Source organism: Curvibacter sp. GW821-FHT01G03, assembly GCF_059422285.1.
The window spans coordinates 1-112,396 of the sequence record NZ_JBWKWP010000001.1 but is presented as its reverse complement, the minus strand read 5'-3'; the positions used below and the strand labels follow the sequence as shown (position 1 = coordinate 112,396).

105 protein-coding genes, 1 pseudogene and 1 riboswitch (1 of these 107 cut by a window edge) are annotated in these 112,396 nt (G+C 65.3%); of the genes and pseudogenes, 46 read left to right on the top strand and 60 right to left on the bottom strand.

Annotated features, from left to right (window positions below):
• The 3 genes from madL to AC07VS_RS00520 form a co-directional block, all read right to left on the bottom strand.
• A protein-coding gene (madL, locus tag AC07VS_RS00530) for a malonate transporter subunit MadL (RefSeq protein ID WP_494749943.1) crosses the window boundary here: on the bottom strand, positions 1–88 show its 5' end (the start). Its footprint begins 326 nt before the window's first position; only the first 88 of its 414 coding nucleotides appear in the window; it begins with the start codon at positions 86–88; its stop codon lies beyond the left edge, outside the window.
• A gap of 195 nt (positions 89–283) precedes the next feature.
• Positions 284–1,198, bottom strand: coding sequence for a LysR family transcriptional regulator (locus AC07VS_RS00525; RefSeq protein WP_492347342.1), 915 nt, complete (start codon positions 1,196–1,198; stop codon positions 284–286).
• Between the two features lie 110 nt (positions 1,199–1,308).
• A complete protein-coding gene (locus tag AC07VS_RS00520; protein WP_494749942.1) occupies positions 1,309–1,890 on the bottom strand; it encodes a TetR/AcrR family transcriptional regulator in 582 nt (193 codons plus the stop codon).
• A 75-nt stretch (positions 1,891–1,965) separates the two neighbouring features.
• On the opposite strand from AC07VS_RS00520, the gene AC07VS_RS00515 reads away from it, so the two are divergent.
• Positions 1,966–3,159: an MFS transporter gene (locus AC07VS_RS00515; protein WP_492347344.1), complete on the top strand. Its 1,194-nt coding sequence runs from the start codon at positions 1,966–1,968 to the stop codon at positions 3,157–3,159.
• 134 nt (positions 3,160–3,293) lie between these two features.
• Here AC07VS_RS00515 and AC07VS_RS00510 read toward each other — a convergent pair whose 3' ends face one another.
• On the bottom strand, positions 3,294–3,509 hold the full coding sequence (locus AC07VS_RS00510) for an antitoxin MazE family protein (protein ID WP_492347345.1): 216 nt from the start codon (positions 3,507–3,509) through the stop codon (positions 3,294–3,296).
• Between the two features lie 280 nt (positions 3,510–3,789).
• Between AC07VS_RS00510 and AC07VS_RS00505 the strand changes: the two genes are divergently transcribed.
• Together AC07VS_RS00505 and groL are read left to right on the top strand one after the other, a co-directional pair.
• Positions 3,790–4,080 (top strand): co-chaperone GroES, encoded by a 291-nt coding sequence (locus AC07VS_RS00505; RefSeq protein WP_019576489.1) that lies wholly within the window; start codon positions 3,790–3,792, stop codon positions 4,078–4,080.
• A gap of 50 nt (positions 4,081–4,130) precedes the next feature.
• Entirely contained in the window at positions 4,131–5,771 is a 1,641-nt protein-coding gene (gene groL / locus AC07VS_RS00500) for a chaperonin GroEL (protein ID WP_492347346.1), read from the top strand.
• A gap of 90 nt (positions 5,772–5,861) precedes the next feature.
• On the opposite strand, the gene gloA2 is transcribed toward groL, so the two are convergent.
• From gloA2 to AC07VS_RS00470, 6 genes are all read right to left on the bottom strand, one after another.
• On the bottom strand, positions 5,862–6,272 hold the full coding sequence (gene gloA2 / locus AC07VS_RS00495) for an SMU1112c/YaeR family gloxylase I-like metalloprotein (RefSeq protein WP_494656588.1): 411 nt from the start codon (positions 6,270–6,272) through the stop codon (positions 5,862–5,864).
• Position 6,273: 1 nt separating this feature from the next.
• Positions 6,274–7,347 carry an ABC transporter ATP-binding protein gene (locus AC07VS_RS00490; protein ID WP_494656587.1) on the bottom strand — a complete coding sequence of 358 codons (1,074 nt, stop codon included), beginning with the start codon at positions 7,345–7,347 and terminating at the stop codon, positions 6,274–6,276.
• Positions 7,348–7,359: 12 nt separating this feature from the next.
• Positions 7,360–8,217: a carbohydrate ABC transporter permease gene (locus AC07VS_RS00485; RefSeq protein ID WP_492347349.1), complete on the bottom strand. Its 858-nt coding sequence runs from the start codon at positions 8,215–8,217 to the stop codon at positions 7,360–7,362.
• Positions 8,207–9,085 carry a carbohydrate ABC transporter permease gene (locus AC07VS_RS00480; RefSeq protein WP_492347350.1) on the bottom strand — a complete coding sequence of 293 codons (879 nt, stop codon included), beginning with the start codon at positions 9,083–9,085 and terminating at the stop codon, positions 8,207–8,209. The genes AC07VS_RS00485 and AC07VS_RS00480 overlap by 11 nt, the downstream gene beginning before the upstream one ends.
• Positions 9,086–9,227: 142 nt before the next feature.
• Positions 9,228–10,493 carry a carbohydrate porin gene (locus AC07VS_RS00475; RefSeq protein ID WP_494749941.1) on the bottom strand — a complete coding sequence of 422 codons (1,266 nt, stop codon included), beginning with the start codon at positions 10,491–10,493 and terminating at the stop codon, positions 9,228–9,230.
• A 133-nt stretch (positions 10,494–10,626) separates the two neighbouring features.
• Positions 10,627–11,877, bottom strand: coding sequence for an ABC transporter substrate-binding protein (locus AC07VS_RS00470; RefSeq protein WP_492347352.1), 1,251 nt, complete (start codon positions 11,875–11,877; stop codon positions 10,627–10,629).
• A 211-nt stretch (positions 11,878–12,088) separates the two neighbouring features.
• On the opposite strand from AC07VS_RS00470, the gene AC07VS_RS00465 reads away from it, so the two are divergent.
• Both AC07VS_RS00465 and AC07VS_RS00460 read left to right on the top strand, forming a co-directional pair.
• A complete protein-coding gene (locus AC07VS_RS00465) occupies positions 12,089–12,811 on the top strand; it encodes a response regulator transcription factor (protein ID WP_492347353.1) in 723 nt (240 codons plus the stop codon).
• A gap of 11 nt (positions 12,812–12,822) precedes the next feature.
• Entirely contained in the window at positions 12,823–14,229 is a 1,407-nt protein-coding gene (locus AC07VS_RS00460) for a sensor histidine kinase (RefSeq protein ID WP_492347354.1), read from the top strand.
• Between the two features lie 22 nt (positions 14,230–14,251).
• Here the strand turns inward: AC07VS_RS00460 and pgi are convergent, their stop codons facing one another.
• The gene (gene pgi, locus AC07VS_RS00455; RefSeq protein WP_494749940.1) at positions 14,252–15,838 is read right to left on the bottom strand and encodes a glucose-6-phosphate isomerase; all 1,587 of its coding nucleotides are present in this window, start codon (positions 15,836–15,838) and stop codon (positions 14,252–14,254) included.
• Positions 15,839–15,903: 65 nt separating this feature from the next.
• Complete coding sequence (tal, locus tag AC07VS_RS00450) at positions 15,904–16,851, bottom strand: transaldolase (protein WP_492347356.1); 948 nt, start codon at positions 16,849–16,851, stop codon at positions 15,904–15,906.
• 157 nt (positions 16,852–17,008) lie between these two features.
• Between tal and zwf the strand changes: the two genes are divergently transcribed.
• The 9 genes from zwf to AC07VS_RS00405 all read left to right on the top strand — a co-directional run bounded on the left by zwf (position 17,009) and on the right by AC07VS_RS00405 (position 27,468).
• Positions 17,009–18,514 (top strand): glucose-6-phosphate dehydrogenase, encoded by a 1,506-nt coding sequence (gene zwf, locus AC07VS_RS00445; RefSeq protein ID WP_492347357.1) that lies wholly within the window; start codon positions 17,009–17,011, stop codon positions 18,512–18,514.
• A gap of 135 nt (positions 18,515–18,649) precedes the next feature.
• Entirely contained in the window at positions 18,650–19,495 is an 846-nt protein-coding gene (locus AC07VS_RS00440) for a MurR/RpiR family transcriptional regulator (RefSeq protein ID WP_019576476.1), read from the top strand.
• A gap of 168 nt (positions 19,496–19,663) precedes the next feature.
• A complete protein-coding gene (locus tag AC07VS_RS00435; RefSeq protein ID WP_494749939.1) occupies positions 19,664–20,431 on the top strand; it encodes a DUF3047 domain-containing protein in 768 nt (255 codons plus the stop codon).
• A gap of 166 nt (positions 20,432–20,597) precedes the next feature.
• Complete coding sequence (locus AC07VS_RS00430; RefSeq protein WP_492347359.1) at positions 20,598–21,578, top strand: ABC transporter permease; 981 nt, start codon at positions 20,598–20,600, stop codon at positions 21,576–21,578.
• Entirely contained in the window at positions 21,578–22,810 is a 1,233-nt protein-coding gene (locus AC07VS_RS00425) for a M20 aminoacylase family protein (RefSeq protein WP_492347360.1), read from the top strand. The genes AC07VS_RS00430 and AC07VS_RS00425 overlap by 1 nt, the downstream gene beginning before the upstream one ends.
• Positions 22,811–22,875: 65 nt before the next feature.
• Positions 22,876–24,456, top strand: coding sequence for an ABC transporter substrate-binding protein (locus AC07VS_RS00420; RefSeq protein WP_494749938.1), 1,581 nt, complete (start codon positions 22,876–22,878; stop codon positions 24,454–24,456).
• Positions 24,457–24,525: 69 nt separating this feature from the next.
• Entirely contained in the window at positions 24,526–25,437 is a 912-nt protein-coding gene (locus AC07VS_RS00415) for an ABC transporter permease (RefSeq protein ID WP_492347362.1), read from the top strand.
• A gap of 22 nt (positions 25,438–25,459) precedes the next feature.
• Positions 25,460–26,443: an ABC transporter ATP-binding protein gene (locus tag AC07VS_RS00410; protein ID WP_494656579.1), complete on the top strand. Its 984-nt coding sequence runs from the start codon at positions 25,460–25,462 to the stop codon at positions 26,441–26,443.
• Positions 26,440–27,468, top strand: coding sequence for an ABC transporter ATP-binding protein (locus tag AC07VS_RS00405; protein ID WP_494749937.1), 1,029 nt, complete (start codon positions 26,440–26,442; stop codon positions 27,466–27,468). Before AC07VS_RS00410 ends, AC07VS_RS00405 begins: the two co-directional genes overlap by 4 nt.
• Before the next feature lie 272 nt (positions 27,469–27,740).
• Here AC07VS_RS00405 and AC07VS_RS00400 read toward each other — a convergent pair whose 3' ends face one another.
• Positions 27,741–28,880, bottom strand: a complete 1,140-nt coding sequence (locus tag AC07VS_RS00400; RefSeq protein ID WP_494749936.1) for a porin — start codon at positions 28,878–28,880, stop codon at positions 27,741–27,743.
• Between the two features lie 315 nt (positions 28,881–29,195).
• On the opposite strand from AC07VS_RS00400, the gene coq7 reads away from it, so the two are divergent.
• Positions 29,196–29,813: a 2-polyprenyl-3-methyl-6-methoxy-1,4-benzoquinone monooxygenase gene (gene coq7 / locus AC07VS_RS00395; protein WP_027478459.1), complete on the top strand. Its 618-nt coding sequence runs from the start codon at positions 29,196–29,198 to the stop codon at positions 29,811–29,813.
• Between the two features lie 19 nt (positions 29,814–29,832).
• Here coq7 and AC07VS_RS00390 read toward each other — a convergent pair whose 3' ends face one another.
• Positions 29,833–30,282: an OsmC family protein gene (locus tag AC07VS_RS00390; protein ID WP_492347366.1), complete on the bottom strand. Its 450-nt coding sequence runs from the start codon at positions 30,280–30,282 to the stop codon at positions 29,833–29,835.
• 305 nt (positions 30,283–30,587) lie between these two features.
• Between AC07VS_RS00390 and ilvA the strand changes: the two genes are divergently transcribed.
• The 3 genes from ilvA to AC07VS_RS00375 are packed head-to-tail and all read left to right on the top strand — an operon-like array spanning position 30,588 to position 33,575.
• Complete coding sequence (gene ilvA / locus AC07VS_RS00385) at positions 30,588–32,147, top strand: threonine ammonia-lyase, biosynthetic (protein WP_492347367.1); 1,560 nt, start codon at positions 30,588–30,590, stop codon at positions 32,145–32,147.
• A 22-nt stretch (positions 32,148–32,169) separates the two neighbouring features.
• Complete coding sequence (locus tag AC07VS_RS00380; protein WP_494656575.1) at positions 32,170–32,985, top strand: adenosylcobinamide-GDP ribazoletransferase; 816 nt, start codon at positions 32,170–32,172, stop codon at positions 32,983–32,985.
• Positions 32,982–33,575 (top strand): histidine phosphatase family protein, encoded by a 594-nt coding sequence (locus AC07VS_RS00375; protein ID WP_494749935.1) that lies wholly within the window; start codon positions 32,982–32,984, stop codon positions 33,573–33,575. Before AC07VS_RS00380 ends, AC07VS_RS00375 begins: the two co-directional genes overlap by 4 nt.
• Here the strand turns inward: AC07VS_RS00375 and AC07VS_RS00370 are convergent.
• The gene (locus tag AC07VS_RS00370) at positions 33,562–34,026 is read right to left on the bottom strand and encodes a type II secretion system protein N (RefSeq protein WP_494656573.1); all 465 of its coding nucleotides are present in this window, start codon (positions 34,024–34,026) and stop codon (positions 33,562–33,564) included. The genes AC07VS_RS00375 and AC07VS_RS00370 overlap by 14 nt on opposite strands.
• 72 nt (positions 34,027–34,098) lie before the next feature.
• Between AC07VS_RS00370 and gspG the strand changes: the two genes are divergently transcribed.
• The 16 genes from gspG to AC07VS_RS00290 all read left to right on the top strand — a co-directional run bounded on the left by gspG (position 34,099) and on the right by AC07VS_RS00290 (position 48,691).
• Positions 34,099–34,539, top strand: a complete 441-nt coding sequence (gspG, locus tag AC07VS_RS00365; protein WP_492347371.1) for a type II secretion system major pseudopilin GspG — start codon at positions 34,099–34,101, stop codon at positions 34,537–34,539.
• Between the two features lie 40 nt (positions 34,540–34,579).
• Positions 34,580–35,026 (top strand): pilus assembly FimT family protein, encoded by a 447-nt coding sequence (locus AC07VS_RS00360; RefSeq protein ID WP_494749934.1) that lies wholly within the window; start codon positions 34,580–34,582, stop codon positions 35,024–35,026.
• Positions 35,023–35,400 (top strand): type II secretion system minor pseudopilin GspI, encoded by a 378-nt coding sequence (gene gspI, locus AC07VS_RS00355; RefSeq protein ID WP_494749933.1) that lies wholly within the window; start codon positions 35,023–35,025, stop codon positions 35,398–35,400. The genes AC07VS_RS00360 and gspI overlap by 4 nt, the downstream gene beginning before the upstream one ends.
• Before the next feature lies 1 nt (position 35,401).
• Positions 35,402–36,118 (top strand): PulJ/GspJ family protein, encoded by a 717-nt coding sequence (locus AC07VS_RS00350; protein ID WP_494749932.1) that lies wholly within the window; start codon positions 35,402–35,404, stop codon positions 36,116–36,118.
• On the top strand, positions 36,115–37,107 hold the full coding sequence (gspK, locus tag AC07VS_RS00345; protein WP_492347375.1) for a type II secretion system minor pseudopilin GspK: 993 nt from the start codon (positions 36,115–36,117) through the stop codon (positions 37,105–37,107). The genes AC07VS_RS00350 and gspK overlap by 4 nt, the downstream gene beginning before the upstream one ends.
• 73 nt (positions 37,108–37,180) lie before the next feature.
• Entirely contained in the window at positions 37,181–38,428 is a 1,248-nt protein-coding gene (gene gspL, locus AC07VS_RS00340; RefSeq protein WP_494656570.1) for a type II secretion system protein GspL, read from the top strand.
• Positions 38,425–38,982, top strand: a complete 558-nt coding sequence (locus AC07VS_RS00335; RefSeq protein ID WP_494749931.1) for a type II secretion system protein M — start codon at positions 38,425–38,427, stop codon at positions 38,980–38,982. Before gspL ends, AC07VS_RS00335 begins: the two co-directional genes overlap by 4 nt.
• 18 nt (positions 38,983–39,000) lie before the next feature.
• Complete coding sequence (gene gspN / locus AC07VS_RS00330) at positions 39,001–39,840, top strand: type II secretion system protein N (RefSeq protein WP_494749930.1); 840 nt, start codon at positions 39,001–39,003, stop codon at positions 39,838–39,840.
• Position 39,841: 1 nt separating this feature from the next.
• Entirely contained in the window at positions 39,842–42,055 is a 2,214-nt protein-coding gene (gspD, locus tag AC07VS_RS00325; protein WP_494749929.1) for a type II secretion system secretin GspD, read from the top strand.
• A gap of 8 nt (positions 42,056–42,063) precedes the next feature.
• Positions 42,064–43,452 (top strand): GspE/PulE family protein, encoded by a 1,389-nt coding sequence (locus tag AC07VS_RS00320; RefSeq protein WP_492347380.1) that lies wholly within the window; start codon positions 42,064–42,066, stop codon positions 43,450–43,452.
• Positions 43,453–43,507: 55 nt separating this feature from the next.
• Entirely contained in the window at positions 43,508–43,732 is a 225-nt protein-coding gene (locus tag AC07VS_RS00315) for an AbrB/MazE/SpoVT family DNA-binding domain-containing protein (RefSeq protein ID WP_494656565.1), read from the top strand.
• Between the two features lie 9 nt (positions 43,733–43,741).
• A complete protein-coding gene (locus AC07VS_RS00310; protein WP_494656564.1) occupies positions 43,742–44,134 on the top strand; it encodes a type II toxin-antitoxin system death-on-curing family toxin in 393 nt (130 codons plus the stop codon).
• A 56-nt stretch (positions 44,135–44,190) separates the two neighbouring features.
• The gene (gene gspF, locus AC07VS_RS00305; RefSeq protein WP_494656563.1) at positions 44,191–45,417 is read left to right on the top strand and encodes a type II secretion system inner membrane protein GspF; all 1,227 of its coding nucleotides are present in this window, start codon (positions 44,191–44,193) and stop codon (positions 45,415–45,417) included.
• A 9-nt stretch (positions 45,418–45,426) separates the two neighbouring features.
• Entirely contained in the window at positions 45,427–46,335 is a 909-nt protein-coding gene (locus AC07VS_RS00300) for a 5'-nucleotidase (protein WP_494656562.1), read from the top strand.
• 132 nt (positions 46,336–46,467) lie between these two features.
• Positions 46,468–46,863, top strand: coding sequence for an EF-hand domain-containing protein (locus AC07VS_RS00295; RefSeq protein ID WP_494749928.1), 396 nt, complete (start codon positions 46,468–46,470; stop codon positions 46,861–46,863).
• Between the two features lie 46 nt (positions 46,864–46,909).
• Positions 46,910–48,691: an ABC transporter ATP-binding protein/permease gene (locus AC07VS_RS00290; RefSeq protein WP_494656560.1), complete on the top strand. Its 1,782-nt coding sequence runs from the start codon at positions 46,910–46,912 to the stop codon at positions 48,689–48,691.
• A gap of 56 nt (positions 48,692–48,747) precedes the next feature.
• Here AC07VS_RS00290 and AC07VS_RS00285 read toward each other — a convergent pair whose 3' ends face one another.
• Both AC07VS_RS00285 and AC07VS_RS00280 read right to left on the bottom strand, forming a co-directional pair.
• Positions 48,748–49,776, bottom strand: a complete 1,029-nt coding sequence (locus AC07VS_RS00285; protein WP_492347385.1) for a porin — start codon at positions 49,774–49,776, stop codon at positions 48,748–48,750.
• 345 nt (positions 49,777–50,121) lie between these two features.
• Entirely contained in the window at positions 50,122–51,852 is a 1,731-nt protein-coding gene (locus tag AC07VS_RS00280; protein ID WP_494656559.1) for a serine/threonine protein kinase, read from the bottom strand.
• Positions 51,853–52,093: 241 nt separating this feature from the next.
• Between AC07VS_RS00280 and AC07VS_RS00275 the strand changes: the two genes are divergently transcribed.
• Complete coding sequence (locus AC07VS_RS00275) at positions 52,094–53,020, top strand: 23S rRNA (adenine(2030)-N(6))-methyltransferase RlmJ (RefSeq protein WP_492347387.1); 927 nt, start codon at positions 52,094–52,096, stop codon at positions 53,018–53,020.
• Positions 53,021–53,051: 31 nt separating this feature from the next.
• Here the strand turns inward: AC07VS_RS00275 and AC07VS_RS00270 are convergent, their stop codons facing one another.
• From AC07VS_RS00270 to AC07VS_RS00230, 9 genes are all read right to left on the bottom strand, one after another.
• Positions 53,052–53,594 carry a septal ring lytic transglycosylase RlpA family protein gene (locus AC07VS_RS00270; RefSeq protein WP_494749927.1) on the bottom strand — a complete coding sequence of 181 codons (543 nt, stop codon included), beginning with the start codon at positions 53,592–53,594 and terminating at the stop codon, positions 53,052–53,054.
• Positions 53,595–53,598: 4 nt separating this feature from the next.
• Complete coding sequence (gene metF / locus AC07VS_RS00265; protein ID WP_492347389.1) at positions 53,599–54,486, bottom strand: methylenetetrahydrofolate reductase [NAD(P)H]; 888 nt, start codon at positions 54,484–54,486, stop codon at positions 53,599–53,601.
• On the bottom strand, positions 54,483–55,271 hold the full coding sequence (locus AC07VS_RS00260; RefSeq protein WP_492347390.1) for a TlyA family RNA methyltransferase: 789 nt from the start codon (positions 55,269–55,271) through the stop codon (positions 54,483–54,485). The genes metF and AC07VS_RS00260 overlap by 4 nt, the downstream gene beginning before the upstream one ends.
• Before the next feature lie 167 nt (positions 55,272–55,438).
• On the bottom strand, positions 55,439–56,872 hold the full coding sequence (gene ahcY / locus AC07VS_RS00255; protein ID WP_492347391.1) for an adenosylhomocysteinase: 1,434 nt from the start codon (positions 56,870–56,872) through the stop codon (positions 55,439–55,441).
• Positions 56,873–56,936: 64 nt separating this feature from the next.
• Positions 56,937–57,015: riboswitch (S-adenosyl-L-homocysteine riboswitch) on the bottom strand.
• 352 nt (positions 57,016–57,367) lie between these two features.
• Positions 57,368–58,315 (bottom strand): sugar kinase, encoded by a 948-nt coding sequence (locus tag AC07VS_RS00250; protein ID WP_494749926.1) that lies wholly within the window; start codon positions 58,313–58,315, stop codon positions 57,368–57,370.
• A 16-nt stretch (positions 58,316–58,331) separates the two neighbouring features.
• A complete protein-coding gene (locus AC07VS_RS00245; protein ID WP_492347447.1) occupies positions 58,332–58,715 on the bottom strand; it encodes a RidA family protein in 384 nt (127 codons plus the stop codon).
• Positions 58,716–58,796: 81 nt separating this feature from the next.
• On the bottom strand, positions 58,797–60,293 hold the full coding sequence (locus AC07VS_RS00240; RefSeq protein WP_494749925.1) for an N-acyl-D-amino-acid deacylase family protein: 1,497 nt from the start codon (positions 60,291–60,293) through the stop codon (positions 58,797–58,799).
• Positions 60,293–61,645 (bottom strand): GntT/GntP/DsdX family permease, encoded by a 1,353-nt coding sequence (locus tag AC07VS_RS00235; protein ID WP_492347394.1) that lies wholly within the window; start codon positions 61,643–61,645, stop codon positions 60,293–60,295. The genes AC07VS_RS00240 and AC07VS_RS00235 overlap by 1 nt, the downstream gene beginning before the upstream one ends.
• A gap of 143 nt (positions 61,646–61,788) precedes the next feature.
• Positions 61,789–63,078, bottom strand: a complete 1,290-nt coding sequence (locus tag AC07VS_RS00230; protein ID WP_494749924.1) for an amino acid deaminase — start codon at positions 63,076–63,078, stop codon at positions 61,789–61,791.
• 271 nt (positions 63,079–63,349) lie between these two features.
• Here AC07VS_RS00230 and AC07VS_RS00225 point away from each other — a divergent pair, with 271 nt between their 5' ends.
• From AC07VS_RS00225 to AC07VS_RS00210, 4 genes are all read left to right on the top strand, one after another.
• Positions 63,350–64,978, top strand: coding sequence for a peptide chain release factor 3 (locus tag AC07VS_RS00225; RefSeq protein WP_492347396.1), 1,629 nt, complete (start codon positions 63,350–63,352; stop codon positions 64,976–64,978).
• Between the two features lie 5 nt (positions 64,979–64,983).
• Positions 64,984–65,433 (top strand): GtrA family protein, encoded by a 450-nt coding sequence (locus tag AC07VS_RS00220; RefSeq protein ID WP_494656553.1) that lies wholly within the window; start codon positions 64,984–64,986, stop codon positions 65,431–65,433.
• Positions 65,434–65,514: 81 nt separating this feature from the next.
• Complete coding sequence (locus AC07VS_RS00215; RefSeq protein WP_494749923.1) at positions 65,515–66,600, top strand: acyltransferase family protein; 1,086 nt, start codon at positions 65,515–65,517, stop codon at positions 66,598–66,600.
• On the top strand, positions 66,597–67,421 hold the full coding sequence (locus AC07VS_RS00210; protein ID WP_494749922.1) for an HAD-IIB family hydrolase: 825 nt from the start codon (positions 66,597–66,599) through the stop codon (positions 67,419–67,421). Before AC07VS_RS00215 ends, AC07VS_RS00210 begins: the two co-directional genes overlap by 4 nt.
• Here the strand turns inward: AC07VS_RS00210 and AC07VS_RS00205 are convergent.
• The 4 genes from AC07VS_RS00205 to AC07VS_RS00190 form a co-directional block, all read right to left on the bottom strand.
• Complete coding sequence (locus AC07VS_RS00205) at positions 67,404–67,739, bottom strand: hypothetical protein (RefSeq protein ID WP_494749921.1); 336 nt, start codon at positions 67,737–67,739, stop codon at positions 67,404–67,406. The genes AC07VS_RS00210 and AC07VS_RS00205 overlap by 18 nt on opposite strands.
• A gap of 49 nt (positions 67,740–67,788) precedes the next feature.
• On the bottom strand, positions 67,789–68,751 hold the full coding sequence (locus AC07VS_RS00200; RefSeq protein WP_494656547.1) for a Bug family tripartite tricarboxylate transporter substrate binding protein: 963 nt from the start codon (positions 68,749–68,751) through the stop codon (positions 67,789–67,791).
• Between the two features lie 82 nt (positions 68,752–68,833).
• Positions 68,834–74,590: an excinuclease ABC subunit UvrA gene (gene uvrA / locus AC07VS_RS00195; RefSeq protein WP_494749920.1), complete on the bottom strand. Its 5,757-nt coding sequence runs from the start codon at positions 74,588–74,590 to the stop codon at positions 68,834–68,836.
• Between the two features lie 268 nt (positions 74,591–74,858).
• The gene (locus AC07VS_RS00190) at positions 74,859–76,523 is read right to left on the bottom strand and encodes an MFS transporter (RefSeq protein WP_492347404.1); all 1,665 of its coding nucleotides are present in this window, start codon (positions 76,521–76,523) and stop codon (positions 74,859–74,861) included.
• A 373-nt stretch (positions 76,524–76,896) separates the two neighbouring features.
• Between AC07VS_RS00190 and AC07VS_RS00185 the strand changes: the two genes are divergently transcribed.
• Together AC07VS_RS00185 and AC07VS_RS00180 are read left to right on the top strand one after the other, a co-directional pair.
• A complete protein-coding gene (locus AC07VS_RS00185) occupies positions 76,897–77,205 on the top strand; it encodes a DUF485 domain-containing protein (RefSeq protein ID WP_494749919.1) in 309 nt (102 codons plus the stop codon).
• Positions 77,202–78,932 (top strand): cation acetate symporter, encoded by a 1,731-nt coding sequence (locus AC07VS_RS00180; RefSeq protein ID WP_492347406.1) that lies wholly within the window; start codon positions 77,202–77,204, stop codon positions 78,930–78,932. The genes AC07VS_RS00185 and AC07VS_RS00180 overlap by 4 nt, the downstream gene beginning before the upstream one ends.
• A 90-nt stretch (positions 78,933–79,022) precedes the next feature.
• Here the strand turns inward: AC07VS_RS00180 and AC07VS_RS00175 are convergent, their stop codons facing one another.
• The 14 genes from AC07VS_RS00175 to AC07VS_RS00110 all read right to left on the bottom strand — a co-directional run bounded on the left by AC07VS_RS00175 (position 79,023) and on the right by AC07VS_RS00110 (position 93,128).
• A complete protein-coding gene (locus AC07VS_RS00175; protein ID WP_492347407.1) occupies positions 79,023–79,688 on the bottom strand; it encodes a 3'-5' exonuclease in 666 nt (221 codons plus the stop codon).
• Entirely contained in the window at positions 79,685–81,514 is a 1,830-nt protein-coding gene (locus tag AC07VS_RS00170) for a DUF294 nucleotidyltransferase-like domain-containing protein (RefSeq protein ID WP_492347408.1), read from the bottom strand. Before AC07VS_RS00170 ends, AC07VS_RS00175 begins: the two co-directional genes overlap by 4 nt.
• Positions 81,515–81,609: 95 nt before the next feature.
• Positions 81,610–82,254: a 2-hydroxychromene-2-carboxylate isomerase gene (locus AC07VS_RS00165; RefSeq protein WP_492347409.1), complete on the bottom strand. Its 645-nt coding sequence runs from the start codon at positions 82,252–82,254 to the stop codon at positions 81,610–81,612.
• Between the two features lie 38 nt (positions 82,255–82,292).
• On the bottom strand, positions 82,293–82,532 hold the full coding sequence (locus tag AC07VS_RS00160; protein ID WP_494749918.1) for a DUF1289 domain-containing protein: 240 nt from the start codon (positions 82,530–82,532) through the stop codon (positions 82,293–82,295).
• Entirely contained in the window at positions 82,529–83,035 is a 507-nt protein-coding gene (locus AC07VS_RS00155; RefSeq protein ID WP_494750090.1) for a YbaK/EbsC family protein, read from the bottom strand. The genes AC07VS_RS00160 and AC07VS_RS00155 overlap by 4 nt, the downstream gene beginning before the upstream one ends.
• Before the next feature lie 81 nt (positions 83,036–83,116).
• On the bottom strand, positions 83,117–84,025 hold the full coding sequence (locus tag AC07VS_RS00150; protein WP_492347411.1) for a hydroxymethylglutaryl-CoA lyase: 909 nt from the start codon (positions 84,023–84,025) through the stop codon (positions 83,117–83,119).
• 29 nt (positions 84,026–84,054) lie between these two features.
• On the bottom strand, positions 84,055–84,993 hold the full coding sequence (locus AC07VS_RS00145; RefSeq protein WP_494749917.1) for a 2-hydroxyacid dehydrogenase: 939 nt from the start codon (positions 84,991–84,993) through the stop codon (positions 84,055–84,057).
• 48 nt (positions 84,994–85,041) lie between these two features.
• Positions 85,042–87,057 (bottom strand): acetyl/propionyl/methylcrotonyl-CoA carboxylase subunit alpha, encoded by a 2,016-nt coding sequence (locus tag AC07VS_RS00140; protein ID WP_494749916.1) that lies wholly within the window; start codon positions 87,055–87,057, stop codon positions 85,042–85,044.
• Between the two features lie 16 nt (positions 87,058–87,073).
• Complete coding sequence (locus AC07VS_RS00135; RefSeq protein WP_494656539.1) at positions 87,074–88,270, bottom strand: alpha/beta hydrolase family protein; 1,197 nt, start codon at positions 88,268–88,270, stop codon at positions 87,074–87,076.
• A gap of 3 nt (positions 88,271–88,273) precedes the next feature.
• On the bottom strand, positions 88,274–89,062 hold the full coding sequence (locus AC07VS_RS00130; protein ID WP_492347415.1) for an enoyl-CoA hydratase/isomerase family protein: 789 nt from the start codon (positions 89,060–89,062) through the stop codon (positions 88,274–88,276).
• Positions 89,050–89,451, bottom strand: a complete 402-nt coding sequence (gene vapC, locus AC07VS_RS00125) for a type II toxin-antitoxin system VapC family toxin (RefSeq protein WP_494749915.1) — start codon at positions 89,449–89,451, stop codon at positions 89,050–89,052. Before vapC ends, AC07VS_RS00130 begins: the two co-directional genes overlap by 13 nt.
• A complete protein-coding gene (locus AC07VS_RS00120; protein ID WP_492347417.1) occupies positions 89,448–89,750 on the bottom strand; it encodes a type II toxin-antitoxin system VapB family antitoxin in 303 nt (100 codons plus the stop codon). Before AC07VS_RS00120 ends, vapC begins: the two co-directional genes overlap by 4 nt.
• A gap of 41 nt (positions 89,751–89,791) precedes the next feature.
• A complete protein-coding gene (locus tag AC07VS_RS00115) occupies positions 89,792–91,396 on the bottom strand; it encodes a carboxyl transferase domain-containing protein (protein WP_494749914.1) in 1,605 nt (534 codons plus the stop codon).
• Between the two features lie 7 nt (positions 91,397–91,403).
• The gene (locus AC07VS_RS00110) at positions 91,404–93,128 is read right to left on the bottom strand and encodes an AMP-binding protein (RefSeq protein ID WP_494749913.1); all 1,725 of its coding nucleotides are present in this window, start codon (positions 93,126–93,128) and stop codon (positions 91,404–91,406) included.
• A gap of 124 nt (positions 93,129–93,252) precedes the next feature.
• On the opposite strand from AC07VS_RS00110, the gene AC07VS_RS00105 reads away from it, so the two are divergent.
• A complete protein-coding gene (locus AC07VS_RS00105; RefSeq protein WP_492347420.1) occupies positions 93,253–94,296 on the top strand; it encodes an AraC family transcriptional regulator in 1,044 nt (347 codons plus the stop codon).
• Between the two features lie 108 nt (positions 94,297–94,404).
• Positions 94,405–95,082 (top strand): glutathione S-transferase family protein, encoded by a 678-nt coding sequence (locus AC07VS_RS00100; protein WP_492347421.1) that lies wholly within the window; start codon positions 94,405–94,407, stop codon positions 95,080–95,082.
• Between the two features lie 280 nt (positions 95,083–95,362).
• Here the strand turns inward: AC07VS_RS00100 and AC07VS_RS00095 are convergent, their stop codons facing one another.
• The 11 genes and pseudogenes from AC07VS_RS00095 to AC07VS_RS00045 form a co-directional block, all read right to left on the bottom strand.
• Positions 95,363–96,028 carry an HAD family hydrolase gene (locus AC07VS_RS00095; RefSeq protein WP_492347449.1) on the bottom strand — a complete coding sequence of 222 codons (666 nt, stop codon included), beginning with the start codon at positions 96,026–96,028 and terminating at the stop codon, positions 95,363–95,365.
• 31 nt (positions 96,029–96,059) lie between these two features.
• Positions 96,060–96,503, bottom strand: a complete 444-nt coding sequence (locus AC07VS_RS00090; RefSeq protein ID WP_492347422.1) for a YchJ family protein — start codon at positions 96,501–96,503, stop codon at positions 96,060–96,062.
• Positions 96,504–96,582: 79 nt separating this feature from the next.
• Positions 96,583–97,713, bottom strand: a complete 1,131-nt coding sequence (locus AC07VS_RS00085; RefSeq protein ID WP_492347423.1) for an acyl-CoA dehydrogenase family protein — start codon at positions 97,711–97,713, stop codon at positions 96,583–96,585.
• Positions 97,714–97,761: 48 nt separating this feature from the next.
• Entirely contained in the window at positions 97,762–98,430 is a 669-nt protein-coding gene (locus AC07VS_RS00080; protein ID WP_492347424.1) for an SDR family oxidoreductase, read from the bottom strand.
• 31 nt (positions 98,431–98,461) lie between these two features.
• Positions 98,462–99,085 carry a pyridoxamine 5'-phosphate oxidase family protein gene (locus AC07VS_RS00075; RefSeq protein ID WP_492347425.1) on the bottom strand — a complete coding sequence of 208 codons (624 nt, stop codon included), beginning with the start codon at positions 99,083–99,085 and terminating at the stop codon, positions 98,462–98,464.
• Positions 99,086–99,104: 19 nt separating this feature from the next.
• On the bottom strand, positions 99,105–100,286 hold the full coding sequence (locus AC07VS_RS00070; protein WP_492347426.1) for an acetyl-CoA C-acyltransferase: 1,182 nt from the start codon (positions 100,284–100,286) through the stop codon (positions 99,105–99,107).
• A 47-nt stretch (positions 100,287–100,333) separates the two neighbouring features.
• The gene (gene aceK, locus AC07VS_RS00065; protein ID WP_492347427.1) at positions 100,334–102,145 is read right to left on the bottom strand and encodes a bifunctional isocitrate dehydrogenase kinase/phosphatase; all 1,812 of its coding nucleotides are present in this window, start codon (positions 102,143–102,145) and stop codon (positions 100,334–100,336) included.
• Between the two features lie 25 nt (positions 102,146–102,170).
• Positions 102,171–102,836 carry a carbonate dehydratase gene (gene can, locus AC07VS_RS00060; RefSeq protein WP_492347428.1) on the bottom strand — a complete coding sequence of 222 codons (666 nt, stop codon included), beginning with the start codon at positions 102,834–102,836 and terminating at the stop codon, positions 102,171–102,173.
• A gap of 40 nt (positions 102,837–102,876) precedes the next feature.
• Complete coding sequence (locus tag AC07VS_RS00055) at positions 102,877–104,055, bottom strand: isovaleryl-CoA dehydrogenase (RefSeq protein WP_494656534.1); 1,179 nt, start codon at positions 104,053–104,055, stop codon at positions 102,877–102,879.
• 17 nt (positions 104,056–104,072) lie between these two features.
• Positions 104,073–104,531 (bottom strand): PaaI family thioesterase, encoded by a 459-nt coding sequence (locus tag AC07VS_RS00050; RefSeq protein WP_492347430.1) that lies wholly within the window; start codon positions 104,529–104,531, stop codon positions 104,073–104,075.
• A 149-nt stretch (positions 104,532–104,680) separates the two neighbouring features.
• Positions 104,681–105,076 (bottom strand): annotated as a pseudogene (locus AC07VS_RS00045) (MerR family transcriptional regulator); the annotation flags it as partial.
• 155 nt (positions 105,077–105,231) lie between these two features.
• Here AC07VS_RS00045 and AC07VS_RS00040 point away from each other — a divergent pair.
• Complete coding sequence (locus AC07VS_RS00040) at positions 105,232–106,293, top strand: MBL fold metallo-hydrolase (RefSeq protein WP_494749912.1); 1,062 nt, start codon at positions 105,232–105,234, stop codon at positions 106,291–106,293.
• A gap of 24 nt (positions 106,294–106,317) precedes the next feature.
• On the opposite strand, the gene rfbC is transcribed toward AC07VS_RS00040, so the two are convergent.
• From rfbC to rfbB, 4 genes are read right to left on the bottom strand one after another with little or no spacing between them, the layout of a single operon-like run.
• Entirely contained in the window at positions 106,318–106,866 is a 549-nt protein-coding gene (gene rfbC / locus AC07VS_RS00035) for a dTDP-4-dehydrorhamnose 3,5-epimerase (protein WP_492347432.1), read from the bottom strand.
• A 7-nt stretch (positions 106,867–106,873) separates the two neighbouring features.
• A complete protein-coding gene (gene rfbA, locus AC07VS_RS00030) occupies positions 106,874–107,752 on the bottom strand; it encodes a glucose-1-phosphate thymidylyltransferase RfbA (protein ID WP_492346574.1) in 879 nt (292 codons plus the stop codon).
• A gap of 36 nt (positions 107,753–107,788) precedes the next feature.
• Complete coding sequence (gene rfbD, locus AC07VS_RS00025) at positions 107,789–108,703, bottom strand: dTDP-4-dehydrorhamnose reductase (protein ID WP_494750089.1); 915 nt, start codon at positions 108,701–108,703, stop codon at positions 107,789–107,791.
• Between the two features lie 2 nt (positions 108,704–108,705).
• Positions 108,706–109,776, bottom strand: a complete 1,071-nt coding sequence (gene rfbB / locus AC07VS_RS00020) for a dTDP-glucose 4,6-dehydratase (protein WP_494749911.1) — start codon at positions 109,774–109,776, stop codon at positions 108,706–108,708.
• A gap of 208 nt (positions 109,777–109,984) precedes the next feature.
• Between rfbB and AC07VS_RS00015 the strand changes: the two genes are divergently transcribed.
• Together AC07VS_RS00015 and AC07VS_RS00010 are read left to right on the top strand one after the other, a co-directional pair.
• Positions 109,985–110,662 (top strand): TetR/AcrR family transcriptional regulator, encoded by a 678-nt coding sequence (locus AC07VS_RS00015; RefSeq protein WP_492347435.1) that lies wholly within the window; start codon positions 109,985–109,987, stop codon positions 110,660–110,662.
• An 11-nt stretch (positions 110,663–110,673) separates the two neighbouring features.
• The gene (locus AC07VS_RS00010) at positions 110,674–111,462 is read left to right on the top strand and encodes a tetratricopeptide repeat protein (RefSeq protein ID WP_492347436.1); all 789 of its coding nucleotides are present in this window, start codon (positions 110,674–110,676) and stop codon (positions 111,460–111,462) included.
• A gap of 19 nt (positions 111,463–111,481) precedes the next feature.
• Here the strand turns inward: AC07VS_RS00010 and AC07VS_RS00005 are convergent, their stop codons facing one another.
• Complete coding sequence (locus AC07VS_RS00005) at positions 111,482–112,261, bottom strand: type III pantothenate kinase (RefSeq protein WP_492347437.1); 780 nt, start codon at positions 112,259–112,261, stop codon at positions 111,482–111,484.
• Positions 112,262–112,396 lie beyond the last annotated feature (135 nt).

The following is a 112,396-nucleotide window of genomic DNA, read 5'->3' as shown; positions in this document are numbered from 1 at the left end:
TGACCCCGAGCAGTTGCCCGAGCAGGTCACCGATGAAAATGCCGAGCAGGTGGCAGGCCGCCAACAGGGCGGTTCCGAAAATGATCATGTCTGTCTCCGTTGTTGTGATGTGCCGGGGTGATCCCCTGGACTGGCATCGTAGGAAGGCAGACGTGTGGGATCAATTAACCTCGGCCACGAACGTTTTCACGGCGTGCAACGGTTATGACGAACGGCGCAGCCCCTGGCACAGGGAGGCCGCTCAGGGGCGATATGGGGCGATGAGGTGCCTGGGCCGGCGCGCTCAGCGCAGGGCGGCCTTGGCCCCGCGACAGACGGCCAAGAGGGCGAGCAGGTTGGGGTCGCGCTCACGCGTGCGCAGGAAGTTGAGCGCGATGGTCTGGCGCATCAGGTACCGGGGCTGCAGCGGAATGAAGCGCACCTTGTCAGGAAACACATCGCGCACCCGGCCGGGCAGCAGCGTGCACCCCAGGCCGCCGCAGACCAGGTTCATGAGCGAGAAGATGTCGCCGGTCTGCATCACCACATGGGGCGTGAAGCCAGCGACGCTGAACGACTGCAGAAAGCCGTTGTAGGTGGCAAAGCCCTCTCCCAGGCTGACAAAGCGTTCGTCGGCACACTGGCTCAGGTCCACCTCGGCAAGGGATTCGTAGCGTGAACCCACCGGCGCTGCGAAATAGATGTCATCTTCAAACAAGGGCTCGGACTCGATATCGGGCGCGGCCTGAGGCAGGGCCATCAAGGCGGCATCGATGGCGCCGTCGCGCAGCTTCTGCAGCAGGTCGTCATTGGAGCCCAGCACCAGTTCCGCCATCAGCTCGGCCTTGCGCACCTTGAGCGCGATGATCACCTCGGGCACGGTCTTGACGGTGAGCGAGTAAAGCGAGCCGATGCGGATGCGGCTGGCCGAGTAGCCGGCCACGTTGCGGGTGGTGTTGATGCCCTCGCTCATGCGCCGCAGCACATCGCGCGCCACCTCGGCCAGGGCGTAGGCCGCCTCGGTGGGGTGCAGGTTGCGGCCCTCCAGCCGGAACAGGCTGCAGCGCAGCCCCTCCTCCAGCGAATGCAGCGCGCGGTGCACACTGACCGTGCTGACGTCCAGCAACTCGGCCGCACGCGTGAGGTTGCCGGTCTCCATGAAGGCCAACAGCACCTCGAGCTTGCGAAAGGTGATTTCCTCATCGACATGGAGACGCATGGTGCACGGGCGGTTCGTGGTGAATGGGCGCAATGGTAGTGCCTGGGCCAGGGGCAGCCCCCCCTGCTGCTGCCGGACCAGCCCGGAGGCAACGACGGATGACGCCGTGCTCATCGCTGGGCGTGGTCCAGGCAGGCCTGCACCCAGGCCCTCAACTGCGCAGCGGTGGGTGGCTCGGGGCCGAACAAGACCCGAAAGATGATGGGCGCCACCACGCCGTCCATCAGGGCTTGCGCGGTGGGCAGCACCTGGCCTGGTGATGGCCAGCGCTGAAGAATCAAGTCCAGCTGGCTTTGCAGGTAAGCCGCGCATTGACTGGAGGGGGTGGAAGAGACCGGGGTCGCGCGCGAGGGGCCTGCCAGTACGTCCCTCATCATGACCCGACCGGGCTCGGAACTCATCTCTTCGAGGTACTGCTCGGCCCAGACCAGCAGGTCACCCAGCAGGCTGCCGGTTTCGGCGGGCTCGGTCTCGGCGCGCCAACGGTCCAGCGCGACATCCGCCAGCAAGTCACCCAGCTCGCCCCAGCGGCGATAGAGGGTGGAGGGGGTGACGCCGGCGCGCGCTGCGATCAGGGGCACGGTCAGGGCCGATCGCCCTTGCTCGGCGATCAGATCGCGCACGGCCTGGTGCACGGCCGCCTGCACGCGGGCACTGCGACCGCCAGGGCGGAGACCAGCTTTGGGGTTCATGTCACGATGCTAAAGCAAAAAATATGCGTTAGTGATCTAATGCACTAACGCAAATAATTTGCTTTAAAGAGCACCATGGCCATTCGCCCCGCCCCTCCCCCCCGCGCCCCAGCTCGCCACTGGCGCCCGCAGACAGCCCTGGGCCTGCTGGCCTCCATCGTCGTGAGCTTTCTGGCGGCCTCCAGCGCCCCGTCCCCGCTGTATGCGCTGTACCGCGAGGCCTGGGGGTTTTCGGCCCTGACCCTGACACTGGTCTTTGCCAGCTACGCCGTCGCCCTGCTGGGCGCCCTGCTGGTGCTGGGCAGTTGGTCGGACTACCGCGGCCGGCGCGCCGTGCTGATCGGGGCCCTGGTGCTTGAAATGGGGGCCACCGCGCTGTTCTGGTGCGCCGACTCGGTCGCCTGGCTGCTGGCCGCCCGTGTCCTGCAAGGGCTGGCCACGGGCATCGCCACCAGCACGCTGAGTGCCGCCTTGATCGACCTGGACCGCGACCGCGGCGCCCTGCTCAACAGCGTGGCGCCCATGGTCGGCATGGCCCTGGGTTCACTGGGCAGCAGCGTGCTGGTGCAGTTTGCGCCGGCCCCCACGAAGCTGGTGTTTGAGTGCCTGATGGGCCTGTTTGCGCTGCAAACCCTGGCCGCGCTGGGCCTGCCCGAGACGGTGGCGCGCCGCCGCATGCCCTGGCGCACGCTGTGGCCCCGCATCGCCCTGCCCGCCGCCGCGCGCCCGACCCTGCTGCGCATCCTGCCGGTCAATACCGCCCAATGGGCCCTGGGAGGCTTCTACCTGTCGCTGGGCCCCAGCCTGGCCCGCCTGGTGACCGGCAGCCCTCAACCCCTTGTGGGGGGTGCGCTGATCACCTGCCTGGTGCTGACCGGCGCCGTGGCCATCTTGGGGGTGCGCCAAAAACCGGCCCACACCGCCCTGCTGGGCGGGACGGTGGCCTTGGGCCTGGGGCTGGCAATCACCCTGATCGGCATGGTGCTGCCCAGCGGCGCGGCCCTGTTTGGCGGCACCGTGGTGGCCGGCCTGGGTTTTGGCGCGGCCTTCAATGGCTCGGTGCGCAGCCTGGTGAGCCTGGCGCAGCCCGAGGAGCGCGGCGCCCTGATGGCTGGCTTTTTCTCGCTGAGCTACCTGGCCTTCAGCGTGCCGGCCGTGCTGGCCGGCCTGGCCGTGGGCCTGTTCGGACTGGCCACCGCTGCGCTGGGCTTTGGCCTGTCGCTGCTGGCCTTGTGTGTGATCGCGGGGGCGCTCATGGCCAGGTCGTAGGGACCGTTCAAACCCAGGGCGATTCAGCACGATGCTGTCCAGGTCCATGAGCAGGTCTGATTGAGTGACCCAGGCCGGCCGGGGTTTGTCGAAGTCGCCCTGCAATGAAACCGTCACGAGGTCGCCCCGATGTATCACTCCCAGCCCTCAACATGCGTTGCAGCCGCTTCCGTGAAGTGCAAAAACTCCTTTTCTGTCGGGTCGCCATTCAGGCTCTTGCACTGCTTGCTCACTTGCTCCGCGAACTCAGGTGAGCGCGTGTCGGGCACCCAGAACGGGACGGGCCGCAGCCCCGCCGCACGCATCCGCTCACGATGCCGTGCGACCTTGGATTCTTGAATCGACGGCATGGTGCCTCCGTTGCTTGCATGAACGGTTACATGTTGCCCAGCATGAAACCATGCCGCAATCTGGTGAATTCAGAATTGAATGAGAAAAGTACCGAGCCCGCGGAATCCCGACATCTGCCCCTCTTGAAAGCCAAGCAAAAGCCCTTATGATTAGCACTCGAAGCGGTTGAGTGCTAACAGCCGAGTGTTGACAGCACTGGCCGCTCGCTGAGTTGATGGTGCCCGCCGTGGGCGGTGCACCGGTCGATTGTGAAACCCCTTTTTGCTCTCAGGAGATGCAATGAACCTTCGTCCTCTGCACGATCGCGTGATCGTCAAGCGCCTGGAAAACGAAACCAAGACTGCCTCCGGCATCGTGATCCCCGACAACGCCGCTGAAAAGCCTGATCAAGGCGAAGTGCTGGCCGTCGGCCCCGGCAAGAAGAACGACAAGGGTGAACTGGGCGCCATGGCCGTCAAGGTTGGCGATCGCGTTCTGTTCGGCAAGTACAGCGGCCAGACCGTCAAGGTCGGCGGCGATGAGTTGCTGGTCATGAAGGAAGAAGATCTTTTCGCTGTCGTCGAAAAGTAATTTCTACCTGATCCCCGCTCAATCCATTTACTGAATTCGGAGAAAACAACATGGCAGCAAAAGACGTCGTCTTCGGCGGTGAAGCCCGCGCTCGCATGGTCGAGGGTGTGAACATCCTGGCCAACGCAGTCAAAGTGACCCTGGGCCCCAAGGGCCGCAACGTGGTGCTGGAACGCTCGTTCGGCGCCCCGACCGTGACCAAGGACGGTGTGTCCGTGGCCAAGGAAATCGAACTCAAGGACAAGCTGCAGAACATGGGCGCCCAGCTCGTGAAGGAAGTGGCCTCCAAGACCAGCGACAACGCTGGTGACGGCACCACCACCGCCACCGTGCTGGCCCAAGCCATCGTGCGCGAAGGCTCCAAGTACGTGGCCGCCGGCCTGAACCCGATGGACCTGAAGCGCGGTATCGACAAGGCTGTTGCCGCCCTGGTCGAAGAGCTGAAGAAGGCCACCAAGGCCACCACCACCTCCAAGGAAATCGCTCAAGTCGGCTCGATCTCGGCCAACAGCGATTCGTCCATCGGCCAGATCATCGCTGACGCGATGGACAAGGTCGGCAAGGAAGGCGTGATCACCGTGGAAGACGGCAAGTCGCTGAACAACGAACTCGACGTCGTTGAAGGCATGCAGTTCGACCGCGGCTACCTGTCGCCCTACTTCATCAACAACCCGGAAAAGCAAGCCGCTTTGCTGGACAACCCCTTCGTGCTGCTGTTCGACAAGAAGATCAGCAACATCCGCGACCTGCTGCCGACCCTGGAGCAAGTGGCCAAGTCGGGCCGTCCGCTGCTGATCATCGCTGAAGAAGTCGATGGCGAAGCCCTGGCGACCCTGGTGGTGAACACCATCCGTGGCATCCTGAAGGTGGTGGCCGTGAAGGCTCCTGGCTTCGGCGACCGTCGCAAGGCCATGCTGGAAGACATCGCCATCCTGACCGGCGGCAAGGTCATCGCTGAAGAAGTTGGCCTGTCGCTCGAAAAGGTGACCCTGGCTGACCTGGGCCAAGCCAAGCGCATCGAAGTGGGCAAGGAAAACACCACCATCATCGACGGCGCCGGCGCTGCTGCTGACATCGAAGCCCGCGTGAAGCAAATCCGCGTGCAAATCGAAGAAGCCACCAGCGACTACGACCGCGAAAAGCTGCAAGAACGCGTGGCCAAGTTGGCCGGCGGCGTGGCCGTGATCAAGGTGGGTGCTGCCACCGAAGTCGAAATGAAGGAAAAGAAGGCCCGCGTTGAAGACGCCCTGCACGCCACCCGCGCTGCTGTGGAAGAAGGCATCGTGGCCGGTGGTGGCGTGGCTCTGCTGCGCGCCAAGCAAGCTGCTGGCGAGATCAAGGGCGACAACGCCGATCAAGACGCCGGCATCAAGCTGATCCTGAAGGCCATCGAAGCCCCCCTGCGCGAAATCGTGTACAACGCCGGCGGCGAGCCGAGCGTGGTCGTGAACGCCGTGCTGAATGGCAAGGGCAACTACGGCTTCAACGCTGCCAACGACACCTATGGCGACATGATCGAAATGGGTATCCTGGATCCGACCAAGGTGACCCGCACCGCGCTGCAAAACGCCGCATCGGTGGCTTCGCTGCTGTTGACCACCGAGTGCATGGTGGCCGAAGCTCCGAAGGACGAGTCCGCAGCTCCGGCCATGCCGGGCGGCATGGGCGGCATGGGCGACATGGGCATGTAATGCCTGCCTGAGCCTTCCAGCTCCCAACAAAAAGGGCCGCAGCGATGCGGCCCTTTTTTTGTGCCTGATCGATCAGGCTTGTTCCGATGATCAGACCGGCTGCACCAACTCGATCGGCAGGCCGTCGGGGTCGGCGAAAAAGGTGAAGGTGGCGCCGGTCACCTCGTCGGTGCGCAGCGGCTCGACCGGCACGCCCTGGGCCTGCAGATGGGCCACCCAGGCGGCCAGGTCGGCCACGCGCAAGGCCAGGTGGCGCAGGCCACAGGCTTCGGGCCGCGAAGGCCGCGCCGGCGGTGAGGGAAACGAGAACAGCTCCAGTTGGGTGCCATCGGGCAGGGCCAGGTCGATCTTGTGCGACTGGCGCTCGGCCCGGTACTGCTCGTGCAGCACGGGCAGGCCCAGCACCCGGGTGTAGAAGTCGCGTGACCGCCGCACATCGCTGCAGATCAGCGCGATGTGGTGCGGGCCCAGCAGCGGGGGCACCGTCGGATCGGGCCCCATGTCAGGCCCGACGCATTTCGCTGGCCCCATCAAACCAGTGGGCGTGGCCGGGCGCCACCGAGATGCCCACGCGATCGCCCGGGCGCACCCGGGTCTGGGCGCCGGTGCGCAGGGTCAGGGTACCCGACGAGGTGTCGACCACCACATAGGTGTCGGGGCCGGTGGGCTCGACCACGCTGACCTCACCACGCCAGGGCGAGGCGTCGTCCAGCAGCAGGTGCTCGGGCCGCACGCCCAGCAGCAGCTCCTGCCCGGCAAGCGCAGCCTCAGCGGGGCCTGCCAGGGACAGCGACTGCCCCAGCATCTCGAAACTGCCACCGTGTTGCCTGCCGCGCACCAGGTTCATGGTGGGCGAGCCGATGAAGGTGGCCACATAGGTGTTGGCCGGGTGGTTGTAGATCTCGTCGGGGGTGCCCAGTTGCTGCACCACGCCACCCTTCATCACCGCGATGCGCGAGCCCAGCGTCATGGCCTCGACCTGATCGTGGGTGACGTAGACGCTGGTGATGCCGCTGGTCTGATGCAGGCGCTTGATCTCGGCCCGCATTTCGACGCGCAGCTTGGCGTCGAGGTTGGACAAGGGTTCGTCAAACAGAAACAACTGGGGCTGCCGGGCCAGGGCACGCCCCATGGCCACGCGCTGGCGCTGCCCGCCCGAGAGCTGGCTGGGCCGGCGGTCCAGCAGGTGTTCGATCTGCAGCATGGCGGCCACCTGGGCAATGCGGGCCTGACGCTCGGCCTTGGGGATCTTGCGCATTTCCAGGGCAAAGCCGATGTTGTCGGCCACGCTGAGCGTGGGGTAGAGCGCATAGCTCTGGAACACCATGGCGATGTCGCGGTCGCGCGGGGGCATGCCCACCACGTTGCGATCGCCGATGCGGATCTCGCCTTCGCTGGGGTCGTCCAGCCCCGCAATGATGTTGAGCAGGGTGGATTTGCCACAGCCCGAAGGGCCCACCAGGATCAGGAACTCGCCGGGCTCGACATGGATGTCGATGCGCTTGAGCACCTCGACACTGTTGTCGCCACGACCGTAGCGCTTGTTGATGCCCGAAATTTGCAACGATGAAGCCATTTGCCTTACCTCTCAACCCTTGACCGCGCCGGCCGTGAGCCCGCGCACAAAAAATTTGCCTGCCAGCACGTAGATGGCCATGGTCGGCAGGCCCGCGATGATGGCGGCCGCCATGTCCACGTTGTAGGCCTTGACGCTGCTGGACGTGTTGGCCAGGTTGTTCAGGCCCACGGTGATGGGCTTGGAGTCGGTGCCCGAGAACGTGACACCGAACAGAAAGTCGTTCCAGATGTTGGTGAACTGCCAGATCAGCGTGACCATCACGATCGGGGTGGACAGCGGCAGCACGATGCGCCAGAAGATCTGCCAGAAGCTGGCCCCGTCGATGCGCGCTGCATTGACCAGTTCACGTGGAATGGCGCTGTAGTAGTTGCGGAAGAACAGCGTGGTGCCGGCCAGCCCCGCCAGGCAGTGCACCAGGATCAGGCCGCCGATCGAGCTGGAGATGCCCAGCCAGCCCAGCACCTGGCTCATGGGCAGCAGCACCACCTGGAAGGGCATGAACACGCCGAACAGCAGCAGGCCGAACAAGGTGTCGCTGCCACGGAACTTCCACAGGCTGAGCACATAGCCGTTCAGGGCGCCCCACACGGTAGAGATCATCACGGCCGGCACGGCCATGCTGACCGAGTTCCAGAAGAAGGGCCGCAGGCCGTTGCAGTCCACCCCGGTGCAGGCCTGAGACCAGGCGATGGACCAGGACGCCCAGTTCAGCGACTGGGGCAGGGCCAGCAGGTCGCCGGCCCGGATCTCTTCGGCCGTCTTGAGCGAGGTCACCAGCATGGCGTACAGCGGCAACAAAAAGAACACGGCAGCAGCCAGCAAGGTCAGGTAGACCAGCAGCCGCGCCAGCAAGGATTTAGCGCTCATGGGGCTTGCTCCGCAATTCGCTGTAAAGGTAGGGAACCACCAGGGCGGCCACGGTGGCCAGCATCATGGTGGCGCTGGCGGCACCCAGGCCGATCTGCCCGCGTGAGAAGGACATGGTGTACATGAAGGTGGCCGGCACATCGCTGGCGTAACCGGGCCCACCGGCGGTCAGGGCCATGACCAGGTCGAAGCTCTTGATGGCCAGGTGCGACAGCACCATCAGCGTGCTGAAGAACACCGGGCGCAATGCCGGCAGCACGATGCGCCAGTAGATGCGGGGCAGCGAGGCGCCGTCCACCTGGGCGGCCTTGATGATGCTGTCGTCCACCCCACGCAGGCCGGCCAGGAACAAGGCCATGGCAAAGCCCGCGCTCTGCCAGATGCCGGCGATCACCACACAGTAGATGGCGTGATCGGTGCTGACCAGCCAGTCGAAGGTGAAATGCTCGAAACCCCAGCCGCGCACCAGTTGCTGCAGACCTTGCTCGGGGTTGAGCAGCCACTTCCAGGCCGTGCCCGTCACGATGAAGGACAGCGCCATGGGGTAGAGGTAGATGGTGCGCAAGGCGCCTTCGGCGCGGATCTTCTGATCCAGCAGCACGGCCAGCACCACGCCGATGGCCAGCGAGCCCAGCACGTAGCCGCCGCCGAAGATGGCCAGGTTCTGCAGGGCCAGCCACCAGCGGTCCATGGCCCAGAGTTTGTCGTACTGCATCAGGCCCACCCATTCGTAGTTGGGCAGCATGCGCGAGGCCGACAGGCTGAGCAGGCCGTTCCAGGCCATCAGGCCATAGATGAAGGCAAAGCCCAGCACGAAGGCGGGGGCCACCACCAGGCGGGGCAGCCAGTTTTCAAAGGAATTTTTCATGACTCACGGGGCATCGACATGCCAAAGGCCCTTCAAGCAAAAAAGGCGGGAGCACCAGGCGCTCCCGCATCAAAAGGCGGATCACGCCTTGGAGAACCAACCCGCAGACCGGGGGCAGTCGCCCTGCCCCCGGCATACCCGATTACCACCAGTACTCGACCTGTGCCCCCACCGTGGTGGCACTGCTGCGGCCACCCGCACCGAAGGTGGCGGCGTTGGCGGCGCCTGCGGCCGTGTTCCAGTTGAAGCGGCTCAGGTAGACGCGAAATTCAGGACGAGTCCAGAACTTGTTGTCGGGCGAGAAGGCCACGGCCAGGGTGCCCTTGTTGAGGTGCTGGGTGGCTTGCCCATCGATGGCCCGCGAGGTGATGCCCACGTCGAGCAGTACTTTCACATTGCGCGCCACACCGTAAGACATGCGCCCCCCGATCGAGGTGTCCTTGTACTTGGCGGCGTTGTCCGGTTCGACCGTCTGGTAGCTGGCCAGCGCCTGGCCACCGAAGGCACCCAGTTGCCAGTCGATGATCTCGGCAATGCGGGTTTGCTTGGCGCCGGCCTGGGCTACCCCAGCGTTGTCCAGGCCGTAAAACTTGCCATCCAGGCCTGCGTGGCCCGAGGAGGTCTGGACAAACAGCGAGTTGTTCAGGCCCGGCAGCAGAAAGTCGGCCTGGTTGTGCAACAGGCCCAGGGCACCACCGTTCTGGCCGATGCCGAAGCGCCCGTTGATCGTGGCGCCGGTCAAGGTCAGACGACCGCCCGGGTTGACCGGCAGGTCGCGCAGCTGAAAGTTGGCGCGGCGCGCATTGTTGCTGCTGGCGTTGCTGTTGTCTGACGAGCCCTGGGTGTAGACCGCCAGATTGAGGCGGGCCTTGCTGCCCACGCGGATGCCATCCACACCGGCGCCGTAGTTGTCACCGTCCTGCATCAGCCAGTTGTCCAGGATGTGGATGTCCTGGATACGGTGGTAGCGCTGGCCGGCCCACAGGGTCAGGTCAGGGGCGAACTCCAGGCCGGTGATGTCGGCGTACACCTGGGCCGTGCCGGTGTTGCCGTTGTACACCTTGGGCATGTAGTAGGTGCCCCACTTCAGGCCGCCACCGAGGTCCCATTTCTTGCCGATGCCGAACTCGATGTAGTTGTCACCCTCATTGCCCAGGCGGTAATGCTGCAGGTCGCCACCGAGCTGGTATTGGCCTTTTTGCTGATTGCCCGAAGCCGAGTAGAAGCCGCCACGGCCGTAGCCGAACAGCTGCACGCCGTTGTCGTCCAGGGTCTTTTTGACCACAGCCTCGATCTGCTGGGTGGTGGCTTCTGACAGGGGGGCCGGGTCAGCCGCCTGAGCGCTCACGCTGCAGGCCAGCAAGGCCGCAGGGGCCAGTTGCCACAGGGAGGGGGAATGTTTGTTCATGTCTAGGTCTCCGAATTCAAGAGGTGTTCTGGCCGTGCCCGGGCATGGCTTCGCCCGACCGGTCGGCCTGGGCCGCCGGGTCTGCCGGGGAACGGTTGTGCGAAAGGGGATGGGGCGGAACGTGCCCCGGGGCTTACCGCGTCTTGGCGGCCTGAGCGATCTTCTTCATGGCGTCGGCCACGCTGACCTTGTCGTCATTCCAGAACTGGCTGACCACATCCTTGAGGGCACCTTCGGCCGCTGGGGCCACGGCCATGCCGTGCGCGATGCTGGGCACCAACCCGCCACCCTTGGCAGATTCGACGAAGTCTTTCGAGGACAGCTTGGCGCAGTCATCAAACTTGTCCATCTTCATGCCCAGGCGCACCGGGATCGAGCCCTTGTTGAGGTTGAACACCTCCTGGAACTCCGGGCTCATGATGGCCGCAGCCAGATCGCTCTGAGCCTTCTGGGCACTGGCCTCCTTGAGTTTGAACAGGATGAACGAGTCCACATTGAAGGTGAAGCTGCTGGCCGTGCCCGGGGCTGCGGCACACATGAAGTCCTTGCCAGGCACCTTGCCCGCGGCCACGAATTCGCCCTTGGCCCAGTCGCCCATCAACTGGAAGCCCGCCTTGCCCTGGATCAGCATGGCGGTGGCCAGGTTCCAGTCACGCCCCGGCGAGCCGGGGTCGACGTACGACTTGACGCGGCGGAAGGTTTCGAGCGACTTCTTCATGGTGTCGCTGCCCAAGGCCTTGTCGTCGAGCTTGACCAGGGCGTCCTGGTAGAACTTGGCACCCCCAACGCCCAGCACCACCGACTCGAAGGTGGTGAAGTCCTGCCAGTTCTGGCCCCCGTGGGCCACCGGGACCAGGCCGGCTGCCTTGAGCTTGTCGGCCGCGGCAAAGAACTCGTCCCAGGTCTTGGGCATGGCGGCCACGCCGGCCTTCTTGAGGGCGTCGGAACTGGCCCACAGCCAATTCACGCGGTGCACGTTGACCGGTGCGGCCACATAGCTGCCCTTGTACTTCATCACGTCGGCCACGACCTTGGGCAGCGACTCGTCCCACTTCTCGGCCTTGGCCACGCTGTCCATGTTGGCCAGCACGCCTTCGGCGGCCCATTCCTGGATGGCTGGGCCCTTGACCTGGGCGGCCGAAGGCGGGTTGCCCGACACGACGCGGCTCTTGAGCACCGTCATCGCGCTGTCACCACCACCGCCGGCCACGGCGAAGTCGCGCCAGGTGTGGCCCTTGGCCTGCATCATCTTCTTGAGTTCGGCAGCCGATTTGGCTTCGCCACCTGAAGTCCAGTAATGCAGGACTTCCACCTCACCGGCTTGCACCGACAGCGCGGCGCCGGCAGCCACCGCCAGTGCGGCCAGTTTCGACAACTTGAACATGCCCTCATCTCCTTTGTAGTGTTGGATCATCTCTCACACGTGGGCGTGTCACTCGCCGCATCGCGTTCATTAATTTAATTAAAATAATGAATGCCCCCATCAGGACTTACCCCTAAGAGACCGGCCCACCGCGTCGCCCCCTGCGCTCAGCCCGCGCAAAGCAGGCCAGAAAGCCACCAGCTCAGGCCATGGCCTTTGATATGCTCAAACGATGATCACGATCCTGATCGTTGAAGACGACGAACTCCTGCTCGATGCCCTGACCGGGCAACTCCTGCAATTGGGCTATGCGGTGCGCAGCGCGGGCAGCGTGGCCGAAGCCCAGGCCGTGCTCGGGCGCGAGGGCATCGACGGCATGATTCTCGATCTGGGCCTGCCCGGACAAGACGGGTTGACCCTGCTGCCCTGGGCGCGCAAGAAGCTGAGCGGCCTGCCGGTGCTGATCCTGACGGCACGCGACGGTCTGGACGACCGCGTGCAGGGGCTGAACGCCGGGGCCGACGACTACATGACCAAGCCTTTCAACATGGTCGAACTGCAGGCCCGGCTGCAAGCCATGCTGCGGCGCGCCCGACTGCCCGCCTTTTCGCAGGCCACGGCGGGAGCCACCGGCCACTGGAGCACCGTGGGGCCGCTGCGCATCGACCCCCAGACCCGCGAGGCCACCCTGGCCGACGAAGCCCTCGAGCTGACCCAGCGCGAATGGGAACTGCTGGAGCTGCTGGTCAACCGCTGCGGCGAAGTGGTGACCCGTGACGACGTGCTGGCCGCCTGGCGCGCGGTGCCGCCCGAGCCGGGTCAGGCAGCGGCGCCCTTGAACTCGAATGCACTTGAGGTGTATGTGCATCGGCTGCGCAAGAAGCTGGACCCCTCGAACCTGAACATCCGCAACATCCGGGGCCTGGGCTACATGCTTGAAAAGCCCCCGGCCTGAGGCGCCCCCCCATGGCCCGCCCGCCGCCCCTGCCCGGGGTCTCCCTCAAACGGCAGTTGCTGCTGTGGCTGTTGCTGCCGCAACTGGTGCTGTGGTTGACTGGGGGCGTGCTGGCCTGGCGCGTGGCCCTTGAAAACGGCGAGCGCGGCATCGATCAGAGCCTGACCCAGTCGGTCAAGGCCCTGGCGCGGCAGATCAAGCCGATCGGCGATGGGCTGCTGGTGGACTTTCCCAAGGCGGCCCAGGACATCCTGGAGCAAGACCCGGCCGACCGCATCAGCTACATGGTGTCCTCGCCCCCGGGTCGTTTCCTGCTGGGCAATGCGCAATTGCCGCCGCCCCCGGCCGACAAGGCCCAGGCCGAGCCCGGCGAAGCCGTGCTCTACGCGGGGGTGGTGGATGAACGCCCGGTGCGCGTGGTGTCCCTGGAGGTGGATTACGGCTCGCCGGGCAGCAAGCAGCGCCTGCGCGTGCAGGTGGCCCAGAGCCTGACGGTGCGCGAGCGCATCGCCCACGAGTTGCTGGAAAAGATCCTGCTGCCCATGGGGCTGATGGGTCTGGTGCTGAGTGCACTGGTCTATGCCGGGGTGCTGCGGGGCCTGCGCCCGCTGAAGCGGCTGGAGGCCGAGATCGAACTGATCGGCGCCAGCCCGCAACCCGGCCACGAGCCCCTGCCCAGCGTGGCCCTGAGCACCGCACCGCAAGAGGTGCATTCGCTGGCCAGCACCATCAACCGCCTGCTGGCGGCGGTGGCCAAGGGGCAGGTCAAGGAAAAGCAGTTTCTCAACGACGCCGCCCACCAGCTGCGCACCCCCCTGGCCGGCCTGATCGGGCAAACCGACCTGGCCCTGCACGAGATGCAGGACTCGCCGGCCCGAGAGCGCCTGATCAAGGTGCGTGCCGCAGCCCAGCGCAGTGCCCACCTGGTGCACCAGTTGCTGCAACTGGCACGTTCAGAGACGACAGTGGAGCTGCAACCGCTGGACCTGCCCAACCTGGCCCGCGAGGTGGCCCGTGACTGGACCGCCCGGGCCCTGGCCGCTGGCGTGGACCTGGGCTACGAGGGGGAAGAGCATCTGAGCCTGCCAGGCAACCCATTGCTGCTGCGCGAGGCCTTGAGCAATCTGCTGGACAACGCCTTGCACTATGCCGGCCCCGGCAGTGTGGTGACCGTGCGGGTGCGTCCGCAGGGCCCGGCTCAGGTTGAACTGTCCGTCGAGGACAACGGACCTGGTGTGCCCGAGGAGCAATTGCCCCATCTGTTCCAGCGCTTCTGGCGGGGCAGCGAGAAGGCGGGCGGTTGCGGCCTGGGGCTGGCCATCGTCGAAGAGATTGCCCAACGCCACCGCGGCCAGGTCTTTGCCCAAACGCTGCAGCCGCACGGGCTGCAGGTGGGCCTGCGCCTGCCGGTGGGCTGAAGCCAGCGTTTTTCTGAAGGCGTCAGAAACGCGGACGGAACTGGCGCAGCAGACCGGCCGTGGACGCGTCCAGCCCGCGCACATCGCCCGTGGCCAGGCGGGGCTGGATGTCTTGGGCCAATTGCTTGCCCAGCTCGACCCCCCATTGGTCAAAGCTGTTGATGCCCCACACCGAACCACTGACGAAGACACGGTGCTCGTATAGCGCCACCAGCGCGCCCAGGGTGGCCGGGTCCATGCGCTCCAGCACAAAGAAGGTGCTGGGTCGGTTGCCCGGAAAGTGCCGGTGTCCGCCGGCATCACTGCGCCCCTGCAACAGGGCCTGGGCCTGGGCCAGGGCGTTGGCCACCAGCTGGGCATGGTGGCCCGGCAGGTCATGCGCCGGCTCGCGCACGGCGATGAACTCGACGGGCACGACGTCGGTGCCCTGATGGATCATCTGGAAGAAAGCATGTTGGCCATTGGTGCCGGGCTCGCCCCAGACCACGGGCGAGGTGCTGAAGCCCAGGCTGCGCCCCTGCAGGTCGACCCGCTTGCCGTTGCTCTCCATCTCAAGCTGCTGCAGGTAGGCGGGCAGACGGCGCAAGCCGTGGTGGTAAGGCGCCACGCTGCGGCTGGCAAAGCCATGAAAGTTGCGGTACCAGACATCGAGCAGGCCCAGGCGCACCGGCAGGTTGCGCTCCAGTGGCGTCTGGGCAAAGTGCAGGTCCATGGCGTGGGCACCGCCCAGCAGGGCCTGGAAGCCGGGGGCCCCGATGGCGATGGCCAGCGGCAGGCCAATGGCCGACCACATCGAATAGCGCCCCCCCACCCAGTCCCGAAAGCCGAAGGTGGTGCGGATACCAAAGGCCTGGGCGGCCTCCAGGTTGGTGGTCAGTGCCACGAAGTGGCGTGCCAGATCTGCCCCGCCCTGCTCAAGAAACCAACGCCGCGCACTGTGGGCGTTGGTCATGGTCTCGCGGGTGGTGAAAGTCTTGGAGGCCACCAGGAACAGGGTGTGCGCCGGGTCGATCTGCTCCAGCACCTCGCCCAGCTCATCGCCATCGACATTCGAGACAAAGTGGAATCGCTTGCCCGGCAGCGCATGCGCCTGCAGGGCCACCACGGCCATCTGCGGCCCCAGGTCGGAGCCACCAATGCCGATGTTCACGATGTCGGTGATCTGGGTGTCGGCCCGTACGCTCTCGGCAAAGGCCAGCATGTCGCGCAAGGTGCTATTGACGTCGGGCATGGCCGCATCGGCCACGGTCCCCTGGAACACCGGCAGCACCGCCCCATCCGGATCCGTGCAGTGCTGATTGCGCAGCAGGTGGTGCATGACCGCCCGGCCCTCCGTGCTGTTGATGGCCTCACCTGCCAGCATCGCATCGCGGTGCGCCTCCAGCCCGGTCTCACGCGCCAGCTGCATCAGCAAGGCCTCGGCCTGGGCGTCGATTCGGTTCTTCGAGAGATCGGCAAAAACATGCGGCGCGCTCAGGCTGAAGCGTGAAAAACGCGCCGGATCGCGTTCGAAATCGGCACGCACGTCAAAGTGACGCCCGTGCTGCTCGAAGTACGACAGCAGTTGGGGCCAGGCAGGGGTCTCGTCGCAGCGAAGTCGCTGTTTCATACAGTCCTTGAGTGGGTCGGGTCGAACATCGGATGGCCCGGCGCAAGACCGGGCCCAGGGAGGCCTCAAACCGCGAGCATCAGCTTTTCGAGTTTGATGGCATCAGCCGCAAAGGCCCGGATGCCTTCGGCCAGCTTTTCGGTGGCCATGGCATCTTCGTTGAGGGCAAAACGGAAACTGGCTTCGTCGTACTGGATCGGGTTCAGCGGCAGCGATTTGGCGGCCTCGGCGTCGAGCGAGCGGACAAGCGGCGCCTCACTGGCCGCCAACTGGGCCAGCAGATCGGGCGCGATGGTGAGCAAGTCACAACCAGCCAATGCGGTGATCTGGCCCAGGTTGCGGAAGCTGGCGCCCATCACTTCGGTGGCAATGCCGAAATGCTTGTAGTACTCGTAGATCTTGCGAACCGACTGCACGCCCGGGTCATTGGCCCCTGAAGAAGCCGCTTCGTCCCACTGGGCGCCCGCCGACTTCTTGTACCAGTCGTAGATGCGGCCCACAAAGGGAGAGATCAATTGCACCCGCGCCTGGCCGCAAGCCACGGCCTGGCAGAACGAGAACAACAGGGTGAGGTTGGTGTGGATGCCCTTGCGCTCCAACTGGGCCGCCGCCTGGATGCCTTCCCAGGTGGCTGCGATCTTGATCAGCACCCGGTCGGTGGGCAGGCCAGCGGCCTGGTAGAGCTCGATCAGGCGTTCGGCCCGGGCCACGGTGGCCGCCGTGTCAAAGCTCAGGCGGGCATCGACTTCGGTGGAGACCCGCCCCGGGATCAGGGCCAGGATTTCGCGGCCGAAGGCCACCAGCAGGCGGTCCATGATCTCGTCCAGGGGACGGTCACGGAAATGCTGCACGGTCTGGGCCAGCAGCGGCTGATACTCAGGCTTTTGCACGGCCTTGAGGATCAGGGAAGGATTGGTTGTGGCATCTTGCGGGCGGAAAGCGCCCAGTTGCTTGAAGTCACCGGTATCGGCCACCACCGTGGTGAACTGGCGAAGTGCGTCGAGTTGGTTCATGGCATCCTGAAAAAAAATCTTGTTCATGCCCGCAAAGCCGAAATGGTAACTTGATTACATCGACATCTCAATACAAAATACAAGAACTGCAAATTTCCTGGCGTTTTCAGGAAAAACCAAGAAACTCAGTTACGAAACCAAATTACATTACCGAGCCATGCAAAGCACCCCTGACATTGTGAAGCCTGCGAGCTTCGACCTGATCCTGTTTGGCGGCACCGGCGACCTGGCTTGGCGCAAGCTGATGCCTGCCCTGTTCCAGGCGTTCCGACATGGTTCGCTGCCAGATGGCGGTCGGATCATAGGCGTCGCTCGTGACAAACTCACAGACGAACAATATCGCAGTCTGATCGAGACACGCTTTCGCGAAGTTGACGGCCCGAAGCAGCCCAACCCCGAAGAGTTCGCGCGTTTTGCGGCCTTGCTTCACTACGTGCGCATGGACCTGTCCCAACCCGAGGACTACCAGGCACTGGCCAGCACACTGGCCGAGCGCGATGCCGCCACGGTGGTGATGTACGTGGCCACGGCGCCCGCCCTGTTCACCACCGTGGTCGAGCAGTTGGCTGCAGCGGGCCTGAACACCCCGCGCACCCGGGTGGTGCTCGAAAAACCCCTGGGCCACGACCTGGCCTCCAACCGCGCGATCAATGCGGCCGTGGGGCGTGCCTTTGGCGAGCGGCAGATCTTCCGCATCGACCATTACCTGGGCAAGCCCGCGGTGCAGAACCTGTTTGCGCTGCGTTTTGGCAACGCCTTGTTCGAGCCGCTGTGGCGGCGCGAGAACATCGCCAACATCCAGATCACGATCGCCGAAGACCTGGGGGTGGAAAAGCGCGGCCAGTTCTATGACAGCACGGGCGCCCTGCGCGACATGGTGCAGAACCATGCCTTGCAGTTGCTGTGCGCGATCGCCATGGAGCCGCCGATCAATGCCCACGCCGATGCGATCCGCGACGAAAAGCTGAAAGTGCTGCGCTCACTCAAGGCCTGGACGCCCGAGACCCTGACACAACACGTGATCCGGGGCCAGTACAGCGCCGGCTCACGCCACGGCAAGGCCGTTCCAGGCTACCTGGACGAGGCCGGCGTACCGACCGACAGCGACACCGAGACTTACGTGGCCTTGCGCACCGAGATCGAGAACTGGCGCTGGGCCGGCGTGCCTTTCTACATCCGCACCGGCAAGCGGCTGGCGGCGCGGGAGGCCCACATCACGGTCAACTTCCGCCCCACACCGCACCCGATCTTCAAGGCCCCGATCGGTGCCGCCAACAAGCTGGTGATCAACCTGCAGCCGCGCGACGGGCTGGAGCTGCACCTGCTGGCCGAAGGGCGAACCCAGCGCAACACCACGGCCTCGAGCACCGGGGCCACGCAGACGCTGGCGCCGGTGCAGTTGGATCTGGATTTCGACAAGCGCTTCGGCAACGAGCGGGTCGGTGCTTACGAGCGCCTGCTGCTTGACGTGATTGACGGCCGGCTGAACCTGTTCGTGCGCAGCGACGAGCAGGAAGAGGCCTGGCAATGGGTACAACCGATCCTGGAGCACTGGCAGGCCGGCCAGATGCCCCCCCGCCCCTACGCCGCAGGCACCTGGGGACCCAGTGCCGCCAGCGCCATGATCGCGCGTGACGGCCATTGCTGGAGCGAAGAGGCCTGAGAAGAAGCTGTTCTGAGCCGCCGCGATCACGCGCAAAAGCCGACCCAGGCCTGGATGGAAGGCGGATTCTTGTTGTACCCTGAATGGTTGACGACATGAATCCGCTGTTTTTTTGCTCACTGAAAGTCCACTGCCATGCTAGACCGCATCAAAGCCTCCATGTCCTCTCTGGCGCCGGCAGAGCAGCGGGTGGCCCAGTTGGTTCTGAGCGACCCCCGGGCCTTTGCCAACCTGCCGGTCAGTGAGTTGTCGTACCGGGCCCACGTCAGCAAACCGACGGTGGTGCGCTTTTGCCGCAGCATGGGTTACGACGGACTGTCTGATTTCAAGCTCAAGCTGGCCGGCAGCGTGAGCGAGGGCGTGCCCTTCATCCACCGCAGCGTGGATGCCGACGACAAGACCAGCGATGTGCTGGTGAAGGTGATCGACAACACCGTGGCGGCCTTCCTGAAGTACCGCAACGACGCCAGCACCACAGCCCTCGAGCGCGCCGCCGAAGCGATTGCCGGCACCTACAAGACGGGGCGCCGCATTGAATTTTTCGGCGTGGGCAACTCGGGCATCGTGGCGCAGGACGCGCAGCACAAGTTCTTCCGCCTGGGCATCACCTCGATTGCCTACAGCGATGGCCACATGCAGGTGATGAGCGCCTCACTGCTGGGCCCGGGCGATTGCGTGGTGATCATCTCCAACTCGGGCCGCACCCGCGACCTGATGGACGCGGCCGACATTGCGCGCAAGAACGGCGCCACCACCATCGTGATCACCGCCAGTGGCTCGCCGCTGGCTTCGGCCGGGCACATCCACCTGGCCGCCGACCACCCTGAAGGCTATGACCGCTACAGCCCCATGGTGTCGCGCCTGTTGCACCTGATGATCATCGACGTGGTGGCCACCTGCGTAGCATTGCGCATCGGCAGCCCCTTGCAGCCCCTGCTCAAGGAAATGAAGAACAATCTGCGCAACAAGCGATACGCCTGAGCGCAGAACCCGGAACGCGGTCGGAGGCCGTCACACGGTCTTCAAGCTGCAGGCATCAACTGGAGCTGCTGGATGGCCCTCCAGCTCAACGGAGTGTGTGGCGTGGACAACAAATCTCTTCGGTGCATCAGGTCTGGAGCCCTCCCTGGCCTCCGCTGGAAGTCAGTCATGGTGTGGGGCGCGACCGCATTGGTCAGCGCGCTGACCGGCTGCAGCCTGGCACCCACCCAGACCGGGCATGAGCACGATTACCCGGCCGAGGCGGTCACCCAATCCCCTTGGGCCCAGGCCTCGCAGCCCGAGGGCCTGGCGCCGCTGCCCTGGCGCAACCACCACTTCCCGGGCAAGCAGATCACCCACTTCCAGTACCAGCGCCTGGACGGACGCGACGCGGTGGAGGCCCAGGCTGACTCCTCGGCCAGCCTGCTGCGCCAGGTGTTGCGGGTGGAACCCGAGCGACTGGGCGCCTTGAAGTTTTCCTGGAAGGTGCCGGCCCTGATCACCGATGCCGACATGACACAGCGTGATGCCGACGACTCGCCGGTGCGCGTGATGCTGGCCTTTGACGGCGACCGCAGCAAGCTGTCCACGCGCAACGCGATGATGTCCGAACTGGCGCGTGCCCTGACGGGCGAAGATTTGCCCTATGCCACGCTGGTCTATGTGTGGAGCAACAAATTGCCTCAGGACAGCACCTTGAACAGCCCGCGATCGGACCGGATCCGCAAGATCGTGCTCGAATCGGGCCCGACCCACCTGGGACAGTGGTTGAACTATGAGCGTGACATCCGGGCGGACTACCAACGCTGCTTCGGCGAGGCCCCCGGCCCCTTGATCGGGGTGGCCATCATGACCGACACCGACAACACCCGCTCCCACAGCCAGGCCTGGTATGGGCCGGTGCAGTTGCAGTTGAAGCCCACCGCCAAGCCCTGAAAACCACCGCCACTGAACACTTCATTCAGTGAGCGCTCCATGGTTCGGGGGGCGGCATCATAAAGGGCAACAGGGGCCCACTCGCGTGATGGGATTCCCTGTATCGGCACAGGAATTGCTCTGCTAGCATGTTCATTCAATACCTGCTGGTTGTTACCAATTTCTGATGTTCGCCTTCATTCTGCGTCGACTGGCTCAGGCCGTACTGGTGATGATCACCGTGGCCCTGATCGCCTTCATGCTGTTCCAGTTCGTCGGGGATCCGGTGGTGTTCCTGCTGGGGCAGGACGCGACGCCTGACCAGATCCGGGAATTGCGCACATCTCTGGGGCTGGACCAATCCTTTGTGGTGCAGTTCTGGCGTTTTCTGCTCAACGCAGCCCAGGGCGAGTTCGGCCTGAGCCTGCGCCAGGGCGCCAAGGTGTCGCGCCTGATTGGCGAGCGCTTTCCGGCCACGCTGGAGCTGGCCCTGGTGGCCGCGGTGCTGGCCGTGGCGATCGGGGTGCCGATGGGGGTTTACGCCGCACTGCGCCGGGGCAGCTTCGGCAGCCAGTTGCTGATGACGGTCTCGCTGCTGGGCGTGTCACTGCCCACCTTTCTGATCGGCATCTTGCTGATCCTGGGCTTTTCGGTGGGCTTGGGCTGGTTTCCGAGCTTCGGACGCGGCGAGACAGTCAGCCTGGGCTGGTGGAGCACCGGCCTGCTGACGGTGGATGGCTGGCACCACCTGGTGTTGCCGTCGATCACGCTGGCGATCTTCCAGCTGACACTGATCATGCGCCTGGTGCGCGCCGAGATGCTGGAGGTGCTGCGCACCGACTACATCAAATTTGCACGGGCCCGCGGCCTGTCCAACCGCACCATCCACTTCGGCCACGCGCTGAAAAACACCCTGGTGCCGGTGATCACCATCACAGGCCTTCAACTGGGCTCGCTGATTGCGTTTTCCATCATCACCGAGACGGTCTTCCAGTGGCCCGGCATGGGCTTGCTGTTCATCCAGGCCGTGACGTTTGCCGACATCCCGGTGATGGCGGCCTACCTGTGCCTGATTGCCCTGATCTTTGTGGTGATCAACCTGGTGGTGGATTTGTTGTATTTCCTGGTTGATCCGCGCCTGCGGACCGGCCGCTCCGGAGGTCATTGATGAAAACCGACACCGGCGTACCTCGTCTGCGTGCCACCGGCCGCGCGTTTGAGCACATTGCCCGCTTCCACCCCGAGCTGACTGCCTTTCGCCGTGACCTGCATGCCCACCCTGAGCTGGGCTTTGAAGAGGTGTACACCAGCGCCCGCGTGCGCGAGGCCCTGAAGCTGTGCGGGGTCGACGAGATCCATGAAGGCCTGGGCAAGACCGGCGTGGTGGCCGTGATCCATGGTCAGCGCCGCGACAGCGGGCGGCTGATGGGCCTGCGCGCCGACATGGATGCCCTGCCCATGGCCGAGCACAACGACTTTGCCTGGCGCTCCACCAAGAGCGGGCTGATGCACGGTTGCGGGCACGACGGACACACCGCCATGCTGATCGGCGCCGCCCGCTACCTGGCCGAAACCCGGCGCTTCAATGGTTCTGCCGTTCTGATCTTTCAACCGGGTGAAGAAGGCTACGCGGGCGCCAAGGCCATGATCGACGACGGGTTGTTCGAGCGCTTTCCGGTCGAGTCGGTGTACGGCATGCACAACTGGCCGGGCATGGCGGCAGGCACCATCGGCATCAACCCAGGCCCCATGATGGCCGCCGCCGACCGCATCACCATTGAGGTCAATGGGCGCGGCGGGCATGGGGCCCATGCCTACCAGACGATCGATCCGGTGCTGGTGGCCGGCCACATCATCACGTCGGTGCAAAGCATCGTGTCGCGCAATGTGCGTGGCATTGACAGTGCGGTGATCAGCCTTTGCGCGCTGCAAGCGGGCGATCTGGGTGCCATGAGCGTGATCCCTTCCAAAGCGACGCTGGTGGGCACGGTGCGCACCTTCTCACCCGAGGTGCAAGACCTGGTGGAGCGCCGCCTGAACGAGCTTTGCAGCGGCATCGCCATGGGTTTTGGCGCCACGGCCAGCGTGAACTACGAGCGCATCTACCCCGCCACCATCAACAGTGAGGCCGAAGCCCGCTTTGCCGGTGACGTCGCCCAGCACCTGGTGGGCAAGGACCACGTGGTGCGGGACCTGGAGCCGAGCATGGGGGCCGAAGACTTCTCCTTCATGTTGCAGGTCAAACCCGGTGCCTACTTTCGCATCGGGCAGGGCACCTCGCACAGCAGCGGCTACCTGCACAACAACCGCTACGACTTCAATGACGAGATCCTGCCGTTGGGTTCGGCCCTGCACGCGGGACTGATCGAACAAGGCATGCCCTTGACCGCTGCCGTTTGATGGCCTTCACCTGATCTTTTCACCCCGCAACTGCGTTCAAAGACTCTCTATCCGAGGAGCTTCCGATGAAATTCAATCTTCAAGTCCTGTCGCTGACTGCCGCCCTGGCCCTGGGGGCAAGCTCTGTGGCCGCCCAGAGCGTGACCATCCGAGTCGCCAACCAGGGGGATTCGCTGTCAATGGACCCGCACTCGCTCAACGAGTCGCTGCAGTTGAGCGTGACCGGTAACGTCTACGAGCCCTTGGTGGGGCGCAACAAGGACCTGAGCCTGGCACCGATGCTGGCCACGGCCTGGAAGCAGACCTCCCCCACCGTGTGGCGTTTTGAATTGCGCCAGGGGGTTCAGTTTCACGATGGCTCGCCCTTCACGGCCGATGACGTGCTGTTCTCGTTCAAGCGCACCCAGATGGACGGCTCGGACATGAAGAGCTACACGAACGACTTCAAAGAGGTGCGCAAGATCAATGACCATGTGGTCGAGATCGAAACCAAGACGCCCTTCCCCATCCTGCCCGATGTGGTGTCGCTGGTGTACATCATGAGCAAGAAATGGTGCGAGGCAAACCAGGCTGTGGGCCCGGTGGACCGCCGCAAGGGCATTGAAAACGCGGCGTCGTTCCGCGCCAATGGCACAGGTCCTTGGCGCCTGCGTGAGCGCCAACCCAATGTGCGCACCACCTTCTCGCGCAATGGCAGCTACTGGGGCAAGAACGAGAGCAATGCCACCGACATCATCTACACCCCCATCGGCAACGATGCCACGCGCGTGGCCGCCTTGCTGTCTGGCGAGGTCGACGTGATGGAACCCGTGCCGGTGCAAGACATCGAACGCGTGAACAGCAGCCCCAACACCCGCGCCATCACCGGCCCCGAACTGCGCACCATCTTCCTGGGCATGGACCAGAAGCGCGACGAACTGCTGTACTCCAACGTCAAGGGCAAAAACCCGTTCAAGGACAAGCGCGTGCGCCAGGCCTTCTACCAGGCCATCGACATCGACGGCATCAAGAAGACTGTGATGCGCGGCGCCTCGAATCCTTCGGCCCTGCTGGTGGGCCCGGGCATCAATGGCTTTCAGCCTGACATGAAGCGCCTGCCGTATGACGTGGAAGCGGCCAAGAAGCTGATGGCCGAAGCGGGTTACCCCAGTGGCTTTGAAGTGTCGATGAACTGCCCCAACGACCGGTATGTGAACGACGCCCGCATCTGCCAGGCCGTGGCCGCCAACCTGGCCCGCATCAACGTGAAGATCAACCTGCAGGCCGAGACCAAGGGCACCTACTTCCCGAAGATCCTGCGCCGAGACACCTCGTTCTACATGCTGGGCTGGACGCCCTCCACCTACGACTCGCACAACGCGCTCAATGCGTTGGTGGCCTGCGTGGACGACAAGGGGGCCGGTCAGTTCAATCTGGGCGCGTATTGCAACCCCAAGGTCGACGACCTGACCAAGAAGATCCAGGCCGAGACCGACAAAACCAAGCGCAACGCGATGATCCGCGAGGCTTTTGAAATCCACAACGCCGACGTGGGCCACATCCCGCTGCACCAGCAATCGCTGGCCTGGGGCGTGAGCAAGAAGGTGCAACTGGTGCAATTGGCCGACAACTTCATGCCCTTCAAGTGGATGAGCATTGCCAAGTAAGCAGGCAGTCCAACGGTCATCCGCCCCCCCCCCAGCCCCTGCACGGGCTGGGGCTCTGAGCGTCAGAACATGAAAAATCCCCTGGTACGCTGGCTTGACAGCGACGTCGGCCACAGCTTCCGGAGCTCTCCGGTGGCCGTGGTGGCGGCGCTGATCGCCTTCGTCTGCGTCTTCTGTGCCGCCTTTGCCGGCTGGGTGTCGCCACACAACCCCTTTGACCTGAGCGCACTGGAACTCAGTGATGCACGGTTGCCGCCCAGTTGGCGCCCCGACGGGGTCTCCAAGTACCTGCTGGGCACCGATGACCAGGGGCGGGACATTCTGTCGGCCGTCATTTATGGCGCCCGGATTTCGCTGGTGGTAGGCATTGCCTCGGTTTTTCTGTCGATGGCCCTGGGTGTGGCCCTGGGCCTGTTGTCAGGATTTCGCGGTGGCTGGATCGACGCCTTGCTGATGCGTTTGTGTGACGTGATGCTGTCGTTTCCGCCCATCCTCGTGGCCCTGCTGATTGCCGGGGTGGGCCGGGCGCTGTTTCCCAATGCCCACGAATCGCTGGCGTTCGGGGTACTGATCCTGTCGATCTCACTCACCGGCTGGGTGCAATATGCGCGAACCGTGCGCGGCTCGACCCTGGTCGAGCGAAACAAGGAATACGTGCAAGCGGCGCGGGTGACGGGGGTGTCGCCCTGGCGCATCATGGTCCGCCACGTGCTGCCCAACGTGCTGGGACCGGTGCTGGTGCTGGCCACCATCCAGGTGGCCACGGCCATCATCACCGAAGCCACGCTGTCGTTTCTGGGGGTGGGCGCCCCGCCCACCTCCCCCTCACTGGGCACCTTGATCCGCGTCGGCAACGACTATCTTTTCTCTGGCGAATGGTGGATTACCGTCTTTCCCGGTCTGATGCTGGTGCTGATTGCACTGAGCGTGAACCTGCTGGGCGATTGGTTGCGCGACGCGCTGAACCCGCGCCTGCGATGAGCTGGCCAAGGCCGAGGCAAACATGAGTCTTCTACAAGTCAAAGACCTGGTGGTGGAATTCCCCGGGCGGCGCGGTACGCTGCGCGCACTGGACCACGTGTCCTTCGAGATCGCCCCAGGCGAGATCCTGGGTGTGGTGGGTGAATCGGGGGCCGGCAAGTCATTGACGGGCGCCTCCATCATCGGGCTGCTGGAGCCCCCAGGTCGCATTGCATCGGGCGAGATCATCTTGCAGGGCGAACGCATCGACAATCTCAACTTTGAACAGATGCGCAGCATCCGGGGGCGCCGCATCGGGGCCATCTTTCAGGACCCCCTGACGTCCCTGAACCCACTCTATACCGTGGGCCACCAGCTGATGGAAACCATCCAGACGCACCTCCCGGTCAACCATGCAGAGGCCCGCAAGCGAGCCATCGAGTTGCTCAAGGACACAGGCATTCCTGCGGCCGAGCAACGCATCGAACACTATCCCCACCAGTTCAGCGGTGGCATGCGGCAACGCGTGGTGATCGCGCTGGCATTGGCGGCCCAACCGCAGCTGATCGTGGCGGACGAACCCACCACCGCGCTGGATGTGTCGATCCAGGCCCAGATCATCACCTTGCTCAAGAATATTTGCCACGAACGCGGTGCCGCCGTCATGCTGATCACCCATGACATGGGCGTGATCGCCGAAACCTGCGACCGGGTGGCGGTGATGTACGCCGGCCGCATTGTCGAGACCGGCCCCGTGCACGAGGTCATCAACCACCCGAATCACCCTTACACCGCAGGCCTGATGGCCTCGATCCCGGACATGGCCGTCGATCGCGAGCGACTCAACCAGATCGACGGTGCCATGCCCCGCCTGAACGCGATCCCCACCGGCTGTGCCTACAACCCCCGCTGCCCGCAAGTGTTCGCCCGCTGCCGCACCGAACGCCCCGAACTGATGTCCACCTCAGGCACCCAGGCCGCCTGCTGGCTGCACGCACCGCAAGCGCCCCATGGAGACCCGGCATGAGCAGCCCCGCCCCCAACACGTCCAGAACCTCCGCACCGCTGGTGCAGGCCCACGATCTGGCCAAGACCTTTGATGTCTCAGCGCCCTGGCTGAATCGGGTGCTGGAAGGCAAACCCAGGCAATTGCTGAATGCAGTCGACGGCGTGAGTTTTGACATCGAGCGCGGACGGACCCTGGCCCTGGTGGGTGAGTCCGGCTGCGGCAAAAGCACGGTGGCCCGCCTGCTGGTGGGTCTGTATGAACCCACCCGGGGCCACATGAGCTTCGACGGGCAAAATGCCCATGCCGAGTTCAAGAAGCCCTCCGGGCGCCTGCTGCGTCGTCGCATCCAGATGATCTTTCAGGATCCCTACGCCAGCCTCAACCCACGCTGGACGGTCGAGGCCATCATTGGTGAGCCGCTGAGGGAACATGGCTTGGTCACTGGTGAAGCCGAACTGCGCGAGCGCGTTGGAGGCCTGCTGAAGTCTGTTGGACTCAGCGCCCTGGACATGCCCAAATACCCGCACCAATTCTCCGGCGGGCAACGCCAGCGGATCTCGATCGCCCGCGCGTTGGCCACCGAACCAGAGTTTCTGGTGTGTGACGAACCCACCTCTGCCCTGGACGTGAGCGTGCAGGCCCAGGTGTTGAACATCATGAAAGACCTGCAGCGAGAGCGTGGTCTGACCTATCTGTTCATCTCCCACAACCTGGCCGTGGTGCGACACGTCAGCGATGAAGTGGGGGTCATGTACCTGGGTCGGTTGGTGGAACGGGCTGACAAACACACCTTGTTTGCGGCCCCGCGTCACCCTTACACCCGCATGCTGCTCGACGCCATTCCCGAGATGCGCCAAACCGGGCGAGCGCGTACGCCTGTGCAGGGTGAGGTGCCCAATCCGCTCAACCCTCCGGGTGGCTGCACCTTCCACCCGCGCTGCCCCCATGCCAATGAGCGCTGCAAGAGCGAACGGCCAGCGTGGCAAGTTCTGGGCGAGGGCCATTGGGTGGCCTGCCACGCTGTAGCGGAAAACCGGCTTTAACAGCCTAACTGACAAGCTATCGCCATTTCGTTTTGGCAAGCGTTCTCTCGCTGTCTTGAAACGAGACACGTCAGGCCTGATCACCCCCAATTGCGCCCCCACATCACAGCGCCACCGGGCCGCCCATGCTGTCCTGTCTGAGCTCCGGGTGTCAGCTCATCCCTCTTGCCTTGACTCCGGCATCCGACACTGGCTTCAGAAAGCAAAAACCCCGCTGCGTTGCCGCAGCAGGGTTGATCTCTGATCAGAAGCTGGCTTACGCCAGCCACCAATTAGAAGGAGGTACGCAGACCCACGCCGAAGCCGGTCGACGATTGGTTGGCGTTCACAGCACCCGAAACGGCGCTCAGCGAACCCGAGCTGAACGAGCCAGCGGTGGTGACAGCGCCACCAGAGTTGCCGACGCGAGCGAAGATACCGTACACGGCAGTGCGCTTGCTCAGGTTGTAGGTGTAGCCGAAGGACCACTTGTCAGACTTGCCGCCGTCCAGCTTGATAGCGCTGTACTGAGCCAGCACGTTGCCAGCGCCCACGGGAGCGTTAGCACCGATGGACCAGCCCTTGACAGCCTTGTCGCCGGTAGCAGTAGCGATCTTTTGGTTGGTGATGGTACCCATGGCCTTGGCAACGCCGAAGTCATAGGAAGCGCCGATGTTGGTGTCGGTGAAATCGCCAGCAGTGGTGGTAGCGAAGCCCAGGCCAGTGTCAACGGTACGGCCGTTGGCGTACTTGGTCTTGGCATAAGCAACAGCCACATCGATCGGGCCTTGAGCGTAGCCGATACGGCCGCCGGTGTAGGTGCCGTTCTTGGAGGTGTCCAGACCGCCGGTGACTTCGTTGTCAGCGCGGTTGCCGAAAGCGTACATGCCTTGGCCGTAGAAACCGCCCAGGTTGCCCGGCAGGAAGTAGCCGATGGAGTTCGAAGCGCGAACGAAAGTCGGGCCCAGGCCGTTGCCAGAGTAGTTGGCCAGGGTAGCGCCAACGCTGTTAGCACCGAACGGGTCGAACACAGCGGTGTTCCAGAACGACGGAGTGTAGTCGCGGCCGATGCGCAGTTCACCGAAGTTGCCCGACAGGCTCAGGGTGGAACGACGGTTGAAGGTCAGGCCACCAGCGGCAACGTCAGCGCCTTGGTTCTTGGTGGAGGTGCCCGAAGAGCCGATGCCCGAAGCGGGGTTCAGAGCGGCTTCCAGGTGGAAGGAAGCGGCCAGGCCGCCACCCAGGTCTTCGGTGCCCTTGAAGCCCAGACGGCTGGAGCTGTTAGCCGAAGGAGAGATGCCGGAAACGCGGCCAGCTTGGGTCTTGACGTTTTCGTAGCCCAGGTCCAGAACGCCGAACAGGGTCACAGAAGATTGAGCCATAGCGGCGCCGGAAGCAGCCAGCACTGCCAGTGCAATCAGGGATTTTTTCATTGCGAGTTTCTCCAAGGTTAAACATAGGGCGCCGGTTCGAAGAACCGCAGGGTGCTGCCACAACTGCGATCCGCCGGTTCCCCGGGCCAACCTCCTTGATGGAAGTTCTCGCTATTGCAACAGACGTGCGGCATCCACGCAAAGGAAATAACCCCCAAACCGGACCTGTCTGGCGATTTCGTTGCACCTGTGCAACAAAACGACGAAGCCCATTCCTGCTCAGGATCAAACACCGAGATCCCCCAACGGACTAAACTTCAAGCCCAATTTGCCGACAACACTGGAACGGACTGACATCTCAGCCCGACACTAGCCATGGATCGCTTCCTCAGCACCGCTGATGCGGTATTGCGCACGCTGTACGCCAAACATCACAGCGCGACCCCCCACCCGGCCCGTGCAGAGGACCGCAGCCCTGAACGCCCGGAGGACAAGGCGCTGTCTGCCGCCCTGATGCGGGTGAATCATGTCGGAGAGGTCTGTGCCCAGGCCCTTTACACGGCCCAGGCAGCGTCCACACGCAACCCTGCACTGAAGGCCCATTTCGAGCGCGCAGCTCACGAAGAAACCGACCACCTGGCCTGGACGCGACAGCGCCTTGACGAGTTGGGCGACCGGGTGAGTATTCTGAATCCGCTCTGGTATGCCGGCGCTTTCACCCTGGGACTGGTGGCCGGACGCATCAGTGATGCAGTCAGCCTGGGTTTCGTGGTTGAAACCGAAAAACAGGTGGCAGAACACCTGCAAAGTCACCTGGACCGCCTGCCCGCAGATGACGAAGCCTCACGCGCCATCGTGGCGCAGATGAAGGTGGATGAAGAGCGCCACGCCCACGAGGCCCAAATGGCAGGCGCAGTGGAACTGCCGCCGCCAGCGAAAGCACTGATGCGCCTGGCCGCCAAGGTGATGACCCGCACCGCCCACTACATCTGAGCGGCTGCAGCGCCTGGGCTCAGACCTCGACGAGGTCGAACCCGGTGGTGATTTCAGCCGTCTTGCCCAGCATGATGCTGGCCGAGCAGTATTTGTCGTGGCTCATGGCGATGGCGCGCTCGATCGCAGCCGACGGAATGCCTCGCCCGGTCACTGTGAACTGCATGTGGATCTTGGTGAACACCTTGGGATCGGTGTCGGCGCGCTCGCTGCTGAGCTTGACCGAACACCCCCGCACATCGTGACGTCCCCGCTTGAGGATCAGCACCACGTCGTAAGCCGTGCACCCCCCCGTGCCCGCCAGCACCATTTCCATGGGCCGAGGGGCCAGGTTCTGGCCCCCGTTTTCAGGCTTGGCAGCATCTGGCGCGCCATCCATCATCACCGCGTGACCGCTGCCGGTTTCCGCCACAAAGCCCATGCCCGAACGCGTGCCTGCCGCGCCAGTCCAACTCACTGTGCATTCCATGCCATCACCTCATCAAATCAGCTAATAGTGGATCAATCTCGCTACTAGTTCTGAGCCAGCAGCAAGTTGATACAAATTCCTTGTTGCATCGCAACAAATTATCGCTACACTTCCTACATCGCGTAACGAACTCTGTTCTTCACGCACCGATTGTCTCCTCCACCTCCTCCTTTGGTGGATTTAGCCCCGAGTCTCACGACTCGGGGCTTTTTTCTTGGTGCCCTATGATCTGGGCCCGCCCGGGGCTTTCCTGACGTCTGATGCGGCCAGTCTGAGGCCCCGCGCGATCTACACTCTTTAGCGCAATGACCGTCAAAGCACTCAAACCGGCCGATTACCTCAAAAAAATCCTCACCGCACGCGTCTATGACGTGGCCGTCGAGTCCGCGCTGGAGCCCGCGCGCAACCTCAGCAAGCGTTTGCACAACACCGTGCTGCTCAAGCGAGAAGACCAGCAGCCGGTCTTCAGCTTCAAGCTGCGCGGGGCCTACAACAAGATGGCCCACCTCACGCCCGAGCAACTCAAGCGCGGTGTGATTTGCGCCTCTGCGGGCAACCATGCCCAAGGCGTGGCGATGAGCGCTCGCAAACTGGGCACCCGGGCCGTGATTGTGATGCCCACCACCACCCCTCAACTCAAGATCGACGCCGTGCGCGGTCTGGGCGGCGAAGTGGTTTTGTTCGGCGACAGCTACTCCGACGCCTACGGCCACTCCGTCGAACTGGAGAAAAAGCAGGGCCTCACCTTCGTCCACCCTTTTGACGATCCCGACGTGATCGCTGGCCAGGGCACCATCGCGATGGAGATCCTGCGCCAGTTGCAAGGGCTGGGCTCGCGGCGCCTGGATGCGGTGTTCGTGGCCATCGGCGGTGGCGGCCTGATCTCGGGCGTGGCCAACTACATCAAGGCGGTGCGCCCCGAGATCAAGGTGATCGGCGTTCAGATGAACGATTCAGACGCCATGATGCAGTCGGTGAGCGCCAAGAAGCGCGTCACGTTGCCTGACGTGGGCCTGTTCTCGGATGGCACGGCCGTCAAGCTGGTCGGCGAAGAGACCTACCGCGTGGCCAAGAGCCTGGTGGACGACTACATCGCCGTCGACACCGATGCCGTGTGCGCCGCCATCAAGGACATCTTCGTCGACACCCGCAGCATTGTCGAACCGGCCGGCGCCCTGGCCGTGGCCGCGATCAAGCAGTACGTCGCCACCCACAAGACCAAGGGTGAGACCTACGCCGCCATCCTTTGCGGCGCCAACATGAACTTCGACCGCCTGCGCTTCGTGGCCGAGCGAGCCGAAGTGGGTGAGGAGCGTGAGGCCCTGTTCGCCGTCACCATCCCCGAAGAACGCGGCAGCTTCCGCCGCTTCTGCGAAACCGTCGGCAACCTGCCCGGCGGCCCGCGCAATGTCACCGAATTCAACTACCGCATCAGCGACTCGGCCCGTGCCCACGTGTTTGTGGGCCTGACCACCACCGGCCCGGGCGAATCGACCAAGATTGCCAAGAACTTCAAAAAGCAGGGTTTTGAAGCCCTGGACCTGACGCACGACGAACTGGCCAAGGAGCACATCCGCCACATGGTGGGCGGCCACTCGGCCCTGGCGCAGGATGAACGCCTGCTGCGCTTCGTGTTCCCCGAGCGCCCGGGCGCGCTGCTGAAGTTCCTGAGCCTCATGAAGCCCAACTGGAACATCAGCCTGTTCCACTACCGCAACCAGGGCGCCGACTATGGCCGCATTCTGGTCGGCCTGCAAGTGCCTGCGGCCGATCACAAGGCGTTCGACCGCTTCCTGGCCAGCCTGGGCTACCCCTGCATCGAGGAAACCCAGAACCCGGTCTACCGCATGTTCCTGCAGCAATGACGATGCTGGCACGGCACCCGGTATGAAGGGATTGCGCCACTGGCTGCTGGCCGTCCAGTTCTTCACCCGCATTCCGGTCACGGGCCGGCTGGCCAACTGGGTGGGCTACAGCCCGGCCATGCTGCGCGCCAGCGCAGCCCATTTTCCGTCCATCGGCTGGCTGGCGGCCGGCTTGGCTGCAGCCGTCTGGTGGGCCCTGAGCAGCGTGTTGGGCGCCCAGGCCGGCACCCCGCTGGTGGCCGCCGTGGGCGCCACCCTGGCCACCATCCTGATGACCGGCGGCTTCCACGAAGATGGTCTGGCCGATGTCGCCGACGGCCTGGGCGGCAGCTACGACCGGGAGCGGGCCCTGGACATCATGAAAGACTCGCGCGTTGGGGCCTTCGGTGCCATGGCGCTGCAACTGGCCCTGCTGGCCAAGGTGGCCCTGCTGGCTTGGCTGGGGCACTCCGGCCTGGCCAACACCCTCGCCGCCCTGCTGCTGGGGCATGTGCTGTCACGCTTCTGGCCCCTGATCCTGGTGCGCCGACTGCCCCATGTGGGTGACACCGCCCGATCCAAAAGCAAGCCGCTGGCCGATCAGATCAGCGCCGGCGCCCTGGGAGTGGCCGGGCTGTGGTGTCTGCCCCCCTTGGCCTTGTGCGCCTGGGCTTTCGGCCCGGTGTTCGTGGGGGCCGCCCTGCTGGGCAGTGTGCTGGCGCTGGGCTGGATGTGGCGCCTGTTCGCCCGCCGCCTGCAAGGCTTTACCGGCGACTGCCTGGGCGCCACGCAGCAGGTGTGTGAACTGGCCTGCTACCTGGCGCTGGCCTGCACCCTGGCGCAGCCCAGCCTGACATGAAGCTCTGGCTGGTGCGCCACGCCCGCCCCATGGCAGCCGACTCGCTGTGTTACGGTCGCCTCGACGTCGAGGTCGACCCGGCCCAGACCGCTGAGGTGGCCATCAACCTGGCTCGCCAACTGCCACCGGGCGCCCATTTGCGCGTATCGCCGCGGCAAAGATGCGAAAAGCTGGCGCAACAACTGTGCAAAGCCCGCCCGGATCTGATAGCCCGCACCGACCTCGACCTGGCCGAGATGGACTTTGGCTCGTGGGAAGGGCAGCGCTGGGACACCCTGGGCGCCCCCGCGCTCGATGCCTGGGTGCAAGACTTCGGCCACCACCGGCCGGGCGGTGGGGAAAGCGTCAACGACGTGATGCGCCGGGTGGCCCAGGCTTTGCACAACACCCGAGCCCAAACCGCTGCCAGCAGTCATGCCGTCTGGCTCACCCACGCCGGGGTGATCCGGGCCGTGCACCTGCTGCGCCAGGGCATCCAGACGCTGCACGAAGCCCGGGATTGGCCCAGCCACAGCATCGGCTACGGCCAGATCGAATGCCTGGATCTGGGCCCGTCCGGCCCAACGCAGAGGCCGTTCAGGGCTTCTTGAGCGCCGGCAACTCCAGCGTCAGCGTGGGTTCGGCATCGCGTGAAGGGCCCAGCAAGGCACGCCGACGCTCCACCGCCAGCAGCACCACACCGTCTTCCAGCGCCGTGCCCACGCGGTAAGGATGGGCAGGCTTGCCGTCCACCGAAATCAGGGCCGCGCCCCATTGATGACCATCTGCCACCACGCCGATCAGGCTCAGGCGACTGGCCAGGGCGGGGGCCCCGGGCAGCGCGGCAGCAGGCCCCTGGGTGGCACCAAGGAAACGCGCCACCGCGGCCGGGTCAGCCTCCAGGGCGGCCCCCGCCGCCACCTCGACCGAGGGCACCGGCGCGGGTTGCGCGAGCCGCAGACCCCAGAACACGGCCGATGCCGCGGCCAGCGCCCAGACTGTAAAGGACGAGCCGCGGATCACCCAGCGCTGTGCCGGGGACAAGGTCGAAGATGTCATCATGTGCGGATTATGATTCAAGCGATTTCAAGTTCAGCTCTTCCAGACCTATCCGCTTTTTTGCCCACTTCGCCCATGAACCGCCCCCTCCATCACCTTCGCCGTCGCGTCCAGGCCGGCTTCACCCTCATTGAACTGATGGTCGTGCTGGTCATCATCGGCGTGCTGGCCGCCCTGATCGTGCCCAACGTGCTGGACCGGGCCGACGACGCCCGCGCCACCGCCGCGCGCACCGACGTGAACAACCTGGTCCAGGCCCTCAAGCTGTACCGCCTGGACAACCAGCGCTACCCCACCGCAGAACAAGGCCTGCGTGCCCTGATCGCCCGCCCCACCACCGCCCCGGTGCCCCCCAACTGGAAGCCTTACCTCGAAAAGCTGCCCAACGACCCCTGGGGCCGTCCTTACCAGTACCTGAACCCGGGCATCAAGGGCGAGATTGACGTGATGTCCTTTGGCGCCGATGGCCAATCCGGCGGCGAGGGCAAAGACGCCGACATCGGCAGTTGGCAGTGAACACCGCCAGGGCGCCCCAGCGCTCTTGCAGACCGCCCCCATGAACACCCTGGCGACCGCGCCGCGCACGCCACGGGGCTTCACGCTGATCGAGTTGCTGATCGTCATCAGCATCATGGCCCTGGCCAGTGCCGGCGTGGCCATGGCCCTGCGCGACAACAGCCAGACCCAGTTGGAACGCGAAGCCCAGCGCCTGGCGGCCCTGCTGGACACCGCCCGGGCACGCTCGCGCGCCAGCGGCGTGGCCGTCCAGTGGGTGACCACCCCCCAAGGCTTCACCTTCACCGGTCTGCCCGAAGGCTCGATGCCGCAGCAATGGCTGTCGCCCAACACCCAGGCCTTGCCCACACCCTTGCGCCTGAACCTGGGCCCCGAACCCGTGATCGGCCCCCAGCAGCTCACCCTGGTCAACAGCGAAGCCCCCGGACGCAGCCTGCGCCTGACCACCGACGGTCTGCGCCCCTTCACCGTCAGCAGCGAACCATGACCCGCCGCCAACGCCCCTGCCGCCCCCAGGGCTTCACCCTGATCGAAGTGATGGTGGCCCTGAGCATCGTGGCCATCGCCTTGCTGGCGGGTGCCCAGGCCAGTTCGGCCCTGACACGCAACGCCAGTCGCCAGGTCGACACCCTGCTGGGCCACCTGTGCGCCGAAAACGAATTGGTGAAAACACGCCTGTCGCGCCAGATGCCCAGCGTGGGCGACAGCGACCTGAGCTGCGAACAGGGCGGCCGCGCCCTGCCCGTGCATGTGACGGTGCGCGCCACCCCCAACCCAAGCTTCCGCCGCGTCGACGTGCAGACCTTCAACGAAGACGGCCAACCGGTGGTCCGACTTTCCACCGTGGTCGGACGCTATTGAGATGAAACACCCCCAGAACCGCTCACGGGGCTTCACCCTGGTCGAGCTGCTCATCGCGCTATCGGTGATGGCCATGATGGCCGTGCTGAGCTGGCAGGGCCTGGACGGCATGATGCGCACCCTGCGCCAGACCGACCAGCACAGCGAACAGACCCTGGCCCTGCAGTCGGGTCTGGGCCAGTGGCAAGCCGACCTGGAGGCCCTGGTCGATCTGCCCGACATCACCGCCATCGACTGGGACGGGCGGGTGCTGCGCCTCACCCGCCAGGGCCCGCCCAATCAACCCGAGGCCACCCTTGTGGTCGGCTGGACCCTGCGCAACCCCGGCGCCAACGGCCAATGGCTGCGCTGGCAGTCGCCGCCGCTCAGCACCCGGGGCGATTGGCAGAACGCCTGGCAGATGGCCGCCCTCTGGGGCCAGAACCCCGACCAGACCCAACGCCAACGCGAGGTGCTCATCACCCCCGCCAACGACTGGCAGATCTTCTATTACCGCCAGGACGCCTGGACCAACCCGATGTCCAGTGATGCCAGCAACAACCCGGGCGGCAACGCTGGCCCCCCTCCCGCCCCCGATGGCAAGGCGGCTGACGGCAAAGCCGACAACAAGCTGCCCCAGGGTGTGCGCCTGCTCATCACCTTGCCCCCCGGTCAGGCCGTGTCCGGGCGCATCACACGCGATTGGGTGCGCCCCATCCTGGGCGGAGACAAGTCATGAGCCTGCGCCACCGCCCCACCCAGTGCCCTGGCCCGCTTGCGGCGCAGCAGCGCGGCGCCGCCCTGCTGGCCGCCATGCTCACTGTCACCCTGGTGGCCACCCTGGCCGCCGGAGCGCTGTGGCAGCAATGGCGTGCTGTCGAGGTGGAAAGCGCCGAACGCGCCCGCGTGCAATCCAGCTGGATCCTGACCGGCGCCCTCGACTGGTCGCGCCTGATCCTGCGCGAAGACGCCCGCAGCGGCGGCCCCGATACCTTGTCCGAACCCTGGGCCATTCCCCTGCAAGAGGCCCGGCTTTCCAGCTTTCTGGCCGCCGACCAGAGCAACACGGCCAGTGACGACAAAGACCTCAGCGAGGCCTTTCTGTCGGGCGCCATCACCGACCAGCAAGGCCGCCTCAACCTGCAGAACCTGATCAACAACAAGCAACTCAGCGAATCGGCCCACCGGGCCACCAGCAAGCTGTTTGACCTGCTGGGCCTGCCCGAATCCCAACTCACCACCCTGGAGCAGAACCTGCTGCTGGCACAAAAAGCCCAGGACACCAGCGCCCCCCTGCCGGCCCAGCGGCTCGACCAATTGCTGACCTACGGCCTCAGCGCCAACACCCTGGCCCGCCTGCGCCCGTATGTCACCCTGTTGCCCGAGCGCACGCCGGTCAACCTCAACACCGCCCCCGCCGAGGTGATCTACGCCAGCGTACGCACCCTGGACATGGCCACCGCCCAACGCCTGGTCACGCAACGAACCCGCACCCCGTTCAAAGCCATCAGCGATGCGGGCGCCCTGATGGGCGACGCCGCCAGCCAACTCAGCGAAGCTGAGCACAGCATCAGCAGCCGCTATTTCGAGGTGCTGGGCCGCCTGCGCCTGGGCGACACCCGGGTGCAAGAGCGCTCTCTGGTGCGCCGCACCAACATGGAAGTTCAAACCCTGTGGCGCGAACGCGGCCAATTCGATACCGTGGCGCCCAACCCGACGCCGCCCTGAGCCCCCGAATGGCCCAAGCGGCTGCCGCCGAACCTTCACATCTCCTCTCTACAATGGGCCGCCACAATCTCCCATGAGCACCCTGATCGTCTACCTGCCCGATGGCGCCCCTGGCGCCAGCACCGAATGGGCCTACCTTCTCACGCCCGATGGCCGCACCGTGTTGCAGCAAGGCACGGCCACGGCTGCCCTGCTGCCGCAACCCACGCGGCCGGTCGAGGTGGTGGCCGTGGTGCCGTTGCACCAGCTCTCCTGGCAGCCCGTCGACCTGCCCCGTGGCACCGGTCCGGGCAGTGCGCGCCTTCAGGCCGTGCTGGAGGGCCTGCTGGAAGAACGCTTGCTGGATGAGCCCAACCAGCTGCATCTGGCGCTGGGCCCGGTGCCCGAAGCCGGTCGTCCGCAATGGGTGGCCGTGTGCAATCGGGCCTGGTTGAGCGCAGCCCTGCAAGCCCTGGAGGCCGCGGGTCGCAGCGTGACCCGCATCGTCCCCGAACTCTGGCCCGCCGCCCACGCCGAGGCCCAACCGGTGCTGCGCGCCGTGCAGGCGAGCAACCCCGACGAACAAGGCCCCCGCTGGGTACTGACCGGGCGGGATGCCACCAGCCCCGTCCTCAGTTGGCCCCTGCACGAGCACAACGAGAACCCCTTGCTCGACCTGCCGACGCTGCCCGAAGGTACCCGCCTGTGCGCCGAGCCGGCGCTGGCCCAGGCGGCCGAGGCGCTGCTGGGCCAGGCCGTGAGCCTGGAGCCACCAGCCACCCGCTGGCTTGAGGCGGCCGCCAGCCCCTGGGAACTGGCCCAGCAAAGCTTTGCCAGCACCCAGCGCAACCGACTCACCCGCCAGGGGGTGCGTGCCCTGCAGGCGGTCTGGCAGGCCCCCGCCTGGCGCCCGGTGCGCTGGGGCGTGGCCGCACTGCTGTTGGCCCAGTTGGCTGGCCTGAACGCCTGGGCCTGGAAGGAAAGCCAGAACCTGCGCCAGCGTGAAGCCGACATCCGCCAGACCCTGACCCGCACCTTCCCATCGGTCACCGTGGTGGTCGATGCCCCGGTGCAGATGGCCCGCGAGGTCAGCGCCTTGCGCCAGGCCGCGGGCCAGGCCGCCGGCAACGACTTTGAAACCCTGATGGGCGCCCTGGCGCTGGCCCTGCCGCCCGGGCGCCAGGCCAGCCACATCGACTACGCCAATGGCGAACTGCGCTTGCGCGGCCTCAACCTGAGTGCCGAAGAAACCGAGCAGACCCGTGAACGCCTGCGCCAACGTGGCTACGGTGGCCAGCCCGAAGGCGAACAATGGATCGTCCGCCAGGAGGCCCGCCCATGACACCCCAAGCCCTGCAAAAATCCCTGCAGCAACGCTGGCAGACCCTGGCCGCACGCGAGCGCCAGGCGCTGCTGCTGGCAACCCTGGTGCTGGCCCTGGCCCTGTTCTGGTGGGTGGGACTGGCCCCGGCCCTGCGCACCCTGCGCAGCACCGAAACCCGTCAGCACGCGCTGGACGCCCAATGGCAGCAGATGCAAAGCCTGCAAAGCCAGGCCCGCGAGCTGCAGCAGCAAACCCGGCTGTCGCGCCAGGAGGCCCTGCAAGCCCTGGAGGCCAGCGTGCGCCAGCGCCTGGGCGCGGGCGGCCAGCTCACGGTGCAGGGCGAACGCGCCACCCTGGTGCTCAAGGCCGTGCCCGCCACCGCCTTGGCGCTATGGCTGAGCCAGGCCCGGGCCAACGCCCGCGTGTTGCCTGCCGAGGTGCGCCTGAGCCGCAGCAACGCCGCCCCTGGCGGCAACCCCAACAACCCGGGCGCCCCCGCCGGCCGGCCGGCCCCTGCGGTGGCCGAGCCCGCCTGGGATGGCAGCCTGGTGCTGGCACTGCCCCCGGCCTGAGGGGCCGCGTCCGTTCCCATGCGCCTGCGCCCCCCTCTGTCGCCCCCCTCTGCCCACCCCCGTCGGGCCCAGGCTCCGGCGCGCCCACGCTCGCCGGGCCGGCGTTGGGCCTGGGCAGGCGCCCTGTGCGGCGCGCTGCTCAGTGCCGTGCTGGGTGCTCCGGCCCGCTGGCTGGCGGATACCGTGCAACAACTCAGCCATGATCAGGTCCAGCTGCTGCTGCCCCGCGGCACAGTCTGGAACGGCTCGGCCCAACTGGTGCTGACGGGCGGCAGCGGCAGCCAGGACCGCAGCACCCTGCCGGGGCGTCTGCAATGGCAGCTGCAGCCCTCGCTGCAAGGGCTGGGCGTGAGCCTGAGACTGCCGTGCTGCACCGAGCCCGCCCTGCAGATCCGGCTCAGCCCCAACTGGGCTGGCGCCACCGTGCAGGTGCAAGACCACCACTCGCACTGGCCGGCCGCCTTGCTCAACGGCCTGGGCACCCCATTCAACACCCTGCAGGTGCAAGGTCGGCTGGAGCTGGCCAGCCAGGGCCTGCAGCTGCAATGGATCGCAGGGCGCGCCCACCTCGACGGGCAGTTGCAGGTCGAGGCCCGCGATGTGTCCTCGCGCCTGTCCACCCTCAAGCCGATGGGCAGCTACCGCGTGACCCTGCAAGGCGGCGACAGCCCCACCCTGCAGCTGAAAACACTGGAAGGCAGCCTGCTGCTCGAAGGCCAGGGGCAATGGGTGGGCTCGCGCCTGCGCTTTGAAGGCGCAGCCCAGGCGGCCCCCGAACACGAAGCGGCGCTGGACAATCTGCTGAACATCATCGGGCGGCGCCGCGGCGCGCGCTCCATCATCACCTTGGGCTCTTGACATGACACACCCGACCCGCACCGTCGTTCGACTGGCCTGCCTCTCGCTGGCCACCAGCATCTTGCTGGGCGCCGTGCCCGCCGTGGCGCAAAACGCGGCCTCGCCCAAACCCGGCGAGCCCGTGACCCTGAACTTCACCAACGCCGAGATCGAAGGCGTGGCCCGGACCCTGGGCGTGATCACCGGACGCAACCTGGTGATTGACCCCCGCGTCAAGGGCACCCTGACCCTGACCAGCGAGAAGCCCGTCTCGCCCGCCGTGGCCTGGGACCAGTTCCTGGCCACGCTGCGCCTGCAGGGCTTCACCGTGGTCGAGGCCAGCGGCCTGTACAAGGTGGTGCCCGAGGCCGAGGCCAAACTGCAGGGTGGTCCGGTCACCGTCTCCAGCAGCGAGACCGACAAGCGCAGCCCGGCCGGCAGCCAGATCGTGACCCAGATCTTCCGGCTCAATTACGAGACCGCGAACAACCTGGTGCCCGTGCTGCGCCCCCTGATCAGCCCGAACAACACCATCAACGTCAACCCGGGCAACAACTCGGTCATCATCACCGACTACGCCGACAACCTGCAGCGCCTGGCCCGCATCATCGCCTCGATGGACGTGCCCAACGCCAGCGATGTCGACGTGATCCCGCTGCGTCACGCGCTGGCCAGCGATCTGGTGGTGCTGGTCAACCGTCTGATCGACCCGGGCAGCGGTGCCGCAGGCGCAGCCGCCCAGGGCCAGGCCGACACCTCGTTCAAGACCACGCTGCTGGCCGAGCCGCGCAGCAACAGCCTGATCCTGCGCGCGGCCAACCCGGCCCGGGCCGCGCTGGTGCGCTCACTGGTCGCCAAGCTGGACCAGCCCAATGCCAGCGGCGGCCCCTCGGGCAACATCCACGTGGTCTACCTGAAAAACGCCGATGCCACCAAGCTGGCCACCACCCTGCGCGCCGCCCTGGTGGCCGCCAGCGGGGGTGCCGGCAGCGCCAGCACGCTGACCGGCAGCACGGGCACCCCTCTGTCCACCAGCAACCTGGGCACACCGGGCAGCACCACAGGCAGCACGCCCACGGGCAGCACCAGTGGCCTGGGCAGCGGTGTCTCCAGCAGCTTCGGCAACAGCGCGCAACCCTCCACCGGCGGGCAGATCCAGGCCGACCCGGCCACCAACTCGCTGATCATCTCGGCCCCCGAACCACAGTACCGACAACTGCGCGAGGTCATCGACCGCCTCGACGGCCGCCGTGCCCAGGTGCTGGTGGAAAGCCTGATCGTCGAGGTCAACGCCAACAAGGTGGCCCAGTTCGGGGTGCAATGGCAGGGCCTGCTGGGCAGCGCCGGCGGCACCGTGGGCCTGCTGGGTACGAACTCCGGCGCGGCCGGCGCCAACATCCTGAGCCTCTCGACCCAGGCCCTGGGATCAGTGCTTCCGGGCAACGGCTTCAACTTCGGCATCGGCAGCAAGATCAACGGACAGTACGTGCTGGGCTTTCTGGCCCAGTTCTTGGAGAACAACGGCGACGGCAACGTGCTCTCCACCCCCAACCTGCTGACCCTGGACAACGAAGAAGCCAAGATCGTGATCGGCCAGAACGTGCCGTTCGTGACCGGCACCTACACCAGCACCAACAACAGCACCAGCACCGTCAACCCGTTCCAGACCGTGGAGCGCAAGGACGTGGGCCTGACACTGCGGGTGAAGCCGCAGATCAGCGAGAACGGCACGGTCAAGATGGCCATCTACCAGGAGGTGTCGAGCATCGACGCCTCCACCAAGAAAGACACCAACGGCCCCACCACCAACAAGCGCTCCATCGAATCGAATGTGCTGGTGGACGACGGCTCCATCGTGGTGCTGGGCGGCCTGATGCAGGACGAATACTCCGGCTCGGCCGACAAGGTGCCCCTGATGGGCGACCTGCCCGTGGTGGGCAACCTGTTCAGGAGCGAGAACCGCTCGCGCAAGAAGACCAACCTGATGGTCTTCCTGCGCCCGGTGGTGGTGCGTGATGCCGCCGATGCCGACGCCATCACGGCCGGCCGCTACGACAGCCTGCGGGGCGTACAGCAGACCGTGCAGCCCGCCCCGAACGCGATGATGCCCAGCGTGAATGGTGCCCCGGTGCTGCCGGCCCTGCCCGCCAAGGAGGCCTCAAAGGACGCCACCAAGGAGGGCGCGCGCTCCGCACCCGCCGCCAGCGACGCGGCCACCCCCGACAAGAAGCCCTGACCCCCGCCATGCGCTACCCCTTGCCCTACGCCTTTGCGCGCACCTTCCAGTTGCTGCTGGAGGACGACGGCCAACGCTGCACCCTGGTGCGCTCCGGCAACTCCGATGAGGCGGCCTGCACCGAGGTCATGCGGCGCCATGCCGTGCACGCCCTGCAGCCACTGGAGGCCCACGCGCTGGCCCAGCGCATCTCGGCAGCCTATGCCCAAGGCGAATCGAGTGCGGCCAGCGTGGTCAGCGAGGTGGAGTCCGATGCCGACCTGTCGCGCATCATGCAAGAGCTGCCTGCGGTGGAAGACCTGCTGGAGACCTCGGACGACGCCCCCATCATCCGCATGCTCAATGCCTTGCTGACCCAGGCCGCGCGTGACGGCGCCAGCGACATCCACATCGAGCCCTACGAGCGCCACTCCAGCGTGCGCTTCCGGGTGGACGGCACGCTGCGCGAGGTGGTCACGCCCAACCGGGCGCTGCACGCCGCCCTGATCTCACGCCTGAAGATCATGGCCGACCTCGACATCTCGGAAAAACGCCTGCCGCAAGACGGCCGCATCAGCCTGCGCCTGGGCACCCGCGCCATCGACGTGCGCGTGTCCACCCTGCCCAGCGCGCACGGCGAGCGCGCCGTGCTGCGTCTGCTCGACAAGAGTGAAAGCAAGCTCAGCCTCGAATCCGTGGGCATGCAGGGCGAAGTGCTGGCGCGCTTCGAGAAGCTGATCGGCCAGCCGCACGGCATCATCCTGGTCACCGGGCCCACGGGTTCGGGCAAGACCACCACGCTGTACGCCGGCCTGCAGCGCCTGGACGCCACGCAGAGCAACATCATGACGGTGGAAGACCCCATCGAGTACGAACTGGCCGGCGTGGGCCAGACCCAGGTCAACGCCAAGATCGACCTGACCTTTGCCAAGGCCTTGCGCGCCATCCTGCGGCAAGACCCGGACGTGATCATGATCGGCGAAATCCGCGACTTCGAAACCGCCCAGATCGCCATCCAGGCCTCACTCACCGGCCACCTGGTGCTGGCCACCCTGCACACCAACGACGCCGCCAGCGCCATCACCCGCCTGACCGACATGGGGGTCGAGCCCTTCCTGCTGTCGTCCTCGCTGTTGGGCGTGCTGGCCCAGCGCCTGGTGCGCAAGTACTGCAGCCACTGCCATGGCGCCGGCTGCGAGCACTGCGGCCACACCGGCTATGCCGGCCGCACCGGCGTGTTCGAACTGCTGGTGACCGACGAGGCCATCCGCGCCCAGATCCACGGCCAGGCGGCCGAAGCCGACATCCGCGCCAGCGCCCTGGCCTCGGGCATGACCCTGATGCGCGACGACGGCGAACGCCTGATCGCCGCCGGCATCACCTCGCGCGAAGAGGTGTTGCGGGTGACACGGGATTGAGTTGACAAGCACAGGCCACCGAATAATATAACCAACGTTATAACAAGGGATTGCCATGCACACACTCAAACTCACCCAGGTCGGCAACTCAATCGGCGTCATCTTGCCCAAGGAGGTCTTGGCCAAGCTGGATCTGCAAAAAGGCGATGAAATCTACCTGACCGACTCGCCCGATGGGCTGCGCATCACCACGCACAACCCCGAATTCGAAGCCCAGATGAAGCTGGCACGCGAAATCATGCGTGACCGCCGCGCCGTGCTTCATGAACTGGCCAAGTAAGGGCCTGCCATGAAAGCGCCCATCTGGCTTGATCCAGAAGTCGTCGTGGCCATCCACGAAGCACAACTGAGAGAACACGGGGGCATGGCCGGAACCCGGGATGCTGGGCTGTTGACTTCGGCCTTGGCTCGCCCCGCCAACCTGATGGCCTATGGCACACCGGATGCCTGCGCGCTGGCCGCAGCCTATGGCTATGGCCTCTCCCGCAACCACCCCTTTCTCGACGGCAACAAGCGCACTGGCTTTGTGGCGACAGAACTGTTTCTGAGACTCAACGGTTACGACTTGATCGCCTCCGATGCCGACTGCGTGCTGACCATGCTGGCCGTGGCGGCAGGGGACATCACCGAAGACGAATTCGCGGCCTGGCTGCGCCAGCACGTGCAAACATCGTCTCGCTGAAAGTTGCAGCGGCCGCTTTTTCTGACTCTGCCTCCAGCCTCGCCCTCACACCCCCGATGCCCGCCTACTCCTTCGAAGCCGTCGACCCCCAAGGCCAGCCCCGCAAAGGCGTGATCGAGGCCGACACGGCCCGTGCCGCCCGCAGCCAGTTGCGCGCCCAATCGCTGGTGCCGCTGTCGGTCGAGCCCGTGAAGGGCAGCCAGGCCGATGCCGACGGCGTGCACCGCCGCGGCCTGTTCGGCCAACGCGTGTTCAGCGCCACCACCCTGGCCATCTGGACGCGCCAACTGGCCGGCCTGGTCAGCTCGGGCCTGCCGCTGGAGCGGGCCCTGACCGCCATGGCCGACGAGGCCGACAGCGAGTCGCAACACCACCTGGTGGCCAGCCTGCGCGCCGAGGTCAATGCCGGCGCCTCGTTCGCCCGGGCCCTGGCGCAGCACCCGGGCGAGTTCTCGGACATCTTCACCGCCGTGATCGCGGCCGGCGAGCAAAGCGGCCACCTGGGCATGGTGCTGGAGCGCCTGGCCGATGACCTGGAAGAACGCCAGGCCCTGCGCGGCAAGCTGATCGGCGCGGCCCTGTACCCGGCCATCGTCACCTGTGTGGCGGTGGTCATCGTGCTGTTCCTGGTGGGCTATGTGGTGCCGCAGGTGGCCAATGTGTTTGCCGGCACCAAGCGCGCCCTGCCCTTGCTGACCCAGATCATGCTGGGGGTGAGCGAGCTGGTGCGCCACTGGGGCTGGCTGATCGGACTGGTGCTGGTGTTGCTGGGCGGGCTGACGCGTTACCTGCTCACGATCGATGCCTGGCGCCTGCGCTTTGATGCCGCCTGGCTGGGCCTGCCCCTGGTGGGCAAGCTCAGCCGCGGCTACAACGCGGCGCGCTTTGCCAGCACCTTGGCCATGCTGGCCGCCGCTGGCGTGCCCATCCTGCGTGCCTTGCAGGCCGCCGCCGAGACCGTGTCCAACCGCGCCATGCGGGCCGACGCCCTGGACGCCCTGGTGCTGGTGCGCGAAGGGGCGCCCCTGGGCTCGGCCCTGGCGCAGAAAAAGCGCTTTCCGGGCCTGGTGGCCATGTTTGCCCGGCTGGGCGAGCAGACCGGGCAGCTGCCGGTGATGTTGCAACGCGCCGCGGTGCAGCTTTCGACCGAAGTGCAGCGCCGTGCCATGCAACTGGCCACCATCCTCGAGCCCTTGCTGATCGTGGGCATGGGCCTGATGGTGATGCTGATCGTGCTGGCCGTGCTGATGCCCATCATCCAGCTCAACCAATTCGTGAAGTGAGGATTCGGTATGCCGGTTTCACTAGAAGGGCAATTGGTCGTGGCGATTTCGTCGCGGGCGCTGTTCGACTTCGAGGAAGAGAACCGGATTTTTGAGCAGGGCGATGACCAGGCCTACATGCGGCTGCAGCTGGAGCGGCTGGAGCTGCCCGCCCGGCCGGGGGTCGCGTTTTCGCTGGTGCAGAAGCTGTTGGCCTTCAACCAACCGGGGCGCCAGTTGGTCGAGGTGGTGATGCTGTCGCGCAATGACCCGGTCAGCGGCATGCGGATCTTCCGTTCGGCACAGGCCGGGGGCATCCCGATGCAGCGCGGGGTGTTCACCCAGGGGCGTGATCCGTTCCGCTACCTTCGGCCCTTGGGGGCGCACCTGTTCCTGTCGGCCAACGAGAGCGATGTGCGCCAGGCGCTGGCCATGGGCTTCCCGGCGGCGCGGGTGCTGACCGAGTCGGTGCAGGCCAGCAACAGCCACCCGAGCGAGGTGCGCATCGCCTTCGACGGCGACGCAGTGCTGTTCTCGGACGAGGCCGAACGCGTCTACCAGAGCCAGGGCCTGGATGCCTTTCAACAGCACGAACGCAGCAAGGCCGGCCACCCACTGCCCGATGGCCCGTTCAAGCCCCTGCTGGCCGCACTGCATCACCTGCAGCAGGCGGGCACGGCCCACATGCGCATCCGCACGGCCCTGGTCACAGCCCGCAGCGCCCCAGCCCACGAGCGCGCGATCCGCACGCTGATGGACTGGAACATCGCGGTGGACGAGGCCATGTTCCTGGGTGGGCTCGAAAAAGGCGGCTTTCTGCGCGAGTTCGAGCCCGACTTCTTCTTTGATGACCAGACCGGCCACGTCAACTCGGCGGCCCGCCATGTGCCCGCAGGCCATGTCAACAGCGGGGTCTCCAACCCACCGCCCGCGGCCTGAGCAACGCCCCCCTCCGCGGTGAAGCCTTTGTAAAGGCAGCGTAACACTGCGAAAAACTGCCCGCCAGGGCCTGCCCTCAGGCGTTGAAGTCTTGGCCCTGTGCCACCATCTGTCCCCGACGAAAGGATCAGCATGAGCTCTACTGACCGTTTGCGCGCTTTGGCCGCAGCTTTGAAAACCCCCTGGGCCCCCGCTTGCCTGGGCTTGTTGTTGTGCCTGGGCCCGCTGGGCGCCAGCGCTGAAACCACCCCGGCCGCCACAGCCCAGCCCTCGGACGAACAGCCCAGCGAGGGCGAAGCCCTGGCGGCACGCCAGTTCCGCATGCTCGACTTCAATGGTGACGGCTACCTGTCGCGCGGCGAAGTGGCCCTGTTCCCCAAGCTGTCCAAGGCCTTTGACGCCGCCGACGCCAACCACGATGGCAAGGTGAGTTTCGAGGAGATCCGAGCCTATGCGTGCGAAGTCCGCGCCCAAAAGGACAAGGCAGAAGCCAGCAGCAAGGCCGACGCCAACGCCGCCAAGCCCTGACCCCCTCCCCAAGCCGGTTCTGCCCCGCTCTGCACAGCTCAGCCCCATGTTCCTCCAGCAACTGAAGTCTTTCGGTACCGTCACTGCCCGTGTCTGGGCCCTGTCCCTGCCGTATTTCAAGTCTGAGGAGCGCTGGAAGGCACGCGGCCTGCTGGCGGCGATCGTGGGCCTGAACCTGGCCGCCGTGTACATGCTGGTGCTGATCAACGACTGGAACCGGGTCTTCTACGACGCGCTGCAGAACAAGCAGGCCGACGTGTTCTGGCAGCAACTGGGGCGTTTTGCCTTGCTGGCGGCGGTGTACATCGTCATCGCGGTCTACAAGTTCTACCTCACCCAATGGCTGGAACTGCAGTGGCGCCGCTGGATGACGCGGCATTACCTGCAGCGCTGGCTCAGCCAGCACCTGTTCTACCGCCTGGAACTGAGCCGCTTTGCCCGCGCCCAGGCCCAGGGGGCCGCCTCGCCCGACAACCCCGATCAGCGCATCCAGGAGGACGTCAACCTGTTCACCTCGGCGTCGATCTCGCTCAGCATGGGCCTGCTCAATGCGGTGGTCACGCTGGCCAGCTTTGTGGGCATTCTGTGGGGGCTGTCGGGCAGTTTCGGGTTCTCTTGGCAAGGCAGCGACTACAGCATCCCGGGCTTCATGGTCTGGATGGCCGTGCTCTATTGCGTGGCCGGCAGCGTCGCCACCCACTACATCGGCCGGCCCCTGATCGCCCTGAACTTCGGGCAACAAAAGCTGGAGGCCGACTTCCGCAGCCACATGGGGCGGGTGCGTGAGTACAGCGAATCCATCGCACTGGACCGGGGCGCCGCGGTCGAAAACCAGCAACTGGACCTGCGCTTCTCGCACGTTCTGCGCAACACCCTGGACCTGATGCGGGCCCAGAAACGCCTGATCTGGTTCACCACCTTCTTCGGCCAGGCCGCCACGGTGTTTCCCTTCATCGTGGCAGCGCCGCGTTTCTTCAGCGGCGCCATCCAGTTGGGCGAGTTGATGCAGATAGCCTCGGCCTTTGACCGGGTTCAGGGCTCACTGAGTTGGCTGGTCGACAACTACGACGCCCTGGCCGGGTGGCGCGCCACCACCGAACGCCTGGCCAGCTTTGAAGAAAATCTGAATGCCCTGCAAGCCTCTCCTGACGGGCTGAACACCCACGCCGGCGACGCGCTGCGCATCGACCAACTGAGCCTGTCCTTGCCTGACGGGACCCCGCTGCTGGCCCCCAGTTCAGCCCGGATCTCGGCTGGCGAACAGGTGCTGATTCAGGGCCCTTCGGGCAGCGGCAAGTCCTCGCTGTTCCGCGCTCTGGCCGGTTTGTGGCCTTATGCCCAGGGCTCGATCACCCAGCCGGCGGATGTGATGTTCATCCCCCAGAAGCCCTATCTGCCCAACGGTCGCCTGCGCGAAGCCCTGGCCTACCCCGAATCGCCCAGCCGGTACGACGACGCCCAACTGCATGAGGCCCTGGAGCAGGCCCTGTTGCCGCACCTGAAAGAGGCCCTGGAGCAGGAAGACGCCTGGGGACAGAAGCTCTCCGGCGGCGAGCAACAGCGGCTGGCCCTGGCCCGGGTCTTCCTGAAACAGCCCGCCTGGGTGATGGCCGACGAGGCCACCAGTGCCCTGGACGAGGCCAGCGAAGGGCTGATCTATCAACGCCTGCGCGCACTCACCCAAAAGCGGGGCGGAGGCCTGGTGTCGATCGCGCACCGGCCGGCGCTGGCCGCTTTTCATCAACGCCGCTGGCAACTGGAGCCGCTGCCGGGGCCAGGCCGGGCATTCCGGCTGGTGAGTGATTCGGGCAGCCTGAGCACCCCATAAAAAAACGCAGCCCGGAGGCTGCGTTGAATTTGGAAGAAACTCGCTCGCTCAAACCATCAGAAAGAATGACGGATACCGACGCCGAAGCTGTTGCCAGTCGACTTGGCGGTGATCTTGTCGTTCATGTACACCGCATAGACGTCAGTGCGCTTGGACAGGAAGTAGTCGTAGCCAAAGCTGGCGGTCTTGCGCGATGCGCCACCGTCGATCTTGGTCTGCGCATAGGCCGCCAGGAACTTGCCGGCACCCACCGGAGCGGAAGCGCCGATGGAGGTCGTCTTGGCCTTGGGGGTCAGGTCATTGTTGGCCTGGCCATAGGTCAGAAAGGCCTTGGCCACCGAGAAGTCATACGAGCCACCCAGCATCCAATCGGTCTTGGTGTTGAGCGGAGAGAAGGTGGTGACGGTGGGATTGGTCAGCTGATCACGTTCGTAGAAGGCGGTCAGAGCCAGAGGGCCGTTGAAGTACAGGGCGTTGGCGCCGACGTTCTTCTTGCCCGAGTTGCCACCCGTGTCAGCCAGGTTGCTGAACTGGTAGTGCACATTGCCCGACAGACCACCGAACTTGGGTGTGCTGTAGATGATTTCGTTGGACCAACCCGTGTCCGACGGCGTGGTGGCCGTCCAGCCCGTGCCATTGAACAAGCCCACGTTGGCGTGCAACACCAGCGGCGAGAAGGTGAAGGAATCACCGAAGGGGTTGAAGATGACGGTGGGCAGGAAGTTGGGCGCCAGACCGCGACCAATGGTGACGGCACCGAAATCGCCCGACAGGCCCAGGTTGGCGTCACGCGAGAAGAAGTTGTCGCCCGAGAAACGGCCCGGGGTGCCCGAGTTGATGCGCATGAAAGAGGTCAGCGCAAAATTGGCCTTGAGGCCACCGCCCAGGTCTTCGGTGCCCTTGAAACCGACCCACGAGGTGGTCATGCCACCACTGCCCACCTGCTTGGTGGCAGCAGAATCACCAGCCATGCGGATGGAACCTGCAAAGCCGTCCATCAGGCCCATGACCTGAACCGAGCTTTGCGCCTGCGCGCCACCGGCCACAGCCGCCAGCGCCAACATCGACAGAAGAGATTTTTTCAAGTTTTTCTCCAGAGGTTTAAAAAACAGCACGCCATGAAAATCAAACAGACCCGGTGCAAGCCGGGCATCCCCGAGCGACCGCAGCGGCTCCATGCTCCCCCGCTCGGTGGCCTGCCTGGGCCACCTGACGATCGCAATCCCAGGGATGAGGTCTGTTGACACTCCGTTGTCAGCACACGAATGAAACAGACCGTTTCAATTTAGTGACAAGCAATTGGCGGGCCATCCTGAAGGTCAGATAGTGACCATATGAAAACCGTTACACCCACTTGAACGGCTTTCAGCTAGGAACTGTATCCAAGTTCGGGCCCGCTTCAGGTCCCGAACGACCGCCGGCAGGCGGCGCTACAGCGTGTCAGGGCGCCGCGCACGCTCTTGCATGCCGCGGCGATAGTCCACGCAGGCCTGGGTCTCGGTGTTCTGTGGCTTGGCACATTCGCGGTGCATGCACAGCGTGCGCAGCAAAATACCCACGTCAGCACACAACGCCGCACCATTTTGGTGATTTTTATCACCTGCAACGTCGGCCGGAGGAGGCGCGGCGGCACTGGCCGCCGGTCGCGGGATGGGGTCGGGACGCCGATGACGTGCCACGGCTTGCGGAATGGAGGGGGCCGGAGTCGCTCGAGCTGGTGCCTGTGGCACCGGCGCGGCGGCAGGCGCCGGCACCGGAGGCGGCACGGCCTCTGGCGCGGGTAACACCGCTGGAGCTGTCTGCTTCGGTGCAGTCTCAGTGAAGATGGATTCCGTCGCTCGGGCCGGGTTTTGCCACCAGCGCCAGCCGGCCCCACCGACCAGCATCAAGGCCACGACCATCAGCGCCCAAACCAGGCGCGCCGACCGAACACCTGTTGGCCGAGCATCGGCCTTGGGCTCTGACGCCAGCGACAAATCCACCGTCGCATCAGACCACACGGGTGCGCCGACGACGGCTCCTTGCTCGGGCACAGCGGCGCGGCGAAGACCTGGCGAGGCGCTCGTCAGGTCCACCGTCGCCTCGATTTCCGCCCCCCGCTCGGGCCACGGCTGGGTGGCCGCATCGGGCTCGGTTCGCGCCGACACGCCATGGGCCTGGGCCGCAGGCAGCCAAAGGTCGCCGAGTTCGGCGCGCCAGTCAAAACGGCTCAGGTTCTCGTCATCAGGCCTCAGTTGCATGCACTCCGCCAGGACTCGGGTGCTGGCAGGTCGCCGCTCGGGTCTGATTTCGAGCGCCTGCCCCAAGCCGTCCAGAAAAGGGGCCGAATAGCGCAGACCGAATTCGGTGGTCAACACGCGGGCCACTTCGTGGAAGGGCTGCATGCGGTCCTTGATGATGCGGAAGGTGGCCGGCGTTGGCGCCTGGCCACACAGGCAGTCATACACCACGGCCGCCAGAGAATACAGGTCGGACCAGGGCCCGGGTTGCATGTCTTCGGTGTCTGCATACTGCTCGATCGGGGCGTAATGCACCTTGAGGATGGCCGTGTGCTGATGCCCCCGACCGGCCAGGGCGCGACGCGCAGCCCCCAGATCAAGCAGCACAGGCGGGCCGATGTCCTGCAGGAAGATGTTGTCGGGCGACACATCACGGTGCAGGGTCTGGTGCTCATGCAAGCACTGCAAAGCCCCCAGCAGCCCTCCGATCACCTTGCGCAACCAGGCTTCGGGCGGCGGCCCCCGCATCTGGGTGCGCGCCTGCTGCAGGGTCATGCCCTGGTACAGCGGCATCACCATGTAGGCCGTGCCGTGGGTCTCCCAGAAGCGGAACACCTTGACCAGCGACGGGTGGTCGAACGAGGCCAGCAAACGCGCCTCGTTCAAAAAACCCTGCAGCCCGCGTTGGAAAGCCGCGGCCTCATGAGGCGAACGCAGCGCCACCGACAGGCCCGGCCCCCGCCCGACCAGGGCACCCGGCAGGTACTCCTTGATGGCCACCGAGCGCTGCAAAGAGCGGTCAAAAGCCTTGTAGACCAGCCCAAAACCACCGACGCCCAACAACCCCTCGATGTCGAACTCGGCCAGCCGCGTCCCCACCGGCAGGGCGTCGGCATGGCTGGGTGCCTGAGCGGCGCGTTCGGGCAGGACGGGAGAGGACATGGCAGGGAAGGGGCTGGGCGAGGCGCACACCGCGCACAAGAGGGCGGCATGCTCCCTGCGTGGTCTGCGGCATTCACGAACATGCTCGCACCGCCAATTGTCCTTAATTTGACCGACGAACGGCTAAAACGGTCAAATTTCGCGCCGACCGTCGAAATTTTGCGCTTGGATTTTTCGGATACCCGGTGCGAAGGCGCGGATCAAGCCCCTGTGCCGGGTCGGGGCCGTTACCATTGGCGCCATGTTCAGTTACCGCCACGCCTTCCATGCGGGCAACCACGCCGATGTGCTCAAGCACACCGTGCTGGTGTCCGCGCTCCAATACATGACCGAGAAAGACGCGGCCCTGACGGTGATCGACACCCATGGGGGCGCGGGCCTTTACAGACTGGACGGTGATTACGCCAGCACCAGCGGAGAAGCCGATACCGGCATCCGCTGCCTTGTCGACGGCCCCTTCTCGGCCCAAAACACAGCCCTGGCTGTGAAGCAGCCCCCAGCCAAGCCGGCAGCGGATGCCGCCGCCAAACCCCTCACGCCGGCACTGCAAAGCTATCTGGACCAGATCCGCTCCTTCAACAGCGGCAACTCGCTCAAGGTGTACCCGGGCTCGCCCTTCATCATCCAGCGCCTGTTGCGCAGCCATGACCGCCTGAAGGTGTTTGAGCTGCACCCCACGGATGCCCGCTCGCTGGACGGCAACATCGCCCAGTTGGAAGCCGGCCGCCAGGTGGCAGTGCTGCGCGAAGACGGATTTGAGGGCGTGAAGAAGTTCCTGCCGCCGCCGGCACGGCGCGCCCTGCTGCTGTGCGATCCCAGCTACGAGATCAAGACCGACTACCTGCGGGTGCAGGATCTGATGGCCGATTGCCTGAAGCGTTTTGCCACCGGCACCTATGCGGTCTGGTACCCGATCATCCCGCGCCCCGAGGCTCACGATCTGCCCAAGCGCCTGAAGACCATGGCCAACAAAGCTGGCAAAGCCTGGCTTCACGCCACACTGACCGTGAAATCCGGCAAGGCCGGCACCGGACTGCCGGCCAGCGGCATGTTCCTGATCAACCCGCCGTTCACGCTCAAGGCCATTCTCAAAGAGGCCCTGCCGCAGATGGTGGAGCTGATGGGACAAGACCGCGGCGCGGGCTTCACGCTGGACAGCGGGGGCTGACACCCCGCGCTCCACCGGGGCCTGCAAGGCCTCAGTTGCCGCAGGGCAGGCCGGTCACCACTGGCAGCGACAAAGCCACTTCCTTGATGCCCACGCCCATCAAGTCGAGGGCCACGGCGGCGGCGCGGCTCACGTCGATGATGCGTCCCATGGTATGGGGCCCCCGATCATTGATGCGCACCAGCACCTCCTTGCCGTTGTTGAGGTTGCGCACACACACCCGGGTGCCGAAGGGCAAGGTGCGGTGCGCCGCGGTCATGGCGTTCATGTTGAAGCGCTCGCCACTGGCCGTGCGGCGGCGGTGCAACTCGATGCCATACCACGATGCGCCACCGCGCTCGAAGTACACCTCGTCAGGCGCCATCAAGGTGCTCAAGGGATCACCGGGTGGCTCCTCCTCGTCCTCAGCGGCCTTCTCAGCCCCACGGCCCATTTCACCGCCCAATTGATCGAGGCGGCTGGCCAGCGGCAACTCAACACCGGCAAAGCCGGGTTGGGCGGCCCAGGCAGGCCAGGGGTGAGCGACCAGCGCCACCACCAGCCACAGCACCCGCAGCCAACAAGGCACCGCCATGGGTTCAGGGTGCCGCAGGGGCCACATCTGCCTTCAGGCCCAGGCGATCCAGCAAGGCCAGGGTACTGACACTCTGGTTCATGGTGTAGAAGTGCAGCGCCGGCGCGCCCCCCTGCCGCAGTTGCTCGCACAGTCGGGTGACGACGTCCAGGCCAAAGGCCTTGATTGACTCCACATCGTCGCCAAAACCTTGCAGGCGCAGCCGGATCCAACGCGGAATCTCGGCGCCGCAGGCGTCCGAAAAGCGCATCAGCTGAGTCGAACTGGTGATGGGCATGATGCCCGGCACCACCGGCACTTGCAGGCCCAGCTTGCGGCTGTCTTCGACAAAGCGAAAGTAGGCATCGGGGCTGTAGAAGTATTGGGTGATGGCCGAATCGGCACCGGCGCGCACCTTGGCGGCATAGGCCTGCAGGTCGGCCTCAGGCGAGCGGGCCTGGGGGTGTACCTCAGGGTAGGCGGCCACTTCGATGTGGAAGTCGTGCCCGGTCTCAGCGCGGATGAAGGCCACCAGGTCGCTGGCGTATTGAAACTCGCCACCGGCGCCATAGCCACTGGGCAGATCCCCCCGCAGCGCCACCAGGCGCTTCACGCCCATGGCCTTCAGGGTGCCGAGCTGCTCGCGTACCGACGCGCGCGTGGCACCGATGCACGAGAAGTGCGAGGCGGCGCTGCAGCCTTCAGACAAGATCTCGCGCACCGTGGCAAAGGTACCCTCTTGTGTGGAACCACCCGCGCCGTAGGTGACCGAGCAGAACTCGGGACGCCGACTGTAGAGCGCCTGGCGCACGTTGCGCAGCTTGGCGGCCCCCTCGGGCGTCTTGGGTGGGAAGAACTCGAAACTGACGGGCAGCAGAGCCGAGCCTGCTGCGCGGGATATGGACGCGCTCATGCCGCCCTCCTTGAGTGAATGAAGAATTCGCGGTTGCCATCGCCGCCGCTGATCGGGCTGTCGAACCAGGCCAGCACCTGCAGCCCCAGTTCCTGGCAGGCATCACGCAACCGCTTCTCGACCACGCCGAACAAGGCCGGCTCGCGCACGATACCGCCTTTGCCGACCTGGCCGGGTTGCAGCTCGAACTGCGGCTTGACCAGCATGAGCAAGTCGCCGCCCACGCCCAACATGGGCATCAGCGCCGGCAACACCAGGGTCAGCGAGATGAAAGACAAGTCGCCCGTGATGAAATCGAACTGGCCATCAAACGGGCCGCGCGGGCTCTCCAGCCCCTCGCAATGCTCCATCAGCTCCAGCGTGGTCAAGTGGCGTGCGTTGACCTGCTCGATGCAGGTGACGCGCTCGTCGAAACGCAGGCGTTCATACAACTGGCCCTGCCCCACATCCACGCCCACCACATGGGCAGCGCCGGCCTGGAGCAGGCAATCGGTGAAGCCACCGGTGGACTGTCCCACGTCCAGGCACAGCTTGTCCGCCACCGACAGGCCCGTGGCTTGCAGGGCCCCTTCCAGCTTCAGACCGCCGCGTGACACGTAACGCGCCTCGGCGGCATCGACCAGTTCGATCAGCGCACTGTCGGGCAACTCCTGGCCGTTCTTCAGCACCGCCACCCAAGGCGAGGCCTCGCTGGGGCGCCATTGAACGCCTGCCGCGATGAGGCGCGAGGCCTGCGACCGGGACACAGCCAGGCCGCGCTCCACCAACAACTGATCAGCTCGCATGAAATCCTTAAAAATGAAACACCTTGGGCCCAAGAACCTGCCCGCCCCGCCGGGCCCGACCAAGGCGATGCCGCCGCCCAGGCAAGAGCCGGGGTCTGGCGACATGCTTCGGACAAAGACCGGTCAGAAACCGGTCACAGACGGATCGGAGACCGATCAGAACCCCATCAATAGCGGTAGGTATCAGGCTTGTAAGGGCCTTGCTTGGGCACACCGATGTACGCGGCCTGCTCGTCGGTCAGCTCGGACAGCATGGCACCGACCTTCTTCAGGTGCAGGCGAGCCACCTTTTCGTCGAGGTGCTTGGGCAGCACATAGACCTTGCCGCTTTCGTAGAAATCGCTGTGCGTGAAGAGTTCGATCTGGGCGATGGTCTGGTTGGCAAAGCTGGAGCTCATCACGAAGCTGGGGTGGCCGGTGGCGCAGCCCAGGTTCACGAGGCGACCCTTGGCCAGCATGATGATCTTCTTGCCGTCCGGGAAGATGATGTGATCGACCTGCGGCTTGATCTCTTCCCATTGGTACTTCTCGACCGAGGCGATGTCGATCTCGTTGTCGAAGTGACCGATGTTGCAGACGATGGCCTGATCCTTCATCTTGGCCATGTGGTCGTGGGTGATGACGTGCTTGTTGCCGGTGCAGGTGACGAAGATGTCGCACTTGTCGGCGGCATAGTCCATGGTCACGACCTTGTAGCCTTCCATCGCGGCCTGCAACGCATTGATGGGGTCGATTTCAGTGACCCACACCTGGGCCGACAGGGCACGCAGGGCCTGCGCACTGCCCTTGCCCACATCGCCGTAGCCGGCCACGCAGGCCACCTTGCCCGCGATCATCACGTCGGTGGCGCGCTTGATGCCGTCCACCAGCGACTCGCGGCAGCCGTACAGGTTGTCGAACTTGCTCTTGGTCACCGAATCGTTCACGTTGATGGCACGGAACATCAGGCTGCCCTTGGCCGACATTTCCTTCAGGCGGTGCACGCCGGTGGTGGTTTCTTCGGTCACGCCGATGATGTGGGCGCTCTTGCGGCTGTACCAGGTCGGGTCTTGGGCCAGCTTGGCCTTGATGGCGGCGAACAGGCAGGTTTCCTCTTCGCTGGTCGGGTTGGCCAGCAGCGACAGGTCATTCTCGGCGCGCTTGCCCAGGTGCATCAGCAGCGTGGCATCACCGCCGTCATCCAGAATCATGTTGGGACCTTCGCCTTCGGTGCCGGCCGGGCCGAAATCGAAGATGCGGTGGGTGTAATCCCAGTAGTCAGTCAGGCTCTCACCCTTGACGGCGAACACCGGCGTGCCCGAGGCAGCAATCGCCGCAGCAGCGTGGTCTTGGGTCGAGAAGATGTTGCACGATGCCCAGCGCACGGTGGCCCCCAGGGCCTGCAGGGTTTCGATCAGCACCGCGGTCTGGATCGTCATGTGCAGCGAGCCGGTGATGCGGGCACCCTTGAGCGGCTGCTGGGCCTTGAACTCCTCGCGAATGGCCATCAAGCCGGGCATTTCGGTCTCGGCGATCTTGATTTCCTTGCGGCCCCAATCGGCCAGGCCGATGTCGGTGATCGCGCAATCGGCGTTCAGGGCGGGGGTGTTGCGTGCATTCATGGTTTGCTCCAAAACGTGTTTGAAAAAACCACTTGCCGGGGCGAAAAAAACTCATCGCACGGGAAGTGGATGAGCGTCGTTGCGTAGATGGTCCGAGCCTCACGCCCCGCTGTGCTGGGGGCGCTGCAACGCTCCTCGGATGACGGTATTTTAGTTGCAAAACGCCGTTTGTCACCCAATGCCCTCTGATCGACCTCTAAGAGCCTGTTCACGATCTCGCATGGGCCGCGTTGGAGCGCAATCGGGATGAGTGGGTGGCCCGGGTGCGCCGCATGGGCTCGTGCCCATGCAAGCAGTTGGGGCGCCCAATCGCCCGATTTCGCTTCAACCCTTCGGGCAGTGGCCTTTTCGGGCGGTCTGCGGCGTTGCGGCGCTTGTCGATAGCCGAGCTATCGACGGCGCACCGCGCCTTGCATCCCATCCCGAAAAGACCGCTGCGCGACCCGTGGGAGATCGTGAACAGGCTCTCAGTAGGCGATCTGCACCTCGCCCAGCCTAGGGCGCCGGCGTGGCCTCACGCGGGATGATGGCCCCGGGCCAGCCGATCACGGCGCCCGAAACCCGGTGCGCCAGCGCAGCGGCCTCCGGGATCGAGGCCCCTCGCAAGCGCCCCGCCAGATAGCCGGCGGCGAAAGAATCACCCGCTGCACTGGTGTCAACCACCCGTGCCACCGGCTGGGTCGGCACATGCCATTGGCCCGCATCGGTGGCGATCACGCAGGGGCGGGCCCCCTGCTTGACCACCACCTCCCGGCAGCCCAGCGCCAGGCTGCGTTGCACCGTCTGCTGGGCCTGGTGGGGCCCATACAGCAGGGATTCGTCGTCCAGCGTCAGCAAGGCCACATCGGCCAGGGCCAGCACGCGCTCATGGGCCTCACGCGCCTGATCCGCGCGCCATAGCGCAGGCCGGAAGTTGTTGTCGAACCAGATCAGACCGCCGGCGCGCCGGAAGGCAGCCAGGGCTTCGAACAAGACTTCGCGCCGCTCCGGTGGAAACAGGGCCAGCGTGATGCCCGACAGGTACAGCACATCGATCTGGCCCGGGTTCAGCAGCGTCGCAAAATCAAGCCCGCCACTGAAATAGTGGCGGGCGGCGCTGTCGTTGCGCCAATAGAAAAACCGGCGCTCGCCAAGGGCATCGGTCTCGATCAGGTACAGGCCGGGCATGCGCCCGGGCAGGCGGGCCACCCGCTCGGTGTACAGGCCCTCTTCCTGCCACTGGCTCAGCAGCCCGTCACTCAGCGGGTCGTCGCCCAGCGCGGTGGCATAGTGCACCTCGGCAGGCCAGCCCTGCAACAGCCGCGCCATGTAGATCGCCGTGTTCAGGGTGTCCCCCCCGTAGCGACGCATCAGGGGCTGCCCTCCGATCTCGATCATGCATTCGCCCAGCGACACGATGTGGACGGGCCCGGCGCTCGCAGCCGCCGGAAAATGAGAACTCATGGCGCCAGACCCCTGCTCAGGCCGCCGTGGGCCGCCGGTAGGCCACGCAGTCCACTTCCACCCGGCAGTCGATGACCATGGGGGACACCACGCAGGCCCGCGCCGGCGGATGCTCGCCGAAATAGCTCATGAACACCCGGTTGAACGAGGCGAAGTCGCGCGGATCGTCCAGCCAGACGCCACAGCGCACCACATGCTCAGGGCCGTAGCCCGCCTCGGCCAGCACGGCCAGCACATTGCGGATGGCCTGGTGCGACTGGGCCACGATGCCGCCGTCGATCACCTCGCCGTCGCGCATCGGGGTCTGCCCCGAAACAAACAGCCAACCATCGGCCTGCGCCGCGCGTGCAAACGGCATCTTTTGGCCACCTGTGCCATCGGCCACGCCATAACGCTGGATATCGGACATGAGAAAACTCCTTCTTTCTTGAATTCAATGCCGCGCGGTGACGCGCGGGCTGCTGGGGTGCCTAGCGGCGGCTCAGGCCTGCGCCTCAAGTCGCTGCGGCGCGGCCGCAAAGCGGGCGGGCAGGTCGGGCGCGCGAGGCAGGAAGCGCCCGGCACGGGCCCCGGTGGCCTGCCCCTGGCGGTACGACAGCACACCGTTGACCCACACCGCCTCAATGCCCGCAGCACGCTGCTGGGGGTTGTCAAAGGTCGCGGTGTCACGCACCGTGCGGGGGTCGAACAACACCAGATCCGCCCAGTACCCGTCCACCAGGCGGCCCCGCTGCGCCAGGCCATAGCGGGCCGCCGACAGACCGGTCATTTTTCGAAGGGCTTCAGGCAGAGCAAACAGGCCCTCCTCGCGGGCATAGTGGCCCAGGACCCGCGGAAAGGCGCCCCACAAGCGCGGATGCGGATGGGGGTCTTCAGGCAAGCCATCCGAGCCCACCATGGACATGGGATGGGACAGGATGCGGCGCACATCGCCCTCGTTCATGCCGTGGTAGACCGCGCCCGCAGGCTGCAGCAGGCGCGCCGCCTCCAGCAGGCTGGTCTGCCATTTCCGCGCGATCGCCGCCAGGGTCTGGCCGGCCATGTCGGGGTGGGGGGTGGACCAGGTGATGAAGATGTCGAATTCGTCGGTGACCTGTTTGAGGTCAAGCGTGGAGGAACTGGCAGCGTAGGGATAGCAGTCGCACCCCACGGGCTGCATGCGGGCGGCACCTTCCATGGCGGCCAGCACTTCGGTGCTGCGCCCCCAGTTGCGAGCACCCGCGCACTTGAGGTGCGACACGATCAGGGGGCTGGGCCCGTGGCGGGCCACGTCAAAGGCCTCATCGAGGGCCTCCAGAATGGGCTCGAACTCGCTGCGCAAATGGGTGGTGTAGAGGGCCCCGTGGGCCGCTACCTCGGCCACCAGGCGTTTGAGCTCATCGGTGCTGGCCGCAAAGGCCGAGGCATAGGCCAGACCGGTGCTCAAGCCCAGAGCACCCGCCGCCAGGCTATCGGCCAGCTCCAGCCGCATGGCCTCGATTTCAGCCGGGTGAGCGGCCCGGTCCAGGTCATCGAGGTGGTTGCTGCGCAAGGCCGTGTGCCCCACCAAGGCGGCCACGTTGACCGCCGGCTGCGCCGCCTCGATGGCCTGGCGGTAATCGGCAAAACGCGGGTACTTGAACGCCGAATCCGGCCCCAGCAGGTTCATGGGGTCGGGTGCGCCGCCGCGCAAGCGCACTGGCGATGCGCTGATGCCGCAATTGCCCACCACCACCGTGGTCACGCCCTGGCTGATCTTGGGCAGCATCTCGGGCTGGCGGATCACCACGGTGTCGTCATGCGTGTGCACATCGATGAAGCCGGGCGCCAGTGCCAATCCATGGGCATCGACCTCGACCCGGGCCGCCGGCCGGGGCGCGTCACCCTGAAACAGGCGCAGCCGCCCGACGGCGTCTACCCCCACATCGGCCAGGCAGCCAGCCTGGCCAGTACCGTCGTACACCGTGGCGTGGCGAATCAGCGTGTCGAGCGTGTCCATCACAACACCCCGGCCAGGGCCCACACCAGGCCAAACGCCACCACCGAGATCAAGGTCTCGAGCACGGTCCAGGTTTTCAGCGTCTGCACCACGCTCATGTTGAAGTACTCTTTGATCAGCCAGAAGCCGCCGTCATTGACGTGCGACAGGATCAGCGAGCCTGCGCCGGTGGCCAGCACCAGCAATTCAGGGTGGGGATACTGCGTGGCCAGGGCGATCGGCGCCACGATGCCCGCCGAGGTGGTCATGGCCACGGTGGCCGAACCAGTCGCCACCCGCATCAGCGCAGCCAGCAGCCAGCCCAGCAACAGAGGCGAAAGCTGGAAGGCGGCCGACAGCGCCACGATCTGCGTGGTCACACCCGAATCCACCAGAATGCGGTTAAGGCCGCCCCCTGCGCCCACCAGCAAGGTGATGCCCGCGGTGGGTGCCAGGCACTCCTGCGAGAACTTGAGAACGTCTTCGCGTGAAAAGCCACGCGCCAGGCCCAGTGTCCAGAAACTGACCACGGTGGCGATCAACAGCGCGATCACCGAATTGCCGACGAACAGCAGAAAACCGTTCAAGGCACTGCCAGCAGGCGCCAGCACAGGGGCCCAACCGCCCAGCAGCATCAGCGCCACGGGCAACAGCACGGTGAACATGGTGATGCCGAAGCCCGGCAGAGATCGGGTGCCGGTGTCGCGGTCCGTGAACTGGTCGGCCATCGGATTGTGGGCGGGCAGCACGATGCGTGGCGCCACAAATTTGGCGAACAGCGGGCCGGCAATGATGGCCGTGGGCACACCGACCAGAATCGCGTACGCCACCGTCTTGCCCACCTCGGCGCCATAGGCGCCCACCGCCATCATGGCGGCCGGGTGCGGTGGCACCAGGCCGTGCACCACCGACAGGCCTGCCACCATGGGCAGCCCCACCATCAGCATCGACACCCCCGTGCGCCGGGCCACGGTGAAGGCGATCGGGATCAGCAGCACAAAGCCCACCTCGAAGAACAAGGGCAGACCGCAGACGAACGCAATGCAGACCATGGCCCAGTGCGCGTTGCGCTCGCCAAAGCGATCGATCAAGGTCAGCGCAATGCGGTCGGCACCACCGGACTCGGCCATCATCTTGCCCAGCATGGTGCCAAGAGCCACCACCAGGGCAATGTGCCCAAGGGTCTTGCCGACGCCAGTCTCGTAGGCGCCCATGATGTCCTTGGCCGGCATGCCAGCCACCAGCGCCAGGCCCAGGGACACCAGGGTCAGCACGATGAAGGGGTTGATGCGGTAGCGTGCAATCAGCAGCACCAACGCCACGATGGCGATGAGCGCGTAAAGCAGCAAAGAGGGGTTAGCGACAGCGGGCACGGGGTCTCCTTGGTTGTTTCTTGTAGCAAACGGTTCAATGGGTGCCATCCGCAGGACGGCGCCGACGCACCGATCCAGAGCGGCCTGGCAAGCAGGTCTCACGGGGCGGTCCGACGGGCCGTCGGCGGGTCAGGGCCTCAGCGTCAGAACAGGGTCTCGACAGCGCTCAGCACCTGGTAGTGCTCGTCGACCAGCAACAGCTGACGCCATTTGTCGAAAGTCAGACAGGGGTGGGAGATGTCGAAGATCAGGATGTCGCCCACCCGCAGGTCAGCCCCCTCCGGCACGCTCATGAAGGCGTGCTGATCCATCATCGCCGTCAGCACCCAATCCTCAGGGGCTGGCCGCACACCGGCAAACCCGCCTGGGCGGGCCTGCAGGCTCACGGTGGGCAGGCCGGCATCAAACGCCGCATCGCGCTTGCCCAGCGCGATGATGGCGCGCCCGGGCTCCGGCAGGGACTGCACGTGGGCGCACAACTGCAAGGCTGGCAACAGGCTTTGACCCATCTCGCGGGCGACCGGGTTGTCGGCCCGGATGCGCCGCTCGGCCTGGCGGTAAATACCGACGTCGTGCGTCAGGTAACAGCCCGGGCGCAGCACCACGTCCAGCGTACAGCCCAGGTCCTGGCGCGAAAACACCTCGGCCACCACGTCAAACCAGGCAGAACCGGCCCCCGAAAGCAGCACCGTGTCCTCGGCAAACCGCTGCTCGGCCGCCAGCGCCCGGGTCCGCTCCAGCACGTGCTGCAAAAAGCCCCGGATCGCGTCAGACTGCTGCAACACCCCCTCATAGACCTCCACCCCGACCAGGGCCAGCGCGCGGGGCCAGCGCGCCAGGGCGGCCAGACACTCGGCCTCCTGGGCCGCGTCGCGCACCCCGGTGCGCCCCCCAGGCACGCCGTACTCGATCAGCACCCGCAGGCGCTGCCCCACTTCGGTGAAGAAATGCCCCAGCGCGTCAATGTTGGCCGCCGAATCGACAATGCAGCAGAAACTGAAATCAGGGTCCTGGGCCTGGATGCGGGCAATCAGCGCCATGTTGCCGCGCCCCACCAGTTGATTGGCCATCAGGATGCGGCGCACACCGTGGCGGTACGCGGCGTTGACCTGCGAGGCCGTCGCCAGCGTGATGCCCCAGGCGCCATGCTCAAGCTGTCGATGGAACAGCGCCGGGCTCATGGTGGTCTTGCCATGGGGCGCCAACTGCACGCCATAGCGGGCCATGAAGGACTGCATCCAGCGCAGGTTGTGCTCGATACAACTCTCGCGAAGCACGGCCACCGGCAGGCTGACCTCATCATCAAGAATTCGCCATTGCAAGTCCTTGAGCTGGGCCGGCGTACACCCGGCGGGCGCCGCGCCCAAACCCTTGGTATCGAAGTTCAGGGGGGCCTGGGTAAAAGAGGCTGAAAGAGGAGCTGCAGTGTTCATCATCGATCCTGGTCTGGACCGAGATTCTTGGCGATGGCGACTGTTTCGCGTTTGGGATTTTCAAACACTTGTGACTCGCAACACCTGGTCACAGGTGCACGCCTTCCAAGGACTGTGCGGGCCAAGCCGGTAAAATCACAGGTCGCGGGCCAGGCTCAGGCCTCCGCCCTTGGCTCCAACGATGGATCCGCCGCCCCTGGCGGCTGCCGGCCAGCCCTGAGTGCTTGCCGGCCAGGCCACGACAACCCTCTGCCTCAATCGGACAAAGACCTTGAGCTTTCTCGAAGAAACCCGCCGCCGCCGCACTTTCGCGATCATTTCCCACCCGGACGCGGGCAAGACCACGCTGACCGAAAAACTGCTGCTGTTCTCGGGCGCGATCCAGATCGCCGGCTCGGTGAAGGCGCGCAAGGCCAGTCGCCACGCCACCTCGGACTGGATGGAAATCGAAAAGCAGCGCGGCATTTCGGTGGCCTCGTCGGTGATGCAGATGCTGTACCGCGACCATGTGATCAACCTGCTCGACACCCCGGGCCACAAAGACTTCTCGGAAGACACCTACCGGGTGCTGACCGCCGTCGATTCGGCCTTGATGGTGATCGATGCCGCCAACGGTGTGGAATCGCAGACTCGCCGACTGATCGAGGTCTGCCGTCAACGCGACACCCCCATCCTCACCTTCGTCAACAAGATGGACCGCGAAGTGCGCGAGCCACTGGACATTCTCGACGAGGTGGAGCGCGAGCTGGGCATGCCCTGCGTGCCCATGACCTGGCCCGTGGGCCAGGGCAAGAGCTTTGCCGGCATCATCAACCTGCGCACCCAGGCCATGACGGTGTTCGAGGCTGGCAGCGAACGCCTGCCGCACGACTTTGAATCCATCCCCTTGTCTGAGCGCGCCACACTGGTCAAGCGCTTCGGCAGCGAATTTGAGGCGGCCGTGGAGGCCATGGAGCTGGCCACGGGCGCCTCGCCCAGCTACGACCATGACGCCTTCCTGGCGGGCAAGCAGACCCCGGTGTTCTTTGGCTCGGGGGTGAATAATTTTGGGGTGATGGAGGTGCTTGACGCCTTGGTCGATCTGGCGCCTCCGCCGCAATCGCGCACGAGCACCGTGGTCGTCAACCGCCAGCCGGTCGAAAAAGTGATCCAGCCTGAGGATGACGCGTTTTCAGGCGTGGTGTTCAAGGTGCAGGCCAACATGGACGCCAACCACCGCGACCGCATCGCCTTTGTGCGCATGGCCTCGGGCAAATACACGCCCGGCATGAAGCTGCGTGTGCAACGCACGGCCAAGGAGCTGCGGCCCACCAGCGTGGTGACCTTTCTGTCGCAGCGGCGCGAAGCCGTGGATGAAGCCTATGCCGGCGACATCATCGGCTTCACCACCCATGGCGGCGTGCAACTGGGCGACACCATCACCGACGGTGCCAGCCTGCAGTTCACCGGCCTGCCCTTCTTTGCGCCCGAGCTGTTCATGAACGTGATCCTGAAAAACCCGCTGCGCACCAAACAGTTGCAACAGGGCCTGGCCCAGTTGGGCGAAGAAGGCGCCATCCAGGTCTTCAAGCCCGACATGGGGGGAGCCATGTTGCTGGGTGCGGTGGGTCAGCTGCAGTTTGAGGTGGTGCAGCACCGCCTCAAGACCGAGTACGACGCCGACGTGCGCCTGGAGAGCAGCCAATACACCGGGGCCCGCTGGATCACCGCCGACACCCCCGCCGAGCTCAAGGCCTTCACCGACGCCTACCCACTGCGTCTGGCCCACGACGCTGCCAACACCCTGGCCTATCTGTGCACCTCACCCTATGACGTGCGTCTGGCCCAGGAGCGCTTCCCGAAAATCCATTTCCACCCCTTGCGCGAGCACGCGGGCCTGGCCCTGCAGACGGCGGGTTGAAGGCCATGAAAGCCGAAACCGGCCCATCAAGGGCCTCGGCACGCGCCGTGATCCGTCAACTGTTCTGGTTCGGGGTCTCGGGTGTGCTGGGCCTGCTGGTCGACATGGCGGTGCTGTGGCTGCTCACCCCCTGGCTGGGCCTTTATGGTGGGCGGGTGCTGTCCTTCCTGTGTGCCGCCACCACCACCTGGGCCTTCAACCGCCGCCAGACCTTTGCACCGACCGGCCGCCAGGGCAAGACGCTGGTGGCTGAATATGTGGCCTACCTGGGCACCATGAGCGTGGGCGGGGTCATCAACTACAGCGCCTATGTGGCCTTTGTTCATCACTTTCCCGAACTGAAAGGATCCGCCATGCTGGGCGTCGCCGTCGGGAGCCTGGCAGGCATGTGCGTCAACTTCCTGAGTGCGCGGTTTCTGGTGTTTCGTCGTCTGTCGCATACCGGCCGCCATTGAGATGATCACGACTGTCAATCGGTGGAGCCTGTGTAGCCGCCCCTCTGACAAACATCGTCCCGCTTAACCCGAGACACCTTCATGAAGCTGAGTCAATGCTTGGAAAGGCACAACAACAACTTCGATTTGCTGCGCCTCATTTTTGCAGCCCTGGTGATCGTCGGCCACGCCTATGCGCTGGTACCTGCTGCCGAAGGACGAGGGGATTTTGTCCAAGCACTGCTGGGGTTCGACTATGCAGGCTCACTGGCGGTGAAATCGTTTTTCTTTCTCAGCGGGCTGATGGTCAGCAACAGCCCATCCCTGCGCCATGACCTGCCCGGCTTCATCGGCGCCCGCGTCTTTCGCATCTTTCCTGGCTTGATCGTCTGCACCGTGTTCTGCATGGCCGTGGTGGGCCCGATCATGACCCGCATGCCGCTGGGCGACTACCTGACCCACCCAGCGACCCGCAGCTATGCAAACAACATGCTGCTGAGCCTGCAATGGACCCTGCCGGGGGTCTTCGAATTGAACCGCATGAACGCGGTCAACGGATCACTCTGGACGCTGCCGTCTGAGGTGTATTGCTATTCGATGCTGGTGGCACTGAGTCTGATCGGCCTGATGGCAACGCCCATGCTCAGCACGGTGCTCGCTGTCGGCGTGATCGCTGCAGGCTTTTGGGCGCCAGACACCATGGCGACCCTGAAGTTTGACGGTGAAGCCCGCCTGCTGCCGGCGTGCTTTGCGCTGGGCATGTTGATGGCCTTGAACAAAGACCGGATCGAGGTCCGGGCCAGCATCGCAACCGGCTTGTTGCTGCTGACCCTGCTGCTGCGACAAAGCCCCCTGTTTCAGGCGCTGGTGTACCTGAGCCTGTTCTACGGTTCGCTGGTGATCGCCAGCGCTCGCGGGTTCAGAAAGCTGCAAACGCCCGGTGACTTCTCTTATGGCGTTTACCTGTACGGATTTCCTGCCCAACAAATGGCCGTCGCATGGTGGCCTCAGTGGGGAATCCATGCCAATCAGATTTTTGGCTTCGGCTTGGCACTTGCCCTGGCAGCCGCATCTTGGTACGCCGTGGAAAAGCCAGCCATGCGCCTTGGAAAACGTTGGGTCACCTTCTGCGCCTCTCGCCCCTTCATGCAGGCCCTCACACCGAATCGCCTCAACCATCCACCATGAGCCAGCCTCACCCCACGCTGCAGAGCTTGACCAATTTGCCGGCAGAGCAGGCCGCTCCCCTGCAAGGCCTTCTCACCGACATCGACGACACCCTCACGACGGACGGTGCCATCACGCCCGAAGCCTTGCAGGCCTTGCATGATCTGAAATCGGCGGGATTGCGGGTGGTGGCCATCACGGGGCGGCCTGTGGGCTGGAGCGAGCCCTTTGCGCGGACCTGGCCGCTGGATGCCATCGTGGCAGAGAACGGCGCTGTGGCCTTGATCCCCCAGGCCGACGGCAGCTTGCGGCGGTGCTACCAGCAGAGTTTGGCCCTGCGAGAGCAGCAGTACCAGCGCATGGAGTCGGTGTTGCATGACATCGAAGCCAACGTGCCCGGCGCGCGCCGGGCCACCGACTCGGCCGGGCGCGAGACCGACATCGCGATCGACCACAGCGAATTCACCGAGCTGCCACCCCAGGCCATCGAACAGGTGGTGACCCGGATGCGGGCCGCGGGCATGAACGCCACCGTGAGCAGCATCCACATCAATGGCTGGTATGGCCCGCACAACAAGCTCGAAGGGGCGCGCTGGATTCTGCGTGAACTGTGGGGCTGCCCCCTGGACGAGGAACTGGACCGCTGGGTGTATGTGGGTGATTCGACCAACGACCAGCTGATGTTCCAGCACTTTCCGCTCAGCGTGGGGGTGGCCAATGTGCGCCGCTTCGTACCGCAGTTGCAGCACCTGCCGCGCTACATCACCCCCAGCGAGCGCGGTGCAGGTTTTGCTGAACTGGCCCAGGTCTTGTTGGCCGCGCGCTCAGTCTCGCCCGGCTGAGTCGGGCACCTCGATCGCCGCATCGCAACCCACGCCAGCCGCAATCCAGCGCCGGGCCAGTCGGGCCAGCAGCGGCGCGGCCCAGCGCAGGGGCGCTGGCAGGTGGACGGCCGGGGCACTGACCATGCCACAGCGGTAAATCAACAGCTCGGGCGCCCACTGCAGGGCCTTGCAGGCGCCGCGGCGGCGGCGCGACACCAGCACCCCCAGGGGACAGGGCTCGGCCAGGCAACACACGCCGCAGCCATTGCAGGGCTGTCCCCAGACCGGCTTGGACGGGGCTTCAGGGTGGATCTCGATGACACGGTGTTCGGACATGGGCAACAGGCCACGCCATCATGCCAGCCCAAGCCCGGGGCTCACGCGATCAGGCCGGCTTGTTCAGGCCCAGCTTCTCGATCAAGGCTTTTTCGCGGTTGAAGGTGTCCTGGGCAAACTTCAGGTATTGGGCGCTGTCCATGTAGTTGGGCAGCATGTCGTAGCGGCCCAGGGCCTGCACATAGCTGGGCTCTTCCATGGCCTTTTTGAACGCGTCATGCAGGCGTTTGACGACCTCGGGCGGTGTGCCGCGCGGCGCCCCGATGCCGAAGGGTGAGTTCTGCACCAGATCCAGCCCCAGCTCCTTGAGCGTGGGCGCATCAGGGAACTTGGCCAGGCGCTGCTCGCCCCAGGTGTTGAGCACGCGCAGCTTGCCGCTTTCCACCTGCGGAGCAAAGCCGGTCGAATCGGCCGCGGCCATCACGTGCCCGCCCAGCACGGCCTGCATCAGGTCGGCGCTGCCCTTGTAGGGCACATGGGTCAGCTGCAGGCCCAGCTTCTGCGCCACCTGCTCCATGGTCAGGTGCGGGCTGGTCAGGGTGCCGGTCGAGCCGAAGGTGAGCTTGCCCGGGTTGGCCTTGGCATAGGCCACAAAGTCGGCCCAGGTCTTGATCGCGCTGCTGCTGGGCACCACCAGGCCGAAGGCGTAGCCAGTGACGTTGATCACGTAGCTGATGTCCTTCACCGGGTCCCAGTTGATCTTGGTGGTGTAGGGCATGCGGAACACGCCCAGGGGGATCTGCGCCACGGTGTAGCCGTCGGGCGCCGAGCTCTGCAAGGCCTGCGCGGGCAGGGTGCCGCCTGCGCCGGGCTTGTTCTCGACGATGACGGGCTGGCCCAGGATCTTGCCGGCGTTGTCGGCCAGCTGGCGCATCGTGATGTCGGTGGGACCACCGGCCGGAAAGGCCACGATCAGCTTGACCGGTCGGGTCGGAAATGCCTGGGCGCGTGCGGCCAGCGGGCCCAGGGCCAGGGTGCTGCCAGCCAGCTTCAGCAGGGATCTTCTTTGCATAGGGGTGTCTCCAGTGACAGGGCGCCGGGCGCCGATTCGCAGGCCGCGCTTTGGCGCAGCCTGATTCCGGCACCCTAAACGATCAGACCTCGGCGACCTGTCCCCCGCGCGCCAGCACCGGCGCCAGCGCCACCCCGGTGTGGGTGGCACGCTGCACCAGCCCCTCGGGGGTGGTAGCGGCCACGATGCGGCCGCCGCCCTGCCCGCCTTCGGGACCCAGATCGATGATCCAGTCAGCCTCGGCCATCACGTCCAGGTCGTGTTCGATCACCACCACGCTGTGGCCGCCATTGACCAGGCGGTGCAGCACATGGATCAGCTTCTCGACGTCCGCCATGTGCAGACCCACGGTGGGTTCGTCCAGCACGTACAGGGTGTGCGGCGCCTTGTTGCCGCGCCGGGTCACATCGTCACGCACCTTGCTGAGCTCGGTCACCAGCTTGATGCGCTGCGCCTCGCCGCCCGACAGCGTGGGCGAGGGCTGGCCCAGGGTGAGGTAGCCCAGACCCACATCCTTGAGCAACTGCAGCGGGTGGCTGATGTTGGGCATGGAGGCGAAGAAGTCCACCGCCTCGTCCACTTCCATCTGCAACACGTCGCCGATGCTCTTGCCACGCCAGGTCACGGCCAGGGTCTCGGGGTTGAAGCGCGCGCCGTGGCAGGTCTCGCAGGGCACCTTCACATCGGGCAGAAAGCTCATCTCGATGGTGCGCACACCAGCGCCGTCGCAGGCCGGGCAGCGCCCTTCGCCGGTGTTGAACGAGAAGCGCCCGGCCGCATAGCCCCGGGCCTTGGCCTCCAGGGTTTCGGCAAACAGTTTGCGGATGGTGTCCCAGAACCCGATGTAGGTGGCCGGGCAACTGCGCGGCGTTTTGCCGATGGGGGTCTGATCGACCTCCAGCACCCGGTCGATCACCTCATAGCCCTGCACATCGGCGCAGCCGACCAGGCCCACACGGCGGCCCTCGGCCTGGGCCTGCCGCCCGGCCTGGGTGCTGCGCTGCTGCACCAGGGCCTGCACATTGGTGAGCAGAACATCGCGCGCCAGCGTCGACTTGCCCGAGCCTGACACACCCGTCACCGCCACCAGCCGCTTGAGCGGCACCTGCAAGGTGATGTTGGCCAGGTTGTGCAGGCGCGCGCCGTCGACGCTCAGCCACTGACCGCCTTCGGGCGCACTCAGCACCTCACGGCGCGGGGCCAGCGGGTGCCGGATGGCGTGCAGCAGGTAGCGGCCGGTGACCGACTCGACGCAGGCCCCGATCTCGGCGGCCGTGCCCTGGGCCACCAGGCGGCCCCCGCGTTTGCCCGCGCTGGGACCAATGTCGATGATGTGGTCGGCGTGGCGGATGGTGTCCTCGTCGTGCTCGACCACCACCAGGGTGTTGCCTTTGTCGCTGAGGTTCTGCAGCGCCTTCAGCAGGATCTGGTTGTCACGCGGGTGCAAGCCGATGGTGGGCTCGTCCAGCACGTAGCACACGCCCTGCAGATTGCTGCCCAACTGGGCCGCGAGGCGGATGCGCTGGGCTTCGCCACCGCTCAGGGTGGGGGCACCGCGGTCCAGGGTGAGGTAGCCCAGGCCGACCTCGTCCAGAAAATCGAGACGGCTGCCAATCTCGGGGATCAGATCGCGGGCGATGTCGCGCTCACGCGCACTCATCTCGTCGGGCAGGGCCAGCGAGGCCACCCAGTCGCGCACCTGCAGCACCGAGCGACGGGCGATGTCGGTGATGCCCACCTGCGCAAAGCGCACTGCCCGCGCCACCTTGTTGAGCCGGGTGCCCTCACAGCTCGGGCAGGCCTCATCGCTGAGGTCTTCCACCTCGGGTTCGGCAAAGGTCTGTTCACGCCCCTTGTTGTCGTCGTCACGCACCGAATCGTCGAGTGCCTTGCGCTGCTCCTTGCTCAGGCGCACGCCGGTGCCCACGCAATCGGGGCACCAGCCGTGCTTGCTGTTGTACGAGAACAGGCGCGGGTCCAGCTCGGCATAGCTGGTGCTGCACACCGGGCAGGCCCGTTTGGTGCTGTAGGGGGTCAGGCGGCCGATGGCCGAGGTGTCACGCCCCTCGGCCATGGCCTCCTTGAGGCCGGTCAGATCGCTCAGCACATGGACCACGCCCTTACCGTGCTCCAGCGCAGTGGCCAGGGCCTGACGCAATTCGGCCTCGTTGTCGGGCCGCACCATCAGGCTCCACACCGGCAGTTCGATGGTGTGTTCCTTGAATCGGTCGATGCGCGGAAAGCCCGTGGTGGGCAGAAACTGGCCATCCACCCGCAGGTGGGTGTAGCCGCGGGGGCGGGCCCAGTCGGCCAGCTCGGTGTAGACCCCCTTGCGGTTGATCACCAGCGGCGCCAGCAGGCCGATGTGCTGGCCACGGAACTGGCGCAGCAACTGAGAGGCAATGCTGTCGGGTGTCTGCGGCTGCACAGGGGCGCCGTCGTGGACGCAGTGCTGCACGCCCAGCTTCACATAAAGCAGGCGCAGAAAGTGCCACAACTCGGTGGTGGTCCCCACGGTGGACTTGCGCCCGCCGCGCGACAGGCGCTGCTCGATCGCCACCGTGGGCGGGATGCCGTACACCGCATCCACCTCGGGCCGCCCGGCCGGCTGCACGATGCTGCGGGCATAGGCATTGAGGCTTTCGAGGTAGCGACGCTGGCCCTCATTGAACAGAATGTCGAAGGCCAGGGTGGATTTGCCCGAGCCGCTGACCCCCGTCACCACGCTGAACTTGCCGCGGGGGATGTCGACCGACAGGCCCTTCAGGTTGTGCTCGCGGGCGTTCACGATCTGGATCGCATCGGCCCCATGGGCCGGGGCCTGCCGGCGCGGGCGCACCAGGGCCTGCAACGGCGTGCCCTCCTCGACCGAATAGGCACCCAGGCCCATGGCCCGGTCGTACTCCCGCAGCGCCTGGCCGGTGTGTGAGCTGGCATGGGCTCGCACCTCTTCGGGCGTGCCCACGGCCACCACCAGACCGCCGGCGTCACCCCCTTCCGGGCCCAGGTCGATCAGCCAGTCGCTGGCACGGATCACGTCGAGGTTGTGCTCGATCACCAACAGCGAATGCCCGGCCTCCAGCAGCTTGCGCAGGGCACGCATGAGCTTGGCGATGTCGTCGAAATGCAGGCCCGTGGTGGGTTCGTCGAACAGGAACAGCGTGCCCTTGCGCGCCACCGGCTGGCGGCTGCTGCTGCCGGCCTTGGCGGCCTCGGCCAGAAAACCGGCCAGCTTCAGGCGCTGGGCCTCGCCGCCCGACAGCGTGGGCACGGGCTGGCCCAGCTTCACGTACTCCAGACCCACGTCCACAATGGGTTGCAGGGCGCGCAGCACCTCGCGGTCGGCGGCGAACAGGCTCGCCGCCTCGCTGACCGTGAGGTCCAGCACATCCGCCACACTCAGGTGGCGGCCACCGCGCTCGATCTTGACCTCCAGGATCTCGGGCCGATAGCGCTGGCCATCGCAATCCTGGCAGCGCAGGTAGACGTCGGACAAAAACTGCATCTCGACGTGCTCGAAGCCCGAACCACCGCAGGTGGGGCAACGGCCATCGCCGCTGTTGAAGCTGAACTTGCTGGCGGTGTAGCTGCGCTGGCGGGCCATCGGCGCGGTGGCAAAAATCTCGCGCAGGGTGTCCCAGGCGCCCACATAGCTGACGGGGTTGGAGCGCGCGGTCTTGCCGATGGGCGACTGGTCGACAAACACCACATCGCCCAAGTGATCGGCGCCCAGCAGGCGGTCATGCAGGCCCGGGGTCTCCGTGGCCTTGCCGAAGTGGCGCAGCAGCGCGGGCGCCAGCACGTCCTGGATCAGCGAGGACTTGCCCGACCCCGACACCCCGGTCACACACACCAGGCGCTGCAACGGAATCTCGACCGACACGTTCTGCAGGTTGTGCTCGCGCGCCCCCTCCAGGATCAGGCGCGGTGTGTTGTCGCTGACCAGGCGCTTGAAGCCCATGCCCACCTGTTTGCGCGCGCCCAGGTACTGGCCGGTCAGGGTATCGGCACGGCGCAGGTCTTCGGTGGACCCGTCAAACACGATCTGCCCGCCGCGTTCGCCGGGGCCCGGGCCCATGTCGATCATGCGGTCGGCCGCCAGCATCACGGCCGGGTCGTGCTCGACCACCACCAGGGTGTTGCCGGCATCGCGCAGCCGGTGCATGGCCTCGGTGATGCGGTTCATGTCGCGCGGGTGCAGGCCGATGCTGGGCTCGTCCAGCACGAACAGCGTGTTGACCAGGGAGGTGCCCAGCGCGGTGGTCAGGTTGATGCGCTGCACCTCGCCACCCGACAGGGTGCGGCTTTGCCGGTCCAGCGTGAGGTAACCAATGCCCACATCGCACAGGTACCTGAGGCGGGTGGTGATTTCCTCGTACAGCAGCTTGAGGGCCTGGGCCTCGCCGTCCGAGCCGTGGCCCGGCAGGTGCAGTGCGTCGAAGAAACGGCGCAGGCGATCGAGCGGCAACAGCATCAGGTCATGCAAGCACAGGCCGGGCAAGGCCTCAAGCTGATCGCGCGACCAGGCCACCCCGGCCGGCATGAAACGCTTGGCCGGCGCCAACACGGCATCGGCGGCCTCGCGGCTGCCGATGCGCCACAGCAGGCTTTCGGTCTTCAGGCGCGCGCCCGCACAGGTTTCGCAAGGCGTGTAGCTGCGGTATTTGGACAACAGCACCCGGATGTGCATCTTGTAGCTCTTGGTCTCCAGGTACTCGAAGAAACGTTTGACGCCGTACCAGTGCTGGTTCCACTTGCCGTTCCAGTTGGGCGAGCCCTGGATCACCCATTTCTGCTGCTCGGGGGTCAGCTTGTACCAGGGCGTGTCCCGCGGGATGCCGGCGGCCTCGGCATGGCGCATCAGGTCGTCCTGGCACTCGGCCCAGGCCGGGGTCTGCATGGGTTTGATCGCGCCGGCCCGCAGCGTGAGCTTGTCGTTCGGGATCACCAGGCCGTAATCCACCCCGATCACACGCCCGAAGCCACGGCACACCTCGCAAGCGCCCACGGCCGAGTTGAAGGAGAACGCCGACGGGATCGGCTCGCTGTAACGCAGCTCGCTGTCGGGGCAGTGCAAGCCGGTGGAAAAGCGCCACAGCTCGGGCTCGCTATCGTCGCCCGCCAGGGCATACACGTTCAGGCGACCACTGCCGCGCTTGAGCGCGGTCTCGATGGCCTCGATCACCCGCACTTTCTCGGCGTTGCCCGCACGCAGGCGGTCGGCCACCACATCCAGAACTTTGCGCGGACCAGTGGGCGTGGCCACCTCGCGCTCGGCCTGCACCCGGGTGAAACCGCTGGCCGCCAGCCACTGGCTCACCTCGTCGGCGGTGGCGCTGGCCGGCAGTTCGACCGGAAAGGTCAGGATCAGGCGCGGCTCCACGCCGTCAATGCTGGCGGCCTGGGCCCGCGCCAGCAACTGGGTGTAGATGGTCTCGGGCGAATCATGGCGCACCGGCTGGGCGGTCTGGCGGTCGAACAAGGCGCCAGCGCGAGCGAACAAGAGCTTCAGGTGATCGTTCAACTCGGTCATCGTGCCCACGGTCGAGCGCGAACTGCGCACCGGGTTGGTCTGATCGATGGCGATCGCCGGCGGTACGCCCTCCACCCGGTCCACGGCGGGCTTGTCCATGCGATCAAGAAACTGGCGCGCATAGGCCGAGAAAGTTTCGACGTAACGCCGCTGCCCCTCGGCGTACAGGGTGTCAAACACCAGACTCGACTTGCCTGAACCACTGGGCCCCGTGACCACGGTCAGCTCACCCGTTCGGATGTCCAGATCAAGGTTCTTGAGGTTGTGCTGGCGGGCACCGCGGATTTTGATGATTCCCTGGGTCATGGTCGGCTGGTTCCTGTGGAGGCCAAACATTCTAGGCAGGCCACCGCAATGCCGGCATGACACAGGCCAAAGCCCTTCAAACCCGCCACCGGCACCCTCACAGTGGTGACTCGCGACCTCAAGTGCAGGATCAGCTGGCAACGCCCCCTGGCTGATCGGCTCAGGCCCATAACGAAGAGGTCAGGCCGGCGCCGGGCCGCCCCAAGGCGGCCTGCGGCCCCCTTGGGGGGCAGCGACCACACGAAGTGAGGGAGCGTGGGGGCGCTACTCAATCACCACTGTAGATATCGACCTGCCGAGTCTCTGGCACAAACACCAACCCGATGGCCAGGGTGGCCGCCGCGATCACCACCGGGTACCACAGGCCATGGAACATGTTGCCGTTCTGCGCCACCATGGCAAAGCTGATGGTGGGCAACAGGCCGCCAAACCAGCCGTTGCCCACGTGGTAGGGCAGGCTCATCGAGGTGTAGCGGATGCGGGTGGGGAACAACTCGACCAGCATGGCCGCAATCGGTGCGTAGACCATGGTCACATAGATCACCAACAGGGTCAGGATGAGCACGATGGTCACATGGTCCACCTTGGCCGGATCAGCCTGGGGCGGGTAGCCCGCACTCTTCAGGGCCTCGCCCACCTGCTTCTTGAATGCACTGATGGCGCGATAGCTCTCATCGTCAAACTTGTGGTTGACCACCCGCCCCACCGGGGCCGTGATGTCTTGCTCGCCAATGCGCACCCGCGCCGGGCCGCCAGCCGCCGACACCTGATTGGAGTAACTCACCGCGTTCTGGGCCAGGAAGCGCTTGGCGATGTCACACGAGCGGTAAAAGTCGATCTCACGGGCCACCGGGTTGCCCTGGAACGAGCAGTCCCCCGCGGCCGCGATCACCACGATCTGATTGCGCGCCTGGGCCGCCGCCAGGTCGGGGTTGGCCGCCTGGGTCAGCGCCTTGAACAGGGGGAAGTAACTCACGGTGGCCAGCAGCAGACCGGCCAGGATGATGGGTTTGCGCCCGATGCGGTCGGACAGCGTGCCGAACACGATGAAAAAAGGCGTGCCCAACAGCAGGGCCACGGCGGTCAGGATGTTGGCGGTGGAGCCATCCACCCGCAGCACGTTGGTCAGGAAAAAGGGCGCATAGAACTGCCCCGTGTACCAGACCACCGCCTGCCCGGCCACCAAGCCAAACAAGGCCAGCAACACCACCCGCAGGTTCTTCCATTGACCAAAAGATTCTGTCAGCGGGGCCTTGGAGGTCTTGCCCTCGGCCTTCATCTGCTTGAAGGCAGGCGATTCGTTCATGGACAGGCGGATGAACACAGACACCCCCAGCAACAGGATGGAGATCAGAAAGGGAATGCGCCAGCCCCAATCGGCAAAAGCCGCCTCGCCCACCAGATTGCGCACGCCCAGGATGACGACCAGGGACAGGAACAGGCCGAGCGTGGCCGTGGTCTGGATCCAGGCCGTGTAGGCACCACGGCGCCCGGGCGGTGAATGCTCGGCCACGTAGGTGGCGGCCCCGCCATATTCACCGCCCAGGGCCAGGCCCTGCAACATGCGCAGGGCCACCAGGATCACCGGCGCCGCCAGCCCCACCGTGGCATACGAGGGCAGGATGCCCACGATGAAGGTGGACATGCCCATGATCAGGATCGTGACCAGAAAGGTGTACTTGCGCCCGATCATGTCGCCCAACCGACCGAACACGAGCGCACCGAAGGGCCGCACGATGAACCCGGCCGCAAAGGCCAGCAGCGCAAAAATGAAGGCTGAACTCGGGTCCAACCCCGAGAAGAACTGCTGCGCGATGATGCCGGCCAACGAACCATACAGGTAGAAGTCGTACCACTCGAAGACGGTTCCGAGTGAGGACGCGACGATGACACGGCGCTCCTCGGGTGTCATGGGTCGTGCAGGGGCTGCCATGGTGTGTCTCCGTTGATGGGGGCCAGCGATCCGGCCCAGGCTGTGGCAGCCACTATCAGAAGCTACTCTGACCGAACCCTGACAAACAGACTTGGGACAAGCCCTGATGCAAGGGTAAACACGGGTCAGGGGTTTACCCGATCCCGCTGCCGCCCGTCGACGGCTGAACGGTCAACCACATACCGTTCAGCGCGCCACAACACCGCTGAAACCCGCATGGGGACTGGGTTTGCTGATTTTCGACGCTCGCACACCCGGCCTGGCTTATCGCTGGCTTACGTAAGCAGTTGGTCAGGGACGCTGCCCAGAATTGTTTCGTGGCCGGTGGCTTTCGGGCCACGCCCTGCATCCATTCCAACTACTGGAGAGAGACATGAGCGACCCTGTTGTCGACAAGATAAAAACCCACCCGAAGTACCTGGAGCTGCGCCGCAAACGCAATGGCCTGGGCGTTTTCCTGACCATCCTGATGCTGGTCGTGTACTACGGCTACATCGGCCTGATCGCCTTCGACAAGGCCTTTCTGGCTCAGCCCATCGGCGCCGGCGTGACCACGCTGGGCATCCCGATCGGCATGGGCGTGATCGTTTTCACCATCATCATCACGGGTATCTACGTGAAGCGTGCCAACGGTGAATTCGACCAGTTGACCAAGGACATCCTGAAGGACGCCACCAAATGAACAAGCAACTCCAATTCGCACTGGCGGGCGCGCTGGCCCTGGCCGCCAGCGGCTCGGCCCTCGCGGCGGGCGGTGATCTGGGCGAAGCCGCCAAGCAAGCCACCAACTGGACCGCCATCGTCATGTTCGCCGCCTTTGTGGCAGGCACGCTGTGGATCACCAAGTGGGCTGCGGCCAAGACCAAATCGGCCGCCGACTTCTACACCGCAGGTGGTGGCATCACCGGCTTCCAGAACGGCCTGGCGATTGCCGGCGACTACATGTCGGCGGCCTCGTTCCTGGGCATTTCGGCCATGGTGATGGGCGTTGGCTATGACGGCATCATCTACTCCATCGGCTTCCTGGTGGGCTGGCCCATCATCACCTTCCTGATGGCCGAGCGCCTGCGCAACCTGGGCAAGTTCACCTTTGCCGACGTGGCAGGGTACCGCTTCCAACAGGCTCCGATCCGCGCCTTTGCGGCCTCGGGCACCCTGGTGGTGGTGGCCTTCTACCTGATCGCCCAGATGGTGGGTGCCGGCCAGCTGATCAAGCTGTTGTTCGGCCTGGACTACTGGCTGGCGGTGGTGATCGTGGGCGCGCTGATGATGGTCTACGTGCTGTTTGGTGGCATGACGGCCACCACCTGGGTGCAGATCATCAAGGCCTGCATGCTGCTGGCGGGCGTGAGCTTCATGGCCTTCATGGTGCTGGCCAAGTATGGTTTCAGCCCTGAAGCCCTGTTTGCCGAAGGTGTGAAGGTGAAGGCGGCCATCGCCGCCAACGCCGGCAAGTCGCCCGAAGAGGCGGCCAAGATCGGCCTGTCGGTCATGGGCCCTGGCGGCTTCATCAAAGACCCGATTTCGGCGATCTCTTTCGGCATGGCCCTGATGTTCGGTACCGCTGGCCTGCCTCACATCCTGATGCGCTTCTTCACCGTGCCCGATGCCAAGGAAGCCCGCAAGTCGGTGCTGTGGGCCACCACCTGGATCGGCTACTTCTACGTGCTGATCTTCATCATCGGCTTCGGCGCCATCACCCTGGTGCTGACCAACCCTGAAATGGCCGACGTGGCCAAGGGCGTGATCAAGGGCGGTGCCGGTACCGCCAACATGGCAGCGGTTCTGGTGGCCAAGTCGGTCGGCGGCGACGTGTTCTTCGGCTTCATCTCGGCCGTGGCCTTCGCTACCATCCTGGCTGTGGTGGCCGGTCTGACGCTGTCGGGCGCCTCGGCCGTGTCGCACGACCTGTACGCCACCGTGTTCAAGAGCGGCAAGGCCGACAGCGCCTCCGAGCTGAAGGTGTCGCGCATGACCACTGTGGCCCTGGGCATCGTCGCCGTGGTGCTGGGCATCGCCTTCGAGAAGCAGAACATCGCCTTCATGGTGTCGCTGGCCTTCGCGATTGCGGCCTCGGCCAACTTCCCGGTGCTGTTCCTGTCGGTGCTCTGGAAAGACTGCACCACCAAGGGCGCTGTGATCGGTGGCTTCCTGGGCCTGATCTCCTCGGTGGGCCTGACCATCGTGTCGCCCTCGGTGTGGGAAGCCACGCTGGGCTACCCCAAGGGCTCGGCCTGGTTCCCGTACTCGTCGCCAGCCCTGTTCTCGATGGCCATCGGCTTCTTCGGTGTGTGGCTGTTCTCGGTCCTGGACCGCAGCGGCCAGGCCGCCAAGGAACGCGAAGCCTTCGCTTCGCAGCAGGTGCGCTCGGAAACCGGCCTGGGTGCCTCGGGCGCCTCGGGTCACTGAAGCGGAAACGGGTCGCCCTGACGCGCCCCGTCTCCCTCCCATGAAAAAACCGGGCCTCGGCCCGGTTTTTCTTTTTCTGCGCTGCGGGCGCTAGCCGCTTTTCAGCGCCCGCAGCTTGATGAAGGCCAGGCCGGCCATCACCGCGTCATTGATGGCGTCGTGGGCATCGCGCAGCGGCAGCTGCAAGTCGGCCATCAGGGTGGCAAAGCGCAGGTCGATGTCGGCGTTGTCGTGCTGCTGGTAGGGAGGCAGCTGACGAAACTTGTGGTCGTAGTACAGGGCCGACACCTCGATCTTGGGCTGCGGCAAAGGCTGACCCAGCAGGGGCCGCACCACGCGGTTGAGCATGGCCACATCGAACTCCAAAAAATAACCCACCAGCGGGCGTGGCCCGATGAAGTGCAGCAGGCGGCGCACTGCCTCGTCGGCGGGCAGGCCTTCGGCCACGTCGCGCTCGCGCAGGCGGTGGATGCGCACGCTCTCGGCCGAGACACCGCGCTCAGGCCGCACCAGCAGCTCCAGCCGTTCGCTGGTCATGAGGCGGTCCCCCACGATGCGCACGGCGCCAATGGACACGATCTCGTCGCTGCGCACATTGAGGCCGGTGGTCTCGCAATCCAGCGAGACCCACTCATCGGGCGGAGGATCGTCGAACAGAAATGCAAACGACGGGTCGGCCAGCCGGCGCAAGGCCCAGTCACGGCGCAGGCGCTGCAACCAGCGGTTGGCCACCGAGGGCAAGGGCACGGTGCTCATGACAGGGCGTCCAGGCGAAAACGGTGGCGCAGCTGCACCTTGAAGCGCTTGACCACGCTCAGCGAATCCTTGAGCAGGTCGCGGTCCAGCGCACTGAGCTGGGCAAAGTCGACCGCGCCGGTGACCGGGCGCTTCAGGTCGATCTCGGCCAGGCCGGCCTTGAGCTTGAGGCCCATGAACACCTGCAGGCTGTCGGTCAATTCGGTGGCCGTGTCGGCACTGAGGGCCCCGGCGGCCACCAGGGCGGCAATGCGCCCGCTGGTGCTGGTCTCGGTGATCCGGTGGGCCAGCGCCAGGCTGCGCACCCCATGCACCAGCGGAAAAATGCCCTCTTTCTTGAGGTTGAGCTGGCGCCCGTCCTCGCCCAGCGAGAACAGGCGGTGCAGCCAGCCATTGGAGGATTCGCCAAAAGCATCGAGCGCCGAGGCAAAGCGGCTGAGCATGGCTTCGTTGTCCAGCGACAGCGCCTGCACCTGCTCCTGCACCCGAGTCAGCAAGAAGGCATCGCCGCACACCGCGTGGGCGTCCATGAAGATGGCCAGCTTCATGAGCTTGTCAGCATCGGGCACCAGCAACCAATCGCGGGCGCGCTGGCTGAACTCACTGACGCTGCCGCGCCAGTCCGGGTTGCTCAGCATGATGTGTCCCGGGCATTCGGGGTAGCCAAAGCGGCTCAGGGCTGCTGAGAAGCGTTCGCACAGGGCCTGCAGGTCGGCTGGCGGCACGTAGCCGTCGCGCAGCACCAGGGCGTTGTCCTGATCGGTCTTGAGCAACTGCTCGCCGCGGCCCTCGCTGCCCATCACGAACAGGCAGCTGTTGGCGACCAGCTCGGGCGGTGCCAGCATGTCCCAGGCGCGCTCGAACAGGCGCAGATTGAGTTGCTGTACCAGCCGCGCAATCAGCCCCACCCGGGTGCCGCCGCGCGACAGCAGGCCGATCATGCGGTTGATCTGGCCTGCCGCCTGCTCCAGGCCGGCCAGATCGCGGGCCTGCTCGATCTGCACCGTGATGAGGTGCGAATGGTTGCCCAGGAAGCTGAACAGGTCCAAGGCCTCAAGGATGCCGCGCACCTCGCCGCCTTCGGCCACCACCACCCGGTGCACGCGGCTGCGCAGCATCAGGGCCATGGCATCGCCCAGCAGATCGCCCGGGCGCACGGTGACCAGTTGGTAGCTGGCCAGCTCGCCAACGGCCAATTGGTCGAGCGGTCGTCCATCGAGCACGGCACGCTGCAAGGCGGTGGCCGTGAAGATGCCCAGCCGAGGCGGGTCGCTGCGGCCATCACGCACCAGCACATTGGAGGTTTTCTCCGCCTGAAAGCGACGCACCACGGTGACGATGTCGGTGTCGGCCTCCACCGTGGGGGCCGGGCGGACAAAGGCCTCCTCGACCCGGGCCATGGTGAGCGAGTGAAGCTCGTGGCTGCCCTGACGCTGGGCCAGGGTGCTGAGCTTGTTGCTGAGGTCGGAGAACAGCAAGGCGCCAAAAGTGGCGTTGGACGCGATCAGTTCGTTGACCGCCTGGTGCGCCAGTTGGTAGGCCACCACCTCTTCAGACGCCACAAATCGGTGGCTGACCCGCCCGGCCACCAGGCCTCGGCCATCAAAGCAGTCGTCAGGGCCGTAGCTGCCGATGACCTCTTCGCCATCGAGCTGGGTCACAAAGCCCTTGATGATGATAAACAGATGGGTGGGCACGGAACCCACTTCGAGGATGGGGGTGCCGGCGCGAAAGTAGGCCACATCGACGCTGTTGCGCACCAGACGCTGCTCGTCAGGTTTCAGGCAGTCGAATGGCGAAGCCGAGAAATTGAAGGCGTTGGGCATCGCTTGTCTCCGATCAGGGGCCGCTGCGCCGGGGCGGGCTGCGGTGTTGTCAGAGGATTGTCGCGTGCGCGATCACATCAGGACTTGACCCAGGTTCAGCTTTCGCGCCCCTGCCCCAGACCGTTCATCACCTGAGGCACGGAGTCCCAGTGGGTTTCCAGCCAAGGGTCACCCGCCAGGCAAGCCCGCAGGAGGGGCAAGGCGTCCAGGCCCCAGAACACTCGACCCTCGACCCGCCAGGCCGGCACGCCAAAGGCCCCGGCGGTCAGCGCCTCTTGCGTGTTCTGGCGCAGCCGGGCCCGTACGGCATCGGCGCCCGGCTCGTGGCGCAGCGTGAGGCGCTGCTGCAAGGCCAGCAGGCGCTCCGGGTCGAGCGCATCGTGGCCGCCGTGCCAGACATGGCGCATCACCTCGCGCGCCACATGGCGGCTGATGCAGCCGTCAACGCTGGTGGCCAGGGCCAGGCCCAGCAAAGGCACGGGCGAGAACGGGTGCTGCGCCGGCATCTGCAGTCCCACGCCCAGGCTGTGCCCCAGCCAGGCCACGTGGCGGTAGGTCCAGTCACGTTTGGGGGCGATCGCCGCCGGCCCGCCGTGGCCGTACTGTTTGACCAGCGCGCCCAGCAGCACGGGCTTGTAGCTCACGTGGTAACTCAGGCCCTGCAGGGCCTGGGGCAGTTGCTCCAGCGCCAGCCAGGCATAGGGGGACACGAAGTCGAAGTAGAAATCGATGTGTTTCATGCGGGCCTGAGGCGCTGGGCCTGGGTTCGGGGCCATGTTCAGGCCTGGGGCTCGCGCACCAGGCCGCTGCGCAGCATCACCTGGCGCCAGACGCTGCGTTTGTAGCCGTCGGAGGCTCCGCTCCAGGCCCGCAGCTCGTCCAGCGTGCGGTAGCAGCCTTGACAAAGGCTGCGGTCGGCCGTCATGCGACACACCGAGACACAGGGCGAGGGCACGTTGTCTTCGGCCGCCAAGGCGGCCTCGGCCTTGGCGGCCAGCAGTTCAAGCGGGTTGCTCATGGCGCCGGGGCCTGCACCACATCGGCCACCGGGGCGCCTCCCGTGAGGGCTTCCAGGTCTTGCGGGCGCAGGCGGAACACGCCGTTGGGGTGCCCGGCCGCGGCCCAGACCTCTTCGAAGCGGAACAGTTCGCGGTCGATCAGCGTCACCGGCGGGTTGAGGTGGCCCACAGGGGAGACGCCACCGATGGCAAAACCCGTGCTGGCCCGCACGAAATCGGCGTCAGCGCGGCCGGTCTTGCCCACCAGGGCATCGACCTTCTTTTCATCCACCCGGCGATCGCCCGAGGCAATCACCAACACCGCGAGGTTGTCGCTCTTGCGCTTGAAGATGATGCTCTTGGCAATCTGGCCCACCGCCACACCCAGGGTGTCGGCCGCCTCTTGGGCGGTGCGGCAGGATTCACCCAGCATCTGCGGGGCGTGGGGATGGCCCTTGGCCTGCAGCGCAGCGGCCACGCGCTGCACGCCGTCAGGCAGGGGTTTCAGTTCGGCACCACACATGGTTCTGGCTTCCTCAGGGTTCATCACGGCCAGCATTGTGCCGCCGTCGGGATGACCGGGTGGTCCAGGAGGAAAAACCGGTCAGGCCACACGCTTGTTGAGGATGGCCTTGCCAGCCCGCGAACCGGTGGGCCGGCCCAGGTGGCGACTGATGAAGTCGCCGGCGTCGATCAAGGCGTCCAGGTCGATGCCGGTGGCGATGCCCATGCCATGCAGCATGTACACCACGTCTTCGGTGGCCACGTTGCCGGTGGCGCCCTTGGCATACGGGCAGCCGCCCAGGCCGGCCACCGAGGTGTCGTACTGCCAGACCCCCATCTGCAAGGTGGCCAGGGTGTTGGCCAGGGCCTGGCCATAGGTGTCGTGAAAGTGGCCCGACACGTCGTCGAGCGCATACACCTTGAGGGCCGCCTCCATGGCGCGCTGCACCTTGAGGGGCGTGCCCACGCCAATGGTGTCGGCCACACCCACATGCTGCACGCCGATGTCTTTCATGAGCCGGGCCACCTGGGTCACGCGCTCGGGGGCGATGTCACCTTCGTAAGGGCAGCCCACGGTGCAGGAGATGGCCCCCCGCACGCGGATGCCGGCGGCCAGCGCCGCGGCCACCACGGGAGCGAAACGCTCGATGCTCTCGGCGATCGAGCAATTGATGTTGCGCTGGCTGAAGGCCTCGCTGGCTGCGCCGAACACCACGATCTCGTCAGGCCGCGAGAGCACCGCCGCCTCGTAGCCCTTGAGGTTGGGCGTGAGCACCGAGTACTGCACCCCGGCACGGCGCTGCAGCCCTGCCATCACCTCGGCGTTGTCACCCATCTGGGGCACCCACTTGGGGCTGACGAAGCTGGTGACCTCGATGTGGGTGAGGCCGGCCTCCTGCAGGCGGTGCACCAGGCCGATCTTGATCTCGGCCGGCACGGGCTGTTTTTCGTTCTGCAGGCCGTCACGGGGGCCGACCTCGACCAGTTTGACGCGGGTGGGCAATGTCATGGGGTGTCTCCAAAAAAAATGCGCCGGCCTCAGTAGCCGCGCTCAGGGCTGACCACGCCCGCGATCGCACTCAGCGGTTCCCCGGCCTGCAAGGCCCGGATCTTGCCGGCGATCTGCGCAATGCTTTCCTCGCGCAGGGTGCGGGCCGAGGTGTGGGGTGTCACAGTGATCTGTGGGTGCTGCCAGAAAGGGTGACCGGCGGGCAGCGGCTCGGTGCGGAACACGTCCAGGGTGGCGCCGGCCACGTGGCCACTGGCCAGGGCCTCCAGCAGATCGGCTTCGACCAGGTGCGCGCCACGCGCCACGTTGATCACATAGGCCGCCGGGGCCAGGGCCGCCAGCGTGTTGCGGTCGATGATGTTCTCGGTCTCGGGGGTGAGGGGGAGCAGACAGACCAGCACCCGGGTGCCACGCAAGAAGGCCTGGAAGCCCTCGCCCCCCACCGGTCCCGAGAAGCATTCCATGCCGTCGACCTGTTTGGCGCTGCGGCTGTAGCCCCGCACCGGGAAATCGAACAGGCGCAAGGCCTGGGCCACACGCTGGCCCAGCACACCCAGGCCCATCACGCCGACGGTGAAATCGGTGCGCAGTCGCGGCTTGCGGTACGACCACTTGCCCTGGGCCACATCGGCCTCGTAGCCATCGAGTTCACGAAAATGCCGGATCACGGCGTGGGCCACAAACTCAGCCATCTGCACCGACATGCCGGCATCATCCAGGCGCACCACCGGCACCCCAGCGGGTAGACGGCTTTTCATCAAGGCATCGACGCCCGCGCCGATGTTGAAGAGGGCGCGCAGGCCGGGCTGTTGATCCAGAAAGGCCTGGGGCGGTGCCCAGACCACGGCGTAGTCGGCCGGCGCGGCGCCAGCTTGCCAGACAGAGACCCGGGCATCGGGAAAGGCGGCGGACAAGCCGGCCTGCCAGGGCTCGGGCTTGGTATCGGTGAGGCAGAGGGTGATGTTCATGGTGCAGCAGTCTGCCATCCCACAGGTCGGCCCGCAGTCACACGCCGGTCAGGCGGCCACCTTGACTGCGGTGGCCACCTCCAGGCGCAGCAGTTCGGCACCATCGCTGACCTGATCGCCTGGGGCATAGAGCAGCTCCTGCACCCTGCCATCGGAAGGCGCCGCGATGGTGTGCTCCATCTTCATGGCCTCCATCACCGCCAGGGGCTGGCCCTTGCGGACCACATCGCCGGGCTTGACGGCAAAGGACACCACCTTGCCCGGCATGGGCGCCGTCAGTCGACCGCCCTCGCCATGGCTGTCGCCGGCATGGGCCAGCAGATCGATCACAGTGATCTGGGAGGCCCCCTCGGCCGCAAAGACATGGGCCACCTCACCCTGGACATCGACTTGCACCACGGTGCGCCGGCCACCGAATTCGAGCAGCAAACCGGGGTCGGCGTGGCGCCAGCTCAGCGGGGTGGTGCTGTCGCCCATCGACACTTGCAGCTGGCCATCGTGCCCGTAGGTGAGGCGGGCCTCACAGGGTTCACCATGGAACTCGAAGGCGAAGCGGCGCACGGTCTCGCCATGCGAGCGCCAGCCGTCGCGACGGCTGAAGGGATCGGCACCCGCCAAGGCCTGCTCCGAAGCCAGGGTCTGGGCCACCACGGCGGCGGCCACCAGGGTCAGCCCCAAGGGCTCCTGCTTGAACAGGACCGCCTGCTCACGCTGGATCAGGGCCGTGTCGAGCTGGGCCCCCGCGAACGACGGGCTGCGCACCACATGGCGCAAGAACTGCACATTGGTGGCCAGGCCGACGATGTGGGTCTGGGCCAGTGCGGTGTCAAGACGCGCCAGCGCCTCTTCGCGGTTGGCGCCGTGCACGATCAGCTTGGCCACCATGGAGTCGTAGAACGGGCTGATGGCGTCGCCCTGGCGCACGCCATCGTCGATGCGCACCGTGCCGCGCTCAAAGCTGGTGCTGGCTGGCTTGCGGTAGATGTCGAGGCGCCCGGTGGCCGGCAGAAACTGGTTGTCGGGGTTCTCGGCACAGATACGGGCTTCGATCGCATGGCCCTGGATGCGCAGCTCGGACTGCTGCAAAGGCAGCGGCTCGCCGCTGGCCACGCGCAACTGCCACTCGACCAGATCCAGGCCCGTGATGGCCTCGGTGACCGGGTGCTCCACCTGCAGGCGGGTGTTCATCTCCATGAAGAAGAAGTCCATGCGACCGTCAGGCCGCTGCTCAACGATGAACTCGACCGTGCCGGCGCCCACGTACTGCACCGCCTTGGCGGCCGCCACGGCGGCCGCCCCCATTTGCTGGCGCATGATCTCGCTCATGCCAGGGGCCGGGGCCTCTTCGAGCACCTTTTGATGGCGGCGCTGCACCGAGCAATCACGCTCGAACAGGTACACGCACTGGCCATGGGTGTCGCCAAACACCTGGATCTCGATGTGGCGCGGGCGCTGCACGTATTTCTCGATCAGCACCGCGTCGTCACCAAAGCTGTTGATGGCCTCGCGTTGGCACGAGGCCAGCGCGGCGGCGAAGTCTTCAGCCCGTTCGACGGCCCGCATGCCCTTGCCGCCACCGCCAGCGCTGGCCTTGATCAGCACTGGGTAGCCGATGCGGTCGGCCTCGCGCTGCAGCAACTCGGGGTTCTGGTCGGCGCCATGGTAGCCGGGCACCAGGGGCACGCCGGCCTTTTCCATCAGCTGCTTGGACTCGGCCTTGAGGCCCATGGCCTTGATGGCCGAGGCCGGCGGGCCGATGAAGACCAGACCGGCGGCCGCGCAGGCCTGGGCAAAGTCTTCGTTCTCACTGAGAAAGCCATAGCCTGGATGGATGGCCTCGGCGCCCGTGGCCTTGGCGGCCTCCAGGATGCGCTCCCAGCGCAGGTAACTGTCCTTGGGCGCGCTGCCGCCCACATGCACGGCCTCATCACAGGCGGCCACATGCTTGGCCTGGGCGTCGGCGTCAGAGTAGACCGCCACGGTCTTGATGCCCATGCGGCGGGCGGTGGCGGCGACGCGGCACGCGATCTCCCCCCGGTTTGCAATCAGAATTTTCTTGAACATACGGTGGTCTCCAAAATCACGGTGCCCAGACGACCTGGTCGTCCACGGCGTACAACTTGCAGGTTTGGCCTTTGCGGGCCTGACAAAAGCCCAGCGCGCGGCCCACGGCCCAGTCGCCCGTGGCCCAGCCCACGTTGCCCGTGGGGCCGATGGCGAAGGCGCGGGGCGCCGGGGCGGCGAGGAATTTGCGGTAGAAGCCCTCGCGAGCGCTGTCGCTGATGGGCACCTCGTTCACAGCGTCGACGCGGTGTTGGCCCTGTGCAACAGGCACCGTGGGCACCCCCGATCGGGTGAAGCCCAGCTTGGCCAGGTAGGCCTCCACCAGGGGCACCCAGTGGTCCATGTCTGCATTCATGCCGTTGTGGCCGTCCTTGCCCGATGCCGGCAGGGTGTGGAACGCCACCTGGCCGCCACCGGCCGTCCAGGCCTGTTGCCAGCGGCGGGGATGGTCCTCGCCCCAATAAAGGTCATTGGCCCAATAAAGCCACAGCATGGGCACCTGGGCCTGCCGGGCCTGGGCCTCCCAGGCCTTGGCGACCACCGCCGGGCCGCAGGGATTGCCGGGACGGCGCTCGGGGTCGCCACCGGTGCCCCCCGAAAAATTGATGCCGCCTACCAACCCGGCGGGGTGGCGCGCCACCGTGGCCACAGCGGTCAGCCCCCCCACAGACTGGCCCATGACCAGCCAGCGCGAGGTGTCGATGTCGGGTTGGCTCTGGGCATAGGCCAGGGTCGCCAGCACCTGATCCGAGGCGGCCTTGGCCATGGGTTCGATGCGCATGCCATTGCAGTTGCCACTGTCTTCGGGGTCGAAGTCGCCGTAGGTTTCCCAATAGCCCAGGCGGGTGGGCAGCATCACGGCAAAGCCTTTGGTGACCAGGTAGCGCGCCAGGTGCTCGTAGCGCTGGCGCCCCTGCTGGGCGCGCTTGTCGCGGGTGGCCCGGCCGTGGTTGAGGATCACCAGTGGGTGCGGGCCCGCGCCCACGGGCCGGAACACCGTGATGGGAATCTGACGCGTTTCCTGACGACCGTACAGGTCACTCACCGTGACGGGAATGTGCTGTATCTCTTCACGGAGATCGGCCGCGAGTACAGGCTCGGCCGGCGCTGCGGCGGCGGGGGTCTGCGCCCCGGCCTGGCCCAACGGGCCCAGGGCGAGCATCAACAGGCCGGCTTGGCCCAGAAGACGCAAACGTGTCGTCAGGCACCCCATGGCTCAACCCAGAAGCCAGTTCGGCTTGCGCTTTTGCAGAAAGGACTGGATGCCCTCGCGCCCTTCGGGGCTGACGCGCACATCGGCAATGCGCTCGACGGTGGCGGCGATCAGCGTCGCGTCGATGTCGTGCCCGGCCACGTCGTGCACCAGGCGCTTGCTCAGGCGCACGGCCTCGGGGCCGGCCGCCAGCAGGGCCGCCGTGACGGCGTCCACCCGGGCGTCCAGAGCATCCGCCGCCGCCACCTCATGAATGAAGCCGATGCGCAGGGCTTCGGCAGCGCTGAAACGCTCGGCCGTCAGAAAGTAGCGGTGGGCCGCGCGGGCGCCCATGGCCCGGATCACGTAGGGGCTGATGGTGGCGGGGATCAGGCCCAGTTTGACCTCGCTGAGGCAGTAATGCGCCGTGTCGACACTGATGGCCACATCACAGGCCGCGACCAGACCGGTGCCGCCGGCATAGACATCGCCCTGCACCCGGGCCACGGTGGGCTTGGGGCAGGCGTAGATCACGCGCAGCATCTCGGCCAGTTGCCCAGCATCAGCCAGGTTCTGCTCGCGGCTGTAGTCGGCCATGCTGCGCATCCAGTTCAGGTCGGCCCCGGCGCAGAAGGCCGGGCCCTGGCCGGCCAGCACGATGGCCCGGACCTCGGGGAGCAGTCCCAGATCGCGGAAGGCCTGGGTGAGCTCGGCGATCACGGTCTCGTTGAAGGCGTTGCGTACGTCGGGGCGGTTCAGGGTGACACGGGCCACGGGGCCGATGTCGACGGTGATGGTGCTCAGCGCGGCCATGTGGGGAGTCCTCTCAAAGTTTCGAACACGTCAAAATCTGCATCGCGGTGCAGTAGTTGGTGGCCATGGTGGATGCAGAAGCTGGCCAGCAGAATGTCGATGGGGCTGCGGATGGTGATGCCCCGTGCACGCAACTTGCGGTACTCGCGGGCCGCCAGCAGGGCGGCCGACGAGCCGCCCAACTGGACCTGCGGCAGACTGCCCAGGTAGTGCTCGGCCAACTCCAGCGCGCGCCCCGAACGAAAACCGCGCAACACCTCGAACATCACCAAGTCGGCCACAGCAATGTCACCACGATTGCCCTGCAGCAATGCCCTCAAGGCCTCGACAGCCCGGTTGCTGCGGCCTGCAAAGAAATCGATCCAGACACTGGAATCCACCAGAATCACGGGCGCCGCCTTTTGACTGGACGAGCCACGGCAGGCGTCGTCTTGTAGGCCGGAGCGGGCGTTTCTGCGACGGCCATGGCCGCGCCATGCTGGCTTGCCGTCTGGGCTGATGCCTCAGCCCAGCCCTCATCGGAATCATCCCAGTGCAACTGACCTTGCAGGGCCAGCAGGCCGTCGTAGATTTCTTTGCGCGCCAGCAGGCGCAAGCCGGCCTCCACAGCCTCTTTTTTGGTCTTGAACGCCCCGGCCGCCATGGCCCGCGCCAGCAGTTCGTCGTTGATGTCGATGTTGGTTCGCACAGGCGGCCTCGAATGTGTATGAATTCAGGAAAATATACACATCACATGCGGAAGACGCCAAATCGAGTGTCTTCGATCGGCGCATTGCGGGCGGTCGACAGGCCCAGGGCCAGCACGCGGCGGGTGTCGGCGGGGTCGATCACACCGTCGTCCCACAGGCGGGCGGTGGCGTAGTAGGGGTGGCCCTGGTCTTCGTACTGCTGGCGAATCGGGGCCTTGAAAGCTTCCTCTTCGTCAGCGCTCCATTGGCCGCCCTTGGCCTCGATGCCATCGCGCTTGACGGTGGCCAGCACGCTGGCCGCCTGTTCGCCGCCCATGACGCTGATGCGGGCGTTGGGCCACATCCACAGAAAGCGCGGGCTGTAGGCCCGGCCGCACATGCCGTAGTTGCCGGCGCCAAAGCTGCCGCCAATGATGATGGTGAACTTGGGTACGCTGGCGGTGGCCACGGCCGTGACCATCTTGGCACCGTTGCGGGCGATGCCTTCGTTCTCGTATTTGCGGCCCACCATGAAGCCGGTGATGTTCTGCAGGAACACCAGCGGGATCTTGCGCTGACAGCACAGCTCGATGAAGTGGGCGCCCTTGAGCGCCGACTCGGAGAACAGGATGCCGTTGTTGGCAATGATGCCCACGGGCATGCCTTCGATGCGGGCAAAGCCGGCGACCAGGGTGGTGCCGAAGCGGGCCTTGAACTCGTCGAACTCGCTGTCGTCCACGACGCGGGCGATGATTTCGCGCACATCAAAGGGCTTGCGAGTGTCGGTGGGGATCACGCCATACAGTTCGCTGGCCTCGAAGCGTGGCGGCTTGGCCGCGTCGGTGGGCAGCGGGTCGGCCTTGCGGGCGTTCAGGTTTTTGACGGCCTGGCGGGCCAGCGCCAGGGCGTGCAGGTCGTTCTGCGCCAGGTGATCAGCCACGCCCGAAAGGCGGGTGTGCACATCGCCCCCGCCCAGGTCTTCGGCCGTGACCACTTCGCCGGTCGCCGCCTTCACCAGGGGCGGGCCGCCCAGAAAGATGGTGCCCTGGTTCTTGACGATGATGGTCTCGTCGCTCATGGCGGGCACATAGGCACCGCCGGCCGTGCAGCTGCCCATCACCACCGCGATCTGCGAGATGCCCTGGGCGCTCATGTTGGCCTGGTTGAAGAAGATGCGGCCAAAGTGGTCACGGTCGGGGAACACCTCGTCCTGATTGGGCAGGTTGGCGCCCCCCGAATCGACCAGGTAGATGCAGGTGAGGTGGTTCTGCGCTGCGATCTCCTGGGCCCGCAGGTGCTTTTTCACCGTCATGGGGTAGTAGGTGCCGCCCTTGACAGTGGCATCGTTGCATACGATCAGGCAGTCCACGCCATTGACGCGGCCGATGCCGGTGATGACACCGGCGCAGGGTGCCGCATCGCCATACATGGCGTGGGCCGCCAGCGGGCTCAGCTCCAGAAAGGGCGTGCCGGGGTCCAGCAGCATCTGCACCCGCTCGCGCGGCAGCAGCTTGCCGCGGGCCGTGTGCTTGGCGCGGGCGGCCTCGCCGCCACCAGCCGCCGCCCTGGCGACCTGCACGGCCAGGTCATCGACCACAGTGCGCATGGCGCTGGCATTGGCCTGGAACTCGGCCGAACGGGGGTTGAGTTTGCTTTCAAGAATCATGGGGGCCTCAGGCGGTCTTGGTTTCTTCAAGACCCAGTTGGGTCTTCATCTCGTCGCGGATCTTGAACTTCTGGATCTTGCCGGTGACGGTCATGGGGAAGCCGGATACAAATCGAATGTAGTGCGGCACTTTGTAGTGGGCGATCTGGCCTTTGCAAAAGGCTCGCAGTTCGTCCTCGGACAAAGTCTGGCCGGGCTTGACCACCACCCAGGCACACAGTTGCTCGCCATATTGGTGGTCGGGCACGCCCACCACCTGCACATCCTGCACCTTGGGGTGGCGGTAGAGAAACTCTTCGATCTCGCGCGGGTAGATGTTCTCGCCGCCCCGGATCACCATGTCCTTGATGCGGCCAACGATGTTGACGTAGCCCTCGGCGTCCATGGTGGCGAGGTCGCCGGTGTGCATCCAGCCGTCGGCATCGATGGCCTCGCGGGTCTTTTCCTCGTCATCCCAGTAGCCATGCATGACCGAGTAGCCACGCGTGCAGAGCTCGCCCGAGCTGCCGCGGGGCACGGTCTCGCCGGTTTCGGGGTTGACGATTCTGACCTCCAGGTGCGGCTGCACCAGGCCCACGGTGCTGACGCGCTTTTCCAGCGGCGTGTCGGTGCTGCTCTGGCAGCTGACGGGACTGGTCTCAGTCATGCCGTAGGCGATGGTGATCTGGCCCAGGTGCATGTCGGCCACCACGCGCTTCATCACCTCGATCGGACAAGGCGAGCCGGCCATGATGCCGGTGCGCAGGGTGTGCAGATCGAACTCTTTGAAGCGGGGGTGGTCCAGCTCGGCAATGAACATGGTGGGCACACCGTGCAGGCCGGTGCATCGCTCATCCTGCACCGCCTGCAACACGGTCAGGGGATCGAAACCATCGTTGGGGTAGACGATGGTGGCGCCGTGGGTGAGGCAGGCCAGGTTGCCCAGCACCATGCCGAAGCAGTGATACAGCGGCACGGGGATGCACAGGCGGTCGTCGGGCGTGAGCTTCATGGCCTCGCCGATGAAGAAGCCGTTGTTGAGGATGTTGCGATGGGTCAGCGTGGCCCCCTTGGGAAATCCGGTGGTCCCGCTGGTGAACTGGATGTTGATGGGCTGGGTGGCCTTGAGCGTGGCCGCAAACGAGGGCAGTCGCGGATCAAACCGGTCACCGCGGGCCAGCAGGCTGGAGAAACGCAGCATGCCGGGCTCGTCAGCCCCCTCGCCTTCGACATCGATCCAGAGGACGTTGCGCAACTCAGGCAGGCGCTTGGCCTGCAGCTGGCCGGGGACACTGGTGGCCAGTTCGGGCGCCAGCTCACGCAGCATGCCCAGGTAGTCGCTGGTCTTGAAGCGGGCCATGCTGACCAGGGCCTTGCAGCCCACTTTGTTGAGCGCGTATTCGACCTCGGAGGTGCGGTAGGCCGGGTTGATGTTGACCAGCACCAGGCCCACTTTGGCCGTGGCCAGTTGCATCAACACCCATTCGGCGTTGTTGTGCGACCAGATACCGACGCGGTCGCCGACGGTGAGGTTCAGCCCCAGCAAGGCGCTGGCCAGTTGGTTCACCTCAGCCTGCAACTGGCGGTAGGTGTAACGGCGACCCTGGTGCAGGCTGACCAGAGCTTCGCGATCGGGGTGGCGCTCGACCATGGCATCGAAGAAATCACCCAGGGTGTCTTCGATGAGGGCGGTGTCGGTGCGACCCTGGGCGTAGCTCAGGGCCACCGGTGCGGCGGTATCGGCTGGGACCATGTGTTTGTCTCCTCTGACGGGGTGGCGCCCTCAGGGGACGCCGCTCCGCAGGATACGTCGGCGACTCGAAAATGCCGAGGCCAAGAAGGTTGCAAATCACGCCACTGACCGGCACACTTACCGCATGTCGCCCGAGCCCCGCCGCCCCCCCTTGCCTGCGCCACAACAGGCGGCCACCCCCATGGCCTTTGTGCAGGCCATTCTCCAAGCCTATGAACGACGCGGCCTGACGCCCGATCGGGCCTTGAAGGCGGCACAAATCACGCCAGATGAGACCCTGGATGCTCAAAAAAGGGTCACCGCCTTGCAGTTCGAGCTGTTGTCGGGTGCCGCCATGCAGGAGCTGGACGATGAGGCCCTGGGCTGGTTCGGACGGCGCCTGCCTTGGGGCAGCTACGGCATGCTGGCCCGGGCCTCGATCAGCGCGCCGTCGCTGGGCGTGGCACTGAAGCGCTGGTGCCGGCACCACGGCCTGATTGCCGACGACATCACACTGAACCTGAGCGTGCAAGGCCGGCACAGCAGCCTCACCATCACCGAGCACCGCGACCTGGGCGAACTGCGCGAATTCTGTCTGGTGTCGGTGCTGCGCAATGTCCACGGCCTGGCCTGCTGGCTGATCGACTCGCGTCTGCCGCTGCAGCAAGCGGCGTTCCCCCTGGCCGCGCCAGCCCATGCCGAGGTCTATCCCCTGTTGTTTCCGGGGCCGGTGGCCTTTGGTGCCGCCCAGGCCGGCATCCATTTCGACGCCCGCTACCTGGAGATGCCGCTGCGGCGCGACGAAGCCGCGCTCAAACAAATGCTGCAGCGCGCCCTGCCCTTGACCGTGCTGCAATACCGGCGCGACCGGCTGCTGGTGCAGCGGGTGCGCCAGTTGCTGGCCCGCCAGCCGCAGGACACTCAAAGCGCCGAGGCGCTGGCGCACTGGCTGCACATCTCGCCGCGCACCCTGCACCGGCAGCTCAAGGACGAAGGCGCCACCTTGCAGGCCCTGAAAGACGAGGTGCGCCGCGAGCGCGCCACCGAGTTGCTGCTGCGCACCAGCCGCCCCATCAAGCAAGTGGCCGAGGCGGCGGGCTTTCGCAACGAGAAAAGCTTCATGCGGGCCTTTCGCGACTGGACGGGGCAATCGCCGGCGGAGTTCCGGCGCCAGGCCGGCGCCGGCTGAAGTCCCAACGTCACCGTGGCCGGATTTGCACCGGCCGTGGCACACCACGGCTGGCGGGTGCCGCTACGCTGTGGGCAGCGAACGCATCACCCCAGGAGACACACCCCCATGATCACGCTGCATCACTGCGTCAGTGCCCGTTCATTCCGCCCCCTGTGGATGCTGGAGGAACTGGCCCTGCCCTACCGTTTGCGCATGCTGCCCTTTCCACCCCGGGTGTGGCAGCGCGAGTTCCTGGCGGACAACCCGCTGGGCACCGTGCCCTTGCTGGAGGACGGCGCCGTGCGCATGACCGAGTCGGCAGCCATCTGCCAGTACCTGACCAGCCGTGTGCCGGGCACCCCACTGGCGGTGACGCCCGACGAGCCTGACTACGCCCCTTGGCTGAACTGGTTGCACCAAGGCGAGGCCACCCTGACCTTTCCGCAGACCCTGGTCCTGCGCTATGGCCGATTCGAGCCGCCCGAGCGGCGCCAGCCCCAGGTCGTGGAGGATTACAGCCGCTGGTTTCTGGCCCGGCTCAAGGCGGTGGACGCGGCGCTGGCCACGGGTGCCCCCTGGCTGTGTGGGGGCCGATTCACGGCCGCCGATGTATCGGTGGGTTACGCCTTGATGGTGGCCAGCCACCTGGGCCTGTTGGAACGCATGAGCCCGGCCATCCAGGCCTACTGGCAGCGCCTGCAGGATCGGCCGGCCTTCGTCCGCGCCCTGGCGGCGCAACACCAGGCCGCCCTGGATCAGGGCGTGCCAACCACCCCGGCCCCTGAGACGGGGCCACCTGTCTGAAGCTAGGGCCTGTTAACACTGATTTCGCCGGATGCGTTGGAGATCCAAAAGGCCTAGCGCCAGGCGCCAACCGCCGCTGGGTCGGTGACCCAGCGAGGATTGGCAACGCCGCGATCGGCCTTTTGGGCTCCAACCCGAAGGGAAGCCGGCTGGCCAAGCGCCACTCGGCGTTGCGTGTCTTGCCCAGACGCCCGGTCTGGGCGGCGACACGCGCCTTGATTGGCGCTTGGCCAGCAGGCTTCGCACCGGCGAAATCAGTGTTAACAGGCCCCAGGCCGGCTCAGCAGCCCAACAAAGCTGGCAGCTCGGCCATGCTGCGGAACACCTGCACCGCCCCCGCGGCCAACAAGGCGTCGCGGCTGTCGTGCAGGGTCTGGGCGGGCAGGTAGGCGAACACGGTGGCCCCGGCGGCCACGCCTGCCGTGACCCCGGTGACCGTGTCCTCAACCACGGCGCAACGGCGCGGGTCGGCCTGCAGATGGTCAGCCGCGGCCAGGTAGACATCCGGGGCGGGCTTGCTGCGCGGCATTTCGTGGCCGCTGAAAATGCGGCCCTCGAAATAAGGGCTCAGGCCCACCTTGTCGAGTTGCAGATTGACCTTGAACCGGTCTGCCCCCGAGGCGCAGGCGATGCGCCCCTGATGGTGGGCATGCACCCGCTCGACCGCACCATGCACATGCTCGACGGCGGTGAGCCGCTCGTTCAGGGCCGCATTGCGCCGGGCATAGAACTCGGCCATCCAGGCGTCGGTCAGGGGTTTTCCGGTGCGGGCCTCGATGTTGGCCCGCTCGTCACGCACGGCCTTGCCCACAAAGACACGGAAGCACTCTTCGGCACTCATCACCCAGCCCGACTCTTCGAGCATGTCGCGCAGCAGGCCATTGGTGATGGGCTCGCTGTCCACCAGCACACCATCGCAGTCGAACAACACCGCATCAAATCGCATCATGGTTGAACTCCAAAATTCAAGACTGGCTTCAAGAGGGGCGGTCGGCTGGGAACTCGCCATCCACGTAATACCAGCGGGGCAAGCCCGGGCCATCGGCCACAGGCCGGGTTTCGCGCACAAAGCGACTGCGTTCATGCAGGCGCACCGCCCGGCCCTGCTCACGGTAGCGGGCCACGAACTCGACCTGGGCCCGATCGCCATCGGGCCAATGGCCGCGCAGCGCCAGGCCCAGCCAGCGCGGCGCGGGTTCGAAGTCCAACTCGGTGGGCCGGGTGTCAGGGTGCCAGGTGGCCAGCAGGTACTCGCGCCGCTGCAGCACAAAGGCGCTGTAGCGTGAGCGCATCAGGCTTTCGGCATCGGGCGCGGGTGCGTGATCAAAGTGGTCGACATAGCGGCCACAGCAATCCGCCCAGGCCAGAGGGCGGCTGCGAGGGTCCAGGCGACCGCAGGGGCAGGGATCAGAGGGGGCCATCACATTGACAGGCCGTTGCCGGCCAGGGCAAAGGCCCGGATTCTACGAGACGGCGGCCGGGGCGGCCGCCCCAGGGGTATCAGGCCAGGGCGCGCTGGATGATGATCTTCTGCACGTCGCTGGTGCCTTCGTAGATCTGGCACACGCGCACGTCGCGGTAAATGCGTTCCAGTGGAAAGTCTTTCACGTAGCCGTAGCCCCCCAGGGTCTGGATGGCCGCGCTGCAGACCTTCTCCGCCATTTCGCTGGCAAACAGCTTGGCCATGGCGGCCTCCTTGAGACAGGGGCGGCCGGCGTCGCGCAAGGCGGCGGCGTGCCAAATCAGCTGCCGGGCCGCCTCCAGTTGGGTGGCGCAGTCGGCCAGGCGAAAGCCCACCGCCTGGTGGTTGAAGATGGCCGTGCCAAAGCTCTCGCGCTGCTTGGCGTAGTCCACCGCCACTTCGAAGGCGCTTCGCGCCATGCCCAGGCTTTGCGCCGCAATGCCGATGCGCCCGCCTTCCAGGGCCGACAGGGCGATCTTGTAGCCCTCGCCTTCGGCCCCGATCAGGTTCTCGGCCGGGATGCGGCAGTGGTCGAAATTGATCTGGGCCGTGTCGCTGCTGTGCTGGCCCAGCTTGTCCTCCAGCCGAGCCACGACGTAGCCTGGGTTGTCGGTGGGCACCAGAAAAGCGCTCATGCCACGCTTGCCGGCCCCTTTGTCCGTGACCGCGATCACGATGGCCACATGGCCGTTCTGACCACTGGTGATGAACTGCTTGACGCCATGGATGACGTAGTCGTCGCCTTGCTTGACCGCGGTGGTGCGCAGGGCCGAGGCATCGCTGCCCACATGGGGTTCGGTCAGGCAGAAAGCGCCCAGCATGTGCCCCTGGGCCAGGGGCACCAGCCACTGCTGCTTCTGGGCCTCGTTGCCATAGCGCATCAGGATGGCGTTGACCGGGCAATTGGTAACGCTGATGGCGGTGCTGGTGCCGCCGTCGCCCGCGGCCACCTCTTCAAGCACCAGGGCCAGGCTCACATAGTCGAGCTCGGCGCCGCCATAGGCCTCAGGCACGCAGATGCCATAGGCCCCCAGCGCGGCCAGGCCCTGATGGGCCTCTTTGGGAAAGTGGTGCTCGCGGTCCCAGCGGGCGGCATGGGGCCAGAGTTGCTCGCGGGCGAAGTCGCGCACGGCGTCGCGGATCATTTCCTGGTCTTGGGTCAACAGCATTCTTGTCTCCTGGATCGTTGTTCTGGGGTGCTCCGGCTGGCGGAGGGTTTACCAATGGCTGGCGCGGCGGCCGTCGTGGTGCAGCAGGCGCCCCCGGTCGGCCTGGGTGAGGCCGGCCAGGGTGCGGCGCAGGCCCTGCACGCTTTGCTCAACCGTCAGCGGAGCGGACTCGCCGCCCATGTCGGTGCGCACCCAGCCCGGGTCGATGGTGACCAGGGTGGCGCGCGGGTAATCGTGCTGGGCCGCGGCCACCGCCATGTTGAGTGCGGCCTTGCTGACGCGGTACAGCCAGGCACTGCTGTTGGGCACGCTGCCGATCTGGCTCATGGCGCTGGAGATGGCGGCAAACACACCGCCCGCCTCTTCGACCATGGGCATGACCTGGGGCAGCACCTGCATGGCGCCCAGCACATTGGGATGCATGACGGCATCGAAGTGCTCACGCGTGGGCGGTGAGAGCGCATTGCCGCGATCCATGACACCGGCCACATACAGGGCCAGGTCGATCTTTTCACCATCCAGCTGCCACGACAGGCCACTGACGCTGGCCGGATCGGCCACGTCCAGCTTGAGCACCTGGGCGCCCAGCGTTTGCAGTTGGCTGCGCGCGGCCTCGCTGCGCACGGTGGCAATGACGCGCTCGCCGGCCGCCAGCGCCTGGCGGGCCAGTTCCAGGCCCAGGCCGCGGGAAGCGCCGATGATCAAGGTGGTGCTCATGGGAATGCTCCGTGAAACACGGCCTCGGGCTTCAACCCAGGCCTTCCTGTTGCAATTGGGCCTGGTAGCGGGCCACCATCTCGGCCTGTGATTCGGGCGCGGTGGCCAGACCGATCTGGTCATGCAGCATCTCGCCCAGGGTGGGCAGCACGCTGCGCGGCTGCTGCGCCTCGGGCCGCCACAGGCGCGAACGCATGAGCGCTTTGGCGCAATGAAGGTAGGCCTCTTGCACCTGCACCTCGATGACCAGCCTGGGCGGCTGACGCCCTTCGGAAAAGCGTTGGGTGAACTCGGCCTCGTCGCGCAGGCGGGCCTGCCCATTGATGCGCAGGGTTTCGTCCACCCCCGGGATCATGAACAGCAGGCCGATGCGTGGGTCATGCACCAGGTTCTGCAAGGTATCGAGGCGGTTGTTGCCTGAGGAATCCGGCAACAGCAGGGTGTGCTCATCCAGCGTGTGCACAAAGCCGGGGGCGCCGCCACGCGGCGAGGCGTCCATCCACTGCCCCGGGGCGCCTGCGGAGGCCAGCACGCAAAAAGGCGACAGGCTGATGAAGCGCCGCGCGTGCCGGTCGAGTTGCGCCATCTGCTTGAGGCGCGGGCGCTCGGCCGGCGCTGGGTACAGCGCACGCAGTTGCTCCAGGGTACGGATCATGGAACGCCTCAGACGCGGGTCAGAGCAGTTCGACCGCCATGGCCGTGGCCTCGCCACCACCGATGCACAGGGTGGCCAGGCCGCGCTTCTTGCCGCGGGCCTTCAAGGCATGCAGCAGCGTGACGATGATGCGGGCACCGCTGGCCCCGATGGGGTGGCCCAGGGCGCAGGCCCCACCATGGACGTTGACGATGTCGTGCGGCAGTTTCAACTCAGTCATCAGTGCCATGGGCACCACGGCAAAAGCCTCGTTGATTTCCCAGAGGTCCACCTGGTCGGCCGACCAGCCGGCCTTGGCCAGGGCCTTTTGAGTGGCTCCCAGCGGAGCGGTGGCAAACCATTCGGGCTCCTGGGCGTGGGTGGCATGGCTGACGATGCGGGCCAGGGGTTGGCAGCCCAGCTTCTGAGCGGTGGACGCGCGCATCATCACCAGGGCGGCGGCACCATCGTTGATCGACGAGCTGGAGGCGGCGGTGATGGTGCCGTCCTTCTTGAACGCGGGCTTCAGGCCGGGGATCTTGTCGAGCTTGACCTTGCCCGGGCCCTCATCCACCGAGATCACGGTCTCGCCGGCCCGCGACTTGACCGTGACGGGGGCGATTTCGGCCGCAAAGGCGCCGGATTCGGTGGCGGCCTTGGCGCGCTGCACGCTGGTGACGGCGAAGTGGTCCTGCTGTTCACGTGTGAAGCTGTATTTGGCGGCACAGTCTTCGCCGAAAGTGCCCATGGAGCGGCCGGGTTCGTAGGCGTCTTCCAGGCCGTCGAGCATCATGTGGTCAAAGATACGGTCGTGGCCCATGCGGTAGCCGCCCCGGCCCTTTTGCAGCAGGTAGGGGGCGTTGGTCATGCTTTCCATGCCGCCGGCCACCATCACGTCATGGGTGCCGGCCAGCAGCATGTCATGCGCGAACATGGCGGCCTTCATGCCCGAACCGCACATCTTGGACAGGGTGACGGCCCCGGCCCCCTTGGGCAGACCGCCCTTGAACGCGGCCTGGCGGGCCGGGGCCTGGCCCTGGCCTGCCATCAGGCAGTTGCCGAACAGCACCTCACCCACCGCATCGGGGGAGACGCCCGCGCGCTCGATGGCCGCACGGATGGCGACGCCGCCCAGATCGTGGGCCGCGAGGCTGCTGAAGTCGCCCTGGAAGCTGCCCATGGGGGTACGGGCGGCGCCGACGATGACGATGGATTCGGACATGTTGATCTCCTGATGTTGGATGGGCTTGCTCGGATGAAAAGACGCCCTCATGAAGCCAGGCTGGCCTGCGAGGGTGAAAAGCGCCTGCTGCGCTCGTAGGGGAAGATGTCGTGCACGTGGCCGGCCTGGATGCGCTCTTTGTGCTGTTGCCAGAAGCTGACGTCAAGCAAGTCGGCGTGGTGCTGCATGAAGACTTCGCGCACCGCGGGATGGCCCAGCAGAAAGGGGGCGAAGGTCTCGGGAAACACGTCGCGCGGGCCCACGCTGTACCAGATCTCGCCCGAGAGTTCGTCTTCCTCATGGCGGGGCTCAGGCACGCGGCGAAAGTTGCAGTCGGTGATGTACTCAATTTCGTCGTAGTCGTAGAAGACCACCTTGCCGTTGCGCGTGATGCCGAAGTTCTTCCACAGCATGTCGCCCGGGAAGATGTTGGCCGCCACCAGGTCCTTGATGGCCTTGCCGTATTCGATGACGCTGCGCTCGATCTGGGCCCGCGCGGCCGGATGCTCCAGCCCCTGGTCGAAGGCTTCTTGCAGGTACAGGTTGAGTGGAATCATGCGGCGCTCGATGTAGAGGTGCTTGATGATGACCTCGGTGCGACCATCGCCGTCGCGGTCGCTGATTTCGAGCTGGCTGGGAGCGAACTTCTGGATTTCGGCGATCAACTCGTCACTGAAGCGCTCGCGTGGAAAGGCTACCTCGCTGTACTCCAGCGTGTCGGCCATGCGCCCCACCCGGTCGTGTTGCTTGACCAGCAGGTACTTGCCCTTGATCTGCTCGCGGGTGGTGTCTTTGGGGGGCGGGAAGTAGTCTTTGATGAGCTTGAAGACGAAGGGAAACGAGGGCAGATCGAACACCAGCATGACCATGCCCTTGATGCCGGGTGCGATGCGGAAGCGGTCGGTGGAATGACGCAGATGGGCCAGGAAATCGCGGTAGAACAGCGTCTTGCCCTGCTTGGCAAGCCCCAGCGCGTTGTAGATCTCGGCCCGGGGCTTGCGCGGCATCAGGGAGCGCAGAAACTGCACGTAGGCCGAAGGGATCTCCATGTCGACCATGAAATAGGCACGAGCAAAGCTGAACAGCATCTGCAAGTCGTCCTCGCCGAACAGGGCCGCATCGATGCGCAACTGGCCGCGGCTGTTGTGCAGGATGGGCAGGGCGAAGGGCAGCTCATTGAATCCGTTGATGAGTTTGCCCACGACATAGGCGCCCTTGTTGCGAAAAAACAGACTCGACAGGACCTGGATCTGGAAGTTGGCGCGCAGTTTGACCTCGCCCAGGCGCAGGTGCAGGGCCTGCAGCACACTGGCCACATCGCGGGGCAGGTCTTCGAACTCGCGCTGCAGCCGGAAATGCTCGATGAGCTGGGTCAGCACCTCGGGCAGGGTGGCGCGCGAGGGGTAGTAGGCCCGAAAGCTGGGCTGGGCGCCGGGTTCGTCGTTTTCGATGTACTCGGTGCTGACCGCGGGGCGCACAAAGATGAAGTCGTTGTGGAAATGGGTGCGGTGCAGGATCTTGGTGGTGACCGAGTTGAAGAAGGTCTCGGCGAGTTCAGGCTGGTGGTGGTCCACCAGCAGCCCGATGTAATGCAGCTTGACCTGTTGCCACACATCCATGGGCTGCGCGCCGGCCTTGAACTCTTTCTCAAGCCGCATCACGCATTCCTTGACGCGCAGGCCATAGAACTCGATGCGTTCGCGCTGGGCACGTTGTTGCCCGTGCCAGTCGCAGGTCTCGAAGCGGTGCTTGGCGCGGGCCGATTCGGTGCGGAACAGGCGGTAATGGCGGTTGAAGCCGTCCATCATGGCCTTTGCGATGCCATGGGCCTGGGGGGCGTCAAGCCGGGATGGGAACATGGCTCTCGCCCCGCCGCTCAGAAACTCAGACGCCGACGCCGCGCGGATAGCGCTTGAGCCCGTTGCGGAACATGGGCATCACATCGTCGGGGCCTTGCATGCTGACGTGCAGGTCATTGACCAGGCCATCCTTGAGGCCATAGCACCAGCCGTGCAAGGCCAGCTTCTGGCCCCGGTGCCAGGCGTCTTGCACGACATTGGTCAGGGCCACGTTGCCGACCTGCTCGATGACGTTCATCTCGCACAGGACATCCTCTTGCTCGGCCAGGCTCAGGTGATCCAGGCGGCGACGATGACGCACCTTGACGTCATGCACATGACGCAGCCAGTTGTCCGCCAGACCAACACGCATGCCGCGCAAGGTAGCCAGCACGCCACCACAGCCATAGTGCCCGACCACCATGATGTGCTCGACCTTGAGGTAGTCGACCGCGAACTGAATCACCGACAAGGCGTTCAGATCGGAATGCACCACCACGTTCGCCACATTGCGATGCACGAACACTTCGCCCGGATCCAGCCCCGTGATCTCATTGGCAGGCACTCGGCTGTCGGAGCAGCCGATCCACAGGTACTTGGGGTTTTGCTGCTGGGCCAGTTGGCTGAAAAAACCAGGGCGGGCCTGCTCCATTCGGGCCGCCCAAACGCGGTTGTTGTCGATCAGATGCTGAAGGCTGGAGGAAGAAGTCATGCGGCGATGTTAGCGGCTGTGCATGTCAGGTGCTTGAGGCTCAGCAAGTCTCCGCAAAGAGCTCGCGGCCAATCAGCATGCGGCGGATCTCGCTGGTGCCGGCGCCGATCTCGTAGAGTTTGGCGTCGCGCCACAGGCGGCCCAGAGGGTATTCATTGATGTAGCCATTGCCACCGAAGATCTGCACGCCCTCACCCGCCATCCAGGTGGCCTTTTCGGCGCACCACAGGATGACGCTGGCGCAGTCTTTGCGCACCTGGCGAACGTGCTCGGTGCCCAGCAGATCGAGGTTCTTGGCCACGGTGTAGGCAAACGAACGGCCGGCCTGCAGCACGGTGTACATGTCGGCCACCTTGCCCTGGATGAGCTGGAACTCACCAATGCTCTGGCCGAACTGCTTGCGGTCATGGATGTAGGGGATGACGTTGTCCATCACCGACTGCATGATGCCCAACGGGCCACCGGTGAGCACGGCACGCTCGTAGTCAAGGCCGCTCATGAGCACCTTGGCGCCCATGTTGAGGCCGCCCAGGATGTTCTCGGCCGGCACTTCGACGTTATTGAACACCAGCTCGCCCGTGTGGCTGCCGCGCATGCCGAGCTTGTCGAGCTTTTGCGCGATGCTGAAGCCCTTCATGCCCTTCTCGATCAGGAACGCGGTGACGCCACGGGCGCCCAGCTCGGGTTCGCTCTTGGCGTAGACCACCAGGGTGTCGGCGTCGGGGCCGTTGGTGATCCACATCTTGTTGCCATTGAGCAGGTAGTAGCCGCCCTTGTCTTCAGCCTTGAGTTTCATGCTGATGACGTCGGAGCCAGCGCCGGGCTCGCTCATGGCCAGAGCGCCCACGTGCTCGCCGGAGATCAGCTTGGGCAGGTACTTGGCTTTCTGGGCTTCGGTGCCATTGCGGTTGATCTGATTCACGCAGAGGTTGCTGTGCGCACCATACGACAAGCCGACCGAGGCGCTGGCACGGGAGATCTCTTCCATGGCCACCATGTGAGCCAGGTAGCCCATGTTGGCACCGCCATAGCTTTCAGGCACGGTGATGCCCAAGACACCCAGATCACCCATCTTGCGCCACAGGTCCATGGGGAACTGGTCGTTGCGGTCGATTTCGGCCGCGCGCGGGGCGATCTCGGCCTGGGCAAAGTCGCGCACCGCGTCGCGCAGGGCATCGATGTCGTCGCCAAGTTGGAAGTTGAGGCCGGGCAGGTTCATGGAAGTCTCCTTGGAATTCAGTATTTTTGAGGGACCGGTGCCAGCGTCTGCTGCATCACCGCACAGGATTGACGGCGCCCATCGGGCGCCACGTGAAAGAGTTCGGCCGTGGTCACGATGACCCGCTTGCCTGGACGCACCACGCGGCCCAACGCGTGAAGTTCGCCACCGTTGAAGCTGGCCAGAAAGTTGATCTTGTACTCGACCGTGACCACCTCCAGCCCCTCATCAAGCACCGACAGGCCCGCGTAGCCGCCGGCGATGTCCGCCAGGGCGCCCATGGCCCCACCATGGAAGCCCCCTTGCTGCTGGGTGACCCGATCGGAATAGGGCAAGGCGATCTCGCACAAGCCGGGCTCGACCCGCAGCAGGCGCGCCCCCAGGTGCTGCATCAGCCCCTGACGGGCCAGACTGGCTTCGATGCGGGCATGCAGGGCGTTGGGGACTGCAGCCTCGTCGGAAGTGGATCGGTTCATGGGCCGGCAGCTTAATTGACGTTTACGTAAACGTCAATCAGTGAAAGACTGCGAAAGGTCTCAGCGGATCAGGCGGCGCGACGCTTGCGAGTGGAGGACACGCCGATCGGGGCTTGAGGCGACGCCGCCGGCCCCGTGTCCCCCTCGGCCCCCTGCCCTTTGCTGGCTTTGGCAAGCAGGGCCCGGGCCTCCTTCTCGTGCACCTTGACCTCTTCAAGGTTGGCCTGCAGATCGGCCATCTGCTCTTCGAGTTGACGGCGGTGCCCGGCCAGCACATCGAGAAATTTACGCAACTGCGGTCCGGTGTCACGCGGGCTGTCATACATGTCGATGATTTCACGCGCCTCCGACAGGGACAAGCCCAGGCGCTTGGCCCGCAACGTGAGCTTCAGGCGGGTGCGGTCGCGGGCGGTGTAGATGCGGGTGCGACCGCCAGGCCCCTCACGCAGCGGTTGCAGCAGCCCCATGTCCTCATAAAAGCGCATGGCGCGGGTGGTGAGGTCGAATTCGTGGGCGAGGTCGCTGATGGTGTAAGTGGTGGCCATGGAAAAAACAGATCGAATCGGTAGCACGGCGGTGACATCTGCCCTGTGCACGCCTGCCTAGAATGAGCCGATTACAGCTGACGCTTACGTCAACGTCAATCCTGGCGAACGCCGCGTCAAAGCCCTGACACAAGTCCAAGCGAAGGCCCCACACCATGAACTCCCTCGAACTGGAACTGGACTACCCTCTCGGCGAGACCCTGCCCGAATCCGGCCACACCCTGGAAGTGGCGCCCGGGGTGCGGTGGATTCGCATGGCACTGCCTTTTGCGCTGAATCACATCAACCTGTGGCTGCTCGCTGACGAGCTGGATGGGGTGAAAGGCTGGACGGTGGTGGACTGCTGCATTGCCAGCGACGACACCAAGGCCACCTGGGAACAGATTTTTGCCACGCAATTGCAAGGGCGCCCCATCCTGCGCGTGCTGGTGACGCACATGCACCCGGATCATGTCGGACTGGCGCATTGGCTGTGCGAACGCTGGAACGCCCCCCTTTGGATGAGCGCCACCGACTATTACGCTGCCCGCCTGGGTTCGCAGAGCACCACGGGCTTCGGCGGGCCTGATGCCGCGGGATTTTTTGCAAGCCATGGGCTGAGCGACCCCGAGGCCGTGGACAAGATACGTGGGCGCACCCGCTATTACCCCAGCATGGTGCCCGCCATGCCGAGCCGCTTTCACCGGCTCATGGACGGCGCCTCTGTGCGCATTGGCGCCCACGACTGGCAATGCATCAGCGGCTATGGCCATGCCCCGGAGCACATGGCCCTGCACTGCCCTACGCTGGGCGTTCTGCTGGGTGGGGACATGATGCTGCCGCGCATCTCGACCAATGTGAGCGTGTTCGACATCGAGCCCGAGTCGAACCCCTTGAAGCTGTTTCTGGATTCAGTGGATCGATTTGCCACGCTGCCGGCGGACACCCTGACGCTGCCATCCCACGGCAAACCCTTCCGTGGCCTGCATGCGCGCATCCGGCAGCTTCATGATCATCACCGAGACCGCTTGAGCGAGGTGCTGCAAGCCTGCCAGGAACACCCTTGCAGTGGTGCCGACATCCTGCCGGTGATGTTCAAGCGACCCCTTGATTTGCACCAGACCACGTTTGCCATGGGCGAAGCCGTGGCCCACCTGCACGCACTGTGGTTTCAGGGCCTGCTGCGGCGGGAACTGGGCGCGGACGGGATTTACCGCTTCAGCGCGGTATCAAGCTGAGGCCTTTGCGCGCACCGCGCAGGTTCAGGCAAAGACGTCGGCCTGAGCCAAAGGCACACCCTGGGCATCCTTGGCCGACAGTCGAGGCGGCTCCCCCAGATCGGGCCACTGAACCCCCAGGGTGGGGTCGTTCCAGGCAATGCAGCGCTCGTATTGCGGCGCATAGTAGTCGGTGGTCTTGTACAGAAAGTCGGCGCTTTCACTGGTCACCACAAAGCCATGGGCAAACCCGGCCGGCACCCACAATTGGCGGTGGTTGTCCTCACTCAACTCCACGCCCACCCATTGGCCGAAAGTGGGCGAGCTTTTGCGGATGTCCACCGCCACATCGAACACCGAGCCCCGCACCACACGCACCAGCTTGCCCTGGGCCTGCTGCAACTGGTAATGCAGCCCACGCAACACGCCCTGGGTCGATCGGCTGTGGTTGTCCTGCACAAATTCGACTTGCAGGCCGGTGGCCTCGTTGAAGGCCTTCTGGTTGAAGCTTTCGAAGAAGAAGCCCCGGGCATCGCCAAATACTTTGGGCTCAAGGATCAGGACTTCGGGAATGGCGGTTGGGATGACGTTCATGATGGGCTTAATCTTTGAGCAGGCGCAGCAGGTATTGGCCGTAGCCGTTTTTGGCCAAGGGTTGGGCCAGGCGCTCAAGCTGTTCACTGGTGATGAACCCGTTGCGCCAGGCAATTTCTTCTGGGCAGGCCACCTTCAGGCCTTGGCGGCGCTCCAACGTGGCGATGAACTGGCCCGCCTCCAGCAGGCTGTCGTGGGTGCCGGTGTCGAGCCAGGCGTAGCCACGCTTCATGATCTGCACGTTGAGTTGGCCACGCTGCAGGTAGGTTTCATTGACGGTGGTGATCTCCAGCTCGCCGCGGGCGCTGGGGCGGATGCTCTTGGCAATGTCCACCACCTGCTGGTCATAGAAGTACAAGCCCGTGACCGCGTAATTGCTCTTGGGGACCGGGGGCTTTTCTTCGATGCTGCTGGCCTTGCCACTCTTGTCAAAGGCCACCACGCCGTAACGTTCAGGATCGGTGACGTGGTAGGCGAACACGGTGGCACCGGCCGTCTGCGCATCGGCATTGGCCAACAGGGGGCCAAAGTCATGGCCATAGAAGATGTTGTCGCCCAGCACCAGGGCACTCGGGTGGTTGCCGACAAACTGCTCGCCGATGATGAAGGCCTGGGCCAACCCGTCGGGGCTGGGTTGAACGGCGTACTGCAGGTTCAGGCCCCATTGGCTGCCGTCGCCCAGCAGTTGCTGGAAGCGGGGGGTGTCTTGCGGGGTGCTGATGAGCAGGATGTCGCGCATGCCCGCCAGCATCAGGGTGCTGAGGGGGTAGTACACCATGGGCTTGTCGTACACCGGCAGCAGCTGCTTGCTGATGGCCAGCGTGGCCGGATGCAGTCGGGTGCCGGAGCCCCCGGCGAGGATGATGCCTTTGCGTTGCGTGGTCATGATGTGTGGTTCTCCCTGAAGTTCTTGCCGGTTCGCTCAGGCCTGGGTCGGCAGCGAGGCCGGCAGGATTTCGTCGAGCATGCGGGCCACGCCCTGCTGCCAGTCGGGCAAGGCCAGGTCAAATGCGCTTTGCAGTTTGGCCGTGCTCAGGCGCGAGTTGTTCGGGCGCCGTGCTGGCGTGGGGAAGGCACTGGTGGGCACAGGGGCGATACCGTCTTCTGGCGTCTTGAGGGCCACACCAGCACGGCGCGCATGCTCGATCACAAAGCGGGCATACCCATGCCAGCTGGTCTGACCTGCGGCCACGGCGTGGTACAGGCCTGAGAGTTCGGGGCGTACTTGCACGGCACGGATGGCGTGGGCACTGAGGTCGGCCAGCAGGTCGGCCCCGGTGGGGGCGCCGAACTGATCATCGATCACGGTCAGGCGTTCGCGCTCGGCCGCCAGGCGCAGCATGGTCTTGGCAAAGTTGCCACCGCGTGCGGCGTACACCCAACTGGTCCGAAAGATCAGATGGCGGGCACCGCTTTGCTGGATCAGTTGCTCGCCTTCGAGCTTGGTGCGGCCATAGACGCTGAGCGGGCCGGTGGCATCGCCCTCGTGCCAGGGCGCATCGCCGCTGCCGTCAAACACATAGTCGGTGCTGTAGTGGACCAGGGTGGCGCCCAGTTGGGCCGCCTCGCGGGCCAGCACGCCGGGGGCCAGGGCGTTGAGGGTTCGCGCCAGTTCGGGCTCGCTCTCAGCACGATCGACTGCGGTGTGGGCGGCGGCGTTGACGATGACGTCGGGACGCAAGGCACGCACGGTGGCAGCCAGGTCGTCCAGCCGGCTGAGGTCGCCGCAGTGTTCGGTGCTGTGGCGATCCAGTGCCGTGATCCGGCCCAGCGGGGCCAGGCTGCGCTGCAGCTCCCAGCCCAGTTGACCGTTTTTGCCCAGCAGCAGGATGTGCAGGCTCATGCGGCGCCTTCGCTGGCGTATTGTTTTTGCACCCAGTCGCGGTAGGCGCCGCTTTGCACGTGGCTCACCCAGTCCTCATGGCTGAGGTACCACTGCACGGTTTTGCGGATGCCGGACTCAAAGGTTTCTGCCGGCTTCCAGCCCAGTTCACGCTCAAGCTTGCGGGCGTCGATGGCGTAGCGGCGGTCGTGGCCGGGGCGGTCTTTGACGTAGGTGATCTGCTCGCGGTAAGGTTTGCCGTCGCTGCGGGGGCGCAGTTCATCAAGCAGCGCACACACGGTGTGCACGATGTCGAGGTTGGGCTTTTCGTTCCAACCGCCCACGTTGTAGGTCTCGCCCACGCGCCCGCCCTCGAGCACACGCCGGATCGCGCTGCAGTGGTCTTTCACATACAGCCAGTCGCGCACCTGCTGGCCATCACCATAGATGGGCAAGGGCTTGCCCGCCAGCGCGTTGACGATCATCAGCGGGATGAGCTTTTCCGGGAAATGGTAGGGGCCGTAGTTGTTGGAGCAGTTGGTGGTGAGCACCGGCAGCCCGTAGGTGTGATGCCAGGCGCGCACCAGGTGGTCACTGGCAGCCTTGCTGGCCGAGTAGGGGCTGTTGGGCTCAAAGGGGTTGTCTTCAGTGAACGCGGGGTCGGCGGGCGACAGTGACCCATAGACCTCGTCGGTCGAGACGTGCAGAAAACGGAAACTGGCTTTTTGCTCTGCAGCCAGACCATTCCAGTAGCCGCGCACCGATTCGAGCAGGCGCAAGGTGCCAACAACGTTGGTCTGGATGAAGTCTTCCGGGCCATGGATGGAGCGGTCCACGTGCGATTCGGCCGCAAAGTTGATCACGGCCCGGGGCTGATGCACCCGCAGCAGCTCGTCGACCAAGGCGCTGTCGCCGATGTCACCGTGCGCGAAGTGGTGGCGGCCATCGCCTTCGAGCGAGGCCAGGTTCTCGCGGTTGCCCGCGTAGGTCAGCTTGTCGAGGTTGACCACAGGCTCATCGCTCTGAGCCAGCCAATCGAGCACGAAATTGGCGCCAATGAAGCCTGCGCCGCCGGTTACGAGAATCATCTGTCTGCCCTGGATGGAGTCGGCTCAGCCGGAGCCAAAGTGCCGGATTATCTCATTTGACGTCCGGACTCCGACGTCCGCTTCGGGCCCGATGCCGCCAACTGGGTGCGCTCACGCCGGACCGGGGCTAGCAAGATCCCTAGTATCTGTACCTGCCTCGCTGGGCTAGAGTGAAATCAGATTTCGAAAAATACTGGGAGACGACTTCATGGTGAAAAAGGCGCCTCGCAGAACTGCCGAGCGAATCCTCGAAGTCACGCTCGATCTATTCAATCGGTTTGGTGAACCCAACGTCTCGACGACGCTGATCGCTGGTGCTCTGGGCATCAGCCCCGGAAATTTGTACTACCACTTTCCGGCAAAGGACGAACTGGTCAATGCGTTGTCCGACCGCTACGAAGCCGAGTTGCGTCCGTTGCTGCAGGATGTCTCAAGCATCAACGACCTGGAGGGGACCAAGCGCTCGCTTCATCTGCTTTTCGAATTGAACTGGTCTCATCGGTTCCTGTTTCGCGATCTCAACGATTTGCTGAGTAAGAACCGCCACTTGGAAACCCAATTGCAGAAAATTCAGATCGACTCATCCAGTGCACTGATGGGGCTGTTGCAGCGTCTCAGGGCTGGCGGAACCCTTCAAATGAATGCCGATCAAGTGGAAGTGACGACATCAAACCTGATGGTGGTGCTCAATTATTGGCTCAGCTATGAATATGTCCAGTCTCCACGTCTTGCGTCCAGCCCGGAGCAAGGAAAACTCAGCACTGCGCGTGGCGTCCTGCAAGCGCTGAGTTTGCTGATCCCCTGGCTGGGAACGGCCGAACGAGAACGCCTCCAAGAGCCTCTCATGTGCGAGCGCGGCAACACGCTTGACGTCACGACTTCCTAAGGAGACAAGCAATGGCAACCTGGTCCCCATTTCCACATCCGGGTCTGTTCAGCTTCACAGCGGATTCCGTGAAAAGATCCTGGGCAGTACTGCATGCGGGCGATTCTGAACCTCTGCCCCGTAGCCCTTTGCTGTTGCAAGCCTGGGCATACTTCCACAATGGTGATTTTTCGGCAGCCAGAACGCTGGGCCTGGAAGCGGCAGCCACGGGCGAAACAGGCGGAATGACCGTCGCCAACAAAGCCACCTGCATCTATGCCTGCTATCTCGAAAAAAGTGAGCACGCACGCCTTGATTTGTTCATGGATGTCGCTCAGCGTGCGGGTGTGCAAACGGTACATGCTCCTCAGGATCAGAATGCGTGGTTTTTGCTGGCTTACGCATTGGGGCGGTACAGCCAGGCCATCAGTGTCGCCAAAGCTTTGGCTCAAGGCTTGGGCAGCAAAGTCAAAGAGTCTCTTGAACGAACCCTGGAGCTCTGCCCCAAGCATGTTGAAGCACGCATAGCGCTGGGATCATTTCATGCCGAAGTCATCGACAAGGTAGGGGCCCTGATAGGTGGGATGACCTACGGCGCGCGCAAAGATGTCGGGCTGCAACTTTTGGCAGAGGCATTGCAACAAAATCCGGACTCGGCAGCGGGTCTGGTGGAGTATGCCGACGCACTGGTCATGTTGAATGGCGAAGCCTGTCATGACCAAGCAAACCAACTCTACGAACGTGCGGCCAGCTGTGTGCCTGTCGACGCCATGGAGGCGCTCTATTGCGAGTTGGCCAGGACCGAGTTGGCAACCCATTGAGCCATAGACCCAATGCCAATCAAGCTTGGTCAGCGCTGGAAAATCTGCGAGCCGCGATTTCCAACAAGCCGTCAAAGATGAGGTTGTCCACCAGTTCGCACTCAACCGACATGCTCGGAGCCATCTTCCATCCAGCACCGCCCGTCATCACACATTGCGGCTCCTGCCCGCAGTGCACCCTCAGGTGATCGACCATGCGTGCCACAGCCCCGGCAATCGCATAAGTTCCACCGCTGGTCAATGCATCACTGGTATTGGTTGGAAAAAGCTTGACCTCACCCGTCGGGACATGAAGACCTGCGGTACCTGATTCAAGGGCACGGAGCATGATCCCGTGACCAGGAAGAATCAGCCCCCCCAAAAACACGCCTTCTGGATCAATTGCCTCCACCGTCACGGCCGTTCCGACCATGACCACAATCAACGGCGCGCACTCTCCGCGACTCAACATGCGATGTCGGGCGCCAATCATGGCGACCCAGCGATCAGAACCCAGTCGGGTTGGATGGTCATACCCATTGTGCATCCCGGCTTCACCCTGAGTTGAGACCACCCACTTTGGCGGCACATCCCAGATCTCCATCTGCTCCTCGACCCGCCGCTTGACCGCCTCGCCCGCAACAATGCAGCCCAGCATGCGGTCGGGTGGGGTCAAAGAAGCCCACGCATGGTCGGCTAATTTGTCAACGTTCTCCAGAAACTCAGCGCCTTGCGCCAACACGGTCGCCCCTCGGTGTGGGGCTTCATACAGCGCCCACTTGAGGCGTGTGTTTCCGACATCTATAGCAAGGAAGCTCATAGAGCCAATTATGGCTACTTTCAGGAACTTACCTGTCCTGCAAATTACTTAAGGAGCACACTTGCCCCCAGCACCCAGTGAAGCACCACCGCATGATGTGAGGCCAAATTGCGCTTGCCGTCGATGCCCAGGACT

Bases quoted from the DNA above. Each gene is read 5' to 3' on its own strand.
- AC07VS_RS00525 (WP_492347342.1), bottom strand. From the start codon at position 1,198: ATGCGTCTCCATGTCGATGAGGAAATCACCTTTCGCAAGCTCGAGGTG.
- AC07VS_RS00520 (WP_494749942.1), bottom strand. From the start codon at position 1,890: ATGAACCCCAAAGCTGGTCTCCGCCCTGGCGGTCGCAGTGCCCGCGTG.
- AC07VS_RS00515 (WP_492347344.1), top strand. From the start codon at position 1,966: ATGGCCATTCGCCCCGCCCCTCCCCCCCGCGCCCCAGCTCGCCACTGG.
- AC07VS_RS00510 (WP_492347345.1), bottom strand. From the start codon at position 3,509: ATGCCGTCGATTCAAGAATCCAAGGTCGCACGGCATCGTGAGCGGATG.
- AC07VS_RS00505 (WP_019576489.1), top strand. From the start codon at position 3,790: ATGAACCTTCGTCCTCTGCACGATCGCGTGATCGTCAAGCGCCTGGAA.
- groL (WP_492347346.1), top strand. From the start codon at position 4,131: ATGGCAGCAAAAGACGTCGTCTTCGGCGGTGAAGCCCGCGCTCGCATG.
- gloA2 (WP_494656588.1), bottom strand. From the start codon at position 6,272: ATGGGGCCCGATCCGACGGTGCCCCCGCTGCTGGGCCCGCACCACATC.
- AC07VS_RS00490 (WP_494656587.1), bottom strand. From the start codon at position 7,347: ATGGCTTCATCGTTGCAAATTTCGGGCATCAACAAGCGCTACGGTCGT.
- AC07VS_RS00485 (WP_492347349.1), bottom strand. From the start codon at position 8,217: ATGAGCGCTAAATCCTTGCTGGCGCGGCTGCTGGTCTACCTGACCTTG.
- AC07VS_RS00480 (WP_492347350.1), bottom strand. From the start codon at position 9,085: ATGAAAAATTCCTTTGAAAACTGGCTGCCCCGCCTGGTGGTGGCCCCC.
- AC07VS_RS00475 (WP_494749941.1), bottom strand. From the start codon at position 10,493: ATGAACAAACATTCCCCCTCCCTGTGGCAACTGGCCCCTGCGGCCTTG.
- AC07VS_RS00470 (WP_492347352.1), bottom strand. From the start codon at position 11,877: ATGTTCAAGTTGTCGAAACTGGCCGCACTGGCGGTGGCTGCCGGCGCC.
- AC07VS_RS00465 (WP_492347353.1), top strand. From the start codon at position 12,089: ATGATCACGATCCTGATCGTTGAAGACGACGAACTCCTGCTCGATGCC.
- AC07VS_RS00460 (WP_492347354.1), top strand. From the start codon at position 12,823: ATGGCCCGCCCGCCGCCCCTGCCCGGGGTCTCCCTCAAACGGCAGTTG.
- pgi (WP_494749940.1), bottom strand. From the start codon at position 15,838: ATGAAACAGCGACTTCGCTGCGACGAGACCCCTGCCTGGCCCCAACTG.
- tal (WP_492347356.1), bottom strand. From the start codon at position 16,851: ATGAACCAACTCGACGCACTTCGCCAGTTCACCACGGTGGTGGCCGAT.
- zwf (WP_492347357.1), top strand. From the start codon at position 17,009: ATGCAAAGCACCCCTGACATTGTGAAGCCTGCGAGCTTCGACCTGATC.
- AC07VS_RS00440 (WP_019576476.1), top strand. From the start codon at position 18,650: ATGCTAGACCGCATCAAAGCCTCCATGTCCTCTCTGGCGCCGGCAGAG.
- AC07VS_RS00435 (WP_494749939.1), top strand. From the start codon at position 19,664: ATGGTGTGGGGCGCGACCGCATTGGTCAGCGCGCTGACCGGCTGCAGC.
- AC07VS_RS00430 (WP_492347359.1), top strand. From the start codon at position 20,598: ATGTTCGCCTTCATTCTGCGTCGACTGGCTCAGGCCGTACTGGTGATG.
- AC07VS_RS00425 (WP_492347360.1), top strand. From the start codon at position 21,578: ATGAAAACCGACACCGGCGTACCTCGTCTGCGTGCCACCGGCCGCGCG.
- AC07VS_RS00420 (WP_494749938.1), top strand. From the start codon at position 22,876: ATGAAATTCAATCTTCAAGTCCTGTCGCTGACTGCCGCCCTGGCCCTG.
- AC07VS_RS00415 (WP_492347362.1), top strand. From the start codon at position 24,526: ATGAAAAATCCCCTGGTACGCTGGCTTGACAGCGACGTCGGCCACAGC.
- AC07VS_RS00410 (WP_494656579.1), top strand. From the start codon at position 25,460: ATGAGTCTTCTACAAGTCAAAGACCTGGTGGTGGAATTCCCCGGGCGG.
- AC07VS_RS00405 (WP_494749937.1), top strand. From the start codon at position 26,440: ATGAGCAGCCCCGCCCCCAACACGTCCAGAACCTCCGCACCGCTGGTG.
- AC07VS_RS00400 (WP_494749936.1), bottom strand. From the start codon at position 28,880: ATGAAAAAATCCCTGATTGCACTGGCAGTGCTGGCTGCTTCCGGCGCC.
- coq7 (WP_027478459.1), top strand. From the start codon at position 29,196: ATGGATCGCTTCCTCAGCACCGCTGATGCGGTATTGCGCACGCTGTAC.
- AC07VS_RS00390 (WP_492347366.1), bottom strand. From the start codon at position 30,282: ATGGAATGCACAGTGAGTTGGACTGGCGCGGCAGGCACGCGTTCGGGC.
- ilvA (WP_492347367.1), top strand. From the start codon at position 30,588: ATGACCGTCAAAGCACTCAAACCGGCCGATTACCTCAAAAAAATCCTC.
- AC07VS_RS00380 (WP_494656575.1), top strand. From the start codon at position 32,170: ATGAAGGGATTGCGCCACTGGCTGCTGGCCGTCCAGTTCTTCACCCGC.
- AC07VS_RS00375 (WP_494749935.1), top strand. From the start codon at position 32,982: ATGAAGCTCTGGCTGGTGCGCCACGCCCGCCCCATGGCAGCCGACTCG.
- AC07VS_RS00370 (WP_494656573.1), bottom strand. From the start codon at position 34,026: ATGATGACATCTTCGACCTTGTCCCCGGCACAGCGCTGGGTGATCCGC.
- gspG (WP_492347371.1), top strand. From the start codon at position 34,099: ATGAACCGCCCCCTCCATCACCTTCGCCGTCGCGTCCAGGCCGGCTTC.
- AC07VS_RS00360 (WP_494749934.1), top strand. From the start codon at position 34,580: ATGAACACCCTGGCGACCGCGCCGCGCACGCCACGGGGCTTCACGCTG.
- gspI (WP_494749933.1), top strand. From the start codon at position 35,023: ATGACCCGCCGCCAACGCCCCTGCCGCCCCCAGGGCTTCACCCTGATC.
- AC07VS_RS00350 (WP_494749932.1), top strand. From the start codon at position 35,402: ATGAAACACCCCCAGAACCGCTCACGGGGCTTCACCCTGGTCGAGCTG.
- gspK (WP_492347375.1), top strand. From the start codon at position 36,115: ATGAGCCTGCGCCACCGCCCCACCCAGTGCCCTGGCCCGCTTGCGGCG.
- gspL (WP_494656570.1), top strand. From the start codon at position 37,181: ATGAGCACCCTGATCGTCTACCTGCCCGATGGCGCCCCTGGCGCCAGC.
- AC07VS_RS00335 (WP_494749931.1), top strand. From the start codon at position 38,425: ATGACACCCCAAGCCCTGCAAAAATCCCTGCAGCAACGCTGGCAGACC.
- gspN (WP_494749930.1), top strand. From the start codon at position 39,001: ATGCGCCTGCGCCCCCCTCTGTCGCCCCCCTCTGCCCACCCCCGTCGG.
- gspD (WP_494749929.1), top strand. From the start codon at position 39,842: ATGACACACCCGACCCGCACCGTCGTTCGACTGGCCTGCCTCTCGCTG.
- AC07VS_RS00320 (WP_492347380.1), top strand. From the start codon at position 42,064: ATGCGCTACCCCTTGCCCTACGCCTTTGCGCGCACCTTCCAGTTGCTG.
- AC07VS_RS00315 (WP_494656565.1), top strand. From the start codon at position 43,508: ATGCACACACTCAAACTCACCCAGGTCGGCAACTCAATCGGCGTCATC.
- AC07VS_RS00310 (WP_494656564.1), top strand. From the start codon at position 43,742: ATGAAAGCGCCCATCTGGCTTGATCCAGAAGTCGTCGTGGCCATCCAC.
- gspF (WP_494656563.1), top strand. From the start codon at position 44,191: ATGCCCGCCTACTCCTTCGAAGCCGTCGACCCCCAAGGCCAGCCCCGC.
- AC07VS_RS00300 (WP_494656562.1), top strand. From the start codon at position 45,427: ATGCCGGTTTCACTAGAAGGGCAATTGGTCGTGGCGATTTCGTCGCGG.
- AC07VS_RS00295 (WP_494749928.1), top strand. From the start codon at position 46,468: ATGAGCTCTACTGACCGTTTGCGCGCTTTGGCCGCAGCTTTGAAAACC.
- AC07VS_RS00290 (WP_494656560.1), top strand. From the start codon at position 46,910: ATGTTCCTCCAGCAACTGAAGTCTTTCGGTACCGTCACTGCCCGTGTC.
- AC07VS_RS00280 (WP_494656559.1), bottom strand. From the start codon at position 51,852: ATGTCCTCTCCCGTCCTGCCCGAACGCGCCGCTCAGGCACCCAGCCAT.
- AC07VS_RS00275 (WP_492347387.1), top strand. From the start codon at position 52,094: ATGTTCAGTTACCGCCACGCCTTCCATGCGGGCAACCACGCCGATGTG.
- AC07VS_RS00270 (WP_494749927.1), bottom strand. From the start codon at position 53,594: ATGGCGGTGCCTTGTTGGCTGCGGGTGCTGTGGCTGGTGGTGGCGCTG.
- metF (WP_492347389.1), bottom strand. From the start codon at position 54,486: ATGAGCGCGTCCATATCCCGCGCAGCAGGCTCGGCTCTGCTGCCCGTC.
- AC07VS_RS00260 (WP_492347390.1), bottom strand. From the start codon at position 55,271: ATGCGAGCTGATCAGTTGTTGGTGGAGCGCGGCCTGGCTGTGTCCCGG.
- ahcY (WP_492347391.1), bottom strand. From the start codon at position 56,872: ATGAATGCACGCAACACCCCCGCCCTGAACGCCGATTGCGCGATCACC.
- AC07VS_RS00250 (WP_494749926.1), bottom strand. From the start codon at position 58,315: ATGAGTTCTCATTTTCCGGCGGCTGCGAGCGCCGGGCCCGTCCACATC.
- AC07VS_RS00240 (WP_494749925.1), bottom strand. From the start codon at position 60,293: ATGGACACGCTCGACACGCTGATTCGCCACGCCACGGTGTACGACGGT.
- AC07VS_RS00230 (WP_494749924.1), bottom strand. From the start codon at position 63,078: ATGAACACTGCAGCTCCTCTTTCAGCCTCTTTTACCCAGGCCCCCCTG.
- AC07VS_RS00220 (WP_494656553.1), top strand. From the start codon at position 64,984: ATGAAAGCCGAAACCGGCCCATCAAGGGCCTCGGCACGCGCCGTGATC.
- AC07VS_RS00215 (WP_494749923.1), top strand. From the start codon at position 65,515: ATGAAGCTGAGTCAATGCTTGGAAAGGCACAACAACAACTTCGATTTG.
- AC07VS_RS00210 (WP_494749922.1), top strand. From the start codon at position 66,597: ATGAGCCAGCCTCACCCCACGCTGCAGAGCTTGACCAATTTGCCGGCA.
- AC07VS_RS00205 (WP_494749921.1), bottom strand. From the start codon at position 67,739: ATGTCCGAACACCGTGTCATCGAGATCCACCCTGAAGCCCCGTCCAAG.
- AC07VS_RS00200 (WP_494656547.1), bottom strand. From the start codon at position 68,751: ATGCAAAGAAGATCCCTGCTGAAGCTGGCTGGCAGCACCCTGGCCCTG.
- uvrA (WP_494749920.1), bottom strand. From the start codon at position 74,590: ATGACCCAGGGAATCATCAAAATCCGCGGTGCCCGCCAGCACAACCTC.
- AC07VS_RS00190 (WP_492347404.1), bottom strand. From the start codon at position 76,523: ATGGCAGCCCCTGCACGACCCATGACACCCGAGGAGCGCCGTGTCATC.
- AC07VS_RS00185 (WP_494749919.1), top strand. From the start codon at position 76,897: ATGAGCGACCCTGTTGTCGACAAGATAAAAACCCACCCGAAGTACCTG.
- AC07VS_RS00180 (WP_492347406.1), top strand. From the start codon at position 77,202: ATGAACAAGCAACTCCAATTCGCACTGGCGGGCGCGCTGGCCCTGGCC.
- AC07VS_RS00175 (WP_492347407.1), bottom strand. From the start codon at position 79,688: ATGAGCACCGTGCCCTTGCCCTCGGTGGCCAACCGCTGGTTGCAGCGC.
- AC07VS_RS00170 (WP_492347408.1), bottom strand. From the start codon at position 81,514: ATGCCCAACGCCTTCAATTTCTCGGCTTCGCCATTCGACTGCCTGAAA.
- AC07VS_RS00165 (WP_492347409.1), bottom strand. From the start codon at position 82,254: ATGAAACACATCGATTTCTACTTCGACTTCGTGTCCCCCTATGCCTGG.
- AC07VS_RS00160 (WP_494749918.1), bottom strand. From the start codon at position 82,532: ATGAGCAACCCGCTTGAACTGCTGGCCGCCAAGGCCGAGGCCGCCTTG.
- AC07VS_RS00155 (WP_494750090.1), bottom strand. From the start codon at position 83,035: ATGTGTGGTGCCGAACTGAAACCCCTGCCTGACGGCGTGCAGCGCGTG.
- AC07VS_RS00150 (WP_492347411.1), bottom strand. From the start codon at position 84,025: ATGACATTGCCCACCCGCGTCAAACTGGTCGAGGTCGGCCCCCGTGAC.
- AC07VS_RS00145 (WP_494749917.1), bottom strand. From the start codon at position 84,993: ATGAACATCACCCTCTGCCTCACCGATACCAAGCCCGAGCCCTGGCAG.
- AC07VS_RS00140 (WP_494749916.1), bottom strand. From the start codon at position 87,057: ATGTTCAAGAAAATTCTGATTGCAAACCGGGGGGAGATCGCGTGCCGC.
- AC07VS_RS00135 (WP_494656539.1), bottom strand. From the start codon at position 88,270: ATGGGGTGCCTGACGACACGTTTGCGTCTTCTGGGCCAAGCCGGCCTG.
- AC07VS_RS00130 (WP_492347415.1), bottom strand. From the start codon at position 89,062: ATGGCCGCGCTGAGCACCATCACCGTCGACATCGGCCCCGTGGCCCGT.
- AC07VS_RS00115 (WP_494749914.1), bottom strand. From the start codon at position 91,396: ATGATTCTTGAAAGCAAACTCAACCCCCGTTCGGCCGAGTTCCAGGCC.
- AC07VS_RS00110 (WP_494749913.1), bottom strand. From the start codon at position 93,128: ATGGTCCCAGCCGATACCGCCGCACCGGTGGCCCTGAGCTACGCCCAG.
- AC07VS_RS00105 (WP_492347420.1), top strand. From the start codon at position 93,253: ATGTCGCCCGAGCCCCGCCGCCCCCCCTTGCCTGCGCCACAACAGGCG.
- AC07VS_RS00100 (WP_492347421.1), top strand. From the start codon at position 94,405: ATGATCACGCTGCATCACTGCGTCAGTGCCCGTTCATTCCGCCCCCTG.
- AC07VS_RS00095 (WP_492347449.1), bottom strand. From the start codon at position 96,028: ATGCGATTTGATGCGGTGTTGTTCGACTGCGATGGTGTGCTGGTGGAC.
- AC07VS_RS00090 (WP_492347422.1), bottom strand. From the start codon at position 96,503: ATGGCCCCCTCTGATCCCTGCCCCTGCGGTCGCCTGGACCCTCGCAGC.
- AC07VS_RS00085 (WP_492347423.1), bottom strand. From the start codon at position 97,713: ATGCTGTTGACCCAAGACCAGGAAATGATCCGCGACGCCGTGCGCGAC.
- AC07VS_RS00080 (WP_492347424.1), bottom strand. From the start codon at position 98,430: ATGAGCACCACCTTGATCATCGGCGCTTCCCGCGGCCTGGGCCTGGAA.
- AC07VS_RS00075 (WP_492347425.1), bottom strand. From the start codon at position 99,085: ATGATCCGTACCCTGGAGCAACTGCGTGCGCTGTACCCAGCGCCGGCC.
- AC07VS_RS00070 (WP_492347426.1), bottom strand. From the start codon at position 100,286: ATGTCCGAATCCATCGTCATCGTCGGCGCCGCCCGTACCCCCATGGGC.
- aceK (WP_492347427.1), bottom strand. From the start codon at position 102,145: ATGTTCCCATCCCGGCTTGACGCCCCCCAGGCCCATGGCATCGCAAAG.
- can (WP_492347428.1), bottom strand. From the start codon at position 102,836: ATGACTTCTTCCTCCAGCCTTCAGCATCTGATCGACAACAACCGCGTT.
- AC07VS_RS00055 (WP_494656534.1), bottom strand. From the start codon at position 104,055: ATGAACCTGCCCGGCCTCAACTTCCAACTTGGCGACGACATCGATGCC.
- AC07VS_RS00050 (WP_492347430.1), bottom strand. From the start codon at position 104,531: ATGAACCGATCCACTTCCGACGAGGCTGCAGTCCCCAACGCCCTGCAT.
- AC07VS_RS00040 (WP_494749912.1), top strand. From the start codon at position 105,232: ATGAACTCCCTCGAACTGGAACTGGACTACCCTCTCGGCGAGACCCTG.
- rfbC (WP_492347432.1), bottom strand. From the start codon at position 106,866: ATGAACGTCATCCCAACCGCCATTCCCGAAGTCCTGATCCTTGAGCCC.
- rfbA (WP_492346574.1), bottom strand. From the start codon at position 107,752: ATGACCACGCAACGCAAAGGCATCATCCTCGCCGGGGGCTCCGGCACC.
- rfbB (WP_494749911.1), bottom strand. From the start codon at position 109,776: ATGATTCTCGTAACCGGCGGCGCAGGCTTCATTGGCGCCAATTTCGTG.
- AC07VS_RS00015 (WP_492347435.1), top strand. From the start codon at position 109,985: ATGGTGAAAAAGGCGCCTCGCAGAACTGCCGAGCGAATCCTCGAAGTC.
- AC07VS_RS00010 (WP_492347436.1), top strand. From the start codon at position 110,674: ATGGCAACCTGGTCCCCATTTCCACATCCGGGTCTGTTCAGCTTCACA.
- AC07VS_RS00005 (WP_492347437.1), bottom strand. From the start codon at position 112,261: ATGAGCTTCCTTGCTATAGATGTCGGAAACACACGCCTCAAGTGGGCG.